This window comes from Agarivorans sp. Alg241-V36, assembly GCF_900537085.1.
In the GTDB taxonomy this organism is placed as follows: Bacteria; Pseudomonadota; Gammaproteobacteria; order Enterobacterales; family Celerinatantimonadaceae; genus Agarivorans.
In genome coordinates, this window is sequence record NZ_UNRE01000003.1 from 1 (window position 1) to 115,343 (window position 115,343).

The 115,343-nt window shown below is 44.4% G+C and carries 102 protein-coding genes and 1 rRNA gene; 31 read left to right on the plus strand and 72 right to left on the minus strand.

All coding sequences use genetic code 11. The features are described from left to right. From G6R11_RS07415 to G6R11_RS07430, 4 genes are all read right to left on the minus strand, one after another. Positions 1 to 123: ribosomal RNA gene (locus G6R11_RS07415) — 16S ribosomal RNA — on the minus strand; the annotation flags it as partial. Between the two features lie 479 nt (positions 124 to 602). Continuing rightward, positions 603 to 1,157: a D-glycero-beta-D-manno-heptose 1,7-bisphosphate 7-phosphatase gene (gene gmhB / locus G6R11_RS07420; RefSeq protein WP_163132448.1), complete on the minus strand. Its 555-nt coding sequence runs from the start codon at positions 1,155 to 1,157 to the stop codon at positions 603 to 605. Positions 1,158 to 1,193: 36 nt separating this feature from the next. Next, positions 1,194 to 3,194 (minus strand): methyl-accepting chemotaxis protein, encoded by a 2,001-nt coding sequence (locus G6R11_RS07425; RefSeq protein ID WP_163132449.1) that lies wholly within the window; start codon positions 3,192 to 3,194, stop codon positions 1,194 to 1,196. Positions 3,195 to 3,303: 109 nt separating this feature from the next. After that, positions 3,304 to 6,975, minus strand: a complete 3,672-nt coding sequence (locus G6R11_RS07430; protein WP_163132450.1) for an ATP-binding protein — start codon at positions 6,973 to 6,975, stop codon at positions 3,304 to 3,306. Between the two features lie 168 nt (positions 6,976 to 7,143). On the opposite strand from G6R11_RS07430, the gene rcsF reads away from it, so the two are divergent. From rcsF to G6R11_RS07460, 6 genes are all read left to right on the plus strand, one after another. Further along, complete coding sequence (gene rcsF, locus G6R11_RS07435; RefSeq protein WP_163132451.1) at positions 7,144 to 7,515, plus strand: Rcs stress response system protein RcsF; 372 nt, start codon at positions 7,144 to 7,146, stop codon at positions 7,513 to 7,515. Further along, entirely contained in the window at positions 7,515 to 8,234 is a 720-nt protein-coding gene (tsaA, locus tag G6R11_RS07440; RefSeq protein ID WP_163132452.1) for a tRNA (N6-threonylcarbamoyladenosine(37)-N6)-methyltransferase TrmO, read from the plus strand. The genes rcsF and tsaA overlap by 1 nt, the downstream gene beginning before the upstream one ends. Next, on the plus strand, positions 8,224 to 8,844 hold the full coding sequence (locus G6R11_RS07445) for a DapH/DapD/GlmU-related protein (protein WP_163132453.1): 621 nt from the start codon (positions 8,224 to 8,226) through the stop codon (positions 8,842 to 8,844). The genes tsaA and G6R11_RS07445 overlap by 11 nt, the downstream gene beginning before the upstream one ends. A gap of 59 nt (positions 8,845 to 8,903) precedes the next feature. After that, a complete protein-coding gene (locus G6R11_RS07450) occupies positions 8,904 to 10,604 on the plus strand; it encodes a proline--tRNA ligase (protein ID WP_163132454.1) in 1,701 nt (566 codons plus the stop codon). 104 nt (positions 10,605 to 10,708) lie between these two features. Continuing rightward, positions 10,709 to 11,854 carry a patatin-like phospholipase family protein gene (locus tag G6R11_RS07455; protein ID WP_163132455.1) on the plus strand — a complete coding sequence of 382 codons (1,146 nt, stop codon included), beginning with the start codon at positions 10,709 to 10,711 and terminating at the stop codon, positions 11,852 to 11,854. Positions 11,855 to 11,934: 80 nt separating this feature from the next. Then, positions 11,935 to 12,816 carry a GGDEF domain-containing protein gene (locus G6R11_RS07460; protein ID WP_163132456.1) on the plus strand — a complete coding sequence of 294 codons (882 nt, stop codon included), beginning with the start codon at positions 11,935 to 11,937 and terminating at the stop codon, positions 12,814 to 12,816. On the opposite strand, the gene tilS is transcribed toward G6R11_RS07460, so the two are convergent. The 18 genes from tilS to rpsB form a co-directional block, all read right to left on the minus strand. Further along, complete coding sequence (gene tilS, locus G6R11_RS07465; protein WP_163132457.1) at positions 12,794 to 14,116, minus strand: tRNA lysidine(34) synthetase TilS; 1,323 nt, start codon at positions 14,114 to 14,116, stop codon at positions 12,794 to 12,796. The two genes, G6R11_RS07460 and tilS, sit on opposite strands and share 23 nt — an antisense overlap. Before the next feature lie 48 nt (positions 14,117 to 14,164). Continuing rightward, positions 14,165 to 15,121: an acetyl-CoA carboxylase carboxyl transferase subunit alpha gene (gene accA, locus G6R11_RS07470; RefSeq protein WP_163132458.1), complete on the minus strand. Its 957-nt coding sequence runs from the start codon at positions 15,119 to 15,121 to the stop codon at positions 14,165 to 14,167. A 12-nt stretch (positions 15,122 to 15,133) separates the two neighbouring features. Further along, complete coding sequence (gene dnaE, locus G6R11_RS07475; RefSeq protein ID WP_255494570.1) at positions 15,134 to 18,625, minus strand: DNA polymerase III subunit alpha; 3,492 nt, start codon at positions 18,623 to 18,625, stop codon at positions 15,134 to 15,136. A gap of 2 nt (positions 18,626 to 18,627) precedes the next feature. Continuing rightward, positions 18,628 to 19,224 (minus strand): ribonuclease HII, encoded by a 597-nt coding sequence (gene rnhB, locus G6R11_RS07480; RefSeq protein ID WP_163132459.1) that lies wholly within the window; start codon positions 19,222 to 19,224, stop codon positions 18,628 to 18,630. A 29-nt stretch (positions 19,225 to 19,253) separates the two neighbouring features. Continuing rightward, positions 19,254 to 20,396, minus strand: coding sequence for a lipid-A-disaccharide synthase (gene lpxB / locus G6R11_RS07485; RefSeq protein WP_163132460.1), 1,143 nt, complete (start codon positions 20,394 to 20,396; stop codon positions 19,254 to 19,256). Then, complete coding sequence (gene lpxA / locus G6R11_RS07490) at positions 20,396 to 21,184, minus strand: acyl-ACP--UDP-N-acetylglucosamine O-acyltransferase (protein WP_163132461.1); 789 nt, start codon at positions 21,182 to 21,184, stop codon at positions 20,396 to 20,398. Before lpxA ends, lpxB begins: the two co-directional genes overlap by 1 nt. A gap of 12 nt (positions 21,185 to 21,196) precedes the next feature. Next, positions 21,197 to 21,652, minus strand: coding sequence for a 3-hydroxyacyl-ACP dehydratase FabZ (gene fabZ / locus G6R11_RS07495; protein ID WP_163132462.1), 456 nt, complete (start codon positions 21,650 to 21,652; stop codon positions 21,197 to 21,199). 14 nt (positions 21,653 to 21,666) lie between these two features. Beyond that, a complete protein-coding gene (gene lpxD, locus G6R11_RS07500) occupies positions 21,667 to 22,692 on the minus strand; it encodes a UDP-3-O-(3-hydroxymyristoyl)glucosamine N-acyltransferase (protein ID WP_163132463.1) in 1,026 nt (341 codons plus the stop codon). 2 nt (positions 22,693 to 22,694) lie between these two features. Continuing rightward, entirely contained in the window at positions 22,695 to 23,204 is a 510-nt protein-coding gene (locus G6R11_RS07505; RefSeq protein WP_163132464.1) for an OmpH family outer membrane protein, read from the minus strand. Positions 23,205 to 23,228: 24 nt separating this feature from the next. Continuing rightward, positions 23,229 to 25,658: an outer membrane protein assembly factor BamA gene (gene bamA, locus G6R11_RS07510; RefSeq protein WP_163132465.1), complete on the minus strand. Its 2,430-nt coding sequence runs from the start codon at positions 25,656 to 25,658 to the stop codon at positions 23,229 to 23,231. Between the two features lie 27 nt (positions 25,659 to 25,685). Continuing rightward, positions 25,686 to 27,038, minus strand: a complete 1,353-nt coding sequence (gene rseP, locus G6R11_RS07515; RefSeq protein WP_163132466.1) for a sigma E protease regulator RseP — start codon at positions 27,036 to 27,038, stop codon at positions 25,686 to 25,688. Continuing rightward, entirely contained in the window at positions 27,035 to 28,237 is a 1,203-nt protein-coding gene (gene ispC, locus G6R11_RS07520; RefSeq protein ID WP_163132467.1) for a 1-deoxy-D-xylulose-5-phosphate reductoisomerase, read from the minus strand. Before ispC ends, rseP begins: the two co-directional genes overlap by 4 nt. Before the next feature lie 6 nt (positions 28,238 to 28,243). After that, a complete protein-coding gene (locus G6R11_RS07525) occupies positions 28,244 to 29,098 on the minus strand; it encodes a phosphatidate cytidylyltransferase (RefSeq protein ID WP_255494571.1) in 855 nt (284 codons plus the stop codon). Then, positions 29,079 to 29,870 (minus strand): polyprenyl diphosphate synthase, encoded by a 792-nt coding sequence (gene uppS / locus G6R11_RS07530; RefSeq protein WP_163132469.1) that lies wholly within the window; start codon positions 29,868 to 29,870, stop codon positions 29,079 to 29,081. Before uppS ends, G6R11_RS07525 begins: the two co-directional genes overlap by 20 nt. A 69-nt stretch (positions 29,871 to 29,939) precedes the next feature. Next, positions 29,940 to 30,497, minus strand: a complete 558-nt coding sequence (gene frr, locus G6R11_RS07535) for a ribosome recycling factor (RefSeq protein WP_163132470.1) — start codon at positions 30,495 to 30,497, stop codon at positions 29,940 to 29,942. 11 nt (positions 30,498 to 30,508) lie between these two features. After that, entirely contained in the window at positions 30,509 to 31,258 is a 750-nt protein-coding gene (pyrH, locus tag G6R11_RS07540) for a UMP kinase (RefSeq protein WP_163132471.1), read from the minus strand. A gap of 75 nt (positions 31,259 to 31,333) precedes the next feature. Then, on the minus strand, positions 31,334 to 32,182 hold the full coding sequence (gene tsf / locus G6R11_RS07545) for a translation elongation factor Ts (RefSeq protein WP_163132472.1): 849 nt from the start codon (positions 32,180 to 32,182) through the stop codon (positions 31,334 to 31,336). Positions 32,183 to 32,284: 102 nt separating this feature from the next. Continuing rightward, complete coding sequence (gene rpsB, locus G6R11_RS07550; protein ID WP_016401186.1) at positions 32,285 to 33,019, minus strand: 30S ribosomal protein S2; 735 nt, start codon at positions 33,017 to 33,019, stop codon at positions 32,285 to 32,287. Between the two features lie 307 nt (positions 33,020 to 33,326). Between rpsB and map the strand changes: the two genes are divergently transcribed. From map to G6R11_RS07570, 4 genes are all read left to right on the plus strand, one after another. Next, complete coding sequence (gene map / locus G6R11_RS07555; protein WP_163132473.1) at positions 33,327 to 34,121, plus strand: type I methionyl aminopeptidase; 795 nt, start codon at positions 33,327 to 33,329, stop codon at positions 34,119 to 34,121. Between the two features lie 24 nt (positions 34,122 to 34,145). Beyond that, positions 34,146 to 36,755: a bifunctional uridylyltransferase/uridylyl-removing protein GlnD gene (gene glnD / locus G6R11_RS07560; RefSeq protein WP_163132474.1), complete on the plus strand. Its 2,610-nt coding sequence runs from the start codon at positions 34,146 to 34,148 to the stop codon at positions 36,753 to 36,755. A 36-nt stretch (positions 36,756 to 36,791) separates the two neighbouring features. Then, positions 36,792 to 37,829, plus strand: a complete 1,038-nt coding sequence (gene dapD / locus G6R11_RS07565; RefSeq protein ID WP_163132475.1) for a 2,3,4,5-tetrahydropyridine-2,6-dicarboxylate N-succinyltransferase — start codon at positions 36,792 to 36,794, stop codon at positions 37,827 to 37,829. A gap of 190 nt (positions 37,830 to 38,019) precedes the next feature. After that, the gene (locus G6R11_RS07570) at positions 38,020 to 38,397 is read left to right on the plus strand and encodes a DUF3461 family protein (RefSeq protein ID WP_163132476.1); all 378 of its coding nucleotides are present in this window, start codon (positions 38,020 to 38,022) and stop codon (positions 38,395 to 38,397) included. Between the two features lie 59 nt (positions 38,398 to 38,456). Here the strand turns inward: G6R11_RS07570 and ptsG are convergent, their stop codons facing one another. Then, positions 38,457 to 40,037 (minus strand): PTS glucose transporter subunit IIBC, encoded by a 1,581-nt coding sequence (gene ptsG / locus G6R11_RS07575; protein WP_163132477.1) that lies wholly within the window; start codon positions 40,035 to 40,037, stop codon positions 38,457 to 38,459. A 542-nt stretch (positions 40,038 to 40,579) separates the two neighbouring features. Between ptsG and lamB the strand changes: the two genes are divergently transcribed. Beyond that, positions 40,580 to 41,875, plus strand: a complete 1,296-nt coding sequence (gene lamB, locus G6R11_RS07580; protein WP_163132478.1) for a maltoporin LamB — start codon at positions 40,580 to 40,582, stop codon at positions 41,873 to 41,875. Between the two features lie 327 nt (positions 41,876 to 42,202). Here the strand turns inward: lamB and G6R11_RS07585 are convergent, their stop codons facing one another. The 5 genes from G6R11_RS07585 to G6R11_RS07605 form a co-directional block, all read right to left on the minus strand. Then, positions 42,203 to 43,192, minus strand: a complete 990-nt coding sequence (locus tag G6R11_RS07585) for a MalM family protein (protein ID WP_163132479.1) — start codon at positions 43,190 to 43,192, stop codon at positions 42,203 to 42,205. A 104-nt stretch (positions 43,193 to 43,296) separates the two neighbouring features. Beyond that, positions 43,297 to 44,220 carry a MalM family protein gene (locus tag G6R11_RS07590; protein ID WP_163132480.1) on the minus strand — a complete coding sequence of 308 codons (924 nt, stop codon included), beginning with the start codon at positions 44,218 to 44,220 and terminating at the stop codon, positions 43,297 to 43,299. Positions 44,221 to 44,263: 43 nt separating this feature from the next. Continuing rightward, positions 44,264 to 45,655 carry a carbohydrate porin gene (locus G6R11_RS07595; RefSeq protein WP_163132481.1) on the minus strand — a complete coding sequence of 464 codons (1,392 nt, stop codon included), beginning with the start codon at positions 45,653 to 45,655 and terminating at the stop codon, positions 44,264 to 44,266. Between the two features lie 419 nt (positions 45,656 to 46,074). Further along, on the minus strand, positions 46,075 to 46,836 hold the full coding sequence (truC, locus tag G6R11_RS07600; RefSeq protein ID WP_163132482.1) for a tRNA pseudouridine(65) synthase TruC: 762 nt from the start codon (positions 46,834 to 46,836) through the stop codon (positions 46,075 to 46,077). Further along, positions 46,833 to 47,147 (minus strand): YqcC family protein, encoded by a 315-nt coding sequence (locus tag G6R11_RS07605; RefSeq protein ID WP_163132483.1) that lies wholly within the window; start codon positions 47,145 to 47,147, stop codon positions 46,833 to 46,835. The genes truC and G6R11_RS07605 overlap by 4 nt, the downstream gene beginning before the upstream one ends. A 127-nt stretch (positions 47,148 to 47,274) precedes the next feature. Here G6R11_RS07605 and G6R11_RS07610 point away from each other — a divergent pair, with 127 nt between their 5' ends. From G6R11_RS07610 to G6R11_RS07620, 3 genes are read left to right on the plus strand one after another with little or no spacing between them, the layout of a single operon-like run. Beyond that, the gene (locus tag G6R11_RS07610) at positions 47,275 to 48,321 is read left to right on the plus strand and encodes a DUF3549 family protein (protein WP_163132484.1); all 1,047 of its coding nucleotides are present in this window, start codon (positions 47,275 to 47,277) and stop codon (positions 48,319 to 48,321) included. 9 nt (positions 48,322 to 48,330) lie between these two features. Beyond that, a complete protein-coding gene (locus G6R11_RS07615; protein ID WP_163132485.1) occupies positions 48,331 to 48,618 on the plus strand; it encodes a hypothetical protein in 288 nt (95 codons plus the stop codon). Between the two features lie 2 nt (positions 48,619 to 48,620). Next, entirely contained in the window at positions 48,621 to 49,394 is a 774-nt protein-coding gene (locus tag G6R11_RS07620) for a Zn-ribbon-containing protein (RefSeq protein WP_163132486.1), read from the plus strand. On the opposite strand, the gene syd is transcribed toward G6R11_RS07620, so the two are convergent. After that, positions 49,391 to 49,933 carry a SecY-interacting protein gene (syd, locus tag G6R11_RS07625; RefSeq protein WP_163132487.1) on the minus strand — a complete coding sequence of 181 codons (543 nt, stop codon included), beginning with the start codon at positions 49,931 to 49,933 and terminating at the stop codon, positions 49,391 to 49,393. The two genes, G6R11_RS07620 and syd, sit on opposite strands and share 4 nt — an antisense overlap. 60 nt (positions 49,934 to 49,993) lie before the next feature. Here syd and queF point away from each other — a divergent pair, with 60 nt between their 5' ends. From queF to G6R11_RS07660, 7 genes are all read left to right on the plus strand, one after another. Continuing rightward, positions 49,994 to 50,857, plus strand: coding sequence for an NADPH-dependent 7-cyano-7-deazaguanine reductase QueF (queF, locus tag G6R11_RS07630; protein ID WP_163132488.1), 864 nt, complete (start codon positions 49,994 to 49,996; stop codon positions 50,855 to 50,857). 14 nt (positions 50,858 to 50,871) lie between these two features. Continuing rightward, positions 50,872 to 53,046 (plus strand): hypothetical protein, encoded by a 2,175-nt coding sequence (locus tag G6R11_RS07635; protein ID WP_163132489.1) that lies wholly within the window; start codon positions 50,872 to 50,874, stop codon positions 53,044 to 53,046. Between the two features lie 116 nt (positions 53,047 to 53,162). Beyond that, complete coding sequence (locus G6R11_RS07640) at positions 53,163 to 54,755, plus strand: GGDEF domain-containing protein (protein ID WP_370525644.1); 1,593 nt, start codon at positions 53,163 to 53,165, stop codon at positions 54,753 to 54,755. A gap of 92 nt (positions 54,756 to 54,847) precedes the next feature. Continuing rightward, positions 54,848 to 56,209 carry a nucleotide 5'-monophosphate nucleosidase PpnN gene (gene ppnN / locus G6R11_RS07645; protein ID WP_163132491.1) on the plus strand — a complete coding sequence of 454 codons (1,362 nt, stop codon included), beginning with the start codon at positions 54,848 to 54,850 and terminating at the stop codon, positions 56,207 to 56,209. Positions 56,210 to 56,233: 24 nt separating this feature from the next. Further along, positions 56,234 to 57,013, plus strand: coding sequence for a flap endonuclease Xni (xni, locus tag G6R11_RS07650; protein WP_163132492.1), 780 nt, complete (start codon positions 56,234 to 56,236; stop codon positions 57,011 to 57,013). A gap of 162 nt (positions 57,014 to 57,175) precedes the next feature. After that, positions 57,176 to 59,062, plus strand: a complete 1,887-nt coding sequence (locus G6R11_RS07655) for a methyl-accepting chemotaxis protein (protein WP_163132493.1) — start codon at positions 57,176 to 57,178, stop codon at positions 59,060 to 59,062. A gap of 194 nt (positions 59,063 to 59,256) precedes the next feature. Further along, a complete protein-coding gene (locus G6R11_RS07660) occupies positions 59,257 to 60,264 on the plus strand; it encodes an isocitrate dehydrogenase (protein WP_163132494.1) in 1,008 nt (335 codons plus the stop codon). A gap of 77 nt (positions 60,265 to 60,341) precedes the next feature. Here G6R11_RS07660 and rlmM read toward each other — a convergent pair whose 3' ends face one another. The 7 genes from rlmM to guaB form a co-directional block, all read right to left on the minus strand. Beyond that, complete coding sequence (gene rlmM, locus G6R11_RS07665) at positions 60,342 to 61,403, minus strand: 23S rRNA (cytidine(2498)-2'-O)-methyltransferase RlmM (protein ID WP_163132495.1); 1,062 nt, start codon at positions 61,401 to 61,403, stop codon at positions 60,342 to 60,344. After that, positions 61,396 to 61,767, minus strand: a complete 372-nt coding sequence (locus G6R11_RS07670; protein ID WP_163132496.1) for a DUF423 domain-containing protein — start codon at positions 61,765 to 61,767, stop codon at positions 61,396 to 61,398. Before G6R11_RS07670 ends, rlmM begins: the two co-directional genes overlap by 8 nt. After that, a complete protein-coding gene (locus G6R11_RS07675) occupies positions 61,764 to 62,690 on the minus strand; it encodes a transcriptional regulator GcvA (RefSeq protein WP_016401212.1) in 927 nt (308 codons plus the stop codon). Before G6R11_RS07675 ends, G6R11_RS07670 begins: the two co-directional genes overlap by 4 nt. Before the next feature lie 409 nt (positions 62,691 to 63,099). Continuing rightward, positions 63,100 to 64,281: an MFS transporter gene (locus tag G6R11_RS07680; RefSeq protein WP_163132497.1), complete on the minus strand. Its 1,182-nt coding sequence runs from the start codon at positions 64,279 to 64,281 to the stop codon at positions 63,100 to 63,102. A 130-nt stretch (positions 64,282 to 64,411) separates the two neighbouring features. Then, positions 64,412 to 66,418 (minus strand): methyl-accepting chemotaxis protein, encoded by a 2,007-nt coding sequence (locus G6R11_RS07685; RefSeq protein WP_163132498.1) that lies wholly within the window; start codon positions 66,416 to 66,418, stop codon positions 64,412 to 64,414. A 250-nt stretch (positions 66,419 to 66,668) separates the two neighbouring features. Beyond that, entirely contained in the window at positions 66,669 to 68,249 is a 1,581-nt protein-coding gene (gene guaA, locus G6R11_RS07690; protein ID WP_163132499.1) for a glutamine-hydrolyzing GMP synthase, read from the minus strand. Between the two features lie 77 nt (positions 68,250 to 68,326). Further along, positions 68,327 to 69,787, minus strand: a complete 1,461-nt coding sequence (guaB, locus tag G6R11_RS07695) for an IMP dehydrogenase (RefSeq protein WP_163132500.1) — start codon at positions 69,785 to 69,787, stop codon at positions 68,327 to 68,329. Positions 69,788 to 69,918: 131 nt separating this feature from the next. Between guaB and xseA the strand changes: the two genes are divergently transcribed. Both xseA and G6R11_RS07705 read left to right on the plus strand, forming a co-directional pair. Continuing rightward, positions 69,919 to 71,253, plus strand: a complete 1,335-nt coding sequence (gene xseA, locus G6R11_RS07700; protein WP_240352421.1) for an exodeoxyribonuclease VII large subunit — start codon at positions 69,919 to 69,921, stop codon at positions 71,251 to 71,253. 216 nt (positions 71,254 to 71,469) lie between these two features. Then, complete coding sequence (locus G6R11_RS07705; RefSeq protein WP_163132502.1) at positions 71,470 to 73,299, plus strand: alpha/beta fold hydrolase; 1,830 nt, start codon at positions 71,470 to 71,472, stop codon at positions 73,297 to 73,299. 46 nt (positions 73,300 to 73,345) lie between these two features. Here G6R11_RS07705 and G6R11_RS07710 read toward each other — a convergent pair whose 3' ends face one another. From G6R11_RS07710 to trmJ, 20 genes are all read right to left on the minus strand, one after another. Continuing rightward, positions 73,346 to 73,579 (minus strand): zinc ribbon domain-containing protein, encoded by a 234-nt coding sequence (locus tag G6R11_RS07710; protein ID WP_163132503.1) that lies wholly within the window; start codon positions 73,577 to 73,579, stop codon positions 73,346 to 73,348. A gap of 12 nt (positions 73,580 to 73,591) precedes the next feature. Beyond that, positions 73,592 to 75,061: a ribosome biogenesis GTPase Der gene (gene der, locus G6R11_RS07715; protein ID WP_163132504.1), complete on the minus strand. Its 1,470-nt coding sequence runs from the start codon at positions 75,059 to 75,061 to the stop codon at positions 73,592 to 73,594. An 84-nt stretch (positions 75,062 to 75,145) separates the two neighbouring features. Continuing rightward, positions 75,146 to 76,336 (minus strand): outer membrane protein assembly factor BamB, encoded by a 1,191-nt coding sequence (gene bamB, locus G6R11_RS07720; protein ID WP_163132505.1) that lies wholly within the window; start codon positions 76,334 to 76,336, stop codon positions 75,146 to 75,148. Next, entirely contained in the window at positions 76,329 to 76,964 is a 636-nt protein-coding gene (locus tag G6R11_RS07725; RefSeq protein WP_163132506.1) for a tetratricopeptide repeat protein, read from the minus strand. The genes bamB and G6R11_RS07725 overlap by 8 nt, the downstream gene beginning before the upstream one ends. A 13-nt stretch (positions 76,965 to 76,977) precedes the next feature. Beyond that, entirely contained in the window at positions 76,978 to 78,255 is a 1,278-nt protein-coding gene (hisS, locus tag G6R11_RS07730) for a histidine--tRNA ligase (protein ID WP_163132507.1), read from the minus strand. Between the two features lie 85 nt (positions 78,256 to 78,340). Next, positions 78,341 to 79,438, minus strand: a complete 1,098-nt coding sequence (gene ispG, locus G6R11_RS07735; RefSeq protein ID WP_163132508.1) for a flavodoxin-dependent (E)-4-hydroxy-3-methylbut-2-enyl-diphosphate synthase — start codon at positions 79,436 to 79,438, stop codon at positions 78,341 to 78,343. Between the two features lie 15 nt (positions 79,439 to 79,453). Further along, positions 79,454 to 80,482 (minus strand): RodZ domain-containing protein, encoded by a 1,029-nt coding sequence (locus tag G6R11_RS07740; RefSeq protein ID WP_163132509.1) that lies wholly within the window; start codon positions 80,480 to 80,482, stop codon positions 79,454 to 79,456. Continuing rightward, positions 80,472 to 81,245, minus strand: coding sequence for a type IV pilus biogenesis/stability protein PilW (pilW, locus tag G6R11_RS07745; protein ID WP_163132510.1), 774 nt, complete (start codon positions 81,243 to 81,245; stop codon positions 80,472 to 80,474). The genes G6R11_RS07740 and pilW overlap by 11 nt, the downstream gene beginning before the upstream one ends. Positions 81,246 to 81,267: 22 nt before the next feature. Continuing rightward, positions 81,268 to 82,386 (minus strand): bifunctional tRNA (adenosine(37)-C2)-methyltransferase TrmG/ribosomal RNA large subunit methyltransferase RlmN, encoded by a 1,119-nt coding sequence (locus tag G6R11_RS07750; RefSeq protein ID WP_163132511.1) that lies wholly within the window; start codon positions 82,384 to 82,386, stop codon positions 81,268 to 81,270. Positions 82,387 to 82,543: 157 nt separating this feature from the next. Continuing rightward, the gene (gene ndk / locus G6R11_RS07755; protein ID WP_163132512.1) at positions 82,544 to 82,969 is read right to left on the minus strand and encodes a nucleoside-diphosphate kinase; all 426 of its coding nucleotides are present in this window, start codon (positions 82,967 to 82,969) and stop codon (positions 82,544 to 82,546) included. A 61-nt stretch (positions 82,970 to 83,030) separates the two neighbouring features. Continuing rightward, a complete protein-coding gene (gene pepB, locus G6R11_RS07760; RefSeq protein ID WP_163132513.1) occupies positions 83,031 to 84,326 on the minus strand; it encodes an aminopeptidase PepB in 1,296 nt (431 codons plus the stop codon). Between the two features lie 43 nt (positions 84,327 to 84,369). Continuing rightward, entirely contained in the window at positions 84,370 to 84,570 is a 201-nt protein-coding gene (gene iscX / locus G6R11_RS07765) for a Fe-S cluster assembly protein IscX (protein WP_205472706.1), read from the minus strand. A gap of 11 nt (positions 84,571 to 84,581) precedes the next feature. After that, on the minus strand, positions 84,582 to 84,920 hold the full coding sequence (fdx, locus tag G6R11_RS07770; RefSeq protein WP_016401232.1) for an ISC system 2Fe-2S type ferredoxin: 339 nt from the start codon (positions 84,918 to 84,920) through the stop codon (positions 84,582 to 84,584). A 1-nt stretch (position 84,921) separates the two neighbouring features. After that, complete coding sequence (gene hscA, locus G6R11_RS07775; RefSeq protein WP_163132515.1) at positions 84,922 to 86,775, minus strand: Fe-S protein assembly chaperone HscA; 1,854 nt, start codon at positions 86,773 to 86,775, stop codon at positions 84,922 to 84,924. A 5-nt stretch (positions 86,776 to 86,780) separates the two neighbouring features. Next, a complete protein-coding gene (gene hscB, locus G6R11_RS07780; protein ID WP_163132516.1) occupies positions 86,781 to 87,299 on the minus strand; it encodes a co-chaperone HscB in 519 nt (172 codons plus the stop codon). Positions 87,300 to 87,311: 12 nt separating this feature from the next. Then, a complete protein-coding gene (gene iscA / locus G6R11_RS07785) occupies positions 87,312 to 87,635 on the minus strand; it encodes an iron-sulfur cluster assembly protein IscA (protein ID WP_163132517.1) in 324 nt (107 codons plus the stop codon). Between the two features lie 18 nt (positions 87,636 to 87,653). Then, complete coding sequence (gene iscU / locus G6R11_RS07790; protein WP_163132518.1) at positions 87,654 to 88,037, minus strand: Fe-S cluster assembly scaffold IscU; 384 nt, start codon at positions 88,035 to 88,037, stop codon at positions 87,654 to 87,656. 31 nt (positions 88,038 to 88,068) lie between these two features. Beyond that, positions 88,069 to 89,283 carry an IscS subfamily cysteine desulfurase gene (locus tag G6R11_RS07795; protein WP_163132519.1) on the minus strand — a complete coding sequence of 405 codons (1,215 nt, stop codon included), beginning with the start codon at positions 89,281 to 89,283 and terminating at the stop codon, positions 88,069 to 88,071. 35 nt (positions 89,284 to 89,318) lie between these two features. Continuing rightward, on the minus strand, positions 89,319 to 89,792 hold the full coding sequence (gene iscR, locus G6R11_RS07800; protein WP_016401238.1) for a Fe-S cluster assembly transcriptional regulator IscR: 474 nt from the start codon (positions 89,790 to 89,792) through the stop codon (positions 89,319 to 89,321). 89 nt (positions 89,793 to 89,881) lie between these two features. Continuing rightward, positions 89,882 to 90,613: a tRNA (cytosine(32)/uridine(32)-2'-O)-methyltransferase TrmJ gene (trmJ, locus tag G6R11_RS07805; RefSeq protein WP_163132520.1), complete on the minus strand. Its 732-nt coding sequence runs from the start codon at positions 90,611 to 90,613 to the stop codon at positions 89,882 to 89,884. A 171-nt stretch (positions 90,614 to 90,784) separates the two neighbouring features. Here trmJ and suhB point away from each other — a divergent pair, with 171 nt between their 5' ends. Together suhB and G6R11_RS07815 are read left to right on the plus strand one after the other, a co-directional pair. After that, positions 90,785 to 91,588 carry an inositol-1-monophosphatase gene (gene suhB, locus G6R11_RS07810; protein WP_163132521.1) on the plus strand — a complete coding sequence of 268 codons (804 nt, stop codon included), beginning with the start codon at positions 90,785 to 90,787 and terminating at the stop codon, positions 91,586 to 91,588. Between the two features lie 99 nt (positions 91,589 to 91,687). Continuing rightward, on the plus strand, positions 91,688 to 92,224 hold the full coding sequence (locus G6R11_RS07815; protein WP_163132522.1) for a hypothetical protein: 537 nt from the start codon (positions 91,688 to 91,690) through the stop codon (positions 92,222 to 92,224). On the opposite strand, the gene G6R11_RS07820 is transcribed toward G6R11_RS07815, so the two are convergent. From G6R11_RS07820 to G6R11_RS07860, 9 genes are all read right to left on the minus strand, one after another. After that, positions 92,217 to 92,486: a hypothetical protein gene (locus tag G6R11_RS07820; protein WP_163132523.1), complete on the minus strand. Its 270-nt coding sequence runs from the start codon at positions 92,484 to 92,486 to the stop codon at positions 92,217 to 92,219. The two genes, G6R11_RS07815 and G6R11_RS07820, sit on opposite strands and share 8 nt — an antisense overlap. A gap of 1 nt (position 92,487) precedes the next feature. Then, the gene (locus tag G6R11_RS07825) at positions 92,488 to 92,859 is read right to left on the minus strand and encodes a rhodanese-like domain-containing protein (protein ID WP_163132524.1); all 372 of its coding nucleotides are present in this window, start codon (positions 92,857 to 92,859) and stop codon (positions 92,488 to 92,490) included. A 49-nt stretch (positions 92,860 to 92,908) separates the two neighbouring features. Then, positions 92,909 to 93,859, minus strand: coding sequence for a protein translocase subunit SecF (gene secF / locus G6R11_RS07830; protein WP_163132525.1), 951 nt, complete (start codon positions 93,857 to 93,859; stop codon positions 92,909 to 92,911). A gap of 10 nt (positions 93,860 to 93,869) precedes the next feature. Continuing rightward, entirely contained in the window at positions 93,870 to 95,723 is a 1,854-nt protein-coding gene (secD, locus tag G6R11_RS07835; RefSeq protein ID WP_163132526.1) for a protein translocase subunit SecD, read from the minus strand. A gap of 28 nt (positions 95,724 to 95,751) precedes the next feature. Continuing rightward, complete coding sequence (gene yajC / locus G6R11_RS07840; protein WP_163132527.1) at positions 95,752 to 96,087, minus strand: preprotein translocase subunit YajC; 336 nt, start codon at positions 96,085 to 96,087, stop codon at positions 95,752 to 95,754. A gap of 106 nt (positions 96,088 to 96,193) precedes the next feature. Then, positions 96,194 to 97,318 carry a tRNA guanosine(34) transglycosylase Tgt gene (gene tgt / locus G6R11_RS07845; protein ID WP_152779321.1) on the minus strand — a complete coding sequence of 375 codons (1,125 nt, stop codon included), beginning with the start codon at positions 97,316 to 97,318 and terminating at the stop codon, positions 96,194 to 96,196. An 87-nt stretch (positions 97,319 to 97,405) separates the two neighbouring features. Further along, entirely contained in the window at positions 97,406 to 98,452 is a 1,047-nt protein-coding gene (queA, locus tag G6R11_RS07850) for a tRNA preQ1(34) S-adenosylmethionine ribosyltransferase-isomerase QueA (protein ID WP_163132528.1), read from the minus strand. A gap of 76 nt (positions 98,453 to 98,528) precedes the next feature. Then, positions 98,529 to 99,479, minus strand: coding sequence for a trypsin-like serine protease (locus tag G6R11_RS07855; RefSeq protein ID WP_163132529.1), 951 nt, complete (start codon positions 99,477 to 99,479; stop codon positions 98,529 to 98,531). Positions 99,480 to 99,483: 4 nt separating this feature from the next. Then, positions 99,484 to 100,137 (minus strand): vancomycin high temperature exclusion protein, encoded by a 654-nt coding sequence (locus tag G6R11_RS07860; protein ID WP_240352423.1) that lies wholly within the window; start codon positions 100,135 to 100,137, stop codon positions 99,484 to 99,486. Positions 100,138 to 100,345: 208 nt separating this feature from the next. Between G6R11_RS07860 and G6R11_RS07865 the strand changes: the two genes are divergently transcribed. After that, positions 100,346 to 100,882 (plus strand): cytochrome b, encoded by a 537-nt coding sequence (locus tag G6R11_RS07865; RefSeq protein WP_163132530.1) that lies wholly within the window; start codon positions 100,346 to 100,348, stop codon positions 100,880 to 100,882. 72 nt (positions 100,883 to 100,954) lie between these two features. Here the strand turns inward: G6R11_RS07865 and G6R11_RS07870 are convergent, their stop codons facing one another. Beyond that, positions 100,955 to 103,321, minus strand: coding sequence for a helicase-related protein (locus tag G6R11_RS07870; protein WP_163132531.1), 2,367 nt, complete (start codon positions 103,319 to 103,321; stop codon positions 100,955 to 100,957). Positions 103,322 to 103,509: 188 nt separating this feature from the next. On the opposite strand from G6R11_RS07870, the gene G6R11_RS07875 reads away from it, so the two are divergent. Further along, entirely contained in the window at positions 103,510 to 104,562 is a 1,053-nt protein-coding gene (locus G6R11_RS07875) for an aldo/keto reductase (protein ID WP_163132532.1), read from the plus strand. 118 nt (positions 104,563 to 104,680) lie between these two features. On the opposite strand, the gene G6R11_RS07880 is transcribed toward G6R11_RS07875, so the two are convergent. Next, the gene (locus G6R11_RS07880) at positions 104,681 to 106,132 is read right to left on the minus strand and encodes a DUF2867 domain-containing protein (protein WP_163132533.1); all 1,452 of its coding nucleotides are present in this window, start codon (positions 106,130 to 106,132) and stop codon (positions 104,681 to 104,683) included. A 118-nt stretch (positions 106,133 to 106,250) separates the two neighbouring features. Continuing rightward, on the minus strand, positions 106,251 to 107,126 hold the full coding sequence (locus G6R11_RS07885) for an AraC family transcriptional regulator (protein WP_163132534.1): 876 nt from the start codon (positions 107,124 to 107,126) through the stop codon (positions 106,251 to 106,253). Positions 107,127 to 107,217: 91 nt separating this feature from the next. On the opposite strand from G6R11_RS07885, the gene G6R11_RS07890 reads away from it, so the two are divergent. The 4 genes from G6R11_RS07890 to G6R11_RS07905 all read left to right on the plus strand — a co-directional run bounded on the left by G6R11_RS07890 (position 107,218) and on the right by G6R11_RS07905 (position 110,552). Then, the gene (locus tag G6R11_RS07890) at positions 107,218 to 108,828 is read left to right on the plus strand and encodes a glycoside hydrolase family 43 protein (RefSeq protein ID WP_163132535.1); all 1,611 of its coding nucleotides are present in this window, start codon (positions 107,218 to 107,220) and stop codon (positions 108,826 to 108,828) included. Between the two features lie 172 nt (positions 108,829 to 109,000). After that, complete coding sequence (locus G6R11_RS07895) at positions 109,001 to 109,366, plus strand: hypothetical protein (RefSeq protein ID WP_163132536.1); 366 nt, start codon at positions 109,001 to 109,003, stop codon at positions 109,364 to 109,366. A 67-nt stretch (positions 109,367 to 109,433) separates the two neighbouring features. Beyond that, positions 109,434 to 110,090 carry a tRNA-uridine aminocarboxypropyltransferase gene (locus G6R11_RS07900; RefSeq protein ID WP_163132537.1) on the plus strand — a complete coding sequence of 219 codons (657 nt, stop codon included), beginning with the start codon at positions 109,434 to 109,436 and terminating at the stop codon, positions 110,088 to 110,090. A gap of 255 nt (positions 110,091 to 110,345) precedes the next feature. Then, the gene (locus tag G6R11_RS07905) at positions 110,346 to 110,552 is read left to right on the plus strand and encodes a cold-shock protein (RefSeq protein ID WP_163132538.1); all 207 of its coding nucleotides are present in this window, start codon (positions 110,346 to 110,348) and stop codon (positions 110,550 to 110,552) included. A gap of 27 nt (positions 110,553 to 110,579) precedes the next feature. Here G6R11_RS07905 and G6R11_RS07910 read toward each other — a convergent pair whose 3' ends face one another. The 4 genes from G6R11_RS07910 to G6R11_RS07925 all read right to left on the minus strand — a co-directional run bounded on the left by G6R11_RS07910 (position 110,580) and on the right by G6R11_RS07925 (position 115,126). Then, a complete protein-coding gene (locus tag G6R11_RS07910) occupies positions 110,580 to 111,089 on the minus strand; it encodes a GNAT family N-acetyltransferase (protein ID WP_163132539.1) in 510 nt (169 codons plus the stop codon). Continuing rightward, the gene (locus tag G6R11_RS07915; RefSeq protein ID WP_163132540.1) at positions 111,086 to 111,964 is read right to left on the minus strand and encodes a bifunctional transcriptional activator/DNA repair enzyme AdaA; all 879 of its coding nucleotides are present in this window, start codon (positions 111,962 to 111,964) and stop codon (positions 111,086 to 111,088) included. The genes G6R11_RS07910 and G6R11_RS07915 overlap by 4 nt, the downstream gene beginning before the upstream one ends. A 121-nt stretch (positions 111,965 to 112,085) precedes the next feature. Next, a complete protein-coding gene (locus G6R11_RS07920; protein ID WP_163132541.1) occupies positions 112,086 to 112,841 on the minus strand; it encodes an ABC transporter substrate-binding protein in 756 nt (251 codons plus the stop codon). A 113-nt stretch (positions 112,842 to 112,954) separates the two neighbouring features. Continuing rightward, positions 112,955 to 115,126, minus strand: coding sequence for a bifunctional 2',3'-cyclic-nucleotide 2'-phosphodiesterase/3'-nucleotidase (locus G6R11_RS07925; RefSeq protein WP_240352424.1), 2,172 nt, complete (start codon positions 115,124 to 115,126; stop codon positions 112,955 to 112,957). Positions 115,127 to 115,343: the final 217 nt, after the last annotated feature.

The following is a 115,343-nucleotide window of genomic DNA, read 5'->3' on the forward strand; positions in this document are numbered from 1 at the left end:
GCATTACTCACCCGTCCGCCGCTCGTCAGCAAAGTAGCAAGCTACTTTCTGTTACCGCTCGACTTGCATGTGTTAAGCCTGCCGCCAGCGTTCAATCTGAGCCATGATCAAACTCTTCAATCAAAAGTTTTTTCGCTCAAAGTTAAAAACTGAAATTATTACTGTTGTTACAGTGCAAGACTCCAGTTCACTTAAGCTTAATTTTTTCGCTTAAGGCCCTGTGAGTGCTCACACAGATTGCTTGATAAATTGTTAAAGAGCGTTGCTTCTTGCCGAAGCGAGGTGCGCATTCTACGCTTTCCTCTGTGGCTGTCAACCGCTTTTTAAAAGATTTTAAAAAGAAGTTTTTGAGCCGCTAATAAAGCCCTAGGCCTTACCAACCCTGACTTAGCCTTGCTGCGCTTTAGTGCGCTGCGTGCCGTGTCAGTGGAGGTGCATTATAGGGATCGAATCTCTGCACGCAAGCGTTTTTTGAAGAAAATCACAGAAACACGTTCAAGTGTTCAGATAGTGAACAGCACCACTTTAAAAGGATAGCTTATTTGCATAAATCTATCCCTAAAGAGCTATTAGAAAGTAAAGGTAATAAGAAAAACGATGATCTAGTCCCGCAGAATAAACTTAGCGGCTTCATCAAGAGAAGAAATTGTAGCTGTTGCTAGGGCTTTATCTTGCTCACTCACATCGTATTGACCGCTCACCAATAATCGATTTGGCACTCCGGCATTTTTAGCCGCTAAGATGTCTGATGCTTTATCCCCGACTAACCATGACTTTTCCAAATCAATACCCAGTTCAGCAGCAGCTTCTAGCAACATACCAGGCTTAGGTTTACGACAGCTACAATCTTGGCGGTAATGTTCATCACCGTATTCGCTGTGATGGGGGCAGTAATAGATACCATCTAAATCAACGCCGCGATCAGCAAGCGACCAGTCCATCCATTCGGTTAAGCTTAAAAACTGCTCTTCACTAAAGTAGCCGCGTGCGATGCCCGCTTGGTTGGTTACCACCACTAACAACCAACCTTCTTGTTTAAGTTTTTTCATCGCCTCGATAGCGCCGTCTATAAACTCAAAGTCATCTACTTGAGATACATAAGCTCGATCGTGGTTAATTACCCCATCTCGGTCCAAAAAAACGGCAGCTTGTTTCATCAATTTATTCTTTACTCATTCAGTTAAGCGCTTATTCTACAATACAAAGCGCTGAATTTGTTGCTTGAGTTGATTGGATTTTTCTTCCAAAGACTTAGCATCATCTAAACTCGACTGCGCCTCGCTCACTGAGTCTTGGGCAATAAGGGCTATCGTCTCCAAGGTTGAAGCTACATCGGTGGCCACTGCAGATTGTTCCTCGGTAGCTGCCGCAATCGCCGTAACCATTTCGGTAACACCTTGGGTTGTATCGATGACTTGATGAAGAGCATCTCCCGCCTTATTAACCACATTGCGGCCGTTAGAGACCAGTTCAGTGCTTTGCGACATACTTTGGTTAGCCGCCTCTGTTAAGCTACGGATTTGGTTAATAATTCGAGCAATCTCTTCGGTAGACTGGCTTGTTCGACTGGCCAGGCTACGTACCTCGTCGGCAACTACAGCAAAACCACGCCCTTGCTCGCCTGCACGAGCCGCTTCAATAGCTGCATTTAGAGCCAGTAAGTTTGTTTGTTCCGCGATACCAGCAATTACATCGGTAATTTTTTCTACTTCTTCGCCTGCTAGATTTAACTTGGCAATGTGTTGATTGCTATCACTGACTGAACCTTCTATTTTCTGCATGATGGAAATAGTATCCGTCACCACTTGTCCGCCTTGGGTAGCAACGTCTCCGCAGTCTCTTGCGTGGTCAGCAGCTTGGGAGGTATTTTGCGCAATTTCTCTAGCTGCCACTGACATTTCTTCAATGGCCGTTGCAGCGGAGTCGACTTTTGAGCGCTGCTCATCAAGGGCACTGCCGATGCCAGAGCTTTTATCAAACACTTTCACGCTACTTTGACTCACGTCTGCAGCGGTTTGATTCACTTCGGTTATTAAGCCTTTTAGCTGCTCAGCCATCGCATTGATTGAGCCAGTAAGTTGCCCTACCTCATCTTTAGCACTAACTTTTAAAGCTGGTTGCGAAAGGTTACCGTCGGCTATTTGCATCGCTCGCTGATTGACTAGGGCCAAGTTCGATTTAATTTGGCGAGTTAACCAAAGCACCACCAACCCTCCAAGTAAAGCGGCGATAGCAGCACCAGCAAATACCACCAGCACCACTTGCTCACCCAAACTTTCGAGATCCTGTTGATGACCTACTAATACACTCTGCTGCTGCATATTCCAGTCATTAAGCTGTAGTTCTATATCGGCAACTAAGGGAATCACTTCGTTAGCCATCCGGTGGTTGGCAATGTTCCAGTCAGGTGCAGCACGAATCACAAACAGCTCATCAACTAATGGGACAAAAATATCAACTAACTCGACAAACTGTTGCCAAAGCCTAGCTTGCTCCTCGGTAAATAAGTTATTTGCGGCCTCTACATCCGCTACTCGTTGTTTATGTCTGGCAAAATACTCTTGGTATTTCTCTTGCTCATACTTGTCACCCGTAATAATAAAGCTGCGCAAGCTGGTTAAGGCATTGGCCAGTTCATTACGTGCTTCGCTCATATCCGCTAGCAAGCGCACCCGTTTTTTAGGGCTATATAAGCCAGGTTGAGAGATTTCTTCGGTGACAGCACTAGATACCTGATTCATCGCTTCTTCAGCTAAGGGGGCGATATCAAACAGCAATAAAGCGTGGGCAGGAAGGTTATCTTCGCTATTAGAGATTTTGATTATTTGTTGCTGCAGTTCTTTTAGCGCTAAAAAGCTAGTTAAGGTTTGCTCTGGAACCGCTATATCGCTTAATAGCTGGATCTGTTCTACAGCCAAGTCTATGTTGAGCCAAGATTGCTCGAACAAATTTTGAAAATGTTCAGCCCGTTGCTTATCAGCGCCATGAATGAGATAAGCTCGAAGAGCACTAAGCGACTGCTGGAGGTGTCGTTCAATTTCTTTGCTTTGGGCGACCACGGGAACACTAACTTCAACGATTTGTCGCTCTTTCTGAGCAATTTTATCAAGTTGAATAAACACAATAACGGCGGAACAAAACATCAAAACAGCAACGAAACCAAAAGCTGATAGCAGCTTATTCGAAATAGACACGAAGAGAACTCCCTTGTTTCACAAAAAAACGGTGCTGTTGTTGAAGGCTAGTCTATCTGCCTAAAGCTACAACGCATCGTGGTTTACATCCAGCAAACCTAAAACGAATCTATTTAGAATATAAGCGCATATGCTGTTCGATTTCCAGCATAGTTTCACTAAGAGTTGTAGATAAGCCAGCAGCAAGCGCTATGTGCTCATCCAAAATCGGTTGTTTTTTCAAGCCTTCTTCAAGCGCTAAACACTGAGCTTGCAAACTACTGGCGCCAAAATAGCTACTGCTAGATTTAAGCCCGTGAGCTAAACGTATCGCATCTTGATAGCGCTTAACTGGCAAAGCTTGCAACAATTCTTCAATCATCGCCTCAGCACCTTTTTGATATTCCTGCAATAAAGCATCAAATTCGTCACCCATGCTTTCCGACAACTTAGTGAGTTCGCTTGGTGAAATGCGTTGATATTGAGTTGAAGTAAGTTCGTCGCTAGTTGCAATTAGCCTTTGCTCTGCACTCACGTTTTTAGTATTTAACCATTTACGTAGGCAAACATATAAACCCACTCGGTCAAAGGGCTTAGTCACATAGTCATCCATTCCGGCATCAAAACAGGCTTGTTTTGCTTCCAGGCTAACGCTAGCAGTTAAGGCGATAATAGGAATGCGTTGAGCGAGGTTTTCTAATTCGCGAATAACCATAGTGGCTTCATAGCCATCCATGTCAGGCATTAAACAATCCATCAAAATTAAAGATAGTTTTGAGCCCCAACGCTTAAACAAATCTATTGCTTCATGGCCATCACGAGCGATCATCACTTTAAGGCCAAAGCTGTCTAGCATGTGGCTAGCAACACGTTGATTAACTACCGTGTCTTCAACTAACAGCACGTGGCCAGACAACTTGCTTAATAATGCCTGCTCACGGCTGTCGGTAACACTTACACTCAACACGTCATCTTCGACACTTTGCAAAGGTAAGTTCACACTAAACTCTGAGCCAACCCCCAACCCCGATGTGACTGATATATCACCATCCATTAAGGAGACAATGCGCTGACAAATAGCCAGCCCTAAACCAGTTCCCCCATAACGGCGAGTTGTTGAACTGTCTGCCTGAGCAAAAGGCATGAACAGATTACTAATAGATTCTTCCGCTATGCCAATGCCACTATCGGTCACTCTTACCAACACGCTTTCATCGGCACCTGGTTGTTGACTATATTCCACACTTAAATTTACCGTGCCTACTTCGGTAAACTTAATTGCATTGTTGACGAGGTTGATGAATATCTGCTGCACCCTACCCTGATCGCCAATAAACACTTTGGGTAAATGCTCGGGATAATCGAGATTCAAACTCAAATGCTTGGCTTTAGCTTGAGGAGAGAATAGCTTAACCACTTCCAACAAGGTTAAATGCAAACTAAAAGCATCTAAACGCAGCTCCATTTTACCGGCTTCTACCTTAGAGAAATCCAGTACATCGTTAACAATCACTAACAAGGCTTTGCCGGAAAGACGAACAGTATTAACGTGCTCGATTTGCTCCTCAGACAACGAGGAAGCACTGAGTAGCTGAGTCATGCCTAAAATACCGTTTAGCGGGGTACGAATTTCGTGACTCATCATGGCCAAAAAGTCGCTTTTCGCTTGCGAAGCAGCTTCTGCGTCTCGCCGAGCAATGCTTAGCTTCTGTTGGCTACGTTGGTGTTCAGCAATTTCATCATTGAGCTGCTCAGTACGGGCATCTACTTTTGCAGTCATTTGACCAATAGCTCGGGCCAATACGCCCACTTCGTCATTAGACTTATCTGGCAAGGTCACCTGTATATTGCGTTCACCAAATAACAAAGTTGCATTGGTAATGTAACGCAATGGCGCGACAATAGTGTGGGCGAAAAACCAGCCTACTAGCACCATTAAACCAATTACCACTGCAGCAGCAAGCAAGGCTTGTTTAGCCGCCATTTGTGACGCTGCGATAGTTTCCTCGTAATCGGCTATTTGCACCAAGTCCAAATACTCTTGATTGTTCGACGGCAGATACGGCAAGCGCTGAATACTTAGAATGTAAGAGCCAAACTTAACTACTTGCTCTGGTAGGTCTTTAACTGGGGAATTAATTAGCTGCTTGATGCGTTGGTACTCTGAGGCTTGAAAACTAGTAGACTGCCCCCTGCCATGCTCGCTTCGCCACAACCTCTCACCATTAATATCAAACACCAATAAAGGCCCGACGGTGGTTTCAGCATGCTGGCTAGAGCGATTTGATGAAGCCTGCTGCGATACTTTAAATAGGTCATCAAGGCGATACTCAAAAAGCCAAATAGCAGCAACGCCGCCATCGCTATGCTGCACGCTAGTTGCCAAATACCATACGCCATGGCTATTTTGTCTGATTGTTTGAGCATGCACTCTACCTGGCAACTTTTCTGCATCTAACAGCAATGCCTTAGGCAAGGTTTGACCAATTCGCTTTCCTACTGAAAGATACTCAAATTGTTGCCCTTGGCTAACCACAATTAGGTGAGCGGCCTGTAAGGCTTTTTCTCGTTTTAGTAACTGGCGAATGTCGCTGCTTAAACGAGAATGCCAGAAATCAGGTTCTAGATTTACGAATTGTTCGTTTACAAACTGCTGCTGTATAAAGCCATTAAGCAAGGATTGCTCAGCTAAGTGACTGAGTTCTTCATAGGCGTGTGATATTTCACGGTCTAAACGCTCAACTTGTATTGCATTTCGTAAACTGAGTTGCTGCTCACGCTCGCTTTCTAAACTGGCAACAAAAGAAAAATAAAAGATGAGATAAGTTACCGTGACCCCAGCCACCACCAGGCAGCCACTCAACAAAGTAACGTAGGTACTTATCGAGCTTTTACTGCGTTTAAACCACGAGCGCTGTTTCCCCCTCGCCCTTTCCATTAAACGAATCAGCCGATCTTCACGGCGTCGCTCCCGCTCCAAAGCAGTCACTGGCGCGGGCGCTCGTAATTCCAAATAGCTGGCAACGGCGACTACCAAGTAACTGCTGAGCTTAATTAACGACAGAGAAAATACCGCAAAGCTGTTTAGCCCTAAGTCTTCTGACACCGGCCAAAAGTACAAAACGAATTGAATGCACACACAAGCAAAAACGCCACACTCAAGCGTGCAATTTAACCAACGGCCACGCCAACCAAAATAAGCAATGGCAATGGCAAACACCGCTGTTACTAACAATTCCAACACAGAATGAAGATGGGCTAACGCTACCTGCATGAAGGGTAATGAAACAACATAGAGAAACGCGACACTTAGGAAAGAAAATATCACGCTGCCGATAGCCAGCACCGCTATACTCATTTTGCCGCCGTTAGCTAAGCGCTCATAACGGCTAAGTAATACCCCACAAATGAGTAACACAGCCGCTAAAAAGCCACGGGTAATCAGCCCAGACCAAACTGCTACTGTATTTGAAGATAAGGGCTGAACACTGAAAAACGAGGGATAGTTGAGAACAAAATAGCAAAGCTCTAAACCCGATACCGAGAAAAAGGCGGCGCCAAAAACCAACATCGTATAACTGTATTTTTTACGGTAAAAGCTGCGGCACATTAAACCAACAGAAAACGGCAGAATAATACTAAGAATCGCCACCACAATAGTGGCTAGCGGAGCCATTGAAGCTGAAGACTGGCGCCCCAAAAAAGCTAGGGCTACCACCAACACCAGCGAAAACAACAAGCCAATACTATGCCGCCACGCTAAATCTAGTTTGCGAAACATGCTGACGCTGGGTTTAGACATTACCTATATCCTTGGTAAAACATCCTAAAAGCTTTTTCGCTATTCAGCACTAACTTGAAACAACAAGCGAAACTAAGTGATGTTATAATAAACCCAGTATTATCAATAAGTACATGTCAAATTTACCAGCTAATGACCAGCTTCAAGTATTTAAACCAAGGGAAGTATATGCGTGTTTTTCTAATAATGGTGCTCAGCGGCAGCTTGTTGGCTTGCAGCGGCAACTACAGCTTTAACACCAATGTGGATAAAGAAAACTTTGAGAATTACTTGCCAGCCACCAGCGTAGAAATATACGACGACCAACAGATAGATCCGCTTCAAGCCGAGTATTTAGGCATAGTAGAAGGTGTAAGCTGCCAAGAGAAAGCCAACCAAGCGCCACCGCAACAAGTTGATGCGCGCAACAACCTTCGAGAGCAAGCAGCAAGCATAGGTGCCAATGTAGTCACAGTGCAACAATGCTACCCCATCGAAGAACCCGCAGCGTGCATTGCTATGCTGAGCTGTTTTGGCAAAGCATACCGAATAGAAAAGTAATGAACTTAAAACTATCCCCATTGGGCCTTATCCATTCCCCCTATCAAGAAAAGTTTTCTGTTCCTCGCCAGCCCGGCTTGGTGAGCGCAACAACCAGTAGTTTAGTATTCAACGCTGAATTTGCTAAGCCAGACTTACTTGATGAAGTGGAACAATTTAGCCACTTTTGGTTAGTGTTTGCCTTTCATCAAAATATTCAATCTGGCTGGAAGGCAAAAGTAAGACCGCCGCGTTTAGGTGGCAATAAAAAAGTAGGTGTATTGGCATCGCGTTCATCATTTCGACCGAATCATTTAGGTTTATCGCTACTCGAACTTAGTCACGTTGAGCGCAGCCCGAAAAAACTCGCCATGCATTTTAAAGGCGGCGATTTAGTCAACGGCACTCCAATATATGATGTAAAACCTTATTTGCCTTATGCCGATAGTATCCCTAATGCCCAGGCTGGTTATGCACAGCAAGCGCCCCAACACCAGCTGTTAGTGACATGGACAGACCAAGCCTTGCAACAAGCCCAGCAACTAAAGCTTGAGCAAACTCAACAGCTAGTGATAGAGCAAGTGCTAGCGCAAGATCCCCGCCCCGCTTATAAGCAAAACAAAACTGACGACCGAGAATATGGTGTGGCCTTGTATCAGTTCAATATCCGCTGGCGAATTATAGAAGTTAATAACAGTGAGCCACAGGTAGAAATTGTTTCGGTGACCCATGCAGCTTGACCCTCAGGACTATCAGCAACAGCACAAACAACGCCTAGCTTGGATGCCGTGGCTTTATTACCGCTTAAAAGCTAAACATCTGCAATGGGCCAAGCCTTGGCAGGATGATATACAACAGCGTTTGCAAGCCTTAGAAACGGTTCAAATTGGCGAAGATTGTTTTATTGCTCCCGATGCCAATATCTTTGCTGAACCCGGCCGTTTAGTTTCGCTGGGCGAAAGCTCGTTTGTTGCCGCCCAAAGCTTTTTACACGGCCCAATTACTATCGGCGAGCACGTAGCCATAAACCATGGTTGTTCTATCGACGGCGGGCAAAAAGGTGTATGTATTGGCAACAACAGCCGCATTGCCAATGGGGTTAAAATTTATGCCTTCAACCATGGTATGCACCCAGAGCAAGATATTTGGCGACAGAACAGCCAATCCAAAGGTGTCATTATTGGTGAAGATGTGTGGATTGGTGCTAACGCTTGCATTGTAGACGGCATCGAGATTGGCGACCATGCAGTTGTTGGTATGGGAGCTGTAGTCACTAAAAATGTGGCTAAATGGGCTATCGTTGCCGGTAACCCTGCAAAAATCATCGGCGACCGCCGTGACAAGGCCTGACAGAGCTAAATTAGCCTGTTACAATCGCCGCAATTTAATAGCTAAATGAAAGGACAGATATGCGTTCGAGCAAATATCTTCTGGCAACTCAGAAAGAAACCCCAAGCGATGCAGAGATTGTATCTCACCAGTTAATGCTGCGCGCTGGCATGGTAAGAAAACTAGCTTCAGGTTTATACACTTGGCTGCCCACTGGTTTGCGCGTTCTTTCAAAAGTAGAACAGATTGTTCGTGAAGAAATGAACGAAAGTGGTTCCATTGAAATCCACATGCCTACTGTTCAACCTTCAGACTTATGGCAAGAAACGGGGCGCTGGGACAAATTTGGCCCAGAGCTACTTCGCTTTAAAGACCGCCACTCTCGGGACTTTGTGCTAGGCCCAACCCACGAAGAAGTGGTAACCGAATTAGTTCGCAGAGAAGTAAACTCTTACAAGCAATTACCTTTGAACTTGTTCCAAATACAAGCGAAATTCCGAGACGAAGTTCGCCCTCGCTTCGGCGTTATGCGTTCTCGCGAATTCTTAATGAAAGACGCTTACTCTTTCCACTTGTCGGATGAATGTCTGCAAAACACCTACGATGAAATGTACGCAGCATACTGCCGCATATTTGAACGCTTAGGTTTAGAGTACCGCCCTGTATTAGCTGATACAGGTAGCATTGGCGGTAGTGTTTCTCACGAGTTCCACGTACTCGCCGAGTCTGGCGAAGATGCAATTGTATTCTCTGATAACAGCGAATACGCCGCTAACATTGAAAAAGCGGAAGCCCTAAGCCCAGCGGGTGAGCGCCCTGCGCCTAGCCAAGAGATGCAAGAAGTTGCTACGCCAAATGCTAAAACGATTGCTGAGCTAGTTGAACAGTTCGACCTTACGGTTGAACAAACCGTTAAAACTTTAATTGTAAAAGCCAGTGAAGAGTCAGAGCACTCACTTGTCGCTTTAATTTTGCGTGGTGACCACGAACTCAATGAAATTAAAGCAGAAAAGTTGCCAGAGATTGCTTCACCACTAGAGTTTGCTAGTGAAGAAGAAATTCGCGCAGCGGTTGGCGCAGGCCCTGGTTCCCTTGGACCTGTGAATCTTCCAATGCCGGTTATTGTCGATCGCGCTGCAGCCCATTGTAGCGACTTTGGCGCAGGTGCAAACGTTGATGACAAGCACTGCTTTGGCATCAACTGGGAGCGCGACGTAGCACTTGGCGAGATTGCCGATCTACGTAATGTTGTTGAAGGTGACCCAAGCCCTTGTGGTTCAGGTAACTTATCCATAAAACGCGGTATTGAAGTTGGCCATATCTTCCAACTGGGTGACGCCTACGCTAAATCAATGAACGCAGCTGTACTTAATGAGCAAGGTAAAAACCAAACCTTAACCATGGGTTGTTACGGTGTTGGCGTCTCTCGTATTGTTGCTGCAGCCATTGAGCAAAACAACGACAAATACGGTATTACTTGGCCAGATGCTATTGCCCCATTCAAGCTGGCGATTGTGCCAATGAACATGCATAAATCTCATCGTGTTCAAGAAGTGGCTAACAAGCTTTATGAAGAAGCCAAACAGCGCGGTATTGATGTGTTGTTCGATGACCGAAAAGAGCGCCCCGGCGTTATGTTTGCGGATATAGAGCTCATCGGTATTCCACACGTTATCGTGATTGGCGACCGTAGCCTAGACAAAGGTGTGATTGAATATAAGAACCGCCGCACTGGTGAGAAAATTGAAGTAGCTGTAGAGAACATCTTCGAACAATTTTAACGCGCACTGATTGAGTTTAAAAGCCGGCCTAAGCCGGCTTTTTTGTTTTTGGGAGTGTGATATCGCCAGCAAGCAAGGGTAAAACGCTATGCTAAGATATGATTATGAATCAAAAGGCTAGTACTAAAAACAAACCCAAAGTCGCTCTCGTACTTACTGGCGGCGGCGCGCGAGCCGCTTATCAAGTTGGGGTGTTAAAAGCGATTGCCGAGCAATACCCCAGAAACCATGCCAGTCCCTTTTCAATACTTTGTGGTACTTCTGCGGGTGCTATCAACGCAACCGCGCTAGGAGTTTATGCATCTTGCTTTCGACTAGGAGTAAAAAAGCTTGAATATATATGGCGTAACTTTAAATGTAAGCAGGTTTTTAGAACCGACGGTTTAGCCATAGCCAAGCAATTATCGTCGATGGTGTGCAAAAGCCTTCATGCAGACTATAACCAACAGCAAGGCTTTTCTTTACTCAATAACCAGCCCTTACAGGCCTTATTAAACGATTACCTCAACTACAAACGAATTGACCAAAATATTGCTACAGGCTATTTGCATGCCTTGTCGGTCACCGCCTCAAATTATCGAGATGGTCAGTCCCTATCATTTTTTCAAGCTAAGCAGCATCAACAAAACTGGCAGCGGGCGCGGCGACTTGGGCAAAAAACCCAAATACATACCAGCCACTTAATGGCTTCAACCGCTATTCCCCTTATATTTCCTGCGGAACAAGTGGGCCAAGATTATTATGGCGATGGCTCTATTCACCAGCTTTGTCCACTTAGCCCTGCAATACATCTAGGCGCCGACAAAATTTTAGCTATTCATCTAGAGCAACCACGCAAAGCTAATTGCGCGGTAGATTGTCCACCCCCCAATAGCGCAACGATTGCCGGTCATCTACTGGATTCGGTATTTTCAGATACCTTAAATTCTGATTTAGAGCGCTTACAGCGGATTAATCGAACCATTGAATTATTAACGCCGCAACAGCAACAACAATTAGATTTGCGCCCTATTCACTCTTTGAGTGTTAAACCCAACATCGATTTCGAACAAACGGCCCATAATCATTTTGCTATCCTGCCTCTTTCAGTTCGATTAATGTTGGCTACCTTAGGCATTAAAAAAGACAAGCCTTCGGCCATCACCAGCTTTTTAATGTTTGAACAAGATTACACTAACTATTTGATTAGAGAGGGATACCAAAACACTCTGCAGCAAATTGACAAAATTTTGGCTTTTTTGGAAGATTAGCTGGCCTACAAATTGCTTTACTCTTAATTAGCGGCGTTTTTTGACGCTAAACGGCAAGATTAGAAAAGAGTAAAGTAAGTATGGATTCTCTACAATTAGCGCAGAACAACATTGTAAGCCCAAGAAAAATATCACATTTTTCTAACGACACTAAACTTAGTGCCGTTCAGAAACTGAGTATTCTTGAGTCTTTGCAAGAAAGCTTGCAGCTAGATGACTTACTGCAAAACTTTGCCGCTATGGCAACTAACTACGTTGAGTTTTCTGCAATGCGTTTGGTTAGCGACAGCCTGCAAACCGAAGTCAGCCTTTTTGAAGGCCAACGTTATTACCGCAGTTTTAATCTCAATAATAAAAACCAACCGTTAGCGATTATTACCTTTACTAGAGACACACCGTTTCAGCGTAACGAAATTCATCAACTTCGCCAGCTAACTCAATTGCTACAGGCTCCATTAAAACATGCCCTGCAGATAGCTCGTTTGCAAGAACGGGTTCGCAATGACTACTTAACCGGCATAGGCAATCGCGCTCATTTTGATGAGTCTTTGCATACATCTATCGAACAGCAAACCCGTCAAAGCCAGCAACAAGGTGGCTTAGTATTAATGCTGTTAGACTTGAACAAGTTTAAACAAGTGAATGATTCGCTCGGCCATCCTGTTGGCGACCAAGTACTAATCGGCTTTGCCAAAATACTCGAATCAGTCATTAGAAGCGGCGATCAAGCATTTCGTGTCGGTGGCGATGAGTTCGCCATGTTATTGCGCCCAGCCACCGAGTACTCGGCGCAAAAAGTGATTAAACGCTTACATGCCAAACTTGAAGAATCACCACTGCTAGCGCAATACGATATTTCTGCCAGTATTGGTGTAAGTGCATGGACCCCTGGCAGCAATAGCGAGAGCCTCATACAAAGCGCAGACGAGCAGCTTTACGCTAACAAGTCGGCAACCAGTTAAGAGCAATGCCCTTGTTATGAGGGCATAGGTAATCTTTCTGAATATAAATGTTTGATATCGCAACTAGAACCTCATCATAAAACACAAAAGGCACGCGATTTCGCTGCCATGGTGGCAACTTTCTTTCTTGTAATAGCTTCTTGATGCTTCTACTGCCCAAACGCCCGGCAGCACTAAACTCTTTTTGCTCTAGTTGAGCTCTAAATTTAACACTAACTTGCTGACTGCCAGATGGCGGCAACAATTTGCCACCATCTAGCCAAGCTAGTTGACTACAGTTAGGCAAGGTTAAAATTGGCGAGCTGGCAAGGTTCCAGTCGGTCACCAGCTCGGACTCTAGCAATTCTGCTTTTCGCACTAAATACAAACAAGCTTGAAAGCGACGACACTGTCCTTCGGCAAGGGTAACGGCTACTTTGGCATCTTGTTGCGCAGAAGCTTGAATCAGGATCTGCTCTAATTGTGCTTGGCTCGGATAAGCCCAGCCCATAAGTTTTAACCAGTAACGCAGCACGTTCCTTTGGCGCTTTGCAGAAAGCAGCAACAGATTCTTACAACACAGCGATTGCTCGCGCTTAAGGGTTTGATAGTCAGATTCAGCCAGTTCTTCTAACAACTCTACCGACTCTTGCAGCAGTTGCACGCTTCGCTGAGTGGATGCTAGCCATTGAGGCCAGCGCTCTGTTAGCTCTGGCAATACCTTATGGCGTAAAAAGTTACGATCAAACTCTAAAGACTGATTGCTTGGATCTTCTATCCAACTGAGTTGTTGCTGGCGAGCGTAGCCTTCCAGCTCTGCTCGTGTAGCCGATAATAAAGGCCTTAACAAACACCCTGCAGCAAAACTGCGCATGGGCGGCATTGCGGCTAGCCCTTGCAAGCCACTACCCCGTTTAAGCGCCAACATAAAGGTTTCGAACTGGTCGTCGGCATGGTGTCCGGTAAGCAAGCAGCTATTAGCATCAATATACTTGGCTAAGGCTTGATAGCGCTTTTCTCGCGCCACCGCTTCAAGACTAGTGCGCGCCCCAACTTCAACGTCAACCACCTCAGCCACAAAGCTTAGTCCTAGCTCTTCTGCTTGTTGCTGACAGCTAAGTTGCCAGCTGTTTGCTTGAGTTTGCAAGCCATGATTTATATGCACAACCAGCAAGTCTAATTGCGGATGAGATTTATGATACTGGGCAGCCAAGTGCAATAATACGCTTGAATCTAAGCCACCACTAAGGGCAATAACAATACGTTGAGTTGTTGAAGGAAGTGAATTTAAGGAGTTTGAAAAGCGAGATTGAAGGGACAAAGTAACCTCTTAGTAGGGCATTGGAACGGAGCCAATGCCCTGAGCTGTTTAGCAATATCCGTAAGACATTAAGCGCTGATAACGCTGCTCTAACAAGGTGTCAGTGTCTAGGGCTGTTAAACTTTCTAAATCACTCAATAGCTTAGCTTTAAGATTCAGAGCCATTGCTGCTACGTCACGATGCGCACCGCCTAGAGGCTCCGGCACGATGTCATTGATTAAGTCGAGTTCTTTAAGGCGCTCGGAAGTAATGCCCATTGCATCTGCAGCAACTGGGGCTTTATCGGCACTCTTCCACAAAATCGATGCACAACCTTCTGGAGAAATCACCGAATAAGTGCTGTATTGAAGCATGTTAACGCGGTCACCCACGCCAATCGCTAACGCACCACCAGAACCGCCCTCACCAATAACGGTACAAATGGTTGGCACTTTTAAGCCAGCCATAACCAATAGGTTTTTGGCAATAGCTTCACTTTGTCCACGCTCTTCTGCGCCCACGCCTGGGTATGCGCCAGGAGTATCGATAAAGGTGATAATTGGCATGTTGAAACGCTCAGCCATTTCCATCAATCGCAGTGCTTTACGGTAGCCTTCTGGTTTTGGCATGCCAAAGTTACGGCGGATTTTTTCTTTGGTTTCGCGACCTTTTTGCTGGCCAATAATCATCACTGGTTTGCCATCTAATCGCGCCATACCACCAATAATCGCTTCATCATTTGCGTAAGCTCGGTCACCGGCTAATTCATCAAAGTCAGTGAATATGTGCTCGATATAGTCTAATACATAGGGGCGATTAGGATGACGCGCTAGCTGCGCAACTTGCCAAGCACCTAAGTCTGAGAATATTTTTTGGGTTAAATCATTTTGCTTTTGTTGCAAACGAGAGATTTCTTCCTGTAAATCTACATCTACGCCAGATTCTTCATTTACAATGCGCAACTCTTCAATTTGCGCTTGCAGCTCAGCAATCGGCTGCTCAAACTCTAGAAAATTCGGATTCATATAATCTTTTTCTTAATTAAATTCTAGGGTGACTTGCTGTTGTCCCAGCAGTTGGGTCAACGCCTCTATTAAATCTTCACTCGGCGTAATTCGCCAATCGGTGCCTAAGCTTAACATGCCACTGGCATTATCGCCCTCATAACTTATTGCTATTGGGCAGGTTCCCGCTCGATACGGCTCTAACACTTCGTAAAATCTTTGCCAGAACAACTCATCTAGCTGGTCACGACACATCCGTAAACGCAGTTTTTTCATCCAACGTTCACGAGCCATCGACAAATCCATGACTTCACGAGCAGTCATTTTAATGCCTCCGGAGAAATCATCAACGCTGACCTCTCCTTGAATCACCAACATGCGATCTTTTTCTAACAATTCTTGGTAAGTATCGAAGGCTTCACTAAAGAACATCACATCTAAACGGGCACTGCGATCATCCAGTTGAATGATACCCATTTTAGAACCGCGCTTAGTGAGCATTACTCGTGTAGAAAGCACTAGGCCTGCTACCGTTGAGGTGGTACCGCGGCCGGTAGGGCGAATGTCCACCAAGCGGCCAGTAGTGTATTGGCGAAACTCTTTTAAGTAGCGGTTAACCGGGTGACCAGTTAGGTATAGACCAAGGGTTTCTTTTTCCCCTTCTAACCAGACTTTTTCTGTCAAAACCGGTTCATCAATAAATTCTGGACGCTCATCCTCTTCTTCGGCAATAATGCCAAATAAGTCTTCTTGACCACGGGCAGAGGCTTTTGCATGTTGTGAAGCGGCTTGCATAGCCGTTGGTAAAGTTACCATCATTGCTGCGCGGTGCGGGCCTAGTTTGTCCATGGCTCCGGCCATGATTAGTTTCTCAATCACCCTTTTATTGATTTTCTTGAGATCTAGGCGACAACAAAAATCAAAGAGGTCGATAAATGGGCCACTTTGTCTGGCCTCTAAAATGGCATCAATAGGGCCTTCACCTACGCCTTTAATCGCACCAATACCATAAACAATTTCTTCATCGGCATTCACCGAGAACTTGAACAAACCGGTGTTTACATCTGGTGGGACCAGCTTCAACCCCATGTTGTTACATTCATCTACCAATGTAACAATTTTATCGGTGTTATCCATATCGGCCGACATCACGGCGGCCATGAAGTAGGAAGGATAATGTGCCTTCATCCACAGCGTTTGATAAGAAACTAAGGCATAAGCAGCTGAGTGAGACTTGTTAAAACCATAGCCAGCGAATTTCTCTACCAAGTCAAAGATCTTCATGGACAGTTCGCCATCGACCCCATTCTTAATAGAGCCTTCTTCAAATACCGCCCGCTGCTTGGCCATTTCTTCAGGTTTTTTCTTACCCATAGCCCGGCGCAGCATATCAGCGCCACCCAGGGTGTAGCCTGCTAATACCTGAGCAATCTGCATTACCTGTTCTTGGTAAAGAATAATACCGTAGGTCGGCTCTAAAATAGGTTGCAGGCTGTCGTGTTGCCAAGTTTCATCAGGGTACGAAATTGCTTCTCGACCATGTTTACGCTCGATAAAGTTATCTACCATGCCCGATTGCAGCGGACCCGGTCTGAACAACGCTACAAGTGCGATCATATCCTCAAAACAGTCTGGCTTAAGACGCTTGATCAAGTCCTTCATACCGCGAGATTCCAGCTGGAATACCGCGGTAGTTTTGCAGTCTTGCAATAATCTAAATGATTTTTGGTCAGTGGTAGAAATTGCCGCAATATCGATCGGCTGCTCACCCTTGGCTTCTAGCACAGGGTTAAGCATATCCAAGGCCCATTGAATGATGGTAAGAGTACGCAGGCCTAAGAAATCAAACTTTACTAAGCCGGCATATTCAACATCATTTTTATCAAACTGAGTAACCGGGTTTTTACCTTCTGCATCACAATATAGCGGTGCAAAGTCGGTAATGGTAGTGGGCGAAATAACGACACCACCGGCGTGTTTACCGGCGTTTCGGGTAACCCCTTCAAGTACTCGAGCCATGTCTATCAACTCGCGAACTTCTTGGTCTCCGTTATAAAGCTCTGGTAAACGAGGTTCAGCTTCAAAGGCTTTTTCCAGCGTCATACCCGGGTCTGGCGGAATGAGCTTCGAAATACGGTCGACAAAACCAAAAGGATGACCAAGCACACGGCCCACGTCGCGCACCACCGCCTTAGCGGCCATGGTACCAAAGGTGATAATCTGCGATACCGCATCACGGCCGTAAAGCTCGGCAACGTGGTCGATAACCTCATCACGACGGTCCATGCAAAAATCGACATCAAAATCGGGCATAGATACCCGTTCAGGGTTCAAGAAGCGCTCAAACAGCAAGTCGAATTCAAGCGGGTCTAGATCGGTAATTTTTTGAGCATAGGCAACTAAAGACCCTGCACCAGAACCACGACCTGGGCCAACGGGGATATTGTTGTCCTTACTCCACTGGATGAACTCCATCACAATAAGGAAGTAACCAGGGAAACCCATTTGGTTAATTACGTCAAGTTCGATTTGCAAGCGTTCGTCGTACTCAGGGCGACGCTTAGCACGCTCTTCAGGATCGGGAAATAAAAACTCTAAGCGCTCTTCTAATCCATCCCAAGATACTTTACAGAAGAACTCTTCAATGGGTAGACCTTCAGTAGGAAAGTCAGGCAAAAAGTACTCACCTAAGCGTACAGTTACGTTACAACGTTTGGCAATTTCTACTGAGTTTTGCAGAGCCTCTGGGATATCGGCAAACAGTTCCAGCATTTCTTGCTCACTGCGCAAGTACTGTTGGGGACTATACTTTTTGGGCCGGCGGCTATCATCAATGGCAAAACCATCATGAATTGCTACCCTCACCTCATGAGGCTGAAACTGGTCAGGCTCTAAAAATACCACTTCATTGGTAGCAACTACCGGCAGCTGGTGTTCGCCAGCTAAGGTCACCGCCATATGCAGGTAGTTTTCTTCATCTGGACGACCAGTGCGAATCAGTTCTAAGAAATAGTTATTTGGAAAATGTTGCTGATAAAAAGCCAAACTACTTTCAACCAACTCATGATTTCCCTTGAGTAAGGCGATACCTACATCGCCTTGGCGTGCTCCTGATAGAACAATAAGCCCTTCGGCGTGCTCGCTTAGCCATTGCCTATCAATTACCGGCTTGCCCTGCAGTTGCCCTCTGAGGTAGGCACGCGAAATGAGCATGGTTAAGTTTTGATAGCCCTGGTTATCACTGGCCAGCAGCGTTAAGCGAAATTGAGTTTCACCCAACTCTTCAGACTGCACATAAAAATCACAGCCCACAATCGGCTTTATCCCCTGATTATGGGCTTCACCGTAAAACTTCACCAAGCCACAAAAGTTGGTTTGATCGGTTAAGGCGATGGCCGGCATGTTTAGCTCGGCAGCTTTGGCCACTATCGGTTTAACTTTTTTAAGGCCGTCCATCATCGAAAAGTCCGAGTGGACCCGAAGATGAATAAAAGATGGGCTTGGTACTGGTGCAGATTCAGACAAAACTACAGCTCTCCTAAAACCCGTTGTACCGGTTTAAAACTACGGCGATGCTCGGCAATTGCACCATGTTTTTCTAGCATTTCCAAATGCAAGGCTGTGGGATAGCCTTTGTGTTTAGCAAACTGATATTCTGGATAGCGGGCATCGAGCTCGACCATTTCTTGGTCTCGCGCCACTTTTGCGATAATAGACGCGGCGCTAATCTCGGCTACCAAACCATCACCTTTAATTACCGCTTGGCAGGGAATATTTAGTTGAGGCTCTCGATTACCATCGATCAAAGCAAACTCAGGAGTAACGCTCAAGGCCGCAACGGCTCTAGACATCGCCAGCATGGTTGCATGCAAAATGTTTAGCTCATCTATTTCTTGCGGAGTTGCTCGCCCTATCGCCCAGGCGATGGCATGTTTCTTTATCTCTTCGGCGAGAGGCAATCGTTTTTTCTCGGAGAGCTTTTTAGAATCGTTTAATCCGGTAATAGGCTGCTTAGGATCAAGGATGACCGCTGCGGTTACCACGTCACCCACTAAGGGACCACGCCCTACTTCATCAACGCCAGCGAAAACAGAATAACCAGAAGGATAAACAAAAGGCGTCATGACAACTCCAGAAACGCGTGTAAGGAAAACTAACTATTTATTACTTCAATAACCGCTTGCGCTGCTTTTTGGTCAGCATCACAACGGATTTGCTGGTGTAACTCAGTAAACTTATCAATAAGCTTGCTGTTGTCGCTTTTAAGCAGGCGGCTTAGCTCAGCTACAATGTTGTCGCTGGTGCAATCTTCTTGCACATATTCTTGTACGATCATTTTGTCGGCAAGTAAGTTAGGCAAGGCGGCAAATTTGGCATTAACAATTAGCTTTGCAATTCGATAAGTCAAAGGCTTGAATCGATAAGCAACCACCATAGGCCGTTTTACTAACATCGCTTCTAGCGTTGCCGTACCAGAAGCTAATAAAATAGCGTCTGCAGCTGTCATTACGGTGCGAGCTTGTCCGTCTACCACTTTAATATCTAGCTCTGGAGCATGTTCACTGACTAGAGCTTCAAATTGTTCTCGACGACGTTGATTCACTAATGGAGCAACTAGCTGTAAATCAGGATATTGCTTAAGTAGTTTTTTGGCTGATTCAAGAAACACGGGTGTAAGTAAACCTACTTCAGCATTTCGACTACCAGGCAAAATAGCCAGCACTTTTCTGGTGCAATCTAAGCCCAACTGTTCGATAGCCGGGAGCTGTGGGCTATGCATAGGAACTTGATCTGCCAGTGTATGGCCAACGAACTCACAAGGTACCTCAAAACGGTCATAGAAGGCTTTTTCAAACGGCAAGAAAACCAGAATTTTATTGCAGCCTTCTTTAATTTTAAAAACGCGCTTTTGCTTCCATGCCCAAACCGAGGGGCTCACGTAATGAACGGTCTTAACTCCCTTGGCGTGCAGTTTATGTTCTAAACCTAAGTTAAAATCTGGCGCATCAATACCAATATAAATATCTGGAGGAGATTGAGTATATTGTTGGAGCAGTTGTTTGCGGATTTTTAAAATACGCGGCAAGCGCCCTAGCACTTCCACTAGGCCCATTACCGACAGTTCTTCCATATCAAACAAGGCCTCACAGCCTTGTTCTTGCATTAACGGACCAGCAATGCCGGAAAAGCGCGCATTGGGGTATTGCTGTTTAAGCGCAGAGATTAATCCGGCACCTAAAATATCGCCGGAGACTTCCCCGGCGACAATAGCGATATGTAAATCCGCTTGGGCCATTAGCGAACGATGCCTCGACCGTTTTCTTTTAGAAAATCAGCAAACAGCTTAACCTCCGGATATTGCTCAGCAGACAACTCTATCTGACTTAGCGCTTCCTCTAAGGTATTTCCACTACGGTATAGCGTTTTGTAGGCTTGGCGAATTGCCTTAATAGCATCTTTACTGAAGCCTCTGCGTAACAAACCTTCAGTATTCACCGCTACTGGACGAGCATAGTTACCGACAGCCATCACATAAGGAGGAACATCTTTATTTACTGCCGCACAGCCACCAACAAAGGCATAAGAACCAACTTTACCAAACTGATGAATAGCCGCTTGGCCACCAAAAATTACGTTATCACCAATAGTTACATGACCAGCCAATGTGGCATTGTTAGCAAAAATACAACCATTACCTACAACACAGTCGTGAGCAACGTGAGCATTAATCATAAACAAGCAGTTGCTACCAATTTTGGTAAGACCTTGATCTTGGGTGGTGCCTCGATGAATCGTCACACTTTCGCGGATAGTATTGTTGTCACCAATTTCTAAATAGGTGTCTTCACCGGCATATTTTAAATCTTGGCAGTCTTCGCCCACCGAAGCGAATTGAAAAATACGGTTATTATTACCGATTTTAGAATGGCCCTTAATCACAACATGTGAAGCGATTTGACAATTTTCACCAATTTCAACTTCACCGCGAATAATGGTAAAGGCACCCACTGTGGTATTGGCACCAATTTTTACATTGCCTTCGATAATGGCGCTTGGATGTATACTTGCAGTGCTATCTATCATACTCAGCTCCACTTATTTGTAGGCCCTACGTGCGCACATTATTTCGCCGCTACATACCACTTCGCCCTCAACTTTGGCGACACAGCTAAATTTGCCGATGCCACGACGATCGCGCAATAATTCAACTTCAAGGTGCAATACGTCACCAGGTCCAACCGGCTTTTTGAAGCGGGCATTATCAATACCAGCAAAATAGTAAAGCTCGTTATCAGCTGGCTTAGTAGTAGATTTAAACGCTAAGATCCCAGTACATTGGGCCAATGCTTCAAGAATCAACACACCGGGGAAAACCGGCTGCTGAGGAAAGTGGCCAGTAAAAAACGGTTCGTTAAACGTTACATTTTTAATGGCGTGTAGCGTTTTACCTTCTTCAAAATCCAATACCCGATCTACCAACAAAAATGGGTAGCGGTGAGGCAATAGCTCCATGATATCTTGAATTTCTAAGCGGTTAAGTTGTTTAGTCAAAATCTGTTCCTAATTTAGTCAGCTTCAGCGCTGTTTTTGCGCTCTAAGCTTACAATGCGTTTATGCATCTCATCGATTTGAGATAGGCGAGCCATCGACTTTCGCCATTGTCGATTAGCTTGGGTAGGCATGCCGGAAGAATACGTTCCAGGTTCACGAATTGATTTAGTGACCATAGAATAACCGGTGATAGTCACTTGGTCGCATACCTCGATGTGACCATTAATGCCAACACCACCACCTATAATGCAGTACCTACCAATACTTGTGCTACCTGCAATGCCGGTTGTACCAGCGATGGCTGTTCCGGTGCCAATAGTCACGTTGTGAGCAATATGTACTTGGTTATCGATAATCACGTTGGAAGCAATTTCAGTATTATCCAGTGCGCCACGGTCTATCGCAACCGAAGCGCCGATTTCAACTTTGTCGCCAATAATCACTGTGCCCAATTGCGGTATTTTCACCCATTGGCCTTGCTTATTGGCATAACCAAAACCGTCACAACCGATCACGGTATTACTTTGAATTAAGCACTGTTGGCCGATTTGAACTTCGTGGTAGATGCTGCAATTGGCCCACAGTTTTGTATTTGCGCCAATCTTGGCATTTTTGCCAATAAAGCAACCTGCTCCTATTTGAGCTCCATTGCCTAAAACAGCACCGCTTTCGATAACTGCATTCGCACCAATAGATACGCTATCCCCTATTCTAGCGCCATCTTCGATAACAGCAGATGGGTGAATACTGCTTGCGCAAGCTGGAGTGGTATCTAGTAATTGCGCTAATTGAGCGTAACTCACATAAGGGTCTTCGCTAATTAGGGCATTACCTGGAAAAGCATCGGCATAACTTTTCGACAAAATAAGCGCGCCAGCTTTGCTAGTGGCCAGCAAAGGTTTGTACTTTGCGTTAGTTAAAAAGCTTATTTCTTGCGCCCCGGCTTTTTCAAAGGGAGCAATATTAGCAATAACTAGCTCGGGATCACCCTGAAGGGTAAGCCCGAGTTGCTCAGCGATTTGGCCAAGGCTTAGTGTCATAGCTACTTACTCTTACTCACTTGTTGAACAACCTGTTTGGTAATATCCAAAGAGTCAGATGCATACGCTGTCGCATCTAAAGGCAATACTAAATCGTAGCCCTGTGCTTTAGATACTTCAACAACCGCGTCTTGAACTTTTACCATTAATTTTTGTTGCTCTTCAGCACCACGACGGCGTTGGTCTTCTTCTAAGTTCTTACGCTTAAGTTTGTATTCAGCCTGCATAGTTTCAAGCTGACGGGTAATTTTAGTCACTTCCTGCTGACCTAGCAGCTCTCCATCTTTTTCGCGCTTGTCATAAAGACGCTGCATTTCAGCTTCCAAGCCACGAACTTCCTGCACGCGCACTTCAAATTCGTCTTTTAAGGTTTTTTGCAGAGTGTCACGCTGAGGCAGTTGCTGAAAAACTTCAGCAATATTAATCACAGCAATTTTTGTATCAGCTAGTGCACTAAAACTTGGGGTTACGATAGTTGCAGCAAGGGCTACAGCAGCAATAAGTTTTTTCAAAAGATTTACTCCTAAAATCAAAAGTTAAAAAGTTTGGCCAATATTAAATGAGAAGGTTTCTGAACGGTCCCCTTCGTAACTCTTTATTGGCTTAGCTAGCGAGAATACCAGAGGTCCCATTGGAGAGAGCCATTGAACAGACACACCAACTGAAACGCGAATTCGGTCCGGTGATGAATAATCACCAAAACGGTCACAATATCTAATACATTGCATTTGACTATACCGTTCATAATCAAACTCGGTATCCCAAACCGTACCAAAATCCATAAACGCAGTGGTACGAACTTGACGAATGTAGGCTTCATCAAGAAATGGAGTTGGGAAGATAAGCTCTGCTGAACCTACTGCCAAGGCGTTTCCGCCCACCGAATCATCTGATGCAGTGACGTACGAGCTGCCGTTATTATCCACTAAATAAAGCGCACGAGGTCCCACTGTATTTGAACGGAACCCTCTTAAAGAGGAGTAACCGCCGGCATAAAAGTTTTCGAAGAAAGGCAAAATTTGATCGTTACCTTCAATTTGCCCATAACCATTACCGTAGCCAACTTTACCGCGCACCGCGAAGGCCCAGTCGTGGTTAGTAGTAATAGGGAAGAAATGACGTGTATCAAAGCTCATTTTAAAATACTGAACGTCAGAACCAGGAATGGTTATCTTTGTATCGAATTTCTGCGAAGAACCTGCCGTTGGCATGGAACCGTTATTTAAAGTATTACGACTCCAACCCAAGGTAGTATCTAAGGAGCCAAAGGTTAATGAACCATCATCATTTCGGTGCGGGGCGTAAATATCCCAAAATTGTTGGATCTGCGCATAAGCATTTAACTGGGAAATCTTGTTTTGCTCTAAACCTAAGCTGGCACTTAAGCGGTTGTATTCATTAACCGGAAAGCCTAGAGTGCCGCGCAAACCGATAGTTTCATTGTTGTAGTCAACAATATCGGCTTTGGATGCTTCAAAGTCGGTGTAGTAGAAACGACCACCAAAACTAACACCATCTTTAGTAAAATAAGGGTCAGTAAAGTTCACATCAAAGTTCTTAGAGTATTTGTTAGTACTTACGTTAATACCCGCTCGGTTACCTGTGCCCAAAAAGTTATCCTGCTGCACGCCAGCAGACAGGCTTAAACCAGATTCAGTACCGAAGCCTACACCAGCATTAAACGAACCCGAAGGCTGCTCTTTAACCGCAAAGTTCACATCCACTTGGTCATCGGAGCCTGGAATTTTCACCGTCTCAACATCAACGGTTTCAAAGAAACCTAAACGGCTTAAACGCGCTCTAGATTGCTCAACCAAACGGCTTGATAACCAAGTACCTTCCATTTGACGCATTTCACGACGAAGTACTTCATCTTTAGTGATGGTATTGCCACTCACGTTAATTCGACGAACGTAAACACGGCTACCTGGGTCTATATTGATGTTAAGAACGACAGTTTTATCTTCATCGTTAATTACTGGGAAAACATTAACCTGAGGATAAGCGTAGCCGTAGCGACCCAAGAACTTAGATAGCAACTCTTCAGTTTTAGTCACTTCGGCTCCGCTATAGGTGTCGCCTTGATTAATGCTCACCAAGCCATTTAACTCTGCGCTCTTATCTAGCAGGTTACCGGCCAACTCGACTTTCTCTACTTTGTAGATTTCGCCTTCGTCAACATTAATGGTAATGTAAATGCCTTTCTTATCGGGCGTTAAAGCGACTTGGGTAGAGTCAACTTTAAAGCGAATATAACCGCGGTCATAATAAAAGCTATTAATGGTTTCTAAGTCACCCGCTAGCTTTTGCTTTTGATACTTTTGGTCAGCTAATACATTCCACCAAGGCGCGCTGTCGGTGAGCGACATACGTTTAATTAGCTCACCAGAAGAAAACTTTTGGTTACCAATAATGTTAATTTGTTCAATTTCCGCAGACAAACCTTCTTGGAAGTTAAACTTCAAATCAACTCGGTTACGCGGCAAGGGCGTAACAATCGCTTTAACGCGCGCACTGTACTTACCAACGCTGTAATAAAAGTCTTCAAGACTTTTTTCAATATTGCGAAGGTTAGTTTTATCTAAAGGCTCACCAATTTTGATACCCGATGAACGCAAAGACTCTTCAAGCTGTTCTGTTTTGATGTCCTTGTTGCCGGAGTATTCAATATTACTAACGGTAGGTCTTTCAAGAACTTTGAATACCAATGCATCGCCGTCGCGGAAAACTTGCACGTCCTCGAAATTGCCACTGCGATACAAGCGCTTAATACTGTCACTAACTTGAGAGCTTTCCACCTCGTCGCCGATTCGTAAAGGAATTTGCAACAACGCCGCACCCAAAGATACCCGTTGTAATCCCTCGATCCGAATATCTGCAACAGTAAACGCCGAATTTCCAGCGGCGAGAGTCGTTCCGGAGATGCAGGCTAGTAAAAGTCCAACAACCAACTGCTTTTTGAACATAAGAAAAAAGAACGTCCTATTTAATTGTTATAAGCGCATAAAATCATTAAAAATAGCAAGACTCATCAAAGCCATCACTAACACTGCGCCAATCCTAAATCCAATTTCCTGCACACGCTCTGACACGGGTTTACCAGTAATGCCCTCAATGGCAAAAAATACCAGATGACCACCATCTAGCACTGGCAAGGGAAACAAATTAATAATGCCTAAGTTGATACTTACCAAGGCAACAAAACCTAAAAAATACACCAAGCCGTAGTCGGCAGTAGCTCCAGCACCTTTAGCGATAGATATTGGACCGCTAAGGTTATCTAATGAAACCACGCCTGTCACCAATTTACCGATCATAGATACGGTCAATTTGCTTAAATGCCAAGTTCGTTCGAGAGATTTACCAAACGCATCAAAAACGCCGTAATGCAAATCAATTCTATATTTTTCTGGAAACTCGGAGACTTCAGGTGCCAAACCTACATAGCCACTTTCTTTTCCTTGGTACTCTCTAGCTTCCGGAGTCATAGTTAGCTGTACTGAGCGACCCAAACGCTCCACATCAACAACAATTGGCTGATGCGGCCTTGCTTGAACATAAGTAACAAAATCTTGCCAAGCAGCCAGTTCAACGCCATCAAGCGCCAAGAGTTTATCACCTTCTAACAAGCCAGCTTCTGCGGCGGGCTTACCATCAACTACTTTAGCCACACTCATCGAGATAGTCGGGCTAAATGGCTGCAAGCCTATACTAATAATTGGGCTTTGCTGCTCACTGTCTAATTGCCATTGGCGGATGTCTAAATATGCTATTTGAGTTTGTTGGGTTTCGGTGTCTTGCACTTCGACAGCCATGGACTCATTGCCTAGCTGACTCACTAAGGCTAAATTAACGCTTTCCCAATCAAGCGTTTGTTGGCCGTCAATCATGATAATTTCGTGACCCGCTCTAAGCCCTGCTTGCTCTGCAATACTGTTAGGTGCAACACCACCAAGAACCGGTTTCACTGACGGCACACCAATAACAAACATTAACCAGAAGGCCAATATAGCCAACAAGAAGTTCGCAATAGGACCAGCCGCAACAACTGCACTGCGCTGAACCAATGTTTTATTGTTAAAAGCTTGAGAACGAAGCTCGGCAGGCACTTCAGCAACTCGTTCATCGAGCATTTTTACGTAGCCACCGAGTGGAATCATTGCCACGACATATTCAGTACCATCTTTGGCTGTTTTACGCCAAAGAGCTTTACCAAAACCTATTGAGAAACGCTCGACTTTAACACCACAACGGCGGGCAACCCAAAAGTGGCCAAACTCATGAACCGTTACCAAGATGCCCAAGGCAATAATAAAAAAGCTGGTGTTCCAAATCACTTCGTTCATGCACAGATCCTTTTAACCGCTGCATCAGCATGCATTCGCGCCCTTTGGTCGACCTCTAGTAAAACTGAAAGTTCAGTTTCGGCGCCCATATAACTTTGTTTATCCAAGCAAGTGGCGACAACTTCGGCAATCTGGGTGAATTTTATTCGTTCTGCCAAAAAAGCTTCCACGGCAACTTCGTTAGCAGCGTTTAAGCAAGTGGTTGCGGTTTGGCTTTCGTAACAGGCATCGATAGCTAGTTTCAAACAAGGGTATTTAGCGTAATCGGGTGGAATAAAGCTTAGTTCGCCGATGCTGAAAAAATCTAAGGCTTCTACCCCAGAAACTTGCCGTTGTGGGTACGCCATTACATGGGCAATTGGCGTAGCCATATCAGGTTGACCCATTTGCGCCAACACCGAACCATCGCAGTACTGCACCATAGAATGAATAATTGACTGGGGGTGAATAATTACGTCTATTTGATTAGGCTGAGTATTAAATAAGCGTTTAGCTTCTATGTACTCTAAACCTTTGTTCATCATGGTGGCAGAATCGACAGAAATTTTTTGCCCCATCGACCAATTAGGGTGGGCGCAAGCCTGTGCCGGGGTAACCGAAGACAAGCTGTCTAAGTCATTGTATCTGAAAGGCCCGCCTGAACCAGTAAGTAAAATTTTGCTTACGCCAGCGTTAGACAAATCACAATAACCAAGCTGCTGTTGCACTTGTTCCGGCATGCATTGAAATATAGCATTGTGCTCACTGTCGACCGGTAGAATTTGAGCACCGCTTTTTCTGGCAGCTTCCATGAAGATAGCGCCACTCATTACCAAGGCTTCTTTATTGGCCAACAACACGGTTTTACCCGCCTCTACTGCGGCCAAGGTCGGCAGCAAACCAGCAGCACCAACAATGGCAGCCATCACCAACTCAACTTCAGAGGCCTTCACGAGCTCAGCTATAGCCTTGTCACCACTAGGCACTTCTACCTTAAGAGATTCGGCTTTAATCGCTTCTCGTAGTTTGTGATTACTAGCTTCGTCGGCCATTAACGCGTATTGAGGCGAGAACTCGCGGCAAATGTCCAACATAGTGGCGAGATTTTTACCACCAGTCACACCAAATAAAGAAAAGCTCTGAGGATTTTCGCGGATGACTTTAAGGGTACTACTACCAATCGACCCAGTAGCGCCAAGAATAACCAATTGCTTGCTCATCAAGGACTACATCCAATGAAGGAAGAAAAAAGCAAATACCGGCATCGCTGCGGTCATGCTATCTATTCGGTCAAGCAAACCACCATGACCAGGAAGCAAACTACCGCTGTCTTTTATACCAGCTTGTCGCTTAAACATACTTTCAACTAAATCGCCCACCACCGAGGCTAGAACGGTAAAGCCACTGGCAATCACTAATACCCACTCTTTACCTTCAGGTATGTCTAAGAAGATAAATGCGCCAACCGTAACCAAAGCCGCGACGGCCAAACCACCTAACAAACCTTCAATGGTTTTCTTCGGGCTAACGTTTTTAGCCAACTTGCGTTTGCCAAAACGCTTACCAGCAAAGTAAGCCCCAGTATCTGCCGCCCAAACTAGCAAAAGTACATACAGCACCCAAGCACCACCAACAGCTGGATTACCTGGGTCAACAGAGCGCAAAAAGACGAGTGACCAAAAGAATGGAAGTAGCACTACAAGCCCAACCAGCAACTTAAATGCGCTGCTGTTGTGCCAAAATGTCGCCGAATGAGGGTAACGCGAAAGCAAATATAAACTGCTTAGCCAAGCTGCGACAGCAAGCCCCAACATGGCGCTAAACCAAGTTGATTGCGCGAGGCTATCTAGCGGAAGTTGCCATAAGCTCAAACCAAAAACCAAAGAAAAGACAACAAAAAAACTCAAGCGTTTTGAGCCTTGATCAGACACTACTCTAGCCCACTCTCTGGCTGCCAACACCAGCACCAAAGCAAATACCACCGCTAAGCCAAACAACGGTAACATGAAAATTGCAGCTAGGGCCAAAGGCGCTAATATCAGCGCCGTTATGATTCTTTGCTTAAGCAAAATGATCCTCATTTTTTTGATTATCTATCAACAAAGCTTGTACCTGTTCCCCAGTACAACCAAAGCGACGCTCGCGGCTAACAAATGCGGCAATGGCCTCGCCAAACGCATCGTCGTTAAAATCTGGCCACAGCACATCACAAAAGTAAAGCTCTGCATAAGCGGTTTGCCATAACAAAAAGTTACTAATTCGGTGATCGCCACCGGTGCGGATTAATAAATCCACGTCGCCCACGGTATCGCTATCCATTAATGCTGAGATATGCTCTTCACTAATGTCTTGCGCATCTAAACGACCTTTTTTAACTTGCTCTGCAAGTTGTTGGCTGGCGTTCACAATGTCCCAACGGCCACCGTAGTTGGCAGCAATATTTAGCACTAAGCCATCGTTTGCTGCAGTTTCATTCTGAGCAATGGCGATACGTTTTTGTAATTTGTCACTAAAGCGAGAAGTATCACCAATAATTCTTAGTTGTACATTATTGTTTTTCAGTTTTTTAACTTCTCGTTGCAAAACTGTCAAAAACAAGTTCATTAAGCTTGACACTTCTTCTTCAGGGCGTTGCCAGTTCTCGCTGCTAAAGGCAAACAAGGTTAATGACTCTACGCCAAGTTGAGTGGCAAAACTCACTGCCCGCCTTACGGACTTCACCCCTGCTTGATGGCCAAACATGCGCAATTTACCGCGCTGCTGAGCCCAGCGTCCGTTACCATCCATAATGATGGCAACGTGCTTTGGCATAGCATCTTTCACGGCTAACTGCTGCGCTTCAGGTAAGGTCATAATTCACTACTCTTACTTACAAAAAAAAACCGTGTAACAAGACACGGCTATTTTCAATCGATGATTCGATTAAACTTCCAGCAATTCAGCTTCTTTTGCGGCTAAAGCTTCATCAACTTGCTTAACTGCTGCATCAGTGATTTTTTGAATTTCGTCTTGAGCGCGACGATCATCATCTTCACCAATTTCTTTTTCTTTAAGTAATTCTTTTACGTCACCATTGGCGTCACGACGAATGTTACGAATAGCAACACGCGCTTGCTCAGCTTCTGCGCGAACAATCTTGATTAAGTCACGGCGACGCTCTTCAGTAAGCATTGGCAGTGGAATACGAATTAGCGTACCTGCAGAAGAAGGATTTAAGCCTAAGTCAGAACTCATAATGGCTTTTTCTACTGCGCTAATTAAGCTCGCGTCAAATACGGTTACTGTTAGCGTACGCGAATCTTCAGTCGATACATTACCAACTTGATTTAACGGCGTGTCTACACCGTAATAAGGCACCATTATGCCGTCTAGGAGGCTTGTGTGGGCGCGGCCAGTACGAACCTTAGACATTTGAGACTTTAAAGACTCAATGCTTTTACCCATGCGTGTTTGAGCATCTTGTTTGATTTCGTTAATCACGATAACTATCCCTACTCTGTTTCTGTTTTATTTGATACGTGACAGATAGTGGTGCCTTCATCTGCGCCCATAACAACATTCTTCAAACTGCCTGGTTTATTCATGTTGAATACACGAATTGGCAAGTTATGGTCACGCGCTAAGGTGAATGCGGCTAAATCCATCACTTTTAATTCTTTGTCTAGTACTTCAGCGTAATCCAGCTCACTGTATAGAGTGGCTGCAGGATCTTTTACAGGGTCGGCAGTATATACGCCGTCTACTTTAGTGCCTTTTAGCACCGCTTCAGCTTCAATCTCAATGCCACGTAAACAAGCAGCAGAGTCTGTAGTGAAGAATGGATTGCCCGTACCCGCTGAGAAAATAACAACTTTACCGGCTTTCAAATTGCTAATCGCATCAGCCCAGTTGTATGAATCACACACGCCATTTAGCTCAATGGCCGACATTAAGCGTGCATTTACAAAATTTCTGTGTAACGCGTCACGCATAGCTAAACCGTTCATTACGGTTGCTAGCATGCCCATGTGGTCGCCTACCACGCGGTTCATCCCTGCTTTCGCAAGGCCTTCGCCCCGAAACAGGTTACCACCACCAATAACTAGACCAACTTGGATACCTAATTCTACTAACTCTTTGATTTCAAGAGCCATACGGTCCAATACTTTAGGGTCAATACCAAAACCTTCATCACCCATTAGGGCTTCACCTGAAAGTTTTAAAAGAATGCGACGATATGCAGGTTTAGGATTGGTGCTCATAGCGATGATGTTCTCTCTTATTTAAGAATACAAGAAGGTTGCGGCATGATACCGCAACCTGAAGAACAACTAAAATTACTTTTTAGCTGCAGCGATTTGTGCAGCAACTTCTGCAGCAAAATCTTCTTCTTTCTTCTCAATGCCTTCGCCAACTTCTAGACGAATGAAACCAGCAACAGAAGCACCTTTCTCTTTCAAGATAGCGCCAACAGTTTTCTTAGGCTCCATGATGAACGCTTGACCTGTTAATGAGATTTCGCCGGTGAATTTCTTCATACGGCCAGTCACCATTTTCTCGGCGATCTCAGCAGGTTTACCTTCGTTCATAGCGATTTCGATTTGTAGTTTTTTCTCTTTCTCTACAACGTCAGCTGGTACGTCATCAGGAGATAAAAACTCAGGCTTAGAAGCAGCTACGTGCATAGCAACTTGCTTTAGCGTTTCAGCGTCAGCTTCACCTGTTACAGCAACACCAATGCGCTCACCGTGACGGTAAGAAGCAATAGGAGCACCGTCTAAGTACTCAACACGACGAATTGAGATGTTTTCACCGATTTTAGCAACCAGTTGAACACGCTCTTCTTCGAAGTTTGCTTTCAAAGTGTCGATGTCAGTTTTTTCTGCAGCAGCAGCTTCGGCTACTTTTTCAGCGAAAGCTGTGAAGTTAGCATCTTTGGCTACGAAGTCAGTTTGACAGTTAACTTCTAGTAAGGCAGCGAAACCCGCGCCTTCTTTAATAATAATTGCGCCGTCAGCTGCAATGTTGCCTGCTTTTTTAGCCGCTTTAGCAGCACCGCTTTTACGCATATTATCAATCGCTAACTCGATGTCACCATCAGTTTCAGTCAACGCTTTTTTACAATCCATCATGCCTGCGCCGGTACGGTCGCGCAGTTCTTTTACTAGGGCAGCAGTAATTGCCATTTGTTTGATCCTCGACTGTTTATCGGATAAAACTCAGGGGACAAGCTTGTCCCCTGCTAATCATCAAGCTTACTCAGTATAAATGCAGTTTATTGCATTTAATTACTCAGCAGCTTCCTCAACGAAACCATCTTCTTCAGCTTGTACTACGATGTCGTCTTGACGACCTTCGATAACAGTATCAGCAGCTGCGCCAAGGTACAATTTAATTGCACGGATAGCGTCGTCGTTACCAGGAATGATGTAATCAACACCGTCTGGTGCAGAGTTAGTATCAACTACAGAGATAACTGGAATACCTAGGTTGTTTGCTTCGCGAATAGCGATGTGCTCGTGTTCAGCATCGATTACAAACAATACGTCTGGTAGACCGCCCATGTTTTTGATACCGCCAAGGCTTTTCTCAAGCTTTTCCATTTCGCGAGTACGCATAAGCGCCTCTTTCTTGGTTAGCTTTTCGAAAGTACCGTCTTGGCTTTGAGCTTCTAGATCTTTTAGACGCTTGATAGATTGACGAACTGTTTTCCAGTTAGTCAACATACCACCTAACCAACGGTGGTTAACGTAGAATTGATCTGAACGAAGTGCTTCAGTTTTGATGGTGTCACCAGCAGCGCGCTTAGTACCAACAAAAAGAACTTTACCTTTCTTAGATGCAACTTTCTTAAGAACAGACATTGCATCATTAAACATAGGTACAGTTTTTTCTAAGTTAATGATATGAACTTTGTTACGAGCACCAAAAATGAAAGGCTTCATTTTTGGGTTCCAGTAACGAGTTTGGTGACCAAAGTGTACGCCTGCTTGAAGCATATCGCGCATTGAAACGTTTGCCATTATAATTTCCTCAAATGGGGTTAGGCCTCCACACATCCCATTTTACCGACCAGACCAAATTGCCCAGCACCCCGGAAAACGTGACGATGTGTGTGTGTGTTTAAAAATATAAATATTTAATTTATGTAAGCATCCACGCTAATTCGAAAACTAGAGTAATGACTTACGGCGCGCTTTATACCATAAATAGCAATATTGATAAAGCTAAGGCTAAACTTTTCGTTAATTTTTCTAGCTACTACAACTCCCCTCGCCCTTACGGTAAACTAGCGGCAAAACCAAGGTAAACACTCAACTATTAGTACTCATGAGCATAGTAATTAAAACCCCTGAACAAATTGAAAAAATGCGCGTTGCCGGTCGTTTAGCGGCTGACGTACTCACCATGATAGCCCCTTTCGTAAAGGTTGGCGTTAGCACCGGTGAGCTTAACCAGCGCTGCCATGACTATATAGTTAACGAGCAAGGCGCTATTCCTGCACCACTCGATTATCACGGTTTTCCAAAGTCTATTTGTACCTCGGTAAACGATGTGGTTTGTCATGGCATTCCTTCAGACACCCACATACTGCAAGACGGTGACGTGATTAATATCGATATCACGGTTATTAAAGATGGTTATCACGGCGATACCTCTAAAATGTTTTTGGTTGGCAATGCCTCTCCTGCAGATAAGCTGCTGTGCCGTGTTACTCAGCAAGCACTTTATCAAGCAATTAAGGTAGTTAAGCCGGGCAATAAAGTTAGCGATATCGGCAATGCCATTCAAAAGTACTTAAAAAAAGGCAACTACCGCTACGGTATTGTTGATAACTTTTGTGGTCATGGTATTGGCGAAGGTTTTCATGAAGACCCACAAATCATGCACTATCGCAACAATGACCGCACCGTATTAAAAGCTGGTATGTGTTTCACTATTGAACCGATGATTAACCAAGGTAAGAAAGGCAACTGGGTTGATAAAGAAGACGGCTGGACTGCACGTACCAATGACAGCAAAAACTCCGCTCAGTGGGAACACACTTTATTAGTGACCAACGACGGCGTTGAAGTGCTAACACTTCGTGACGAAGAAGACTTACCGCGCATTATCAAACACTAACAATCAGGTCTTAGAGGTTTAGTCATGGAAACGACGTTAGCAGCACCGCCTTTGCCCTGCACAGAAGAGATTTCGCTTAAGAGCAGTAAGCGCTACCTAGATGAACTGCAAGAATACTTAGCCGATCAGTTCAATCAAGGTGTGCATGTGGTTGAGTTAGTGCAATTGCGCTCTCAACAAATGGACTTATTGCTTAATTGTTTGTGGCAGCACTTTGGTTTAGCCGATCACCCTGAGCTTTCTTTACTTGCAGTGGGCGGATACGGTCGAGGTGAACTTCACCCTCGATCGGATATTGATATTCTTATCCTGACTCGAGAGCAAGTAGCGCCTAAAGTTGCCGAAAAAATATCGGCTTTCATTACTCTACTGTGGGATATTCGTCTGGATGTAGGCCAAAGTGTTCGCACCCTAAAAGAATGTTTAGAGCTAGGCCTAGAAGACATAACCATTGCCACCAATCTGCAAGAGTCGCGTTTGCTATTTGGTGACAATGCACTTTATCAAGAGCTCTGTATGGCTGTTTGTGCCGATAGTTTTTGGCCAAGCGAAGCCTTTTTCCGTGCTAAGAAAGACGAACAACTAAGTCGCCATCGCCAATATAAAGGCAATGCTTATTCCCTAGAACCTGACATTAAAGCTAACCCCGGTGGTTTGCGTGATATTCAAACCATTTGTTGGGTTGCTGGCCGCCACTTTGGTAGTAGTGATTTAGAAGAGCTCACTAAACAAAACTTTCTTACTCTCGCAGAGTGTCGAGAGCTACAAGACTGCCGCGACTTTTTATGGCGAGTGCGCTTTGCCCTGCATATTCACCTAACTAAAAGTGACGATCGCTTGTTATTTGATCGCCAGCTTGCGGTGGCCCAATCACTAGGTTACAGCGGCGAACATAATGCGCCGGTTGAACGCTTAATGAAGCACTTTTTCCAAACGGTGCGTCGAATCTCTGAATTAAACGAAATGTTATTGCAGTTGTTTGATGAAGCCATTTTGGGCAATACCGCCATGGATGTGCAGCCGGTTGATGAGCACTTTATGCTGCGTGGCAACCTTATAGATAGTGCGAATGGCCAGCTGTTTTTAGAACAGCCAGAACAAATTATAGTGATGTTTTTGCACATTGCCGACAACCCCAAAATTACTGGCATCTATTCCGCCACCCTGCGCCAGTTGCGTGAAGCAAGACGCAGGCTAACTCATTGGCTTCAAGATCTACCAGAGTGCCGCCGCTACTTTAGACGCCTAATTAAGCACCCTAACGTAACAGGGCTGCCACTTACCCTAATGCATCGCTATGGGGTACTGTCGACTTACTTCCCAGCATGGAGCCGCATTGTTGGACAAATGCAGTTTGATTTATTCCATGCTTTTACCGTTGATGAACATACTCATCGATTGATAAACAAAATTCATTCTTTTAACGATGCTGATACCAAAGAAATCCACCCGCTTTGTTGTCAGGTTTATCCGCGATTAGAGCGACCAGATTTACTGGCTCTCGCGGCTATATTTCACGATATTGCCAAAGGGCGCAAAGGCGACCATTCTACCTTGGGCGCAGTAGATGCCGAAGAATTCTGTTTGGCGCATGGCTTTAGTAAACCTTCAGCGCGTACCGTCGCTTGGTTAGTTAAGCACCACTTGTTAATGTCGGTAACGGCTCAGCGCCGCGACATTTATGATCCCGAAGTAATTACCGAGTTTGCCAAGGTAGTGCGCGACCAACGCCACCTAGACATGTTGCTTTGTTTAACGGTAGCGGACATTTGCGCAACCAATGACGATACCTGGAACAGTTGGAAGCGAACCTTGTTGAGTGAGCTTTACAACTCAACCCAGAAGGCCTTACGAAGAGGCTTAGAAAACCCAGTAGATATTCGTGGTGTAATTCGTGATAAGCAGAAGAAAGCCATTCAGCAATTAGAGCTAAAAGGCTATTCCGAAGAACAAGTGCGCGGTTTGTGGCAACGCTTTAGGGCTGATTACTTTCTTCGCCACACCCCACAGCAAATTGCTTGGCACAGCGACCATTTATGGGGTCATAGTGAAGATCAACCTCTGGTATTGGTGAGCCGCCGTGCTACTCGCGGCGGTACCGAGATTTTTATTCATTGCCAAGACATCCCGCATTTATTTGCATCAGTTGCCGCTGAACTAGACCAGAAAAATCTGAATATTCATGATGCGCAAATCATGTCCAGCCGCGACGGCTTTGTACTTGATACCTTTGTGGTGCTCGACCATGAAGGCGAACCTCTATCACTAGAGCGTGGTATTTTGCTGCAACAAACATTGGCAGAAAAGCTCCACGTAGCCGCACCAATCGATTTGAAACAGCGCCGGGTTCCACGCCAAGTGCAGCAGTTCTCTATTGCGCCTCGCGTGGAGTTTTTACCCACGAAAGGCAATCGAACCTTGATTGAAGTTGTCGCCCTAGACAAGCCTGGTTTATTGGCTAAAATTAGCGCCGTATTTCAATCCTTTAACTACACGATTCACGCGGCTAAGGTCACCACCATTGGTGAGAAGGCGGAAGATTTCTTCAGTATTAGTAACTGTGAACGTGAAAAGCTAACCCCAGAGCAAAAGCAACAGCTTAAGAGCATTCTGGAACAAGCACTCAAACAATAATATTAAGCAAGCTCAACCACTATTTTGGAGACAACCATGTCTAAAGACTTTTTTAGTTACGCCGTTGGTGTGGGAAGTAAAAACGCAAATGGCCAATGGCTAGAAGTTTTTTACCCTGCTCCGGTTTTAAACCCAAGCGAAGCAGAAGTATCAGGCCTAACTAAAGGCTTAGATTTCAACAATGGCAAACAAGACATTGAACTAGACGACGCAGCATTAAACACGCTAATAAGCAATGCTGAAGATCTAGGTTTAACAGCCCAGGTAACCGCGTTTAAGGCTTTATTAGGCAGCGAGCAGCCTCGTGTTTTATGTTTATTAAGTCAAGATGATGCCGCAGCGTCAACGCCAGAAGCTTACCTTAAACTACACTTACTCTCTCACCGTTTAGTTAAGCCTCATGGTACCGACTTAAGCGGCATTTTCGCGGTACTTCCTAACGTAGCTTGGACTAACCAAGGTGCCATTGATTTAGCCGAGTTACCAGCCCGCCAATTAGCAGCGCGCGCTAAAGGTGAATTACTACAGGTAACTTCTGTAGATAAGTTTCCAAAAATGGCTGATTACGTGGTACCAAGTGGTGTTCGTATTGCGTCAACTTCACGTGTTCGCCTAGGTGCTTACATTGGTGAAGGAACTACCATCATGCATGAAGGTTTCTGTAACTTTAATGCCGGTACTGCAGGCACCAGCATGATCGAAGGCCGAATCTCCGCTGGAGTATTTGTTGGAAAAGGTTCTGATTTAGGTGGTGGTTGTTCAACCATGGGTACCCTTTCAGGCGGTGGTAACATTATTATCGCAGTAGGCGAAGAATCGCTAATCGGTGCAAACGCTGGTACTGGTATCCCACTAGGTGACCGCTGCACCATCGAGTCTGGCCTATACATTACCTCAGGCACCAAAGTGGTACTAATAGATGAGAACAAGCAGCAAGCTGGCACTATTAAAGCCCGCGAACTGGCTGGTAAATCAGATCTGCTATTCCGCCGAAACAGCCTAACCGGCGCAATCGAATGTTTAACCAACAAAACTGCGATTGCCTTAAACGAAGAGCTTCACGCACACAACTAAGCTAAAACGGCTCAAATTACCGCGGTAGTTTGAGCCTACTTTTCCCCTTTTATTCCTCCACATAAAAAGCCCACTAGTTCACACTCCTTCTACCTGTAATGAGCTATGCTGCAATATACAGGCTCTGCAGAACAATGCGGCGGCGACTGTTTCTAGCAATAGAATGACAATTCGTTATGAAGGAAATTTTATGTACAAAAATCTAAAAAGTATTGGCATTACCAACCCAAGCGATATTGAACGTTATAGCCTCCGCCAAGAAGCCAATTCTGACACGCTCAAGATTTACTTCCATAAAGAAAAAGGTGACTTTCTTACCCGCAGTGTAAAATTCAAATACCCAAGGCAGAAAAAAACCGTGCTAGTTGATGGTGGGCGGGGCACCTACAAAGACACTACTGAGATTAATGCCAATCTGCGTTTTATCGTAGAAGAATTAGATAAAATCACCCGCAGAGACCAACAGGAGAAAGATACTAAACAACAAGTGCTTTCTGAGTTAAGGCACTTGGAAAAAGTAGTGTCGAGTAAAATTGCCGAGATTGAAGCCAAACTTGAACGTCTATAAAGTGGCAAACAGATACAAAAAAGGAGGCTTACGCCTCCTTTTTACATTTACATTAGACCTTAAACGGTTTGTAAGTAAGCTTCCATATCAGTTTTCAAGTTATCTGACTTAGTACCAAAGATAGCTTGAACACCTTGGCCAGCAACCACTACACCTGCAGCACCTAAGCTCTTAAGCTTTGGTTGGTCAACAGATTCTACTGACTTAACTTGAATACGTAAGCGAGTGATACATGCATCTAGGCTAACAATGTTAGCTTTACCGCCAAACGCGTCTACAAGGTTCTTAGACATTTCGTCTTCAGAAACAGCGACAGTAGCAACAGCATCTTCTTCGTCTTCACGACCTGGTGTTTTAAGATCAAGTTTAGCAATAACTACACGGAACACAGTGTAGTAAACCGCTGCGTAACCCAAACCAATTACTGGGAACAACCACATTTTCTGAGCGTTGCTTGACAACACGATGAAGTCAATCAAACCGTGAGAGAAAGATGTGCCGTGTACCATACCTAAAGTATTAGTTATAACGAACGCTAAACCAGCTAATAACGCGTGAATTACGTATAGCACTGGAGCAACGAACAAGAACGCAAATTCAATAGGTTCTGTAATACCGGTTAGGAATGAAGTAAGCGCAGCTGAGATCATAATACCGCCTACTTTAGCGCGATTCTCAGGCTTAGCAGCATGCCAAATAGCGATAGCAGCAGCAGGTAGACCGTACATTTTGAACATGTAACCACCAGCCAACTGACCAAAGCCAGAAGTGCTAGCAGCACGAGAAGCTTCATCAGCAGACAAGTAACAAGTTAATACGCCGTTTAACTGTTCACCGGTAGCACTTACACAAGAGCCCGCTTCAAAGAAGAACGGTACGTTCCAAACATGGTGTAAACCAAATGGAATTAGTGAGCGTTCAACAACACCGTAAATACCAAACGCTAATGTTGGATTTTGCTCTGCAGCCCAGTGAGAGAACACAGCAATACCGTTACCGATTGGAGGCCAAATAATTGAAAGAATAACGCCAAGGAAAATAGCTAAGAAGCCGGTGATAATAGGCACACTGCGCTTACCAGCGAAGAAACCTAAGTAAGCAGGCAACTGAATGCGGAAGAAGCGGTTAAATGTCCAACCCGCTACACCACCAGCCAAAATACCGCCTAAAACACCCGTTGAGAATGTTTTGTCGATAGCATCTTTTAATCTGTCCAGCAGACCTTGGTCAACAACAGTCAAGCCTTCTTGGCTACTACCAAAAATAGAGTTAACAATGTCTAGATGAGAAGGGTTTAGCGCTTCTCCAAGCTCGGGCAACTTTGCAACAACGCTGTTGAACTCCAGTCCTGCCATAACGCTAATGGTGGCGCTCATAATAGCAAAGCCAACAATTGCGGCTAAGGCTGCAACACCATCGTTATTGGTAAAACCTAAGGCAACACCAACGGCAAATAACAGTGCCATGTTGCCGAATACTGCGTCACCAGCATTCATCATCAACTGTGAAATGATAGTAGGCATCCAACTAAAGTCGGCTGCACCTACACCAAGCAAGATACCCGCAACAGGTAGAACTGATACGGGTAGCATCAGTGCTTTACCTACCTTTTGCGCTTGCGCGAACAAATTTTTAAACATAGTGAGCTCCTAGGGGCTGATAGTATACTGAACAAAGCCTTAGCCATTTTCCTTCAAAAGGCCAATTTTCAAGCGACTTATAGTTAATTATTTTGATGTTGCCGCTAAATTCGTTTTCTTACGATTTCAGGGCCTTAGTTTAGGCGGGTATGGATTAGAAAAATGCGATTTAGCACAAGTTAAACCTCACTTTTTGTAACACTTTGTAACACTTAATTTCACTTTAGATAAAAACGCTACGTCGAGTAACGAATTCGATTTATTTAACCTCCCCCCTCAATTTCTAATCACAGCTTCCAACACCTCAATTAAAGAATTAATAACCATAAATTATAAAATAAAAAGAACACAAACCTATATAAAACACTAAATAAAGACAAAGAAAGGGCTTTCATCTTTTAGCTGTGAGTTTGGTCACACGACAAATCATAAAACTACTGAGACAATGCTTTCGACATAATGTTCCATAGGAATTGGATTTTACAGAACAGGGTGCTTATTTATGTCCTAATTTGAAAACTAATACACATAAGGTTTATGTAATGAAACTAAAAACACTTTCGATCGCAGTAGCATCAGCTGCGATGTCTACTCAAGCTATTGCAGCTACTCCTGAGTTTAACGGTTACATGCGTTCTGGAATTGGCGCTACCGGTTCAGGCGGCGAGCAAATGTGCTTCCAAGCCGACGGTTCGCCTTATAAGCACCGCTTGGGTAACGAATGTGAAACCTATGCAGAAATTGCCTTATCTGCACCTTTATATGAAGAAGGCAACAAAGCAATGGGTGTACACACCCTACTTGCTCACTCTGTAGACCAACGCAACGACTGGGAAGAAAGCCCGTCGGCAGTGCGCGAAATGTACGTGTCTGGTCAAAACATGGTTGAATCTTTCGAAGGGTCAAACCTATGGGCTGGTAAGCGCTTTTACCAACGTCGCGACGTTCACCAAATCGATTACTACTACCTAGCTAATGCCGGTGCCGGTGCAGGTATTGAAAACATCGATGTAGGCTTTGCTAAGCTATCTGCCGCTTGGGTACGCAATACTTCTGAAGCATTGTTTGATGCCAACATTGCCGGTTCTGGCAACACAATGGCTGATTTCTCTGGTAACAACTTAGACTTGCGTTTAGATGGAATCTCTACTAACTCAAATGGCGAGTTAAGCTTAGTAGGTATCTACGGTATGTACTCTGAAGCTGCAGACCAAGACTTTAACGTTGAAAACCAAAAAGACAACGGTGTGTTCGTAATGGCTGAGCACACCCAAGGTGATTTCTTCGGCGGCTTTAACAAGTTCTCTGCATCTTACGCGACAGACGCAATGGCGGGCATTGGCGCAAGTGGCCAACTTCGCGGATTTGCGTACAAAGAAATAGAAAAAGAGCCTACAGCTGATGCTAGCTACTTAGCAGAAAGCAACGAAGGTAGCTGGTACCGCTTAATGAATTGGGGTGTGGTTGATTTAGGTGAGTCAACAGCCATGTCTTACGTAGTTAACTACGAAAACTACGACAAAGATGATAACAAAGGTTCAACTTTGTTCACCGTTGGTGTTCGCCCTCAGTACAACTGGAGCAATAACTTATCAACCATCTTAGACCTAGGCTACGATGTAGTTGAGTTCCAAGATGCAGCTAAAGCCAATGGCAGCGAAGATAACAAGCTAGCTAAAGTAACCATTGCCCAACAATGGCAAGCGGGTCCAAACGTATTTGCACGCCCTGCTCTTCGTGCGTTCGCAACTTACGCAAAATCAGACCAATACATCTCTCGTGACTCTAGCTCGAAAGATGAAGTAACCTTTGGTTTCCAAGCTGAAGCTTGGTGGTAAAGACTAAACAATAAAAATGCCTATTTTTAGCCCTCGCAAGAGGGCTTTTTTGTATCTGTGCGCCCCTCAATCTCTCACTTTACGACTACCTTACTTAATCTATCGACCTTTAAACTACGTAGATGAGAGCGTTGACGAACCGCAAAGCAACAATTTCAAACAACTGTTGAAAGGCGCTAGTGAAGTAGTTCAATTCCCTTTCTTCTGAACTATAGGTTTCAACAAAGTTGCGATAGTTAAGCTTAATTTACACACTCATCTCTCTACTAAAGACAAGCAATAAAAAAGCCAGCTTAACGCTGGCTTAATATCAAACAATAAGAAAACTTATTTGTTTTTAACGGCTTCTATAAAGGCGTCTCGAGCAGATTTTGAGCCAGCTTTTTCAGCCTCTTCAACCAGCTTTAAGGCTTTATCAACTTCACCTTCATTCACAAATGTAGTAATGAGCTGATTATAGAAATCTTCTGATTCCTGTAGCATTTGACTAGAAGGCTTAGACTTAGCAGGTAAAGCCGTAGCAGGCTCATCAACCACTACCGGAGCAACAACAACGGGGCTAACATTGTTACTTGTCGCTTGAGAAGTTGTCTTTTCAGCAGTTCTTGCTTCTTTTTCTTTCAATTGCTGATTAGTAACATTGCCAAATGTTTTCGGGGTAATTTCTACTTGCAAAGTACCATAGTACCCATGTGGCAATGTGGGGTCTGCTGCTATCGGCGGAGCATAACCCTGCTCATCAGATCGCAATGTCTCAGCAGATTTGAAGCTAGTAAACAAGCCAATCTCACTAGGCTTTGTATACATAACAACGTACCTAGCTGAACCCAGATTGTAAGGGTTGGTATCTAGTTCAAATTGGGTATCAACATAAACACTCTTACGAATTGTCCCGTACCTAATGTTTTCTCTACTTGCAGCAACTTTTTGAAGAACAGAAAACTCTTCATCTAAGACCAGGAAGTAGGGAAAAAACACTTGGTTTTCTAGGACGCTTCCCACACGAAAATCAATAGTACCAACGTGCTCGGGTAAGCGAACCGCTTGAAAAGTACTTACCCCACTCTCAAACTCAAATACAGGAGAAATGTCAGGAGCAATTTCAAAGCGCTGTTTAAATTCAGGGTTTGCAATTTGATAGAAAGGTATAGTCTCAAGGCTAGAGCAACAAACTGGCGCAAGGATTGTTTTCTCTGGTTTTGGCTTTTGACTACATCCTGCAATCGAAACAACTGCAAATATTAAAGCTACAATTATTGTTCTTATGTCCATATAAATACTGCCATCCGTAACAGTTAAAGATCGTTTCTTTTCCAATGCTATACGCTAGTTAAACAAACTAAAACTGCAGATTGAAGAAAAGATTAAGTTAAGGTTCATAGTAAGCCTGTGATTTGTGGCACAGGCTTACTTAAGACGAATTACTGCTTCTTAATTGCGCTAATGAATGTTGAACGAGCGGTTGTTGAACCGGCATATTCAGCTTCTTCTACCAATTTCAATGCTTTTTCGACTTCTCCGTCATTAACAAAGCTTTCTATCATCTTATTATAAAATGCTTCAGATTCAGGCAACATCTGGCTCGTTTTGTTACTTTTACTTGATGTAGGTATAACAGCCTTCTGGCTGGACGGAGAGACCGCCTTTCCGGCCGTTTGCTGTTGCTTGGTTACCGAACCAAATGTAAGAGGCTTAAGCGACAACTCGATTGAGCCATAATAGCCATTAGGTAATTTAGGATCTGTTGCTATAGGTCTAGCCAATCCCTCATCCTCTGCTCGAATCGTTTCTGCAGATTTGAATTCTGTGTATTTACCTATTTGCTCAGGCTTAGTAAACATAACCAAATAGCGGGCTGCGTTAACATCATAAGGGTTAGTCTCTATTTCAAAAGATGCTTCCTTATAAGCCTTTGTGCCAATTTTCCCGTAATTCAGTTTTAAGTTACTCGCGTCAATTGTCTTAGAAACATTAAAATTTGAATCCAAAACAAGCACATAAGGGATAAAAACTTGGCTCTCTAAAATACTCGCTACTTTAACTGAGAGCTGCCCAACATGCGGCGGTAACTCTACAGCTTGAAAAGGGCTAGAGCCACTAGCAAAGTCGAACACCGGCGATAAGTTAGGAGTAATTTCAAAAACTTGCTTAAATTCGGGATTAGATATTTGATAAAAAGGTAATTGGTCAACCTCACTACAGCAACTAGCAGCAAGTACGGTCTCTTCTGGCGCAGGTTTTGGCGTTGAACAAGCAGATAACAAAGTAATAGAGCCAATAAAGGCTAAAACAGCAAACTTACGATTCATATATTTACCTAAAAAGTCAAAAAAAAAGGCAGTCATAAGACTGCCTCAAGTGTAATGTGTTATTTAAGCAAACACTAGCTTAGAACCAGATTTCAGCTTCAACACCAAATACTGTTTGGTTGCTCTTATCGTTACCAGAAGTCCAAGTGTAGTTATCATCACTTGAAGTCATGTAAGTTACGTAAGGCTTAACTTGTGGACGACCAAAGTAGTCAGCATTTACTGTCCATACTGGTGCAATAGTTGCTGTGAAGAAGTCGGTATCGTCTTTCTGACGTCCCCAAGCACTGCCGTTAGCCAAAGATTCACGAGCGTAAGTACCAATTAACTCAACGCGGAAGTTCTCATTAACTTTGAAAGAAGGAGTTACACCAAAGAAGTAACGAGTTAGGTCATCTTGACCCCAAACTCCATGATCACCGCCATCTAAGTGCCAAATAGTAAGTTCAGTACCAACTTGGATGCTATCAGAAGCATTTACAACACCGTTAGAGGTGAAGAAGATTGATGAATGATCTTCATTCCAGCCGCCGTCCCACTGACCAAAGTTAACACCACGGTTAGATGCCATACCTTTACCGTAAGTCAATGCGGTTACCGACCAACCCTCTAGGCCATAGTAAGTTGATGCGTACATGATAGACGCACCGTAACCATCTTCAGCAGCGTTAGGGTTAGCAGCAATCAGCTCATCAGTGTTAGCACGGAAAGAGTACTTAAGATCGAAATCAAATGTACCACCAAGCGCTTCCATCTGGTAAGCGTAAAAATCTACAGAGTTAAGAGTTGTGCGAGTGCCGTCTGAATTAACACCACCGTTTTTACTACTAGAACAACCACCACCATTTACAGGAATACCATCAGCACCACCAGCAGGTACGTCTACAGTTCCACTGCTACAGTTTGAACCTTCACCTGGATCAGCAGATACAATGGCTAGACCAATTGATTTAGTGAAGTTAAGACCTGCACCAACACCAGAAGACTGTTTCCAGAATTCTTTAGAGATCACACCTTGCTGACGGTTTAAGAAACGACGACCAGCCCAGATGCTACCATCTTTTGGAAGTACAGAAGGCATAGCGCCCAACTCAACGTAAGCTTCTTTAAATTCTAACTGACCTGTTTCTAAGTGGCCTTCGTTACCTGAAGAAGAACCATAGAATGGTTGACCGTTACCACCTTCGTTGTTGCCGTACTCAGTACGTAGAACGTAGTTAGCCCAAACACCATTTTTGTATGTGCTTTGGTTTTTCAAGCTAAATTCCACTTGATTAACGTTAGCAGAGAAGAATGGGCCAGCGGCGCGCATGTCACGACGATGTTCCCAAGTTGATGAACGGTCGTATGACTCACCAAAGTCATATTTGAACTTACCGTAACCGCCTACTGTCCACTCAGCAGAAGCGCCAGTAGAAATAGTTGCTAATGTAGCTGCAGCAACTGCAATTGAAAGTGCTTTCAATTTCATAATCCTTGTCCTTTTCCTTTTTGAACTACTAATCCCTTACCTTTTTAGTAAGAGCCAGCGGTGCATTTGTAAGTGTGCTTATATCCGCTAACTGAGATGGATTATAGGGAGCCTGTTTCGACACAACTTTGAACTAGCTCACAGAATGATTTTTCTGAAAATCGCTTGAAAACAAGGGTTTCAGGGGTGAAAACAAGGTGTGGATCACATCATCTAATGACCATAAGAAAAGCCTTGAAAATGCTTTCAATCACAAAGAAAAGGCTTTCAGTAGGTTAATTACTAAAAAAAACCAAAAATTGAACTAATATTTAAGGTTCAAGCTTAAAAAAAGTAATTTTTTTTCACGACCATGAAAGCCTTTTCAAAGTTCCAATTACCTTTCGCAAGTGTGATGCAGATCACCAATAAAAAGGGAACTAATTCCAAGACATTAGCTTAAATAGCTGTTTCCAGCGCTCGGGCAAGGGGCTATCGATGATGATTTTCTTGTCAGTATAAGGATGAACAAAGCTTAATTGCTTAGAAAACAGCCAAAGCCCAGGTAGCCCGAGCTCACGAAATAAGCGGTTGTGGCGACCATCTCCATAGCTTGTATCACCAATAATATGATGGCTGAGGTGATGCATGTGACGACGCAACTGGTGCTTTCTTCCAGTTTTAGGCTTTAGTGATACCAAACTGTAACGAGAAGTTGCAAATTTACCTGATGGGTAAGGTAACTCTGCTTTTTGCAGCCCACTATAAAAAGTAAGGGCAGATTGAGCAGGTTTGTCTTGCTGCGCCTTAGCATCTACCATCTTGTCTAGCTTTTCCTTCAAGGGATAATCTAACTGATGTTCTCCCTCTATATAGCCCCTCACCACAGCAAGATACTGCTTATCTATAGTTTGCGCAGCGAATTGTTCGGAAAGCTTGCGAGCCGCTTCCGAAGATTTAGCCATAATAAGTACACCGCTGGTTGGTCTATCTAAACGATGTACCGGATAAACATATTGACCGATTTGATTGCGTAGTATCTGCAAGGCAAATTGGCTTGCTTCTTTGGCGATCCAACTACGATGAACCAATAAGCCAACCGGTTTATATGCTGCTATGTAAAAGTCATCTTCAAACAACACGGGGAGTTGTTCAGGAATAGCCTCGATAAGCTCTTCATTAGTATCCAAGATCTCTGTCATTGACTGAAACTCTCATCAATAGCTTTAATTATGCTCAACAAGGATTCACCGTCACTCGCCAATGGTTTAAACACTTCTTCGGCATAAGGGCCAATATCAACTTTCGAGGGCAAAGATGCACCCTGCTGTATCATCTCACGCATTTTGGGAATGAAAATAAACTGTAACCATTGCGGTAAAGTTAAGGTGTCGATACAAAATGGTTGACTGCTAGTGAGCTGCTCGTTGCTTGGCGCAGTGTTTTGCCAATTATTAGTTTGTTTTAAACACTGCTCTAACTCTAAAAGCAACTGCAAATGTGATTGGGGCATAGGGCTCGGTACGGCAAAAATCGAAGTGTAACACTATGCCTAAGCATTACCCACCACACAGTGATAATTGCCCTCACCTGCATAAATGTGGATACTGACGCCAAATGTTGTGGATAGAATAGTAACAATGAAAAAACTTAGCACCTTAAGCGAAATTCTTCAGGCATCAGGCAGTGAATTAAGGGTTTATGAAATGGGTCGGCAGATCCATCACATCAGCAGTCAAGATTTCTACCAGATGGAAGTGGCTAAACTGCCCTACCCCGCTCCTATTCAACAACACGCAAGATTTGCACTTTGTTTTTGGCAAAAACAACAATCTACCACTCCATATATATGGTTTTTACAGTTGCCTGTTAATGAGCAAGGTTTTATTAACCTAGCCGCTCGCGATCAGTTCATCCAATTAGTTGTTGATGCCTTAGGGCAAGAATTAAATCGACAACCTAATGAGGAACAGCAGCAGGCCTTAGCTAACAACCAATATATTTATAAACCTATTGAAGAAAAGTTAGCTTTTTTTAATGCCGTATATAAAAGGGACAGTCAATTGGCTCCAACAGAGCATTATTTAGCCTTTCGTCGTTATCTACAAAACGATGGAGAATGGGATAACTGGCAGGGCATAGCCTTACAAGGTATCGCCGATCTTGTTGCTAGGTTAGATAGGGATGACAATAGTAAGCTTCTGACAAAGGCTTTCCCTCAGCTGCCCCTAGAGGTTGCCAACAAAACTCTCGAGTTATTAGAGCATGCTAAGTTGGATCAACAATTAAGCCATACCCTAGCCAATTTACACCAACAGCAACTGTTGAAAGATGAAGAGCTAGCTAGTTTATATCTTCGTGCCTTAGCGGGAGCTTCGGTCAAGCCGCTCACCGAGCAGGCAATTGAATTACAGCTTTCTAAGGCAGAGTCTGTTCATAGCTTTATTGCAGTGGCAGGAAGACTTTGGCAATCATTGAGCTCACCCGTTTTACTCAAGCTTTTCTTCGAAGCTATCGCCAAGCAAAATGACCCGGAGTTATTTCAGCAAATCTTCGCCGATTTAGTCTTCATACCAAGTTTACGTAGTTTTGTATTAGCCCAGCTACGCGACCCAAATAACTCTGAAGCCCTGCAGCTATCTATCGCTCAACTGATAAAACTGTATCAAGCACCTAAACACCACTAAGGAATAGTAATGTCTCAACAAATTGCATTGGTCGCGATAAAAGCCTTATTGGATGAAAACAAACAACCCACCCTTGCCTTAGTAAAAGGTAAGCTCACAACAAGATTACCCATGCCCACGGTGATTGCGGCTATTAATGCCTATAAAAAAGATCCATCAATTGTAGAGAACCTCGTGGTAAATGAAGCACCTCCCGTGGAAAAAACACCTAAAGCTATTGAACAACGCGTGATGGAACTAGAAAACCAAGTTCAACAACTGCTGCAACGCATCGAGCAACTAGAAGCGAAAAACTAACGATGTACTTAAGCGAAGTAAACTTTGAGTGCTATACCGACACAACTATTACCCGCGCTGAAAAAGCGATAAACCTGCTGTTAGATTGTTGGCGTTACAATGGGCAAATTATTGGTCGAGAATTCCCTGTGGTATTAAAAGAAGCCACCTTTTCAGTGCGAGTGGTTTGTCCCGAAGAAAATAGCTTATTAGATAGTTTTCAAAGTCAGCAAGTAAAACGCGCCAAGATGGCGTTAAGTGAAGCTGGCTTGCTCAGCCCAAAGCTAAAAAACCTCGGCCGAGATATAAACTCGGATGATAGCGATACTTGCGAAACTCCTAGCTGGCAGGTTTTGTATACCAATTATCTGCAAAGTTGTTCGCCAGTGCGTTGCGGAGACCACTTTACTCCTATTCCTCTTTATCATTTGCCAGCAGTAGCCAATGGCGATCAAAAACAGCTAATCAAGTGGCAAGAAGATTGGTCAGCCTGCGATCAACTACAAATGAATGGCAGCATATTGGAGCATTCTGCTTTAAAAGAAATGAGCGAAATAACCAGCCGCCTTTATCGCAGAGGGTCAGACTTAGCTAAACGTTTGGAATACTTAAGTAAAGTGCCTACTTACTTGTATCTCTATCGGGTTGGTGGCAAAAGTCTTCAAGCAGAAAAACAAAGGTGCTGTCCAAGTTGCGGAGGAGATTGGCTATTAGAAAACACCGTTCATGATATTTTTGACTTCAAATGTGACAACTGCCGTTCAGTGTCCAATATTTCTTGGGATTTTAAGCGTTAGTCACACAGCTCAAATTTAGCAACAAACTCATCGAGTGTAACAGCCAGCACTCGGTCAATCCCCTTACCTAATTGTTCTAACACTACCTCACCAGACTCATTATCGATGCTTACGACTTGCATCTCATCTTCGGTACTGGCAATAAACACGGTCTCTTTTTGCTTCAAACGACGCTGCATCAATACATGGCCAATGATGTTCTCGAGTAACATATCGAAATCTTGCTCATTCCAGGCTTGAACCAACTCAATGCGATTATTTTGAAAATCTACCGCTAGGGTTTCAGAAAAATAATCACCGTAAAACGCCTTAATACTGGGGTGCAAAGCTATTTCTAGAGCACGCTCAATTCCTGAAAAATCGCCTTTGGTCTCGCGCAACACCGGTTTCCAACTCACTTCTTGTTGCTCAGGCTCTCCAATAATACAAGGAGACAGCCATTGTTCATCATACTCAACCGTTGGATAAGCACTGTTTTGCCAATGTTGTTCAAACTTATTAAAAACCAGAGATAATGGTTGTGATATAGGGCTGCTCATAGATGTGTTTCACTAAGAATTAAGATAAACTAAGCCTAACTAATTCCATGTAACAACACCATGAAAAAGCAGCCTTTAGACACTTCGCAACAGTTAAAAGACAGTTTGAGTCTCGGTAAACCCACCGATTACATTAGCCACTACTCTCCCGAGTTGTTACAAGGCGTACCTAGAACCTTAAATCGCCAGCAGATTAATTTAGATGAAAGTAAAGCCTTGCCTTTTACAGGCTATGACTTGTGGAACTTATATGAACTATCTTGGCTAAATCCAGCGGGCTTACCCGTTGTCGCGGTCGCCGAGGTAAAAGTAGCGGCTAGCTCGCGCTGCTTAATCGAGTCAAAATCATTCAAATTGTATTTAAATAGCTTTAACCAAAGCCACTTTAATAACTTTGAAGAACTTGCTGCGACTCTTAAGAAAGATCTGGAAACCTGCGCTGAAGGTGATGTAGAAGTAAAGCTGTTACCCATCTCAAGTCAAATAGATGCAAGGCAAATTCCTGGCGTTAACATTGACCAACAAGAGATTAGCATTAGCGATTATGACCTAGACCCAAGCCTTTTAGATAACGCAGCCGACCCGCAGCAAGAGGTAAGTGAAACGCTAAATAGCCACTTATTAAAATCAAACTGTCTAATCACCAACCAGCCAGATTGGGCCAGTGTTTATATCGATTATCAGGGACCAAAAATAAGCCAGGAAGCACTACTTCGTTACCTGGTATCATTTCGTGAGCACAACGAATTTCACGAGCAATGTGTAGAGCGTATCTTTTACGACATTATGCAGTTTTGCAAACCCAATAGCTTAACTGTTTATGCGCGTTACACTCGCCGCGGTGGATTAGACATAAACCCTATGCGCTCTAATGATCCCAAGGTAGACGCAAAATTAGGCAACTGGCGTTTACTACGCCAATAAAAGGTAATGATTTTTTGAGAGTTCAAGCTTGTTTAACGGGTATATTTGCCTTAATTGCGTGCCTAGTAAGCTTTAATACTTTTGCTTACGAGCACGGTTTTGTTCATGTACCCAAAGCACTAGAGCCGCTGCGTCAACTGCTGATTGCTAATCCTCGTGAATGCGTAAGACAAACCGGGCAACAGCTCAGCAATCAGCAACAAGCTTCTCAAAATGCCGAGTCGCAAAGCGTGACTTTACTAAGTTATCAACTTGGCGCGCTATGCGCTTACCGTATTCAAGATACCCAGCTAGCGCAGCAATACATTCACCAAGCCATTACATTAGCTAAAGAACAGCAACATCAAGCTCATCTTACTCAGGCTTACATCATTGCGGCACTCATTCTGAGCGATGATCCAAACCAAGCAAGCGAAACAGAAACTTACATCAACCTGGCGCAGACCAATTTAGATAAACTCAAAATTTTCCCTTTGCCTAACATGCGCTTTCAACTTCAAAAAGTATTAGCGCTTTATCACCTAAACCAAGGCAAAAGCAACGAGGCGAAAACATACTTACTTAAGGCAAAAGAAGAAGCATACGCCAGTAAATCACCTATATTACGCGCCTGGTCAGAGGCATTACTCGCCAATTATTACCTCGCAAATAGTCAGCCAGAGCTAGCTCTTAGCCATTTAAGTGAAGCAGAGCTCGACCAACAAGACGTCAATAGCAATGAAGCGCTGTTGCTCACCAGCATGCTCCAAGCCAATATCGCGCGGGTTTACCTTGGACAAGGAGAGCTAGCAATAGCTCAACAAATTCAACAAGATGCAATTGCCAATGCGGTTGACCTAGGAAACTTTGACTTACAAGCCCAAGAAATTGCCACCTTGGGCAATATGTCTGAACTAGCCGGTGACATAGATGCAGCACTGGTGCACTACCTCAATGCTAAAGAAATTGCCAAAGCCAATAACAACCTCCCCTTGCTAGCAAACATTGAGTTGCAACTCGGCAAAACCTATATGGAGTTATCAGACTACACGCCGGCACTGGTTCACTTACAAATTTCGCGACAGCTTTTTATTAGCTTAAACCAACCCAACATGTTGCTTCGTAGCTTGTTGTTGTTAGGCGAATTGCACATTAATAACAATGAAAACGGCCTAGCTATCTTGCAGTTAGAAAAGGCCGAACAATTAGCCAATACAATGGGATTAAGCAGTAGCCACAGTAAAGTGTACAAACTGCTTACCCAAGCCTATGAGAAAAATGGTAATTACGCACTGGCCTTAGAACAGTTCAAGGTATATCACAGCTTAAATCAGCAATATCAACAGATTCGTAATGAGCTTAAACGAGAGCAGTTTAAGCAGCACTATCAATACATAGAGCAAGCCCAGCAACTATCTGACCTGACTCGTGAAAAAGCGATCATTTTGCAACAAAGTAACTTTCAGCAGCTGGTGCTAGTGCTGGTTTGTGTGTTTGGCATCATGTTACTGTTTTTATTCTTGGTTACTCGACAAAAATTACTAAGCCGCAATGCTTCTCTTAACGACTTAAGTCATCAGCTCAATCACCACCCTGTCACTGGCTTACAACAGTTAGCAAATAGCGAAACACCTTTAGTATGTTTACGTGACAAACTAACCGACAAACAGCAAGCTCGTGTTCTAGTCATGCTTTCTATTGAGAGTATCAATCTAACCAGCCAGCAGACTCTAGGCTTTAAAGCTCAGCGAGACTTAATCAAACACTTCATTGAAGCTTTGGTTGAGGGCATAGAAGGCGATTTTCACTTGGGTCATATCAGTGATAAGCAAATGGTGCTATGCATAGAGCAAGAAAGCTTAAGCCCACAACAAATAAGTGAACAACTGAGTGGTCGAGCCAAAATTTGTGCAGAGCAGCAAAAAATAGAGCTTATTTTGGCCATTGGTTGCTGTAGCTTGCCATTTTTAGCTAAAGCTAAAGATGCTATTGACGATATAGGTATGACCGAAGTTGTATGGTTAGCACTTGAAGGTGCCCAACAGCTTTGTAAACAGACAAATCAAAACCAATGGGTAGAGCTTACGGCGATGAGTGGTTCACACGCTGCATTTTTCTGCAGCGACGTCACCGAAGATGTGAAACAAGCCATTGCCAAAGGCTTAGTGAAAGTAAACGCTTCCAGCGATAAGAGCTTAATAAATTGGTAAACTTATGCAAACACCAGCCCTAAAATGATGGCACTTGGGCTGCTGTAGTTATCAAAGATCTCATGTTATGCTAACTTTTAATATGTTAGGCACGCTAGGAAGTATTGGTTTAAACGATGAGCGATATCATCACTATTAAGAAGCGACTTGCGTTGGTGAGAAACGAAATAGACAGTTCCAACAAAAATCCTTCAAACCAAGATGCAAAGGTTAGAATGGAAAAAAAAGCAATAAGCCAGCTAATTTCTCGCCTATCAAAAATTTGTTATGGCCTAGACGAACAGCTCGATCAAAAACTTGAGCAACTTATCCAAGAAGTTGAAAGTAATGAAGACCTGTCGGCTATTTCTCAATACCAAAACGAATTAGATGGGCTATTCAAGCAACACAGTGAAACATTAAAAACACTACTGGCACACAATCAACGAATCATTAAAACATCGGGTGAATCGCTCAAACGTATCAACGGATTACCGCCGCAATTACGTCGCAAACTCACCGACTTTTTAGAACAAGAGCCTGCTTATTCTCACAACGACAATCAGCAACGCCTTGAACAGCTCTTAAATTACTATTACCAAGCGCTGATTAACAAACCTGCGCTGGGCGGCGCTCCATTTTCAAATGACTCAACGCCAGCAGTAAAACCCAAAGAAAGCATTCTAAATAATCGCCTACACAAGCGTATTTGTGATGATCTACAGCGGTTAATCACCGAATTAGATTACACCGGCGATGTGGGCACCAAGCTAGGCCAAGTTCGCTCAGATCTGCTCGTTGGCATTGAACCTGATGAGCTGCCAAGCTTGTGCGTTAAAGTTATTCAGTTAGTTATTGAAGGCAGCCGTGAAGAGCGCAAAGCTTCACAAGAGTTCTTATATTCACTCAATGAAAGTTTGGGTGGAGTGCATGACCAGTTTAATGACTCCTTAAGCCAAACTAAGTCTATTCATAAAGACCAAAAACAAAATGACGGTTTACTTAAAAACCGTTTGCTAGAATTAGGCGCCGAAGTTCGTTCTAGCAACGACCTTGATACTCTTAAAAACTCAATTCAAAATCGCTTAATTCAAATTGCCGATGTGTTCAAAGAAAAAGAACAACTTGAGCAAAAAACTTCTGAGCTATTAGATGAACTGGGTAATGTTGAATTAAAACTGCGCTTAGTGCGGGAAGAAACCCACGAGTACAAAAAACGCCTTAATGCGCATAAACACAAACTGTTTATAGATAGCCTAACCCAAGTTTACAACCGTGCAGCCTTGGATGAACGACTAGAGCTTGAGTACAAGCGCTGGAAGCGTTACGGCTACAATCTCGGCATGGCGGTTATCGATATTGACCACTTCAAGTCGATTAACGATAAATTTGGCCACATGGCCGGTGACAAAGCACTTAAAGTGATTGCCCGAGCCTTGCAAAATAACCTAAGAGACACCGACTTTTTAGCGCGTTTTGGTGGCGAAGAATTTGTACTGCTTATGCCAAATATTTCTCCCGATGCGGTAATGGTGCCGCTAGACAACATACGAGAGCAAATAAAGGCTTTACCGTTCAGGTTTAAAGACCAGCAAGTGTCTATCACGGTTTCTATAGGCGCGACCTTGTTTAAAGAGAGCGACAAACCACTAGATGCCTTTGAACGTGCCGACCAAGCACTTTATGAATCTAAAAGTAGTGGTCGTGACAAAGTTAACATAATCAGCTAGTTAGTTTAGCGTTGAGTTGAGAAACTCAACGCTATCCCCTCTCCTCACGCTATACTCTAGATTGCGATCCGCAAATTACCCGTGAGGTGTCGATGATTACCCATATAAACCCTGTGGGCAGTATGAACTTACTGTCAAAGCTCGAAGTAGATCAACTCACCTTAAGTGCCTCAGAAGATATTTATTTATTGTACCGAAACTGCAGCTTAGCAGTGCTCAACTCTGGCAGTAAAACCGACAGCAGTCGCGAGATACTAGAACGTTATAAAGACTTTGAGATTAACGTACTAAGCCGTGAGCGCGGGGTAAAGCTGGAGCTCGCCAACGCCCCTGAAGATGCCTTTGTTGATGGCGAAATCATTCGCGGTATTCAAGAACATTTGTTTAGTGTACTTCGCGACATTTTATATGTTTCTAACGAAATCAAAGAACAAGCCCACCTCGATCTCAATCAATCGTCACACATTACCAACTTAGTGTTCTCGATGCTGCGTAACGCTAGAGTAATTCACCCTAGAACCGAGCCAAACTTGGTAGTGTGTTGGGGTGGCCATTCCATCAATGATGTTGAATACCAATATACCCGTGAAGTAGGCAGCCAACTGGGATTACGCGAGTTAAATATTTGTACCGGTTGTGGCCCAGGCGCCATGGAAGGTCCAATGAAAGGGGCTGCGGTAGGACACGCCAAACAACGGGTTAACGATGGTCGCTACATTGGCTTAACAGAACCCAGTATTATCGCAGCCGAGCCACCTAACCCAATAGTCAACGAATTAATCATTCTGCCCGACATAGAGAAACGCTTAGAAGCCTTTGTTAGAACCGGCCACGCTATTGTTATCTTCCCAGGTGGAGCAGGCACAGCCGAAGAATTATTGTATATTCTTGGCATAATGCTACACCCTGAAAATGCCCGCCAACCTTTGCCTATTGTACTCACTGGTCCTAAATCTAGCGAAGAGTACTTCAAAAGCATTGATGAGTTTATTGGCGCAACATTAGGACACGAAGCACAGCAACGCTATCAAATAATCATTGATGATTCGGCCCGAGCAGCCCAAGTCATTAAGCAAATGATGCCTAAGGTAAAAGACTACCGTCGCGCAATTGGTGACGCCTATTCCTTTAACTGGAGCTTAAAAATCGATAGTGATTTTCAACATCCTTTTGAGCCACTACACGAGAATGTCGAAAAGCTTAATTTACACTTCGACCAAGCTCCTCAAGATCTAGCCGCAAACTTACGCAGGGCATTTTCTGCCATTGTAAGTGGTAACGTTAAAGATGAAGGCATTAAACAAATCGAAAAACATGGGCCTTTTATTATTGACGGTGACCCTAAGATAATGAAAATGTTAGATAAACTGCTAAAAGATTTTGTCGCTCAACACCGCATGAAACTACCCGGAAGCAAATACGAGCCCTGCTATAAGGTTGGAAAAGCTAAATGACCTTTGTTTTAGGCGATGTCGAAAATGGCTAAGCAGCTTGTCATCATCGATGCATTAAACCTCATCAGGCGTATCTATGCTGTGCAGCAGCAAAGAACGCCTGATGGAGCTTTAGATAATGCCACCACTATGGCCTTAGGCAGCGCCTGCAAGCGCATTATTGCTAGCCTGAAACCTTCACACATTATTGCAGTATTCGACGGAGACCATTGCGCTTGGCGCGAACAGCTTTTTCCTGCTTATAAACAAAACCGCTCACCCATGCCAGAGCAGCTTGCCAAACAATTAGAAAACTTAAAAGACCATCTATTAGATCTCGGCGTCGATTCAGTATCAGCCCCCGATGAAGAAGCCGACGATATTTGCGCCACTATTGCCAGCAAAGCAGCAGCGGCGAACTACCCAGTAACCATAGTTTCTACCGACAGAGGCTACTACAGCCTGCTTAACCACGGTGTTAACCTGTACGACTATTTTCGTCGAGAGTACATATCTATTGATGAAGTAGAAAACAAATTTGGTATTACTATCTCCCAGCTTACCGACTACTGGGCCCTTGTAGGCATTAGCAGTGTTAATGTTGCAGGCGTTGCAGGAATAGGAGCCAAAAGCGCACAAACTTTGTTAAACAACTACCCTGATGCCCAAGCTATACTAGATGATCCCTCACCTAATAAGCTCGCTCAGAAAGTACAAAATAGTTCCGCACAGCTTAACTTAGCCAAACAACTACTAAGTTTGCGAACTGATTTACAACTTGGCTTTTCTCTTAAGCACCTTCGCTATCAACACCCCACCAACTAAGTCCCTACACCTATAAAGTCTTAATCCTTTTAGCCGTGTTTTTGGGTTCATCGCAATTAAAACTAGCAAGCTACTTAACATCCATTTTTGTAGGCTATAGTGTAGTAAACCGTTTTATATTTAAACGGTTAATTCTCTTGTAGAAATTAAGGGACTAACTATATGAGCGCTAAGGCCAAAATCCTTTCACTAATGGGTTTACTCATTTCAGCTATCATCATTTTCATTTCGGTTATCGGTTTTTTAAACTTTAAATCCGCATCTGAAGTTAATTACACTAACCAACTAAATAACCAGGCGTTTTTAATATCTAAAGCCATTGAACAGAAAATGAACCGTTACTTCGATACACTTAAACTCAAAGCTTCAGAGCTGCCTTTAAGTGCAAACGGTAAAATTGATGAAAAACCGCTGGTTGACAGCTTGCACAAAATTCAAGACGCCTTAGAAGTTCTCAATGCTTACGTAGGTTTAGAGAATGGTGACACCTACGCTGCAAGTAATGATGGCATCATTCCAAACTTCAATGCAAAGCAGCTAAATAGAGAATGGTATCGACGAGGCATGGCAAATGAACCACAGATAGTCACAACCCCCTACACAAGTAGTACTGGGGATGTGGTAATGGCTGTGGCTGTGCCAGTCATTCGAAATGGTAAGCCGGTGGCTATTCTGTCAATCAATCTCGCGCTCAATCAAATTACCACCTTCATTGACGGCCTGTCTGAGGAAAACCAGTTGTTTGTTAGCCGCGAAGACGGCTTTATTATTGCGTCTAAGTACACAGACTACATTGGTAAAAATCTGCTTGAATTACGTCCATCCTATCGTCAATACAACGATCAAGCTTCTAGTCAGCATGACTACGAATTTGATGGTACAGCGTACTCTGTTGTTTCTGCTAAAGTTGCCAACTTAAACTGGACGGTTTGGGCATGGGACAAATGGGAGAATATCAATCGAGCTTCCAATGACAACTTAGTGCTTACTGCCTCAATCGCCGTATTGCTGCTGCTAATAGCACTAGCTGTATGTTACTGGGTAGTAATGAAGCTAATGTACGGCCCAATTGGTGGTGAGCCAGCCACAATAGAGACCATTGTACAAAATATAGCAAAAGGAGATCTGCGCTACTCCTCTCAACAATCTGGCCAGGAAACCGGTATTTATCAAGCGGTGTTATCAATGGTTAATAGCTTAACTAGCATTGTCACTGGTATTAACACTGCAACCGAGCAGCTCAATCAATCTTCTTCGTTAATTCACCAATCCGCCACGTCTGTGAATACCAGCTCAGAATCTCAAATGATGCAGTTAGAGCAAACCTCTACAGCAATGAATCAAATGACAGTCACCGTTGACGAAGTTGCGCGCAATGCACTGCAAGCCTCTAGTGCGGCGACAGAAGCAAATGACCAGTCGGCTCAAGGCATCAGCGTAGTCAATGAAATGAACAGCAACATTAGCTTATTAGTTTCAGGCATCGAAGAGGTGCAACAAGTGATTGGTAAGCTTGAAATGGAGACAGAGGGCATTGGTCGTATATTGGAAGTAATTAGAGGCATTGCTGAACAAACCAACTTACTGGCGCTTAATGCAGCCATTGAAGCAGCTCGTGCAGGAGAGCAAGGTCGAGGGTTTGCGGTAGTTGCTGATGAAGTAAGAAACTTAGCCAATCGAACTCAGGACAGCACTAATGAAATTCAGGAAATGATTACCAATCTTCAAACTGAAGCTAAGAACTCGGTGTCTCTAATGGAAACCAATGCAAAAGATGCGCAACAAACTTCTGAAAAATCGGAACTCGCTAATCAAGCGCTTAATGCGATTAGCGATTCAATCTCGGTAATCCACGATATGAATGCTCAAATCGCCACCGCTGCAGAACAACAAACCCTAGTAGCAGCTGAAATAAACAGCAGCATTGTAGGTATAAATGATTTAGCTAAAACCACCTTTGACAGCTCAGAAAACAACAGCAAAATGGTTGAAGAGTTAAGCAACATTGCTACGCGCTTGAATAAATCAGTAGAAGTATTCAAGTTTTAACTAGGCTAAATAGCGCTAATAGATTTTTGTATTGTAATCAAGCTAATACCTTAGTCTTAGCTATTTCCTTTTGAGTATTGCGTTAAAAAATTGTAAACTCTGTGTTGCTCGAACTCCTCAAACGTCGGGCATTAACACGGAGTGTTACCTCCTCCCCCTTAAATAATAAAAATGCCTACGAATTAGGAAGAGATATGTCAACAAGACGAATCACCGTCATACCTGGAGATGGTATTGGCCCTAGTATTATCGAAAGTGCAATCGCGATTATGGATAAAGCGGGTTGTGGTTTCGAATATGATTTTGCCAACGCCGGCCTAGCAGCGCTAGAAAGCGATGGCAGCCTGTTGCCTGAAAAATCACTGCAACTTATCGAACAAAATGGCATCGCCCTTAAAGGCCCTCTAACCACACCGGTTGGCACTGGCTTTACTTCTATCAACGTGTCTATGCGTAAACACTTTGACCTTTACGCCAACCTACGCCCTGTACGTTCATTTGTTGGTACCAAAGCACGCTACGAAGATGTAGATATTATTACCGTTCGTGAAAACACCCAAGGCATGTACTCAGGTGTTGGCCAAAAGCGCAGCGAAGATGGCTCAAGCGCCGAAGCGATGAGTATTATAACTCGAGACGGCGCAGAGCGTATTGTTAAGTTTGCCTACGAATTAGCTCGCCGCGAAGGCCGTAAAAAAGTAACTGCAGTTCATAAAGCAAACATCATGAAATCGACGTCAGGTTTGTTCCTAGAAGTGGCTCGTGAAGTGGCTAAGCAATACCCAGACATCGAATCTGAAGAGATGATTGTAGACGCAGCCTGTATGAACTTAGTGATGTACCCAGAGCGTTTCGACGTGATGGTTACCACCAACTTGTTTGGTGATATTTTGTCAGACTTATGTGCTGGTTTAGTGGGCGGCCTTGGTATGGCTCCTGGCGCCAATATTGGTGAACGAGCAGCCATTTTTGAAGCCGTGCACGGTAGCGCACCAGATATTGCCGGCCAAGATATTGCTAACCCAACTTCAGTTATTCTAGCCAGTATTCAAATGCTTGAATATTTAGGCATGGAAGACAAAGCCGCTAATATTCTTAGTGCAGTGAAAGACGTTATCGCTAGCGGTGACAGAACCACTCGCGATTTAGGTGGCACAGCCGGTACTAAAGAGTTTACTCAAGCGATTTTAGATCGCCTATAAACACCAAATAGCAGCATAAGTAACAACAAAAAGGCAGCCTAGGCTGCCTTTTTTAATGCTCAAGTCTTGTTGCTACCCTAGTAAACCCGCGCAAATACCGTGATCTCTTCTCGGTCATGATAGAGATGTTTAGCCCTTACCTCATGCTCAAAACCCAGCTCACTTAAACCCTCTTTAAGTAAGTTAAGATCTTGGTTTACCTCAGCAAAACGTTGCTTCATTGGCAGCTTCAAATTAAACATGGCATATTGACACCAGCCGTTTGCCAACCACTTCAGCATTAAACGACTTACTTTAGCCGGGCGCTCTACCATGTCGCAAACTAGCCAGCTCACATTGCTTCGCTCAGGCTGGTATTTAAAGCCATCTTCACGATAGTGCTGCACTTGGCCGGTATCCATTAAGGATTGAGCCATTGGGCCATTATCAATGGCGGCTACGAACATATTTCGTCTTACCAACTGGTAAGTCCAACCGCCCGGGCATGCTCCCAAATCAACAGCGTGTTGGCCATTTTGAATATACTGCTCTCGCTCCTCGTCATTTAACAACACCATAAAGGCTTCATCTAATTTGAGCGTAGAACGACTTGGCGCTTCAGCTGGAAACTTAAGGCGCAAGATACCGTTGTGCTGTGCGTTACCATTTCGAGTATCAGAATAACCTAACCAACAATGAGTACCGCTAACAAAAAACAACTGCATGGCTGGCAACTTAGGGTTGGTATTTTTGGTCAGCCACTGGTGCTTAACCAAGGCATTTTCCAAAGGCCGAGTAAATTTTTTACAAAAGCTAGACAAGGCTTTGCCATCGTTAGTATCGGGGTATTCCAAGCGCAAACTGCCACACTTTGGTAGCTTTTGCTCCACCGCAAGAATAGATGCGACGCGATTTGCCTCATCGAGCTGCAACTCTGCAAGCGCCAAAAACCAGTGTCTAGCGAAGACCAACTGACGAAAGTCGGTAGCTTGATACAACGCTTGTGCGTGCTCTGATTGATAACAACTAAACTCCACAAAACCTGCTCCACTGCTGGCTTTGGCGTAACCAAAGAAGCCTAGTTGCTCAGCATGAAACTGGATCTCTGCGGCACAGTCGCTCTCAAAGCCGGTGCGACAATACAAAATTACACTACTCATTTGCACTTCTCTTTGTTGGCAAAGCTAAGCTTAGCCAAGCAATAATCAAAATAAATCCGCCAATTGGGGTTATTGGCCCAAACACCTTTGAGCCCAAAAAAGCCAAGCAGTATAAGCTACCAGCAAATAGCCAACCACCCAAAATCCACAACACAGCCGTTAATCGGCGTTTATCTATCACCACCAAGGCCGCCACTAAATGAATGATTTGATAAAATACACCGATTTCAATCCACGATAACTGCGCTTCACCCAAAAAACGACTAAAACCATGCGCCGCACCCGCGCCCATTATCACGGTCACCGCTCCACTAAGTGCCAGTAACAGTCGCAAAGCCCAAGGTGTTTGATTAAGCGTACTCATTCTGCATCCACCAAACCTTCATTAACAAACTCTTGTTGCTCTTGCTCAACCAGAGAAATCATCCATTCTCGAAACGCAACCAACTTGCCTTGTTCGGCTTGGCTGGGTTTGCATACCATGTAATAGGCATTTTTGCTTAACAAGACTTGCTCGAAGGGACAGACCAAGCGGCCTGCTTCAATCTCAGGCTTGGCCAATACGCTATGCCCTAGAGCAACCCCCTGCCCATAAACTGCTGCTTGCAGCACCATGGTTGAGTGAGAAAAAATAGGGCCGTGGTTTACATTCATTTGCCGTAATCCCACCAACTTAAACCAGGCTTTCCAATCGTGACGGGCGGTATCATGTAACAAAGTGTGATATTGCAAATCTTCAGGTTTAGTGAGGGCTTTATCGCCTACCAACAAACTAGGAGCACACACTGGAACTAAATACTCAGTATGTAGTTTGTCGGCACGCAGACCTGACCAATTTCCCCGGCCATAATAAATCGCAACATCAACATCTTCTGTTAATGAGCCTTCGTATAAATCGACGGCTTTAATTCGTACATCAATATCGGGATGCATCTCACTAAATTGCGATAAACGTGGTACCAGCCATTGAATAGCAAAACTGGGTTGTAAACTAACCGTAATGGTTCCTTTAGCGCCTCGTGCTAACAAACGATCGGTGGCTTCGGTTAAAGAAATAAATATATCTTTAATATCTAAGAAGTAGCCTTGACCTTCTTCGGTTAGCAGTAAGGCCCTGTTTTTCCTTCGAAAAAGCTTTAACCCTAAGAATTCTTCTAAGGCTTTTATTTGGTGACTAACAGCTGCTTGGGTCACAAAAAGCTCTTCAGCAGCTCGAGTAAAACTAAGATGCCTAGCAGCCGCTTCAAAGGCTTTTAAGGCATTAAGTGGAGGCAAACGACGCGCCATTTTAACATCCCATTAACGGATAAGTTTTTCTAATCTATGGTCATTATAATTTATCTGTTGTTGTAGGACCAGTTGCAGATTACTATGCACACGCAATCAGGCGAAGGGGTCTGACGCAGCATCTAAAATCAAGGTGTTATGTCAGGCCTCTTTGAGTAATTACCGGATTTGTAATTACTTGATTGCTATGTTGTGTTTGCATTTGTCAGCCCTTTTGCTGGCTTCCCTGTTTCTTATTTTGACTCTGTCTGTCAAAAAGAATTTTAAGCCACTGTTTATGCAGTGGCTTTTTTTTGCTTTAAATTCAAGGAAGTAGTCTTAAGAACATGATGAGCTGTTTGAAAAGCGCACTAAACCAAACATTAAAAAAAATAATCTTTGATCTAACTCACTAAACAGCCCTAGTTCACTATACAGACAGAGATAGTTGCCGTTTTTGTTGATATTGATAAAACCACAGGCTTAACAAACCCAGAAGCAAAATGGGTAGTGCTGCGTAATTGACCGCTTGCCAACCCAAAGAGTGCTCTAACCAGCCAGCAGACAAAGCCGATATTGCCACCAAAGAAAACACCGTAAACTCGTTAGTAGCCTGTGCTTTAGCCTTCTCGGAAGGTCGATAAGACTGAGTAAACAACTGGGTAGCACCAATAAACATGAAGTTCCAACCAATGCCTAACAAACTTAAAGCCAAGGCAAAATGGCCAAAACTATTACCCATTAAATTAATCGCCACGCAGGCAAACATTAGCCAAAGACCAATAAACATCACACGAAGTAAGCCGATGCGTTGAATGAGGTGCCCGGTAACAAAAGACGGAGCGAACATGCCCAAGACATGCCATTCGATAACACTGGCTGATTGGGAGAAAGCGTAACCATGGTGATGCATAGCTAGCGGAGTTGCTGTCATCAATAAGTTCATTACAAAGTAGCTCACGGCTGCAGCAAGCATTGCAACCCAAAAGCCAGGCCCTTTAATAAGGTCTAACAATGGCCTCGCGTCTTGCGCTTCTAATTCTGGATTAACAAGGGGTTTAAACCGAATCAGCAGCAATAAAATTAGCGCAATGATGTATAAGCCCAGAAGACCAACAAATGCCCCAATAAATGGCTGTTCAGGCCACCAATTTTGGCTATAGATAGCTAAGTTAGGCCCAACCACAGCAGCAATAACGCCGCCTACCATTATTGTGGAAATTGCTCTCGGCTGTTGATCGTCATCACACAGTTCGATGGCTGCAAACCGATAAAGCATTCCAAAACCAATCCCAATACCTAACAAGAATGTGGCGACGCAGAACAACAAGAAGGCTTCTGCTTGTAAGGCGTAAACAGCCAGCAATGCTCCACCAACCCCAATTGAGTTTCCCAGAACAAACCCTTTTTTCCTACCTGTTGCCCCCATGATTAAAGAAGCGGGAATGGTGGCAAGCATTAATCCTAAAAATTGCATAGCAACAGGAAAGGTAATCCAAGCAGCAGAAGGAGCCAATTGCTGGCCAATTAAACCAGTAACTGCCACGAGTAGAATATTCCCGGTAGTTAACAAGGCCTGACAAATGGCCAGCATCCATACAAAAATGTTCAAATCAAAGCTCCATGAAAACGAGCTATAACTATAAGGTAATATTGGGACGAAGGGCAGCAGCTAATCATCTACCGCTTTGGATACAGCCTTATTGATGAAAGGCTATACCCAATGATTAAGAAAAGGTTGCTCACGCAACTTTAAATTGCCTTGCTAATTGGTCTTGCTTAGAAGCAAGTAATTTAAGTTTAGAGCTCACATCTACCACTTGAGCTATGTCTGAATAGTTTTGCTCAGAGCCACTCGATATGACATTGATATTCTTAGCAATGGATTGAGAGGTATGTTGTTGCTGAAGCGCAGCACTGGCTATTTGGCTGCTCATATCTGCGATTTCTTCTACTAAGCGGTGAATGTTTTCTTGAGCATCAAATGCATCGCTACTCATATTAATACTGTTTTGCATTTCTTCTGCACACTCGCCCATTACAGCTACTGCTTTTTGCGAACCTTGCTGTAGATTTTCAATCATAGAGTGAATCTCTGAGGTAGAGTTAGCAGTTTTCTGTGCCAAGTTACGTACTTCATCGGCAACGACTGCAAAGCCTCTGCCCTGCTCTCCGGCCCTTGCAGCTTCAATCGCTGCATTTAGCGCTAATAGATTAGTTTGTGCGGCTATTCCATCAATCACTTCTAAGATACTGGCTATATCGGTGCTCAGGCGTTCAACGTCTGAAATAACCACGCTAGATTGGCTAATCTTATTAGAGAGTTGTTGAGTGACCTCAACGCTAGAGCTTACCACTCTGCGGCTAAGATCTGCTGCTTGTTTAACTTCGTTAACACGTTCCAGCGACAAATCTGCTGAGCTAGACACTTGTACCACTGATTGCTCCATTTGAGTCATCGCTGCGGCCACATTTGCTGTTTCACTGCGTTCACTATCTAGTTTGCCTGTTACTCGCTCTGCACTATGCAGATTGTGAATGGATACTTCGTTAATATCATTAGCTGTAACGCTTAATTCGCCAAGCATCTCACGCAAACGATCAACCACTTGGTTAACGCTAGTAGCCAGCTCACCAAACTCATTTTGTTGCGAATAGTTCACTTTATTCCGCAAATCACCACTCGCTACATCACGCAGGGTTTGCTTCATTAACTTCAGAGGTTTACGAATAATGCTAGCGACGTGGTAACAAACGGCGATAACCATCACCAATGCCAACACAATTATTCCGGCTAAAACACTCAAACTTTGACTAAATGTAGCGTCTGCCGCTTCTCCTGCTAATTGTGCTTGAGCTTGAGAAAACTGATTTATCTCGCCAACAACAAGTAATAAATCATCCAGCTGCTCGGTGGCCAAATTAATCTGTTGCTGTAACCGATCTCGCGTTCCAATGTAAGCAAGGTGCAGGCTCAATATACCGCCAACCTGCATAGTTTCCTTGCTTAGCTCATTGATATTATGGGCGATTGAGCCATTGGCAATATCTTCAACTGTTTTAACCGAAGCGGCAATATCTTCAAAATCTAAACTAATAGCTTCTCGCTTTTTCTGATTACCAGACAGTACCTTTTCAATTAATGCCGCGTTATGACTGTTCAAGGCTTTTAAGCTATTTACTTCAATAAAGGTTAGCGTTGTCTCTAGCGAGGCATAAATGGATTTAACAAAAGTTTTATCTTCAACGATCAAGCGCTCTAAGTCACTGCGTATTTGCCCCGGTAATCGCTGAACGCGAATCCGTTTATCGGCAACTACAGCCTGTTGTTGTTGTTGCTGCTGATATAACTCCATAACTTGCTCAGCATTTATTTTATAAGCTAGCCATTGCTCATTTAACTCCGCGTACAAATTAGGATTGTTAGCCTGCTGTTGAATAACTATGTCTAGCTGTTGTTGGGTGACACTAATAGCTTGATTATAGGCTTGTTCGGCCGCAAGCATACGCTGCTCATTGCCCGAGAGAAGGTAGTTCTTTAAGTGTTTATCTACAGCCAACAGTTGGTTGGCTAAAACACCCGACTCAAGTACTTGGGGGGTGAATTTATCTGTGACTTTTTTCACTGCATTATTTAACGAGTCTGTAGAGTAAAAAGACACCGCGCCCAGTGCTAGCACCATCGCTCCTAACACAGCAAAGCCAATTATAATGCGAGTAACAATATTTATACTTCTTATTGCGTACATCAACTTCTCCCTAACTGCTCTAATCAAGTTCCATCCAATCTCGCGGTTTAATTCTGCTAAATTGTCACTTTAAAACATTACCTAATTTCATCACTTAGCTATATCGGCAAATTTAAGAAACCGGTTTCAGTACTCATTTTTATCGGCAATTTATTTTTAAAGTCGAATTAAATTCACATTATTAAAGCTTCAAACTTTAGCTAGGCACAAAAAAAGCGCCATTAAGGCGCTTTGTTCAATGAGCGAAAGTTTATTCCCACTCAATGGTCGCTGGCGGTTTGCCAGAGATGTCATAAACAACCCGTGAAATACCATCTATCTCGTTGATAATACGGTTGCTTACGTTACCTAAGAAATCATAAGGTAAGTGTGCCCAGTGAGCGGTCATAAAATCGATGGTTTCTACTGCGCGCAGCGATACAACCCAATCGTACTTACGAGCGTCACCCATTACGCCTACCGAACGAACCGGTAAGAAAACGGTGAAGGCTTGGCTTACTTTATGGTAAAGATCAGCTTTGTGTAGTTCTTCGATAAAGATAGCGTCAGCGCGACGTAGCAAGTCACAGTACTCTTTCTTCACTTCACCCAATACACGTACCCCTAAACCCGGTCCAGGGAATGGGTGGCGATACAACATATCGTAAGGAAGCCCTAACTCTAGGCCAATTTTACGTACTTCGTCTTTAAACAACTCACGTAAAGGCTCAACTAAGCCCATTTCCATATCGTCTGGTAGGCCACCAACATTATGGTGTGATTTAATCACGTGAGCTTTACCGGTTTTAGACGCTGCCGATTCGATAACATCAGGGTAAATAGTACCTTGAGCCAGCCACTTAGCGTTCTTAAGCTTTTTCGATTCTTCATCAAATACATCAATGAATACATGGCCGATGATTTTACGCTTCTTCTCTGGGTCACTTTCGCCAGCCATTGCATCAAGGAAACGATTCTCAGCGTTTACATGAACGATGTTCAAACCAAAGTGGTTACCAAACATATCCATGACTTGCTGGCCTTCATTTAAGCGCAGCAAACCGTTATCTACAAATACACAGGTAAGCTTGTCACCAATGGCGCGCTGAATGAGCATTGCCACTACCGATGAATCAACTCCGCCACTCAAACCTAGAATAACTTCGTCATCACCCACTTGTTGCTTAATTTGCGCAACCGCGTTTTCAATAATTGATTCTGATGTCCATAAAGCGTCACAAGCACAAATGTCTTTCACGAAATGCTCAAGCATTCGCAAGCCCTGGCGAGTATGAGTCACTTCAGGGTGGAACTGCACGCCGTAGAAGTTTTTCTCTTGATTCATCATGGCAGCAAACTCACAACTAGGAGTTTGCGCTACAGTGGTGAACCCTTCAGGAATAGCCGACACTTTATCACCGTGGCTCATCCATACATCTAACAATGCGTTGCCGTTTGGCGCTACAGCATCTTCAATCGCTTTAAACAACGGCGATTGAGCAACCACTTCAACTTGAGCATAACCAAATTCACGCTGGCCTTCGCCTTGAATAACCGCGCCGCCCAATTGCTCAGACATGGTTTGCATGCCGTAACAAATACCTAATACTGGTACTCCAGCGTTAAACACATACTCTGGAGCTCGAGGAGAGTCATTTTCAGTTACGCTTTCTGGGCCACCGGCCAAAATAATGCCGTTTGGTGCGAACTCGCGGATATCGGCTTCTTCTACATCCCAGCTCCACAATTCACAATAAACGCCTATTTCACGAATACGACGTGCGATAAGTTGGGTATATTGCGATCCAAAATCTAAAATTAGAATACGATGTTCGTGGATATCTCTGCTCATAATCACTTACTTTTAAAAAAGGCTGATAAAACTAAGCGCCTTGCGGCGCTTAGAGAAGAAAAACAAACTACCTAGGCTTAGCCCATACGGTAGTTAGGTGCTTCTTTAGTAATCGTTACGTCATGTACGTGACTCTCACCCATACCTGCGCTAGTTACACGCACAAACTCTGCTTTAGTATTTAGTTCATTGATAGTTGCACAACCGGTTAAACCCATGCATGAACGTAGTCCGCCCATTTGCTGGTGAATAATCGCTTTTACTGGACCTTTATAAGCTACGCGGCCTTCAATACCTTCTGGCACCAATTTGTCAGCAGCGTTGTCTGTTTGGAAGTAGCGATCTGATGAACCTTGAGACATTGCGCCAAGCGAGCCCATACCACGGTAAGACTTAAACGAACGGCCTTGGTAAAGTTCAATTTCACCAGGTGCTTCTTCAGTACCAGCAAACATGCTACCAACCATTACACAGGAGGCGCCAGCCACTAAGGCTTTTGCAATATCACCTGAGAAACGAATACCGCCGTCGGCGATAACCGGAATATCACGACCTTTCAGCGCTTCAACGGCATCAGCTACCGCAGTAATTTGTGGCACACCTACACCCGTTACAATACGCGTAGTACAGATTGAACCTGGGCCAATACCTACTTTAACCGCACTTACACCAGCGTCAGCCAAAGCTAGCGCGCCAGCGCCTGTTGCTACGTTACCGCCAACTATAGGCAGCTCTGGGTATTTTTCGTGAGTGGCTTTAATACGATCTAATACGCCTTGCGAATGGCCGTGAGACGAGTCGATTAACAATACGTCAACGCCCGCTTCAACTAAGGCGTCGATGCGCTCTTCGTTACCAGCACCAGCGCCTACAGCAGCGCCTACACGTAAGCGACCAAAGCTATCTTTACAAGCATTAGGTTTACGCTCGGCTTTTTTGAAATCTTTTACGGTGATTAAGCCAGTAAGTTTAAAGGCATCATCAACCACTAGCATTTTTTCAATGCGGTGTTCGTGCATTAGCTTTTCAACTACGTCACGAGAGGTATCAGTGGTCGTCACCAAACGCTCTTTTGGTGTCATTACTTGAGAAACAGTTTTAGAAAAATCTGTTTCAAAACGTAAATCACGGCCAGTAACAATACCCACTAAATCGTTAGCTTCAGTTACCACTGGAAAACCAGCGAAACCATGGATCTGACGCAGCTCAGCAATTTGACCTAGAGTTAACTCAGGAGTTACCGTAATTGGCTCAAGTACAATACCTGCTTCAAACTTCTTCACTTTACGCACTTCAGCAGCTTGCTGCTCAATGCTCATGTTCTTGTGAATAAAGCCAACACCGCCCTCTTGCGCTAGTGCAATCGCAAAATTAGCTTCAGTTACTGTATCCATGGCAGCAGACACCATAGGAATACTAAGCGGGATATCTTTGGTTAGACGTGTCGCCAAATTGGCGGTATTTGGAAGTACTTCTGAGTGAGCCGGAAGTAGTAGTACATCATCGAAGGTTAAGGCTTCTTTGGAAATTCTCAACATAGCAACATTCGCCTAAATCAGTTAATAAAGGGATAAAATATTGCGGTCGGATTATAGGTATAAAGCTGGCCAAGGTAAATTGAAAAATGTTATTTTCTTACATTATTTTCAATTTAGCTTCGAGTTGGCTAATGCAAAACAATCAAATCGCCCAAAATATCCTCAGTGTAAGTCAATTAAACCAGCAAGTTAGGCGATTACTAGAGAACTCTCTAGGCACAGTTTGGTTAGCAGGGGAAATCTCTAATTTTGCTACGCCATTTTCTGGCCATTGGTACTTCAGTTTAAAAGACGATGATGCTCAAGTGCGCTGCGCCATGTTTAAGGGTGCTAATCGTAAAGCAGTATTTACCCCAGAAAACGGTATGCAAGTGCTGGTAAAAGCCAAAATCACCATGTATGAACCACGTGGCGATTACCAGCTCATTGCAGAAGCGATTCACCCTGCTGGAGACGGCGCCCAGCAGCAAGCGTTTGAACAATTGAAAATGAAACTAGCCAGCGAGGGCTTATTTGGTCAAGCAGAAAAGCAAGCCTTACCTGAATATCCGAGCACCATTGGCGTGGTTAGCTCTGCCTCTGGAGCAGCCTTACAAGATATCTTGTCGGTTCTTCAACGCCGTGCGCCCGCTATACAAGTGATAGTTTATCCTGCTGCGGTGCAGGGAGATGCCGCTGCAAATCAACTTATTAGTATGATTGAGCTTGCCAACCAACGAGAAGAAGTCGATTTACTTATTGTTGGCCGTGGTGGTGGCTCTAAAGAAGATTTATCTGCCTTTAATGATGAAGCACTCGCGCGCTGTGTATTTAATTCAAACATACCGGTGATATCTGCGGTGGGTCACGAAGTGGACGACAGCATTTGTGATTTAGTGGCAGACATACGCGCTGCAACGCCCTCTGCTGCCGCAGAAATTGTTAGCCAACAAGCTAGTCAGCTTTCAGTAAGTTTAAACAAACTACGTCAGCAACTAGAGCAAAGTTATTTGCATATGCTTAGTCGCCAACAGATCCGCCTCAAGCAGCTTCATCATCAAGTAGAAACCCAATCGCCTATTCATCTATTAGAACAGCAGCAGCAACGCTTTGACGAGCTTAGCCACCGTTTGAGCTTTGCCCATCAACAAAGCTTAAGCCGCAGCAAGCAGCGCCAGCAAGAAGCTAGCTCACGTTTAAAACACTCTCTTTTAGCACAAAAGCTCGGTCGTCATCAGCAACGCTTAGTTCAACTTAAGCAACGGCTGAATCTAGCCAGTGATAAGCACCTTCAGCACCAGCAAGACGCTTTGGTAAATGCTTGTCGACAAATGGATAATTTAAGCCCGTTACGTGTATTGGAACGAGGTTTTAGTTTAGTAACTCAACAAGAAAACATTGTTAAATCTGCTGCGGATTTAAGCATTGGAGACCAAGTCAACATCAGATTTGCCGATGGCAAGCATAACGCAACAATTATTGACTAAGTGTTAGCGTTTTAAACGCCAAGCTCACATCTAGTGAGTTAGTCATCAAAATTGATGGGATTTTAGTTAATTCTGACATAAGATTGATTCGACTAAACCGAATAGCTAGTTGGTTCGCAGTTTAGCTAGAATGTCGACTAAACCCACTAAGAGGTAAAGCGAGCATTCGGGTAACTAACTAGATATCAATATAAAAAGTAAATTAGCAGCAATACTATGAATTCATTGGATAGCACCAAGGAGCGAGAGCTAACCAGTGTCGATAACAGGGAACAGTTGATCGGTATGATATACCGTGCGGCGGCAGAACCTGAATATTGGCCCGATTTGCTTGAGCACCTATACATGATGCCAGAACTTCAAAGCACAGAAGATCTTGGCCACTCAGACCCCTCTTCGGCAAAATTAAGCCAAATGCTCGATGCGGTATCTCCGCAATTGTCGATGGCTCAGAGTCAATACTCTGAACGAAACCAAATTTTACTGGAACACTTTAACCAAGCATTGAATATCGCCAAGCGTATTTACCAGCTTGAAGAAAAAAACCATTCACTTAACTCTTTGCTAGACCACATTCCGGTTGGCGTAATTTTGGTGAATGCTAAGAATGAAATTTTGCTTACAAACGAGCTAGCAGAGGAAACCCTGCAGCTCGGCCAAGGTTTGTACCAACGCAACAAAAACTTGGTTACTCAGCAAAGTGAATCAACAGACTTACTCAACCAGTATGTAGAAGAGCTGTCTTCTTTAGGGCCTAACGAATCGAGTAGCCGCGGACTACCGATTCAAATAGGTGAAGAGACAGATGTGCAAACCATGGTGATTCTGAGCCCGGTTAATCACCTGCAAAATCCAAGCTTAGAGCGAAATGCCAGTGTGGTGGTATTCATCTCCCCTTCTCGCCCTGACGTGGAGCTTGATTTAGCCGCATTTGCCGACGGTTATAACTTAACCCCAAAAGAAGCGCGCATCGTTAATTATATTGCGCAAGGCATGTCGCCTCCCGATATTGCTGACAAGATTTTTGTTAGTTACAACACCGTTCGAACTCAGCTTAAATCAGTTTTCAAGAAAACCAATGTTAGCAGCCAAAGCGAATTAGCCAGCTTAGTGCTAACCGGGCCTTGGGGAATGCTATCGCAAAGTAGCCGTCATTTTGACTTTGCCGAAGCTCATGACCTTAACGCGCGCTACTTTACTCTGCCCGATCAACGTAAGTTGTGTTACCAAGAATATGGCAGCCCAAAGGGCAAGCCAGTAGTGTATTGCCACAGCATTTTGGGTAGTCGCTTAGAGAACTTTTTTGATGACGTTGATTTGGCAAAACACCTAGGTTTACGTTTAATTAGCATCGACCGCCCCGGTTTCGGAGGCTCTGATTACTGCGAAAACTACGGTTTTGTTAGCTGGTCACAAGACTTAGCAGCACTTCTCGACCATCTAGGGCTAGAGCAAGTACAGTTACTTGGTTATGCCACAGGAGGCGTTTACGCCGCCTGCTGCGCAGCGAGTATTCCTGAGCGAATTAGCAAGATGACCATTGTGAGCTCAGGTGATGCCCTCACCTACGACAGTGATTATGAGGCGACTGCTAAGCTATATCGCATGCACATGAAGCTGGCTCGTGATTTTCCGAGTATGCATCGCTTATTTACTAATATTCTTGATAAGGGCCTACACAAAGACCCCAACAAATTATTTAAGGTATTAGCTCGCGATCTAGAAGGTACCGATGTAGAACTATTTGAAAGCCCACAGTTTAGGGAAAAGTTTGGCCGCTATTTAAAAGAGTCAAAGATCCAAGGCGGTAATGCCTTTTCTGACGAAGTGCGCCAGGTGATGTCACCTTGGGGCTTTGAGTTAGAAGATATTAAGGTAAGCACTCAGTTATTTCATGGCGAACAAGACAAGCATATTCCTTTGGTACTAGCAGAACGTTTTATCGAACGCGCCGCCAATGCCAAACTTACGGTAATTCCAGATCAGGGTCATTACATGATTTATCGGCAATGGCCAGAAATACTCAAAAGTGTTGCTAGCAACTAAAGCAGCATTATGAGAACAAAAAAGGCGGCCAATGGCCGCCTTTTTATTAGCTGTCTAAGCGCTCATAACGCCGAACAACAGCTCGCTTCGATTTTAACTCATTACAGCTATTACAAAAGTAATCCACCGCACCACAGGCTTTTAGCTCTTCAAGCTCGGCATCACACTTATCGCAATGCACTGTCTGGGAAAACTTATGGTGGCAAGCACCACATAACCAATGGTCATGTTCATGTTGTAATTCACCATCACACTCTGGGCAAGCTATTTCAATACTCATGGCTGACTCCGGCTATTTCTTTTTATACCTGCTTACAGTTTGCATTTTTTTACGACGACGCTCTTGCGCTAGAGTAAGTTTTGACTTCTTATCCGAAAATGGATTTTCGCCTTCTTTAAACTCTACTCGAATTGGCGTGCCCATAATTTCTAGCGCTTTACGGTAGTAATTCATCAAATAGCGCTTATAAGAGTCTGGTAAAGAGTTTACCTGATTACCATGCACCACAATTCTCGGTGGGTTATAACCGCCAGCATGAGCATAGCGCAACTTAACCCTACGACCGCGCACCAATGGCGGCTGATGGTCGTCTTGAGCCATTTGCATAACCTTGGTTAGCATGGAGGTAGAAACCCGCTTAGTAGCGCTTGCGTAAGCTTCCTGTACCGATTCATAAAGGTGGCCAACACCAGTTCCATGCAGCGCTGATATAAAGTGAACCCGAGCAAAATCAATAAAGCCTAAACGTCTATCAAGTTCGGTTTTAATCCGCTCTTTGTGCTCGTTATCTAAGCCATCCCACTTATTCACTGCAAGTACTAGTGCTCGACCGGCATTAAGCACAAATCCAAGTAAGCTTAAGTCTTGATCTGAAATACCGTCTTTTGCATCGATAACGAGCATTACAACGTTAGCATCTTCAATGGCTTTAAGGGTTTTAATAACCGAAAACTTCTCGACGGTTTCAGTCACTTTACCGCGCTTACGTACCCCTGCGGTATCAATCAAGATGTAATCTTGCTCTTCTCGCTGCATAGGAATATAGATGCTGTCACGGGTGGTGCCAGGCATGTCGTAAACCACCACACGGTCTTCACCTAAAATCCGATTAGTCAGCGTAGATTTACCCACATTTGGCCGACCAACAATGGCCAGCTTAATCGGTAAATCAGCAAACTTCTGGGCTAACTCATCCAGCTCAGACTCTGTCATCTCTTGAGTATCAGCTTGCTCTAGATCTGGCTCTTCAGTTTGATTTTCTGTCTGCTCAGTAACAAAAGGACGTAATGCCTCTTCTAACAACAGGTTTACGCCTCGACCGTGGGCCGCAGCAATATGATGAACTTCACCAAGGGCCAGCGCGTAAAATTCACCACAAGCAGCATCGGCATCAATACCATCAGTTTTGTTAGCAACTAAGAAAACTTTCTTTTCTTGTTTACGCAAGTGGTGGGCAATGGCTTCATCAGCTATAGTCATCCCCGCACGTGCGTCAACCAAAAATAGCACCGCATCGGCCTCTTCAATGGCTTGCAAAGATTGTTGAGCCATCATTGCATCAATACCTTCTTCATCGCCGTCGATACCGCCAGTATCAATTACAATGAACTCTTGCTCCGCCACTTTAGCTTGACCATATTTGCGGTCACGAGTCAGTCCTGGGAAATCAGCGACTAAGGCATCCCTGCTGCGTGTAAGGCGATTAAATAACGTAGATTTGCCAACATTTGGGCGTCCCACTAAGGCGACAACAGGAAGCATAAGGGCCTCATTTTTTAGAATACATGACATGACAAAGGCTCATGGTTAATTCACCATGAGCCTTTTGTACACAATTATAACAACTTAACTGCGATCTAGCGCAATTAACTTACCACTTCGTGTTTGAAGGATAATTTTGTCGGAGGTTACCACAGGCGCAACATATAAGCCGCTTTTATCTACTAACATTTTGCTAGTAAGCTCACCGGTTTCACGATCAAGCCAATATAAATAGCCTTCACTGTCGCCGACAAGCACCTTACTTCCGTCTACCGCAGGAGCAGTAACGATTCGGTAAGACAACGCGCCTTGGGTCCACTTCTCAACCCCGTTATTTCGCTCGATGCTATATACATTGTCGCTAACGTCGGTCACGAACAGACTTAAGCCAGAAGATGCAATATTTTGATAAGCAGAATAACTGCGCTTCCAGTCTTCCTCACCACTACGTAAGTTAACCGACACCAAGTTTCCGTTATAAGCCACGGCATAAAGCTGTGAACCAATCAATGCAGGCTTACTGTCAACGTCAACGATTCGGTCAATTTCAGTAGAACCTTTAGGCTGAGCTAATTTGGTTTCAAACAGCAATTGACCACTATCAAGAAGATAAAGTCCAATTTTGCCATCGCTACGGCCGAGAATAATCGCTCCGTTTGAGATAATTGGCGGCGCTTTACTGCGCAGTGACAAAGCAGGCTGGTCAATTTTAATATCCCACTTTTGCTCGCCGCTATGCGCATCTAATGCGACTAAGTGACCGTTACTGGTCACCACAACAACCAAACTATCTTCAACTGCAGGCGCGGCTAATACTTCACCAGACACGGCAGCTTGCCAAACTATCTCACCAGTTTCAGCATTTAGGGCAAATACATCAGCATTCTCAGTACCCAAATAGATACGGCGATAAGCAGCGGTTAAACCACCCGACACGCGAGCATCAGGAGTATTACCAGAGAATCGGTTATTGCTTTCAACTCGGGAGAGATCTTGCTGCCATAAACGCTTGCCATCTAAATCGAAAGCACGCACTTGACCATAACGGGCAGCGGCAAACACTGAGTCATAGGCGACAACAGGCGACAGCGCTGAGAAGTAATCATCGACGCCTTTACCTACACGAGTTTCCCACTGTTTGCCAACCGTAAACTGGTTCTCAAACTCTGGCACCGGCGCCATTTGTACAACATCTTCTTCAGAATTGAACAACGAACACGCCGACAAGCCAAGGAGCAAACAAGCTAAGCTAACAGAACGCCAAGCTTTAACCATTAGCGGCCTCAACTTCGGTTAAATCATTAAGCTTTAGGTTTACACTAGGATCTTGCTCAGCGGCTCCGGCAGCTATTGCCGCCTGGTAAGCTTGACGAGCTAAGTCTTGTTCACCCTGCTGCAAGTAGATATCGCCTTTAATTAGCTCAACCGTTGCAACTAGTGCTGGCTCGTTAACTTGCTCTAGACTGGCTAAGGCATTATCAAACTCAGCCAATTGTGCTTGCACGCGAGCCAAGCGGGTGTAGATCATCCCTTTAAGCTCTTCGGGTGCGCCTTCGAGGGCTAAGTTAAGTTGAGTTTGCGCTTGCGCGAAATCTTCCTTAACTACCAATTCTTTAGCTAACAAGAGTGATGCAAATACTGAATAGTTTTTGTCACCTTGATTGGCTGCTACAAAATTTGCAAGTGGAGTTAGCTCTTCGCTATTGGTGGCAAGTTGGCTAACAACTTGCTGAAAAGCATCTGAAGCCGCTTCTTTTTGCTCTACTTGGTATTCGCCAAAATAGCGCCAACCAAATACAGCTGCCAAACCCAGTACCGAACCGCCAATAACTGATGTTCCGTTTTTCTTCCACCAGTCTTTGATGGCTTGAACTTGCTGTTCCTCAGTGGAATAAATGTCCACAGCGTCTCCTTAACTAAACTAATACGGTATTAAGCAAGGCAACCAACTCTGATTGAGCGATGCATTGCTGTTGGATATCTTCACGTAGGTACTTAACAGTAACCTGCTGATTGGCTAATTCATCTTCTCCGATGATTAAGGCCACTTTAGCGCCTGACTTATCAGCTCGCTTAAATTGTTTTTTAAAGTTTCCACCACCACAGTGGCTCATAACCCGAACAGAGGGTAACGCATCTCGCAATTGTTCAGCTAATGAAAATGCTGCGCCAAGTGTTCCTTCTCCAGCATTGATCACATAAACATCGGCACTTGATGGTAAATCACCCAGTAGCTCTAAGGTTTCCAGCAATAGAACTAAACGCTCCATGCCCATGGCGAAACCTACTGCAGGTGCGGCTTTTCCGCCCAATTGCTCTACTAAACCATCATAACGACCGCCAGCACACACTGTGCCTTGTGAACCTAGGCTTGAGGTTACCCACTCAAATACTGTGCGGTTGTAGTAATCAAGGCCGCGAACTAAACGCGGGTTTAGTTCATAGGCAATGCCAGCATTGTCTAACAAAGTACAAAGCTGCTCGAAGTGGTCTTTGCTTTCTTGGTCGAGATATTCACTCAAGCTTGGAGCATCTACTAATACCGCTTGAACCTCAGGATTCTTGCTGTCGAGTACTCGTAGTGGGTTATTGTACATGCGACGTTTTGCGTCTTCGTCTAAAGCATCTTTATGCTGCTCTAAGTAGGCAATTAAGGCATCGCGATAATTAGCACGCGCTTCATTAGAACCTAAGCTATTAAGCTGCAGTGTAACGTGTTTTTCTAAGCCGAAGGCTTTCCAGAAACGGGCAGAGAGAATAATTACTTCAGCATCAATATCAGCGCTGGCAATACCAAAAGCTTCAACACCAACTTGGTGGAATTGACGATAACGACCTTTTTGCGGGCGCTCATGGCGGAACATTGGTCCCATGTACCACAAACGCTGCTCTTGGTTATACAACAAACCTGCTTGGTTACCTGCGCGAACACAACAGGCTGTGCCTTCTGGTCGCAAGGTTAAACTGTCACCATTGCGATCTTCAAAGGTGTACATTTCTTTTTCTACGATATCGGTCACTTCACCGATAGAACGCTTAAACAAATCTGTGCTTTCTACAATCGGCATTCTTATTTCGTTGTAACCGTAGGCTGCCACCACCTCACGAATTACTGATTCTACCTTTTGCCAAGCGGGTGTATCACTTGGTAGGCAATCATTCATGCCACGTATTGCTTGTATTTGTTTAGCCACATTAATCTCGAATAAAACAGGTCAATAATTATTAAAGGCCCTCGATTATAGGGCCTTTAAGCAAAGAGGTAAATTTAATTGCAGATTAGCTCTCGGTGATGTCTTTAATAGCGATGCGCGAGCGAATTTTTGCCTCTAGAGCATCCACTAAGTCATCGTTATCAAAGCGCTCTTTTTGGCGCACACCATCTTGGTAAAAGCCGCTTTTTTTATTGCCCCCGGTAATGCCTAGGTCAGAAATTAGCGCTTCACCAGGACCGTTTACCACGCAGCCAATAATAGATACATCCATAGGCTCAACAATATCTTCTAAGCGCTGTTCTAGCGCGTTAACCGTTGAAATAACATCAAATTCTTGACGAGAACAACTTGGGCAAGCGATAAAGTTAATCCCACGAGAGCGGATCCGTAGAGATTTTAGAATATCAAAACCCACTTTGATTTCTTCTACCGGATCGGCTGCCAAAGATACTCGAAGAGTATCGCCAATGCCTTGCGACAATAACATGCCTAAGCCCACTGCCGATTTAACCGAGCCGCTGCGTAAACCGCCGGCTTCAGTAATACCAAGATGCAAAGGTTGGTCAATACGACTGGCTAGGCCTTGATACGCGCCCACAGCAAGGAAAACATCAGAGGCTTTTACACTCACTTTAAACTGGTCAAAGTTCAAACGATCTAATATATCCACATGGCGCATGGCAGACTCAACTAAGGCTTCCGGAGTCGGTTCGCCGTACTTTTCTTGTAAGTCTTTTTCTAAGGAACCGCCATTCACACCAATACGAATTGGAATATTGCGTTCACGCGCAGCGTCAACAACTGCGCGAATGCGCTGCTCGTTACCAATATTTCCTGGGTTAATGCGCAAACAATCGGCGCCATACTCGGCCACTTTTAAAGCAATGCGGTAATCGAAATGAATATCGGCGACTACTGGAATGGATACCTGTTGCTTAATTTGCTTGAAGGCTTCGGCGGCATCCATGGTAGGTACAGAAACGCGCACTATATCGCCACCCACTGCGGCAATTCGGTTTATTTGGTCAACCGTTGCAGCAACATCAGTAGTGCGAGTATTGGTCATAGACTGCACAGTAATGGGCGCGTCTCCGCCCACTGGCACATTACCCACCATAATTTGTGTTGATTTACGGCGTTTAATTGGAGTTGGTTGATTCATAATAATCGAAAGATCTTAATTGTTTGGTATTTTCATTCGCACAACTTTACCGCGTTTAAATGACGATAAGTCGATTGATTCTTGTCCGTAACTTACGCTCACACCTGCATTTGTGCCAAGCACGATACTGTAGGGAGATGGACCAGTTACAGAGAGTGATTGCCCGGGCTGTTTAATGTCTGCCACTAAGCGCTTGCCTGTAGCATCTCTAATTTCTACCCAACATTCATTTTCAAAGCTCATGCTTAAAGCGGTTAATGAAGCTGATTGGTTTACTTCTGCTGCAGGCTCTGGGCTATTTATTACAGCTGGCTCGGCAGCTTGAGAAACAGGCAGACTCGACACAGCTTCTGTTACAGGTTCTGCGACTGTTTCCGGCTCCGCTTTGGCTTCCGTCTCAATCTCGTTCACAGTTTCTGCAACTGGCTCTGAAACAAGCTCTACTGGCTGTGCGGAGGGCTCCTCAGCCGCTTCTGCCTCAACAGCACTTAGCACTTCGATATTTTCAAGGCTGGGTTCGGCAACAACGCTAGCTTCAGCTTCACTGTTCGGGCTTATAATTCGGCTTTCTGAACTCGCGGGACTCGTCTGACTAAAGTCAACTTGTTGGTTTTTCTCTTGCCACCACCAAATAACCAGTAGCACAACAATGCCAAGGCCAACTAAATAGGTGAACTTCATTAAGCGACTATCATGAGTCTCTTGCTTTATCCGCCCAGAAAAACTCTGCATTTCTGTGCGTTGTTCATGGGCATCATGTAAGTGGGTGTAACTAGAGAGCACTAAATCTTCAGAAAGGTTTAGTAAGCGAGCGTAGGCGCGTAAGTAGCCTTTTACAAAAGTGCTCGATAAGCCACTATCGAAGCTATCGCCTTCTATATCTTTGATAACTTGCAAGCGCAGCTTCAAACGTTCAGCAACTTGATTTTGACTTAGCTTGGCGGCAACACGTGCTTCTTGCAGCATTTGCCCGGGGCTAACTACTTCAATGTCTTCGCTTAGTTCAGTTGGTTCTGATTGCTCTGATTCGGCTTTAGTAGTCATTAGCGATGTATCGTTTAGTTTGTTCAGATTTAGGGAACTGCTGCTGTAAGGTTAAACCCCAACGCGCTTCTTCAGCAAAGTTGTCGGCTGCACTTTCTAAGCGAACCCAAGCGAAGGCGCTTTCCGCCGTAGTTTCAGCCATACTATCATAACGTTGCATATATAATCGGGCTTGCTCGGGTTTATTTTTTTGTAGGTAAACTTCGGTGGCACCGAGCAAAGATGCAGGGCGGCGAATGTTATAGGCTAAGGCACTACTAAAGTAATCTAAGGCTTTATCTAAATCGCCAGCAGTTAAGGCACATAAACCCGCGTTTTCATTAGTGCCCGCAACCTGAACGTACTCAGGATTAGCTAAGGCTTGTTTAAATAGCGACTCTGCTTCGTCATACTCTTTTTGTTTACAGAGCATCACACCATAGTTATTCAGCACGTCACCATTGCGTGGCTCGATAGACTTGGCACGCTTATAAGCATCGATGGCTCGCTCTGGCTGGCGAACACTTTGATAGAAGTGAGCTTGAGCGATGTACACATCAACAAGATTAGGCGCTAGCTCTTGCGCTAACTCCAAATTACGTTTTGCTTGTTCTGCGTCACCAGCTTCTAAATAACGTAAAGCCAAGCTAATACGAGTTTTAGCGGCAGCGTCTTTATTAAGCTGTTTATCTTTATTGTTTACTTCTTGGCCATTTACGCGGGTTTCGGTTACACAACCAGAAACCAAAAATACCACCAAAAACAAGTACAACCAGCGTTTCATATCCGTCCTTCGATAAGGTTAGTTATTGAATTGTGACTGAAATTTCTTGCTGTTGCATCCGTTTTTTCATGGTTCTTTTGGTTCTGTCGACAACATCACCTGCTAGCTGTCCACAAGCGGCATCAATGTCGTCACCGCGGGTTTTTCTCACCACCACAGTAGAGCCATATTCCATTAACACTTTGCTAAAACGATCAACACGGCTGTTACTTGGTTTCGTAAACGGAGAACCTGGGTAAGGATTAAATGGAATTAAGTTAATTTTACATGGCGTATCGCGCAAAACTTCGGCCAATTCGTGGGCTTGCTCCATAGAGTCATTTACACCATTTAGCAGTACATACTCAACCGTTACTTTGCCGCGATTTGCATTTGATTTATCGATATAACGCTTAACGCCCGCCAAAAAAGCTTCGATATTATACTTATCATTAATAGGCATAATTTCGCTGCGCAACTTATCGTTAGGAGCGTGCAAAGAAATTGCCAGCGCAACATCTAGTTTGTCACCTAACTTATCTAAAGCCGGCACCACACCAGAGGTACTTACCGTTACACGGCGCTTACTTAAACCATAGCCGTTATCGTCTAGCATTAACTCTAAGGCAGGGATCAAATTATTAAGGTTTAGCAAAGGTTCGCCCATGCCCATCATTACCACGTTGGTAATTGGTCGTTTACCTTCAATGCCTTTGTGGCCGATTACCTGAGCTGCTCGCCAAACTTGACCAATAATGTCCGACACTTTTAAGTTTCGGTTAAAGCCCTGTTGCCCAGTTGAACAAAAGGTACATTCCAGCGCACAGCCTACTTGTGAGGATACACACAAGGTAGCGCGCTCACCTTCAGGAATATAAACGGTTTCTATTTCTTGGCCAGCCACTAACATCGCCCATTTAATGGTTCCGTCAGCACTGCGTTGCTCGGTGCTAATTTCCGGCGCACGAACTTCGGCCAGGCGCTTAAGCTTTTCACGTAAGGCTTTATTGATATTGTTCATTTGGTCGAAGTCATCAACACCAAAGTGGTAAATCCACTTCATTACCTGATCGGCACGAAATGGCTTTTCACCGATCTCAGCAAAAAACTCTCGTAATCCCGCTCGATTAAAATCAAGTAAATTTGTTTTTGTCTCACTCATCGCTTAACTCCACGATCGACCAAATAAAAAAAGCGCCGAATTGTACAAATAATAACAGCAGAAAGCCAGTTAATCTCTGTACTCGGCGCTAATTGGCGACTATTAAGTATTTAACTATTAAGCCGCAATTGCCAAAGAAGCGTTAGCCTCTTTTTCTTTATCTAGGACAAATCTCATTGTCTTCAAAGAAATAGGCGATTTCTCTCGACGCAGACTCGGGTGAATCAGAGCCATGAGTACCATTAGGTGGCATACCTGAACCAAAATCATGACGCAGGGTTCCGGCAGCAGCTTCCGCTGGATTAGTCGCGCCTAATAATTCACGGTAACGCTGAACAGCATTGTCAGCCTCTAGCACTTGCACCATGATTGGCCCAGAGGTCATAAACTCAATCAATGGCGGGTAAAACGGTTTACCCTCATGTTCTGCGTAAAATCCTGCGGCTTGTTCTTGCGACAAATGCACCATTTTGGCTGCAACAATACGTAAACCAGCAGACTCCATACGCGCATAAATTGCACCAATTGCGTCTTTAGCCACAACATCGGGTTTAAGTATAGAAAAAGTACGTTCTAACGCCATTTACCAGCTCCATCTAAAAATTGGTGAATATCACTCATTGATATCGTAAGTGAATGATAAGTTAGCTCAACTCAGTTAACAACCGTGAAATTGTGCGAATACCGTGGCCTTTGGCTCCAGTAGCCCAAAGTGCATTCCCTGATTTTTGATAAGACCCTGACAAATCGAAATGCAGCCAGTTTTCTTCTGCATTTTCAACAAAGTGAGCTAAGAAAGCCGCAGCAGTAGATGCTCCTGCCATTCCTTCACCGGAAGATATATTGGCAATATCGGCAAAATTAGAACCAATTTGCCCTTTATGAAAAGGTTCTAAAGGCAGTGGCCAGGCTTTTTCAAATTCAGCCTTGGCAGCTTGCAGAGCTTGATGAACTAAGTCATCGTCAAAACCAAATACTGCGTTATAGTCGCGACCTAGTGCCATTTTTGCGGCACCGGTAAGTGTTGCGGCATCGATGATAACTTTTGGTTTTTGTTCACTGGCAGCAATTAAACCGTCAGCTAATACCAGGCGGCCTTCTGCATCGGTATTCAATACTTCTACGGTGACATCGTTTTTGTAACGAATAACATCGCCTAACTTGTATGCATCTCCCGATACCATGTTCTCGGCGCAGCACAAATAAAGCCTAACTCGCTTGTTTAAGCCGTTAGCGATAGCCAAGCCAAGACCACCGGTAACCGTTGCCGCGCCGCCCATGTCGCTTTTCATAATCGACATGCCATCGGAAGGCTTCAAGCTGTAACCGCCAGAATCAAAGGTAATGCCCTTGCCCACAAGGGCCACGGCAACCGGCTCGTTGGCATCGCCACTTGGGTTAAAATCTAGCTGCAACATAGCCGGAGCTTGAGTACTGCCCTTACCCACCTGGTAGGTGCCTACCCATCCTTGTTCAAGTAAGTCTTCGCCTGAGATGATCTCATAAGAAACATGCTCCGGTGACAAGCCACTTAAAAAGTTTCCCGCAGACTCACACAAGCTTTGTGGGAATATTTTGGCGGGACCTAAATTAATGGTTTCGCGAGTCCAGTCCGCAGCAGCCTTTAGCGCATCAAAACGCTTTAGGTCTGCATCACTGAGTACCACAACCTCAAGTTGGTTGTCTTGCTTGGCGTTGTAATACCCTTGATAAAATGCCCAACAAGCTTCTAAGTCCCAGCTATCGCCAATGAAAGAAAGGTGCTTTAGACCTTGCGCATCTAATTTGCGCCCGGCTTTTTGAATGTCTTGAAGGCGGGCTGCGCCTTCAGAATTGATATGAACATTAACTTGATTAGCTTCGAAACTGACTAAGGCATTTTTGCCCCAGTGAGCGGCGGCAGGTTTGGCGCATAAAACTAGATCCATAACGGCGGTCATCAATACTTCCTCATTTGAGTAATCGACAACGAGCCCTTGGAATTTAGTCTAGTTCATCCATCCAGGCTAATATAATGGCTTCCAAAATGCGCTCGTTGCTATGCTGTGGGTCATCGTCAAATTCATCCAATTGACAAACCCATTGGTGTAAGTCGGTAAACCGAACTTGCTTAGGATCTTGCTCGGGGAATTGCTCGGCCAGTTCTATTGCTATTTGCTCAACATCAATCCAACGCATTCCCACTCGCTTATTCCTTAATGCTGTTCAGATACCATATTAATGGTGTATTTAGGAATTTCTACCACTAAGTCTTCGTCGCTTACCATTGCTTGGCAACCGAGGCGAGACTCAGGCTCTAAGCCCCAGGCTTTATCTAGCATGTCATCTTCTAATTCATCGCTTTCTTCAAGCGAGTCGAAGCCTTCGCGCACAATTACGTGGCAGGTCGTACAAGCGCAAGATTTTTCACAGGCGTGCTCAATGTCGATACCTTCGCGCAAGGCTACATCTAATACACTTTCACCTTGTTTTGCTTCTACTACTGAGCCTTCAGGACATAAGTCCTCATTAGGCAAGAAAATCACTTTAGGCATCTTAAATCCTATCTACTTGCTGGCCCCTTAGGGCTTGTTTTATGGAATCATCCATTCGCCTTGCGGCAAAATCTTGACTAATACTGTCGAGTTGCTTAATGGCTTGCTCAATCTCGGCAACCGATTCACCCTCGGCAATGGTTTGTAGCTGCGCCATAGCTTGCTCGATGGCCGAACGTTCTTGCTCTTGCAATAAACGCTCACCGCTTTCCAGTAATGCAGCGGTCATATCTTCAATAAATCGAGCCGCTTCTACCTGCTGTTCGCGTAGCATTCGCATATTTACATCGTGCTTAGCGTTAGTAATTGAGTCTTTAAGCATTCTAGCGACTTCTTCATCGGCTAGGCCATAAGATGGTTTTACTTCAACAGACGATTGCACCCCAGTGGATTTTTCCATTGCGGTTACCGATAACAAACCGTCGGCATCAACTTGAAAAGTAACCCTAATATGAGCCGCACCAGCAGCTAACGGTGGAATGCCCTTTAATGCAAATTTAGCCAACGAGCGGCAATCGTCTACTAACTCACGCTCACCTTGTACAGCATGGATAGCCATTGCTGTTTGGCCGTCTTTAAAGGTTGTAAACTCTTGGGCACGCGCTACAGGAATAGTGGTATTGCGAGGGATAACTTTTTCAACTAAGCCGCCCATGGTTTCAATGCCCAATGAAAGTGGCGTCACATCAAGCAATAACAATTCGCCATCTTTTTTATTACCCGCCAAGGTATCTGCTTGAATGGCTGCGCCAATTGCTACCACTTGGTCTGGGTCAATATTAGTTAGCGGTTGCTTATCGAAAAAACTGGCTACATCTGCACGAACTTTTGGTACGCGAGTTGAGCCACCAACCATGACTACGTTATTTACTTCATCTAGCTCTACTTCAGCGTCTCGTAAGGCACGGCGACAAGCTCTAATAGTGCGCTTTACCAAGCCTTCGATAAGGCTATCGAATAACTCACGACTAATACTGCCCTGCCAACAAACACCATCAATATCGAGGTTAATTTCAGCACTATCTTGATCACTCAAGCTCACTTTAACTTGATTGGCTACACGTGATAACTCGCGTTGTAACTGAGCGGAACGTATACCGTTGACTTGGGCTTGTTCGGCTATCCATTCCACCAAGGCATCATCAAAGTCATCACCACCAAGTGCAGAGTCACCACCGGTCGCTAATACTTGAAACACGCCTTTAGATAAGCGCAGAATAGAAATATCGAAGGTACCGCCACCTAAATCATAAATGGCGATGACGCCCTCATCACCACTATCTAGGCCATAAGCGATAGCCGCGGCTGTGGGTTCGTTAAGCAAACGCAGTACATGCAAGCCCGCTAGTTGGGCTGCATCTTTGGTGCCTTGGCGCTGGGCGTCATCAAAATAAGCAGGCACCGTAATCACCACACCATCAGGCTCACCTTGCAGTGACTCTTCTGCTCTCGCCGCTAAGCTTTTTAAAATCTCAGCAGACACTTGAATGGGGTTAACCGCGCCGCCTACTGTTTGAATATGCGGGGTATTAGCTTCGCTAAAATTGTAAGGAAATAAATCGCGATCAATATCTGAGCTATTTTTCCCCAGTAAGCGCTTAACCGAAGTGATGGTATTGTGAGGATCGGTAACAGCCTGAGCTTTGGCTAACTTACCAACATCAATCCCTTCTTCGTGATAACGCACCACCGAAGGAAGCAAAATATCACCACTATGATCGGCTAGAGTAACGGCTTTACCGCTTCGCACGGTTGCAACCAGAGAATTAGTAGTACCTAAATCAATGCCTACTGCCAGTTTGTGTTGATGAGGAACAGCCGATTGCCCAGGCTCTGCGATTTGTAGTAATGCCATATAGATTAGTAATCTAAGATTTTCTCTTCCAGTTGAAGCAGCTGCTGTTGCAGACGTGCATAGAATTTGAGCTTACGAACGTCGTCTGCCGCTAACTCAAAATTTTGCTCATTGTAGGCTTTTTCAAAGCTTGAGCTCAAGTCACTTCGTTGCTGCTTCAACAGCTTAGAGAAGTCATCAAGAGCTTCTTCAGGATCAGCAGCCTGTTCAATATCAGCTAGTTGCTCCCTAAGTTCCATCTGGCTCATTAAGAAAGTAACGTCATTGATAGTTTGCTGCTCTCCACCTAGCTCTAGGCCTTGCAGGCTCAATAAGTATTGAGCACGGCTAAGTGGATCTTTAAGCGTTTGATAAGCATCGTTAATTTGAGCGGCTTTTTGCATAACTTGAGCCTGGCTTTCGCTCGACTCAGCTGCAAATTTATCGGGATGGTATTGTTGTTGTAGCTCTCTGTAGCTATCAGCTAAACCACTTAGATCTAGCTGATAAGACGGAAGTAGAGAGAATAACTCAAAATGATTCATAGCGTGTTCCATTTAAACGCTAAAGCTCTCTCCACAACCACATTCGCCATTCACGTTGGGGTTGTTAAATACAAAGCCTTCGTTCAAACCTTCTTTAACAAAGTCTAATTCCGTACCATCGATGTAAAGTAAGCTTTTTTCATCAACGATGACATTAACACCGTGGCTTTCAAATACTTTGTCGTCTTCAGCTAATTGGTCTACAAACTCCAATATATACGCCATGCCCGAACAACCAGAGGTTTTAACCCCTAGACGCACGCCAGTGCCTGCGCCTCGGTTATTCAGAAATTGGCCTACATGCGTTGCTGCAGCTTCAGTTAGTGATACAGCCATGATGACTCCTTAAATCTACTACGCGTTTTTCTTTTTGTAATCAGCAATGGCAGCTTTGATGGCGTCTTCTGCCAAAATTGAACAGTGAATTTTCACTGGTGGCAATGCTAACTCTTCGGCTATGTCGGTATTTTTAAGCTCTTGAGCTTCATCTAAGCTCTTGCCTTTAACCCACTCGGTAACCAGTGAGCTAGATGCGATTGCTGAGCCACAGCCATAAGTTTTAAAACGTGCATCTTCAATTACACCTTCATCACTTACTTTAAGTTGCAGTTTCATCACATCACCACAAGCGGGTGCGCCAACCATGCCGGTGCCAATGTGGCTATCGTCTTTATCTTCGAAAGCGCCAACGTTACGCGGGTTTTCGTAATGATCAATTACTTTTTCACTATAAGCCATGATATCTCTCCAAATCCGTTATTTATTATACTTAGTGGTGTGCCCACTCAACTTGGCTCAGGTCTACGCCGTCTTTAAACATGTCCCAAAGTGGAGACATTTCGCGAAGTCGGCCGATACCTTCGTTAATCACTTTAACTGCGTAATCCACTTCTTCTTCAGTAGTGAAACGGCCAAAAGAGAAACGAATAGAGCTGTGTGCTAATTCATCATCTAAACCTAGTGCTCTAAGCACGTATGACGGCTCTAAGCTCGCAGAGGTACACGCAGAGCCAGATGAAACAGCTAAATCTTTAAGCGCCATAATCAATGACTCGCCTTCAACATAAGCAAAGCTTACATTTAAGTTAGCCACTACGCGTTGGTCAAAGTCGCCATTTACGTAGGTTTCTTCAATATCTTTAATACCTGCCCAGAAACGGTCACGTAGAGCGTGTATGTGTTCGTTGTCTTTTGCCATGTCTTGCTTGGCAATGGCAAAGGCTTCACCCATTCCGACAATTTGGTGAGTTGGCAATGTGCCCGAGCGCATACCACGTTCGTGTCCGCCACCGTGAACCTGCGCTTCTAAACGAATACGCGGCTTGCGCTGCACGTATAATGCGCCGATACCTTTTGGTCCATAAACTTTATGAGCAGAGAAAGACATCATGTCTACAGGCAGGTCTTGCAGGTCAATCTCGACTTTACCAGCGCTTTGCGCAGCATCAACATGGAACAAAATTTTACGAGAGCGACATAGATCGCCTATCGCTTTAATGTCTTGAATCACGCCAATTTCGTTGTTCACATGCATAATCGAAACAAGAACAGTATCTTCGCGTAACGCTTCGGTTAAAGTCTCAAGACTAATAACACCATTGCTCTCAGGGTCTAAATAGGTAACTTCATAACCCTCTCGCTCTAATTGGCGACAGGTATCAAGCACAGCTTTGTGCTCAGTTTTACAAGTGATGATGTGCTTACCTTTTTTATTGTAAAAGTGAGCAGCGCCCTTAATAGCAAGGTTATTAGACTCAGTGGCTCCAGAAGTAAATACGATCTCGCGTGGATCAGCATTCACTAAATCGGCTATTTGATTGCGGGCAATATCTACAGCTTCTTCTGCTTGCCAGCCAAAACGGTGTGAACGTGAAGCAGGGTTACCGTAAATACCATCTACGCTAAGGTATTGCATCATCTTTTCGGCAACACGAGGGTCAACAGGTGTGGTTGCTGAATAATCAAGATAAATAGGTAATTTCATTAAAGTTCTCCGTTACTACTCGGCGAAAGCGAGCGTCATAAACTAATTTGTATCGTGTTGTTATCAACGTGCTGAAGTTGGTCTTGGTTATGCGCAACATTAACAATTTGTCGCTCGCGCATTAAGCCACCTAAGCTTATGTTATCTAAGAAGTCGGCAATTCTTTCACTTAAGTCATTCCACAAAGAGTGAGTAAGACAAGGTTTGCCGCCTTGGCAGTCTGCAGAGCCGTGACAACGCGTTGCATCAATTGACTCATCAACAGCATGAATGACCATGCCTACTGCAATATCATCAGCGTCCATGCCAAGGCGATAACCACCACCTGGGCCACGCACACTGGTTACTAAGCCGTGTTTACGTAATTTTGAAAATAGCTGCTCTAAATAAGACAAGGAAATACCTTGTCGCTCAGAAATATCAGCTAAAGAGACTGGCCCTTCTTCCATATGAAGAGCAACATCTAACATCGCTGTAACTGCGTAGCGTCCCTTAGAAGTCAAGCGCATATCAAACCCATTTATCCCGTGAACTTGGTCACAATCTTTCCATAACCTACTAATTTAGTCAAGTATAAAACCTAGTAATTTAGTCGGGTTTATTTTTCAGGTTTTGAAATATGTTTATCGAAAGCGGTTAAAATGCCACGCATTACATTAAGCTCTTGTTTTTCCATACGAATACGATTAAACATTCGGCGAATTTTTTCCATCACCTTGCCTGGGTGTGGCTTAATTATGAAACCTGAGTCTGCGATAGATTGCTCAAAGTGCTGGTAAAAACGCTCTAAATCATCGGCATGAGGATAAGCTTCTGGCGCAGCTTCTGGATGAGTATTTTGCAAATCTAAATAAGCCATACGAACTTCATAACACAACAGCTGAACCGCCATTGCTAAATTAAGCGAGCTATATTCTGGGTTAGCAGGAACGCAAACGTGAAAGTGACATTGCTGTAACTCGGCATTATTTAAGCCGCTGTTTTCACGACCAAATACAATAGCTACCTTTGCATCGCGCGCTTCATTAGCTAATTTTACGCCGGCTTCTCGTCCATCAACCATTGGCCAATCTAAGGTTCGAGAGCGCGCACTAGCACCAATCACTAGCTGACAATCACTCACCGCTTCTGATAATTCAGAAACAATGGTAGTACCGCCAAGTACATCTGATGCACCAGCAGATAGCGCTACCGACTTACCGTCAATCTCCGCTTCTGGAGCCACCAAGCACAAATCGCTAATTCCCATGGTTTTCATTGCTCTTGCTGCAGAGCCAATATTGCCACTATGACTAGTGCCAACTAAAACCACTCGAACATTTTCCAACATTACTTTTACTTCACCCTAAATTTGTTGCGCCGGATTGTAACATAGCCATCGCCTTAGCAGCTAGATTGGAAAAAGTTTATCTGGAGTGCCTATAATCAATTGTGTTTAATTTTTGTTTTCCCTATAATCCGGCGGTTATTTTATGTTCTTTCTACAAATTGGTGGTAATTCATGCATGCTATGCTAAACATAGCGGTTCGCGCTGCGCGAAACGCAGGTAAAGTTGTAACTCAAGCTTATGAGCAATTAGATAAAGTTGAAGCGACAGCTAAAGGCGCTAACGACTATCTTTCAAATGTTGCAGCCGCTTCAGAAAAAAGCATTACAGACACTATACGTAACGCTTTCCCAGAGCATTCTTTCGTGACCGAAATGAGTGGTTTAAGCAAAGGCACGGATGACGAATATCAATGGGTGATAAACCCACTGGATGGAACCACCAATTTTATCAAAGGCATCCCTCATTTTGCTATTTCAATTGCACTACGAGTTCGTGGTAAAACCGAACATGGCGTAGTGTACGACCCGCTACGTAACGAACTTTTTGCCGCTTCGCGTGGTAAAAGCGCTCAGTTAGATGGCTACCGCTTACGAGTGAACAAAGCCAAAGACTTGGAAGGTACCTTGGTTGCCACTGGCTTCCCTTATCGACGCAAACATTACATGGAAAGTTACATGGCGATGTTTGGAGCAATCTTTGCAGAATGTAACGATATTCGTCGCAGCGGAAGTACAGCTCTAGATTTAGCTTATGTAGCCGCAGGCCGTCATGATGGTTTCTTCGAACTAAGTCTAAAACCTTGGGAAATAGCGGCTGGTGAATTACTTGCCCGTGAAGCTGGCGCTATCGTAACTGACTTTACTGGTAACACTGACTTTTACCAAAGCGGTAATGTAGTGTGTGCCAACCCTAAAGTACTAAAACACATGCTATCCACTATTCGCCCTCATTTAACCGACGCGATTAAAGCTTAATCTTCTTTAGCTTCCACGAAATAAAGCGGGCAATGCCCGCTTTATTTTTGCCTCCAAGACCACTACCTTATAAATAGACACCAAATATCGGATAGTTTTATGAGATCTCTACTGTTTTTGCTGCTATTGATTGGCAGTTTTGCTAACGCAGCTAACTTAAACCAGCAACAACTCGACAATTGGTTTGAAGCCAGCAAAATGCTAAAGCCAATAGTGGAAAAAATAGAAGAAGAGAATACCTTTGAAGATCTAGACAACCCTAGTGAACTGGCTGAGCAAATGGTTCTTCAGCTAAATCGCAGCAGTCATATCACCGAAGTTAAACAGGCTCTCAGCAAGTATAACTTGGATTTAGAAAAATGGGCTGCGACCACCGAGCAAGTGGTATTTGCGATGTTAGCGGTTAATTTTGAAGAATATAAACCGCAGCTAGAGCTCTACGAAAACATGAAACAACAGCTATTAGACAATCCTGAACTCACTGCCGAAGATAAGCAGCAGCTAATGGCATCTTTCGAGGCGGGTGATCAGTGGTTTACCCAGATTCAAGCTGTACCGCAAAGTGATATCGACCTAGTCGCACCGCAAGTTTCAAAAATACAAGCCGAGCTAGGTTGGGAATTTGACACTAACTAGATCCTAAATCAAAACTATCTGAACCTAACTCCGCACGTTCTAACTGCAGTTCAAGAAAAGCGATGCGCTTGGCAAACTCGCCCAATAGCGCATCTTTAATCTTCAATAACTCTAGCATTGGCGTAGGTTCTCGCCATTCTGGGTAATCACCTTTAGCTTCCGCTTGCTCAAATGCCTTTTCCGCCTCAAGCTTATCAAAGAAGTAATAAGTATTTTCTAGGATATCAAAGGAATAGATTATTGGATTAACATTTTCTGTCATGCTATGCACCTTCTAAGGGGTAACCTGCTTCTTTCCAGCCTCGAATACCACCATCCATGGAAATAACATTGGTATAACCCATTTTCACTAAGTTGTCGGCACTCAAGGCAGAGCGAAAACCACCACCACAATAAATAACAATCATAGTATCTAAATCTGGAATGGCAGTTTCAACATCGCGTTCCATTACACCGCGCCCCATATACTTGGCCATTGGAATGCGACTTTGTTGCCACTCATCCTGCTCGCGGTTGTCAATCAAAGTAAAGGCTAAGCCCTGGTCTAGCCATTGTTTTACTTGGTGAACGTCACACTCTTTAATACGGCTACGACAATCATCAACTAGCGCTAAGAAACGGGAATTATGAGCCATTAGGTTTTCTCCTTAAGAACAAAAAACCCGCCGAAGCGGGTTTAGATAACTATGCGATAGGGTCCTGGTCGGCCCCTTCCTTCTCTTCGATTTCTTTGGGCATAAAGTCTTCTTTCTTAATGCCTAAGTACAATGCCAGCGTACTAGCAACATAAATAGAAGAGTGAGTACCAATAAACACACCAAACAATAATGCCGTAGCAAAGTTATGAATTAGCTCACCGCCCAACATGAACAACGAGACTAAAACCATAATGGTGGTTAAAGAGGTCACGATAGTACGGTTTAAGGTTTGCGTTAAAGAAACATCAATAATCTCTTCTGGGTCACCTTTACGTAGCTTACGGAAGTTTTCCCGGATCCTATCAGATACAACAATGGTATCGTTCAAGGAGTAACCTACTACCGTTAGTAGCGCTGCAATAACCGTTAAGTCGAACTCTAGCTGCAACAATGAGAACAAACCTAGGGTTGCTATCACATCGTGCGCCAAGGCTAAAACTGCACCTAACGCCATACGCCATTCAAAACGCATTGCTACATAAAGTAGGATACAGCCTAATGCAGCTATAATCGCTAAACCACCCTGCTCTGCTAGTTCTTTACCTACAGTTGGCCCTACATACTCAATCCGGCGCATTTCAACATCTGCATCTACTTCACTACGAAGCAGACCCATAATGCTGTCACCTAAGTGCTGGCTATCAATACCTTCACGCGGCATCATTCGCAGCAATACTTGAGTTTGTGAACCAAAGTATTGCGCAACAATATCTGGATAGCCGTTGGTACCCATCACTTCGCGCACTTCTGTAAGATCGGCTGGCTGCGAAAACTCAACTTCAATCAAGGTACCGCCAGTAAAGTCGAGGCCCCAATTGATTTTGTTAATCGCCAAGCTAGCTACCGAAGCCACCATCAGCAAAATAGTAAACCAAATAAATGGTTTGCGGTGCGACATGAAGCGCACGGTGCCTTTTGGTCTAAATAAATAAAACACGTCGTAGCTCCTAGATAGACAGCTTGTCTATTTTCTTACCGCCCCATACCCAGTTAACAATAACTCGAGTACCAATAATGGCAGTGAACATAGATGTCGCAATACCAATCGCCAGCGTTACCGCAAAACCTTTAACCGCGCCGGTACCAATTGCAAAAAGAATTAATGCAGTGATAAAGGTGGTGATGTTGGCATCAGAAATCGTTGAAAGTGCGTTGCTGTAACCGTAGTGAATCGCCTGCTGTGGGCTGCGACCGTCGTTTAACTCTTCACGAATACGCTCAAAGATAAGCACGTTTGCATCAACTGCCATACCAACGGTGAGTACAATACCCGCCATACCCGGTAAGGTTAGCGTAGCACCAGGAATCATCGACATAACACCGATAATCACACCCACGTTAGCTACCAAGGCAAAGTTAGCCACTAAACCAAATTTACGGTAGTAAATAGGCATAAATACCAACAGCGCTAACAAACCAACCACAATGGCCATAAAGCCTTTGTCGATGTTGTCCTGACCTAGGCTAGGACCAACCGTGCGCTCTTCAACAATTTGAATCGGCGCAATAAGTGCACCAGCACGTAATAACAAGGCTAGGTTTTGCGCTTCAGCTGGAGAATCAATACCAGTAATACGGAAGCTGCGGCCAAGGCGTGATTGAATCGTAGCAACGTTAATCACTTCTTCTTGACGCTCTAGAATGGTTTTACCTTCAGCATCTTTGTTACCGGTAGGTTTGTATTCAATAAACAAGGTCGCCATAGATTGGCCAACATTATCTTTAGTGAAGGCAGCCATTTTGCTACCACCTTGACTATCCAAGCTAATGTTAACTTGCGGGCGGCTGTATTCATCAAAACCTGACTGAGCACCTACAATGTGGTCACCGGTTAGAATAACTTGGTTACGCAATACCACTGGTGAGCCGTCTACTCGCTTAGCAAGCTGTGAGCCAGGAGGCACGCGGCCTGCTGCTGCATCACGCAAGTCAGCGTCGGTATTCACCATACGGAATTCAAGCGTAGCGGTTGCACCTAAAATCTCTTTAGCGCGAGCAGTATCTTGAACACCTGGCAATTGCACCACAATACGCTCAGAACCTTGTCGCTGTACCTGTGGCTCAGCAACACCTAACTCATTTACCCGGTTACGGATAATGGTAATGTTTTGCTGCAGGGCATACTCGCGAGTTTCTTTTAGCTTCTCGTCAGTCATTTTAGCGCTTAGGCGGAACTGCTCACCTTGGCTAGCATCACTGAACTGGTATTCATTGTATTTGCGGTCTAAAAAGCTAATGGCTTTATCTAGGGTTGCTTCGTCACGAAAACGAACTACCACAGAATCGCCTTGCGCTCTTACGCCAGCATAACGCAGTTTTTCTTCACGTAAGTCGCTTCGAAAATCTTGAATCATGCCTTCTTGAGCTTTACTTATCGCAGCATCCATATCCACTTCCATTAAGAAGTGAACACCACCACGTAAGTCTAAACCAAGCTTAAGTGGGCCAGCGCCAATAGCGTCTAACCAACCCGGCGTTGCAGGAGCGAGGTTCAAGGCAACAATGTAATCATCACCAAGTAAATCGTGTAATAAGCTTTTTACTTTAAGCTGGTCAGCGTCATTGCGTAAACGAACTAAAGCTAGACCATCTTCAAAGGCAACAGAGCGAAAGTCGATAGACTGCTCGGTGAGGAAGTTGCGTATTTCATCTAATTGGGCAAGCTCTACTTGAGCGCCCCGAGTGCCAGAAACTTGTACAGCAGGATCCTCTCCATACAAGTTTGGCGTGGCGTAAAGAAAGCCGATGGCAATCACAGCGATTACCATCACGTTCTTCCACCAAGGGTATCTATTTAACAAAATCTTATCCCTAGTGACCGAATAGCGACTATAGCGACTTTAACGTGCCCTTTGGCAGTACCGCTGATACAAAGTCCTTCTTAAGCGTAACTGTAGTGTCATCGCTTAGGCTTAATTGGAAGTAATCATTCTCTTCAGAAATCTTAATGATTTTACCTACTAGGCCGCCGGTGGTGAGTACTTCATCGCCCTTAGACAAAGAAGACATCAAATTCTTATGCTCTTTAACGCGCTTAGACTGTGGGCGGTAAATCATGAAGTAGAAAATTACAGCAAAAATCACCATCATGAAAATCAATTCCATGCCGCCACCCGCTGTTGCTGCTCCGCCTTCCGCGTATGCTGGAGAAATAAATAAGCTCATTGTTACCCTCATTAAAAAATTAAAAAACTTAAGACAATCTATACAACTATCTTATTAAATGGAGACTGAGCAAGCAAAAACAAGGTTTTACTTGCTCAATCGAGCATTATTCCGCCAAAGGTGGGACTTCACGCCCCAATTTTGCGTAAAACTCTGCTACAAAATCGTCTAACTTACCGGCTGCAATTGCGCCACGTAACCCTTCCATCAAGCGTTGATAGTGACGCAGGTTATGAATGGTATTCAAACGAGCGCCAAGGATTTCATTACACTTGTCTAAATGATGCAAGTAGGAACGAGAATAATTTTGACAGGTATAACAATCACACTCTTTATCCAGTGTATTTGTATCTTCACGGTGACGAGCGTTGCGAATTTTAATCACGCCTTCGCTGGTGAAAAGGTGACCGTTACGGGCATTACGCGTTGGCATTACACAATCGAACATGTCTACGCCACGTCGCACACCCTCTACGAGATCTTCTGGCTTACCCACACCCATTAAGTAACGCGGCTTATCTTCAGGCACTTTATGCGCTACATAATCAAGTATGCGGTGCATGTCTTCTTTTGGTTCACCAACGGCTAAACCGCCAATAGCATACCCATCGAACCCGATATTGGTTAAGCCTTCCAAGGACACATCACGCAGGTGTTCGTAAACACCACCTTGAATGATGCCAAACAAGGCATTTTTATTTTCCAGTTCATCGTGACGTTGGCGTGAGCGCGCTGCCCAACGTAAAGACATTTGCATCGACTTATCCGCTTCTTCTTCAGTTGCAGGGTAAGGCGTACACTCATCAAAAATCATTACCACGTCAGAACCCAAATCATTTTGGATTTCCATGGACTTTTCTGGTGTTAGAAAGATTTTGTCGCCGTTTACTGGATTGCGAAAATGTACGCCTTCCTCAGTAATGTTGCGAATATCGCCAAGACTAAATACTTGGAAACCGCCAGAGTCGGTAAGAATAGGACCTTGCCAATTCATAAAATCATGCAAGTCGCCGTGGGCTTTCATTACTTCTTGGCCAGGGCGTAGCCACAGGTGGAAAGTATTACCAAGTAATATCTCGGCCCCTGTAGCACTAACTTCTTCTGGCGTCATGCCTTTTACGGTACCGTAAGTACCCACCGGCATAAACGCTGGCGTTTCTACTGTGCCGCGTTCAAACACCAAACGGCCGCGACGGGCTTTACCGTCTTGTGCCAATAATTCATATTTCATAACTTACCTCAGATCGGAAAAACAGTCCGATTCAGATTGCTTCAAATAAGCGATTAGATAATTGTCGAATCGCCAAAATAGGGTTTACTAAGCCTGTTTACGTTCGATAAACATGGCATCACCATAACTAAAGAATCGGTAGCGCTCTTCAATAGCAGCTTGATAGGCCTTGGTGACATTATCTTTACCAGCAAATGCTGAAATCAGCATGATTAATGTTGATTCAGGCAGGTGGAAGTTGGTAACCATGGCATCCACCAACTCAAATTGATAACCGGGATAGATAAAAATATCGGTTTCGGCAGCATAAGTTTGCAACACTTGTTGCTTGGCTTTGGCATCTTTAGCCGCGCTTTCTAAGGAGCGAACCGAGGTTGTGCCCACTGCAATCACTCGGCCACCAGTTGCTTTTGTTTTGGCGATTTTGGCCACAACGTCCTCGCCAACTTCGGCGTATTCAGAATGCATTACGTGTTCATCTACTGACTCAACTTTCACCGGTTGAAAAGTGCCTGCTCCAACATGCAAAGTAACAAAGGCAACGTCTGCACCTTTGTCTTTAATTTGCTGCATTAAGTCATCATCAAAGTGCAGGCCAGCAGTTGGCGCAGCTACTGCACCGGGCTTTTCGTTATACACCGTTTGGTAACGTTCTTTATCTGCGTCTTCGTCAGGTCTATCAATATAGGGAGGTAATGGCATGTGACCGTAGGCTTCAAGTAGCTCTAACACCGTTCGCGGGTCGTCGAAACGTAATTCAAATAAAGCCTCATGGCGAGCTAGCATGGTGGCATCAAAGGCATCGGCCAAACGTAACGCCATGCCTGGCTTAGGAGATTTAGAGCAACGAACATGTGCTAGCACGCGGTGGTCATCTAATACGCGTTCAATGAGTACTTCGAGTTTGCCACCACTTGCCTTTTGGCCGAACAAACGTGCAGGAATAACCCGTGTATTGTTAAACACCAATAAATCATTGCTTTGAATGTGCTCCAGCAAATCGGGAAACTGTTGATGTTTTAATTCGCCAGTATTGCCATCAAGACATAATAATCGGCTATCGCGACGTTGCTGTTTTGGGTAACGAGCAATGAGCTCATCGGGGAGTTCAAAAGAAAAATCGGCAACACGCATGGGGCTAAAACTCTGTGGGCTATTCAATAATAAACAAGGCCGCAATTTTAGTGATTGCGGCCTGTAATAGCAAGGATTAGCGCTCGAAACACTGCGCTTTACTAAGCCGCCGTATTAACAGTAAAGGAAAGCTTAAAATCAATAACCACCAACTTGCCCCACCACCGCTAGAACTAGGCGTGTCGGCTATGCTGCAAACTAGGCTGCTATCGCCAGCAATACTGGTGGTATCGCTGATCCAAGTGCATACCGTGCCTATGTCGGCATAGACGCCAGCACTGCCTTGGCAAGACGCATTCCCCCAGCTAACTAAACCTAATAAACGATGTTGCTCTTGCTCTTCAATAAACACCGGACCGCCACTATCGCCCCGACAAGAGTCTTGATCGGTACCATATGCACAAAACATTTGTTCAGTGATTTGAGAAGGTGACCATTGCCCCTCACAACTTCGCTCACTAATCAAACTCAAGTTTCCTTGCTGCAGCACATCAGGATAAATGGGATTGAGCGGGTCGGTATTGGTTCGGCCGAAACCAATCACTGACATAAAGCCGCCAACATTTAAAGCATCAGTCACTTTGTTCGCGTTAAGAATAACCGGCGTAATGGTTTGCGGCTCGGCTAAACGTAACAAACTTACGTCATAGTCCAAGCGAGGGCCGCTATCCGAAAAGTTTACGTAGTTTGGATGTTGATATACCTCAATCACCTGTAAAGCATCGGGATGAGAACTATAGGCAAACTGATAGTTCTCCAATAACACCGTTACTTGCGAAGCAGCAATAGTTCGGTCTTGCTGGCCACCATCGTAGGTACAATGTGCAGCGGTAAGCACCCACTGCTCGCCAATTAGTACTCCACCACAACGAGATGTACCAAGGAACACTTGAGCCATCCACGGGTAATTAGTAGGCGCATCATTGCCACCAACAATAAAGGGAACAACCTCTGATTCAGCTTTAAGCGAAGCGCTAAAACTCAACAAAAAGGACAAAACAACTAGCCACACTTTTGTATTTTTCATTTGCTTATTCTTGGTTAATGTCACGAGTGGTGACTTGTTCTGGGTCACCCAAAAAATGCGGTTCTGTTTGCAACACATGCAAATCAATCAAGGCTTTAGTTCGCGCCAATACTTCACGTAACCTAACTCGCCAATGAAACGCCTGTGGAGCATCATCTACCACGTAACCATAAGCTTCAATGCCATATTGGTTAGCAATGTACAAAGCGCGCTCTACATGAAACTGCTGAGAAACTATAATTAAGGCCTGTTGGCCAAATACTTCCTTGGCTCTCACGATGGAATCAAAAGTACGAAACCCTGCATAATCTAAGGCAATATGTTCACGTGGCACGTTCAACCGCAGCACGTCATTTAACATGGTTATAGGTTCATTATAATAGCGGGTGGCATTGTCGCCACTTAAGATTAAGGCTTGAGCCTTATTGGTATGATAGAGCTTAGCGGCAGCTTCTACCCTAAAGGTGTAATAGGTATTTAAGCGCTTACCTACGTATTTGCTGGTTCCTAGCACTAAAGCAACCGGTTGCGCCGGCACTTGCTGCATATCTCGAAACCACTGCCCCGAGACCTGACTGGAAATATAACGATCGATGGCCACAAGGCCAGACAGCACCACGATAACCATCAGCAGCAACACGCCAAGGAATCGTTTCAATGCAAGTACTCCGCCCGTAAACCATTATTGAAGCCATGCTAGCATAGCCCACCAAGCCAACCCAGTAGTCAGATCGCTTTCGTTTAAAAAAGTTTAATCAACAATACCTTGGCGGCTTATAATGACTACGTAAAGAAGCGTAAAAACTATTTACATGAGCAGGTGATTTGCTAATTTAAGCCACAATTAAAGTAATGGTATTTAAGATATGAACTTAACAAATAGCCCCCAGCGTTTCGGCCTCGTCAGTAAACTCATTCACTGGTTAATGGCTTTGCTCATTTTAAGCTTAATTGCGATTGCACTTTATATGGACACCTTACCAAGAGGACCAGAAAAGTTTCAGTTATTTGATTTGCATAAAGGCTTAGGCCTTATTGCCATTGCAGCCATAGCAATACGAATCATTTGGCACCGCGTTAGCAAAGTGCCAGCGCCTATTGGTGAAGGGATAAAGCTAACAATGGCCCACCTTGGACACCTCGCTTTATATTTGTTGATGTTGGCGATGCCTATCTCGGGCATGATGATGTCACTGGCGGGCGGACACGATATTAAGTTTTTTGGTTTGTTTACTATCGCAGGTTTTGCGGAAAAGAATGAAATGCTCAATGAGTTAGGCGGAGCAGTCCACTATTACGCGGCGCAACTACTTTATGTAGTGATTGCTGTTCATGTATTAGCTGCCCTTTATCATCACTTCATCTTAAAAGATGACACGATTAAGCGAATCACTTCTAAATAAAAGAGCGGTCGACACTCTTATACTTACTCGCAGACAGCGCTTAGCGCCCTCTGCGAGCTAATTAGCCAAGCGCTAAGTCAGAGCCACACGCTTGCTCGCTTTAACATAAAACACCCGCCAGCCACTCCAAGAAGGTAACTCCCAACGTTTGGGCCCTGCTTTACGGCCTCCGGAGGTGTAGTGAACAATCACTTGTTTAGAACCAGCCTTGTATTCAATCTCAAGCTTTAAATCGGCCAAAGCCAATTTGCGTGGATAGCGTTGCTCAAAGTCATCACGTTGCCACTGGGGAATACCCTCAAACAGCAAGTCGCTAGTTTCAATTAAACTAAAATCTTCTGCATTTTCTACGCCCAACAAAGCCAACTGAGTGCTCAACCATTCTAGCGCTTCTACTTTGTCCCCTGCTCCGCCGCCGTGTTTTTCGCCAAGGCTTACCCACAAGTTCCAAGCGGCAATGTCTTGAATGCAATCAAGTTGGCTAAAGCCAGATTGTTGATTAGCCAAAATCCGCTTAGCCAGCGCAAGACGATAGCCTTCTGCGCTTAAGGCGACTTTCTCGCTGCCTATTACCCTGCCTGCGTAAACACGTTGCATCAGCTGAGAGCCATCAGCAGCAACATTCGTTTTGCTTTCTAACTCTCCATAATCATGTTTTACCAATAGCTCTAGATTAATTGGTGCCAAGCACAAACCGATGTTATTTAGCTGCTTTACACCTCGCCCAGGTAAACTATAAATATCGAACACTACTGCAGCCACTTGTGCGTCATCAATTAGGCTTTCTCGGCCAATTTGCAGCTCAGCACTACCATTCCCCATGGCGTTGGTGCGTTTTTCGCGCCTCACATAGACCAACTCCTTCGCTTCACCAAGCAAAGCTTCAAGTAATTTGTCGCGGCTATAATTTCTGGCTTCAGCAAGATCATCCATGGCCATTACCGAGCGCAATTGCTCTGCCAATTCCTGCGCTTGAGTTAAAGCTTCTTGGTTAACCGATAGCTCATCTGGCCAGATTTTACCTCGCAGCAAATCGAGAGTGATGCTCATATCGCAGTGCAAAGGCTGCCATTGGCTCAATACTTTTAAGCCATGTTCTGATTTTGGCTTTTGAAATAGAGCGCGATTAATGCTTAAGGCAGCCGCCAAATCGAGCATAGCTTCACGCTCAGCGTCTTCAGGGATTAGATTAACCAAATGAGAGAAGTAGCTATCAATTGGCAAGGCCAATAAACGCTGGCCATGTTGGCTTAAGCAATCATCGGCTTTTAAAGCCTGCATTCGATTAAGCCGCTCAGTTGCAATGCTTAATGACTTTTCAGGCAATGTTTCAAGCAAGTGAAGTTTTGCTAGGGCGCGATGACAGCTTGCTGCAAATAACATCGGTTCTAGCAGCTCTTCACGCTGCAATTGCGGCGGAGTGACACTTTCCAGCGGGGCAAACTCTCCCCACAAACGATAGCAATGCCCAGCAGATACACGCCCGGCTCGGCCGCGCCGCTGCTCGGCACTAGCGCGCGATACCCGCTCTAAACTCAAAACCGTTCTGCCTGCGCGCTGCTTGGTGCGACGCTCCAATCCTGAGTCAATTACACTGGTAATTCTGGGAATGGTTAAACTGGTTTCGGCAACATTAGTCGCCACAATAATTCGTCTTATCCGCGGTTCATTGCTGTTGTCTAATATGGTTTTTCGCTCTAGCGCAGTAATACTTGCGTGCAGTGGCAATACTTCAGCATCAAGCCCACTTAAGCTAGCTTGGCAGGCTTGAATCTCTGCCCGGCCTGGCAAAAATACCAAGATATCGCCATCATCTTTTATTAAGGCTTTCTCTACTGCCTGCTTAACCGACTCAGTGACACGTCGACTATCCGGCAGATAATGAGACTCTCGCGCTTCATAACTCACACTCACCGGAAATTCCCGCCCAGTAGTTTTGAGCACCTTAGCGGCTAAATATTCACTTAACTTATTGCCTTGCAAGGTAGCGGAGGTAACCACCAGTTTAAGAGGTAAAGACTTAGCCAAAGCCAATAACAAATCAGAATCCCAACGGCGCTCATGAAATTCATCGATAATCAGCACGGCATAGTCAGCAAGTTGATTCTCAGCCAACCAACGCAGGGCAATCCCAGGAGTCACAAAGGCAATATTGGTATTTTCATTGACACTTGACTGGAAGCGAATCGAATAACCCACCTTATAGGGCGATCTGCTTAACGCCAGCTGCTCAGAGACATAAGCCGATAAAGCTTCACAGGCTATCCGCCTTGGCTGCACCACCAGCACCTTACCTAAACTAGCTGCCCACACTGGCAAACGGGTGGATTTACCCGAGCCTGTGGCAGCCTCTACCACCAAATTGTCGCGTGTGAGTTGCTCAACAAAACGCGTTTGTAGGGAATCAATAGGTAATGATGAGAGTTTGTAGTTGCCCAAGTAAAATCCAATAGCTCATTTAAAACTTTGGCATAGTACCTTTAAGCTAACTTTATCGCGAATACTAGCTGCGTAACCGAGCGTTACTACCACCAAGAATTAGGCATAAGTTGTATTTATACTTGCTTTCGCAATTAGCCATCACCTAAGCTAACTGCTTGTGCGCTAACCCAATTAACGGACCTAACATGAATTTTTCTAAACTTGGCAGTAGTAGCTTATCGGTTTCGCGAGTGTGCTTAGGCAGTATGACCTGGGGCCTACAAAATAATCAGCAAGATGCTAATCAACAGATTGATTATGCCCTCAGCCAAGGGGTTAATTTTATTGATACTGCAGAAATGTACGCGGTCCCACCTTCGCCAGATACCTACGGTAAAACCGAAGCGATTATTGGTAACTGGATTGCTGCTAACAAGCAAAAACGCGACGACCTAATTATTGCTACCAAAATTGCTGGTGCTGGTTTGCCTTGGGTACGCGAGGGCGGCCCAATTAATGGTGAAGAAGTTGTTGCCGCAGTTGATGCTTCCCTACAGCGTTTGCAAACTGACTACATTGATTTATACCAACTGCACTGGCCAAATCGCTCTACTCCGCACTTTGGTAAACATTGGCCGAACCAGATACAGCCAAGCGCGATTGATGCTGCTGACCACCAAGCCCAGATGCTAGATATACTGCAAGGCTTGCAACGCTGTGTAGAAGCCGGAAAAATTCGTCACTGTGGTTTATCTGACGACACCCCTTGGGGAATTAATACTTATCTTAAGTTGAGCGAGCAACACAACTTGCCACGCATGGTGTCGATTCAAAACGAGTTTAGTTTGTTGCATGCTAAAGATTGGCCGTATTTGATTGAGAACTGTGTGCAAGAAAACATTGCTTATTTACCTTGGTCACCCTTGGCCAGTGGCATGCTAAGTGGTAAATACGCTAATGGCGCTCGCCCAGAAGGTAGCCGCTGGACCTTTATGCAGCGCAACGGGATTTTCCGCGACACCGAGCTTGCTCATAAAGCCGTTGCCGCCTATGCCGACTTAGCCGCACATTATGGCTACACACCAGCGCAATTAGCCTTAGCCTGGTGCGACCAAGTTGATGGAGTAAGCTCTACCATTATTGGCGCAACCAACATGCAGCAGTTGGAAGAAGATATCGCCGCATTTGCCAAGCCCTTAAGCGAGCAGGCACTGGCTGATATAAGCGAAGTATTTAAACGCTACCCTGCACCTTATTAAGCTGTTTAATCCACCATTAACGCTTGTTAATGGTGGATTGTTTCCACTCCTGAACTTGCTGCCTGTAATTATCTAGCGAGATTTATTGTTTAAGTAAGCATTCACAAATAGCTAGCGTTCATTGCTTATCCTGTTGCTCACTTGATAGCTGATTTTGCTCTGCTAGTTTTGCCATGTTTTTGGTCATGCCCCACAATAACCAGCCATGCCAAGGCGCAAAAAAGTACCAGTATACCAAGCCCCAAAAACCTGCCGGGTGCCAATATAAGGCAACTTCTAATTGGTGTTTATTCTCAGCCAAGGGGTCGATACTAATTTGCATGCCACCGCCTCCGGGCGCTTTCATGCCAAAACGCATCACTAAGCATTCATTTTCTTCAACACTTAATATGGTCCAAGAATCCACTCTTTCACCAACCGTTAACTTACGATAATCACTGCGACCATGTTCACGCCCTGTGCCGCCTACCACAAAGTCCATCCATTCGCGCATTGCCCACAGCACATCCAAATAAAAATACCGGTGCTTACCCCCCAGCAGATTTATCACTCGCCAAATATTTTCAGCAGAGGCGTTAACCGTAACGGTTTTCTTAGCCGCTTTGGCATAAAAGCCATGTAATGAAGAAAAATTTCTGAAGGTGGGAACCCCATCCTGCCAGCGCTTAGGGTAAGTATGTACTTGCTCCTCTTCAAACAGCTGAGCAATTGCATCATCAATTGACATTAGCTGTTGCGGGATCAAGCCCCGTAATACTTCTGGTTTTGCCTCTAACTGCTCAGCTAGTCCGGCAATCAGGGCTTTGGCCAAACTTTGCGGAACAGAGGTAATTAAACCTAGTACGGTACAAGCTAGTTTTATTGGCAAACCCGGTAGCACCAAGATTTTTATCGACTTATTTAAATGCTTAGCAATTCTTAGCATAAGCTGCCGATAGCTTAACCATTCTGGTCCTGCTGCATCTAATACCATGCCTGCCGTTTCTGGCATGTTGGCAAGCTCTACCAAGTAATGCAGCACGTTTTCCAAGGCGATTGGCGGGGCTTGAGTCTCAATAGCTTTAGGGACAAATGCCAAAGGCATATGCCCAACTAAATCTCGCATCACCTCAAAAGCGGCTGAACCAGGTGTAATAATAATGCCTGCGCGTAACTCAGTAACGGCCACGCCACTTGAGGCTAAAGCTTCACCCGTAGCGATACGCGCCAGCATGTGTTCCGATTTTGGTTTAACCGAAACGAGGCTTCCCATATAGATGATCCGCTGAACCTTGGCCTTTGCTGCCGCATCAGCCAGGTTTTTCGCGGCAAGCGCTTCTAGCTCACCATGCGCCTGACCATCACTCATGCCATGCATCAGGTAATACACCAATTCAATGTCTTCCAGCGCATCTGGCAGGCTACTAGGCTCAAGTAAATCTAGGGTAAAACGCCGACAACTTAATTCTGGCCAAGGCGCTGGTTTATTTGGGTCGCGTGAACTAACACTCACTTGATGGCCAGCACCAACTAAGGCCGGAACCAGCTTTCGACCAATGGTACCCAGCGCTCCAATAACCAGTATTCGCATCAAACAGCCTTAATCTACTACCAAATTTGTTATCTACAGCCTAGCTGATTTTTCCTACAATTTAAGAGAAGTTTTGCTAAGCAGCTAAAATAAAAGTATTTTTATCCGCAACTAGAGCTTAGCCAAAAGACAACACGGTTTGAGTAGATTGGCGAAACTGACCTGGCGACACTCCCATTACCTGCTTGAATTTGGCGCAAAAATAGGCGCTATCAGAAAACTCGCAAGCGTAGGCTATTTGAGTAATGCTTTGCTTGCTATCACTGAGCATGGCCACAGCGGTATTAATCTTTCGCTTAAGCAAATAGTCTTTATAGTTTTGGGCAAACAAGGACTTAAATACTCGAGAGAAATGGTATTTAGACATCCCGCAAATATCTGCCGCTTGCTGCAAGCTTAAGTTAAGTGTTTGATGGCTTTCGAGATGGTGAAGCAAAGGAATGATCTTAGCCAAACCTTTGTTTTCTTTAAGTACTGCTGCGCTCTGCTCAGCACCGAATTGGCTACTTTGCTGCTGCCCAGCCAAAAATAAAAACACGCTGCGTAACAAGCTATGCGCCAAATTTCGACCTTCATTGTTTTTTTCAACAGAATCTAACCAAGCAATTTGGCTATGCAAGAAGCCCGCTTGCTGCTCAGATAATTGCATCACTAAGGGTTTATCTAATTGAGAGCTCACATCTAGCAAGGCTAACTCGCTATACAAATAACGCTGAAACTGCAGCAGGCTAAACTCTCGCTCATCACCTTGCATCTCCATTTCGTGCATCGCTAACGAGGGAATGAATACCAAGGCGTTGTCATTTAACTCTATGGTTTGTCCATCTATCCCCACCTGCCCTTTAATTTTTTTAAACAGCATGATTTCACCCAACATGTGGAAATGGGTAGGAATAGCTAAGCTAGGTTCATCAACAATATGAAAACGGCGTAAATAGCATGATTTACCTTGAGGAAGGTGGATGTTTTCAAAACTGAGAGGATGCGCAGCCATAGTAGCAATAATTTTATATTTTAAAGCTTATAACTTACATATAAGCACAATTTAAAGCAATAAATTACCAGTACAAACTTTAGGAGTAACTATGGCTACTATTACTAATCCAATTCTTACTGGTTTTCGTCCCGATCCTTCCATCATCCGTGTAGGAGACGACTACTACATTGCTACCTCTACGTTTGAATGGTTTCCCGGCATTATGATCCACCATTCAAAAGATTTAGTGAATTGGCGAATTATTGGCCACGTGCTTAACACGGTAGAGCACTTAGATATGCGCGGTATGGATAACTCCGAAGGTGTATATGCGCCAGCCTTAAGTTATGCCGATGGCAGATTTTGGTGTTGTTTCTCCAATGTGCATTCTTGTCGTGGCGGCACTTGGATGTCTACGCCTAGCTATGTAGTGAGCGCCGACAACATAAGTGGCCCGTGGAGCAAACCGGTTTCTATTGGCGATTATGGCTTTGACCCATCACTGTTTCATGATGACAATGGCAAAAAATACATGGTAAACATGGTTTGGGATGGCCGTAAGAAAACCGACTTTTTTGGCGGCATTATTCTGCAAGAATTTGATGCCAACTTGGGCCAGTTAGTGGGCGAAGAAAAAATCATATTTAACGGCACAAAACTTGGCTGCACTGAAGGACCGCAGATCCTCAAAAAGGACGGTTGGTATTACCTGATTACTGCTGAAGGCGGCACATCCTACGACCATGCCGTAACCGTTTGCCGCGCTAAAGATGTTTGGGGGCCTTACGATCTGCACCCAGAAAATCCTATTCTCACCTCTCGTCACCAAGACGACGCCGAGTTACAACGCGCTGGTCATGGCTTCTTAGTAGAAACACAAAATGGTGAATGGTACTTATCGCATCTTTGTGGTCGCCCTATTAGTGACCCAGAAAACCCAAGCCACACCATGGAGTATGCTCAAGGTCGCTGCACGCTTGGCCGAGAAACCGCCCTGCAAAATGTAGAATGGCGCAACAACTGGCCTTATGTAGTGGGCGGCACCACTCCAAGATTAGAAATCCAAGCGCCAAAATTAGCTGCGCAGCCTTGGCCTGTTGAGGCGAGCAGAGATGACTTCGATAGCTGCGAACTGGCGGTAAAATATCAGTCACTCAAAGACCCGTTTGAGGAATCATGGATATCTTTAAGCCAACGCCCAGGATATGCCCGACTGCTTGGCCGAGACTATTTATACTCGCGTTACAATCAGAGCCTATTAGCCCAACGGGTAACGGCATTTAATTGTGTAAGTGAAACGGCAGTAGAGTTTGGTCCTAGCTCACCTCGCCAAATGGCTGGATTAGTCGCTTACTACTCGCGCGGTGGACACTACTTCTTAAAGACCTCGTGTAACGATGCCGGAGAGCAAATTATTCAGGTGGTGGGTGACATTGAGGATAAATATAAGGAATACACCGAAGAACTAGTCATTGGCCGTTGCAAGCGCGTTTACATGCGCCTAGAGCAAAACACTCATTGGTATCAGTTTAGCTACTCGCTAGACGGCGTAAGTTGGCAAGCCATTGGTGAGCCGCTCAACGCTACTCACTTGTCTGACGAAGGCAGTAATGATGTATTCCGCTTTACTGGTTCGTTTGTTGGTTTATTCGCTTGTGACCTCACCGGCAAGCACATTGCGGCAGACTTTGATTATTTCGACTACCAGACACTCGATTAGGTCGCTTAGTTAACAGTAGATTGCATTATGCAGTACGCTGCGTAGTGCGATCTAACTCTTAGTTCTACTAATTGAGTTTAATAGAAAACAGCTAACTTGATTTAAATCAGTATCTTGCTATATAGAGATTGCCAAACTCGCTGCATCATTTTTAAGCACTATGCTGGTTCTAATGCAATCTTCAATTCGTTGGTTTCTCGCGCCCTGTTGTATCTGCTTTGTGCTAAGTGCTGCTCACTTTTACCATGCTCACCAGCAAATTTACGTTGCGCTATGCATTATGGGTTTGTTTAGTATTTTGATTCGCCACCCCATTTGCTTACGGCTAAATCAATGCGCTATGTTGCTACTCACCGCGGAGTGGATTAACACTATCGCCGAAATTTACGTAGTTCGCAGCGCCTATGACCAGCCTTGGTTACGCATGGCTTTTATATTAGGCGTAGTTGCCATATTGCACCTCGCTACTGCCTTATTATTTCAGCATTATAAAGTGCGTCGCTACTTTGGTTACCCTAGACAGTTCTTGTTTCGCTAAGCCTAAATACAGTTCAAGAACGATCTCAGTTATACTAGTCGGCCCATACTCTTAGTTACCTAATCTTGTGAATCGCTTTTTAGAACTCTACGCTCAGCGTAAAGCCGCTGCCACCACCGAATTTAAAGGCCGTGGAGCGCGCCGAGTGCGTTGCCAAACCTGCCAAATGCCTCAGCAGCACTGCTTTTGTGAGCAAGCCATTTTGCAAGAGAGTAACTGTGGTTTTGTGCTACTAATGCATAACATGGAAGTATTGCGCCCCAGTAATACCGGGCGATTTATCGCTGATCTTATTCCAGACACCTACGCCTTTATCTGGCAGCGAACCGAACCTTGTGAAGCCTTACTAGCTCTTTGCCAGCAACAACAATGGCAACCCTATGTAGTATTCCCTGCCGCGTTTAGTCAGCCTGAGAGAGTGCATTACAGTATTGAGCTAAAACCAGGCCAAAAGCCGCTGTTCATTATGCTCGATGGAAGCTGGCGCGAAGCACGAAAAATGTTTCACCAAAGCCCATGGCTAGATAGGTTTCCGGTAATTTCAATAAACCCAGAGCAAGCTTCTAGTTACGGGCTTCGTTCTCGGCCGATAAAAGGCCAGTGGGCTACCGCTGAAGTGGCGGCTCAATTGCTTGCGATAAGCGGTGAAGAAAACAATGGCAAACAGCTTGCGCAACGCTTTAGTCAATTTACTCAACAAACCCTCGCAGGAAGAAGCCATTAACCAGTGTTAACCACCAGTTTTTGCTCAATTTAGCAGCGAATTAAGCTAACGCTTTCGTGAGATACATCACGCATTGAAAACGTTATCAAGCAAAAGTGGTTTTGCCACGTTTTGTCACTATGCCTAGGCCTTTAGTTGTTGTTATGATGTTGGCGCTTGAATAGACAGTGCATAATTTGAACAAAATTACTAAGCCCTGCAGACCAAGCAAACTTAAAAATATAGAGTATTATTTCAATTGTTTCAGGAGACATAATGTCTAAGAGCACTGGTACCGTTAAGTGGTTTAACGAAAAGAAAGGTTTTGGTTTCATTTCTCAGCAATCTGGCGCAGATGTGTTTGTACACTTCCGTGCAATTTTAGGAGATGGCTTTAAATCACTTGAAGAAGGCCAGAAAGTAGCATTTGACGTTGAAGACGGTCAAAAAGGCCCGCAAGCAGCCAACGTTGAGCTTGTATAAACAACTTCTAGAAGCATAACCTTGGGATTAGGTTATGCTTCTTATTTCTCTACTCCCCGACTTTAGCTCCATCGAATAGATATGCTGTGGCCCTGCTGGCCCCCCTTGATATAAAACCTCACTATCTTTAAATCCACACTTTTTATATAAAGCCTGCGCAGCGTGATTGCTACAATTTACGGTTAAGCCTAATAAATCTGAATCAGAAATTAGCTGAGAGACATAGCTCTTAAGCAGCATGCCCGCCTGATATCCGTATCCGTTACCCTGATGACGCTGGTCGACAAAAAATGACCTCAACAATACCGCCTTGTTCAGTGCCAACTCTTGCTTGTAAGGGTAATGCTGATCAATTACAAAAAATCCAACTAATAGCTTATCAACCATCATCAAATGAGCTGATTGTTGTTCACTAAGCTGCTGCAAAATATCAGCGATGTTTTTTACGTAGTTTTGCTGTTCTGGAGCCACTTGCAGTGCCAAAACCTGCTCGAAATAGTGCTCTGCAAAAGGCTGTAAGTTCATCTCTACCCTCATGCACTCTCCCCATACTGATTACCTTGCTCAGCCAATACTGCTTCTCGCCCCATCATTAGTTGTTTTCTATCTAAACCCCAGCGATATCCCCCCAAAGCACCACTGCTACGAATGACTCGGTGACAAGGGATAATAAATGCGATTGGGTTCTTGGCCACTGCACTCGCCACTGCGCGAGTCGCGTTTGCGGAGCTTACTTGCTGTGCTAAAAACTGATAAGAACACAAGCTCCCGCTCGGTACTTTTAGTAGCGCTTGCCACACCTGTAATTGAAAATTGGTCCCTTTAAGCCATAAAGACAAGGCTTGTTTGGGAGCTTGACTGTGATTGAAAATTTGCGATAGCAATGGTCTTACTGCAGCGTCATCATGAATACACTGGGCCTTTGGCCATGCTTGTTTAAGCTCCTCCAGCGGCACCAACTGTTGCTCTGCTTCACAGAAGCTAAGCTGGCAAATGCCCCGCTGAGTGCTAGCTATAAATGCGCAACCAAAGGGGGTAATTCCCCAGCCATAATGAATAGTTAAGCCTTCACCTTTAGTTTTAGCTTCACCGGGCGTTACTGCTTCTATATTTACAAATAAGTCATACAAGCGCGCACCGCTAGAGAGCCCTACATCGTATGCGGTCTCGAGAACCGAACGCGATTCAAGCAACTGCTCACGGGCTTTTTGTAAAGTAACAAACTGCAAAAAACGCTTTGGCGATACCCCGGCCCACTGACTAAACAAGCGCTGTAAATGTGACTCGCTCATTGCTAAATCACTGGCGAGTTCTTTAAGCTCTGGTTGCTGCTGTTGATGCTCAACTAAGTAGGCCATAGCTTGGCTTATTTGCTGGTACTCTCGATGCGATTGCAATGGGTATTGCTCCATAACGTTTCCTCACAGGCCTTTAACCGCAACTTTAAACTAATTAAATCCTCGGCTCGACCCGATAATTGCAAAATAAGAGTTTAAGAAAACTTGAGCAGGAGACTTAAAGAGCATCTTTTACTCAGTGAATAGCATTCAACACCTGCTGTTCAGCCTGTTCGATAACTTGGGCTAACTCACCAGAACTAAGCATCGTCTGAATCATCTCATCCACTTTCGCTACTAAGTGCTGCTCTCGTTCATGAATATAATGATAAAGTGGAAAGACCGCCAACGGAGCTGAGTGAGCGAGCTGTTGGTTAAGCTTTAGTCGCTTCGAAGCTATTAAGCCATCAACTTTATTGGTTAGTGCCACATCCGCTCGCCCTCGGTGAACAAAGCTTAAGAGTTTGTCAGTACTATTTAGTTGCTCAACATGATTGTGGTTAGCAGTAATGTCGGCAGTATGTTTAACTCCCCTCACTACCACTAATTTATATCGCTGTAAGTCAGACAAGGTAGTTATTGCTAGCGACCGCTCACTTAAGTAAAACGCCGTGGTATTGAGTGAATAATAAGGTGTTGGCACGCGAATCAATTGGGGGTTTTGCTCCCCATAACTCCATATACGCATCACTTCACCATCAAGCATGCCAGTTGATGCTTCTAATTGAGCACGTTTAGCCGGCAAGGCGCTCACCTCTATTTTAAAATCCAATTTTTTGTAAACCGCATTTAAAACAATAATTCCTACTTTTTGCTCAAATAGGTGCTCAATGGCGGCGTACTTATAAAGGCCTTCGGCAAAGACCGAAGAGCAATATAGAAAACAGAAAATAAGCGTAGCTTGACGAATACCCCACCCCTTTTGGTTAGCGAACTTATTGAGATTAAGCAATAAGTTCTCCACTAATATTAGACTAGGCTTGGCTAACTAACTGATAAAAAAAGACGCACCATTGTGCGCCTTATTTGTTTAATGCCATCAAGCTTTAAAGTACTTACGACAGCTTAATCGAAGGTATAGGTAAACACCCTAAAACCCTGATTATCGGCAACATTATCTAGCGCTTCTGTTGGGGTTACTCTGTCTAGGTAAGTATTTGCATAATCTTGAGCAGCCTCTAAGTGAGATGATAAAAACTCAACAGTTACCCCAGAAGGCCCAACTAAAGTAAAGTTATGTGCGTTAGGGAATTCAAGAATGTCGCTTGGATTCTCTAGCTCATCAGATTTAGCATTTAGGTAGTTGTTAACAAGATCGCGGTTAGAATCAACTTCATCTTCATGGGCGATGGTAGCGTTAGCGACTCCTGGCATCCAACTTTGCGATGCACGGTAATTGTTTGTCACGATATAGAGCTTTTTGCCTAAGTCGTTTTCTAAGGCTTCTCCAGCATACATAATATTGGTAATTCTACGGCTGTCCGTTTGAATTAAGTCACCATTTGCATCGTAGACCAGTTCACCTATTTCGTTAACTTGGTAGCGAGGTGCTTGGCTCACATCAATATTATATGTAAGAAGGCTATCGCCATCGGCGTCAAAGCCACCAAAAAACACATCAAAGTTGTAGCTACGGAACTGTTGGTGCAGTAAGCGGTCACCGTCTGCGGCAACGGTTTGGTATTGCTGGGCAACAATCACTTCCATCCATTCGATAAGATCAGCCACCGTCAGTTCAAGCACCGCAGGAGTGTTGTTATCAAATACGTAAAGGTCTGCCACGCTGGCGCGAGTTAAGGCATCACCATCGATGTTGGTATAGTCTTCACGACCTCCACGGCCACCTTTAAAGGGAGCGGATACCGACAACATCGTAATACTTGAATCTAACACGCCATCATCTTGCCAAGACACACCTTGCGAATATTGTGCTTCATTCACAATTTGCACAGAGATGTCTGACTCAACTGCTGAAAAGTAGCTGTTAATTGGCTCATCAACATTACCAATTTCTTCGGCCATGAAATCCAAGGTACCTTCATGGTCAGAACTCACTAAATAGTTGACCATTTCATCTTGAAGGTAAGGGTCATCTTTTAATGAGCGTAAACTCGCGCTGCTCGACTTAACCGCCCAAGTTTCACCTCTGTCAGAGCTTCTCAAGGTTAAATCAATCACCCCAAGGTGATTACCCCAAAAACCAGGCATAACGGCAGGTTTACCAAAAATTTTGCCATTAGGTGCGTCAACGCCTTCCATACCGTCGTAGGTATTGCTGGTCGTTGGGAAGTTGTTGTGGTCATGGCCAAACATTAAGGCATCAATACCGTCAACTTGTGCTAACTGCCAAGACGCGTTGTCCATAAAATCTTCATCTCGGTCACCGCCAGACAAACCTGAATGCGGAATAGCGACAATGATATCAGCGCCTTCAGCTTTCATTTTTGGAACGTAGTGTTCAGCAGTCATCTTGATATCGGCGAGCATCACCTTACATTCAAGGTAGCGTTTATCCCAATTCAAAATATTAGGTGGAGTGAAACCAATTACCCCAACTTTAACTGTGTAGGTGCCGCCATCGGTCGCGGTAAAATCACGTTCAAGAATTTCATAAGGCGTGAAGTAAGGTTCAAATTGGTCGAAAAATGCGGCGTAGTTTCCGGCAAAGTGTTTATCGATATCTACCGCACAAGTCTCTTCATCAATGGCGACATTATTGTTAGGTTGCTTACCTTCAAACTGATAAACGTTAGCATTAATGTAAGGGAAGTTGGCACCAGAAGTCGCCGCTGCTAAGTAATCAAGTCCGTAGTTGAATTCATGATTACCAATATTACCTACATCGTAACCTAGGTAGTTCATGGCTTTGTAAACCGGGTGAACGTTCCGCTCAAGGTAAGTAGTGCCTAAGTTGGCAACGTAGTCACCCATTGGGCTTCCTTGAATCAAGTCCCCGTTATCAAACAACATGCTATTTAGCGCTTCAGCTCGCGCTTCCTTAATCAATACAGCAGTACGCGCTAAGCCATAATTTTGTGGGCTCAAGGCATTATCTTTGGGGGAAGCGAAGTAATTGTAAGGCTTCATATTGGAGTGCAGATCGGTTGTTTCCATCAAACGAAGCTCCAACTCTAATTCATTGTAAGAATTATTGCTGGAGTTGTCCCAACATGCAGTCAAGCTCACGGTAATGGCTGATGCAAGCAGCAGTTTTTGCAGTGGAAAATGATTATCCATTTCAATCTCTAAGTTAAGGTAGTGTAAAAAACGACTACACCATAGAGATTGCAGGTTTCAGTTTTATTAATTGATAAATAAAGTATTTTTAGCATGATTGTTTTATATTTTCTGGCAAAGTAGCGTCACTAACCAGCCTGAAAAGCACGCTCAGTCAGCACTGAGCAGACCACACCAAAGCATCAAATAAACATCATTCAACTCAGGCGCCCTAAGA

Coding starts and splice junctions, on each gene's coding strand:
- gmhB (WP_163132448.1), bottom strand. CDS start 1,157: ATGAAACAAGCTGCCGTTTTTTTGGACCGAGATGGGGTAATTAACCAC.
- G6R11_RS07820 (WP_163132523.1), bottom strand. CDS start 92,486: ATGACAGAAAATGTTAATCCAATAATCTATTCCTTTGATATCCTAGAA.
- G6R11_RS07710 (WP_163132503.1), bottom strand. CDS start 73,579: ATGAGTATTGAAATAGCTTGCCCAGAGTGTGATGGTGAATTACAACAT.
- G6R11_RS07825 (WP_163132524.1), bottom strand. CDS start 92,859: ATGGCTCATAATTCCCGTTTCTTAGCGCTAGTTGATGATTGTCGTAGC.
- der (WP_163132504.1), bottom strand. CDS start 75,061: ATGCTTCCTGTTGTCGCCTTAGTGGGACGCCCAAATGTTGGCAAATCT.
- hscA (WP_163132515.1), bottom strand. CDS start 86,775: ATGGCATTACTACAAATCGCAGAGCCTGGGCAATCGGCTGTTCCTCAT.
- queF (WP_163132488.1), top strand. CDS start 49,994: ATGAAAAAGCAGCCTTTAGACACTTCGCAACAGTTAAAAGACAGTTTG.
- G6R11_RS07875 (WP_163132532.1), top strand. CDS start 103,510: ATGAATTTTTCTAAACTTGGCAGTAGTAGCTTATCGGTTTCGCGAGTG.
- G6R11_RS07925 (WP_240352424.1), bottom strand. CDS start 115,126: ATGGATAATCATTTTCCACTGCAAAAACTGCTGCTTGCATCAGCCATT.
- accA (WP_163132458.1), bottom strand. CDS start 15,121: ATGAATCCGAATTTTCTAGAGTTTGAGCAGCCGATTGCTGAGCTGCAA.
- dapD (WP_163132475.1), top strand. CDS start 36,792: ATGTCTAAAGACTTTTTTAGTTACGCCGTTGGTGTGGGAAGTAAAAAC.
- G6R11_RS07660 (WP_163132494.1), top strand. CDS start 59,257: ATGTCAACAAGACGAATCACCGTCATACCTGGAGATGGTATTGGCCCT.
- rseP (WP_163132466.1), bottom strand. CDS start 27,038: ATGAACGAAGTGATTTGGAACACCAGCTTTTTTATTATTGCCTTGGGC.
- trmJ (WP_163132520.1), bottom strand. CDS start 90,613: ATGTTGGAAAATGTTCGAGTGGTTTTAGTTGGCACTAGTCATAGTGGC.
- lamB (WP_163132478.1), top strand. CDS start 40,580: ATGAAACTAAAAACACTTTCGATCGCAGTAGCATCAGCTGCGATGTCT.
- rlmM (WP_163132495.1), bottom strand. CDS start 61,403: ATGAGTAGTGTAATTTTGTATTGTCGCACCGGCTTTGAGAGCGACTGT.
- map (WP_163132473.1), top strand. CDS start 33,327: ATGAGCATAGTAATTAAAACCCCTGAACAAATTGAAAAAATGCGCGTT.
- guaA (WP_163132499.1), bottom strand. CDS start 68,249: ATGAGCAGAGATATCCACGAACATCGTATTCTAATTTTAGATTTTGGA.
- G6R11_RS07750 (WP_163132511.1), bottom strand. CDS start 82,386: ATGAGTGAGACAAAAACAAATTTACTTGATTTTAATCGAGCGGGATTA.
- iscU (WP_163132518.1), bottom strand. CDS start 88,037: ATGGCTTATAGTGAAAAAGTAATTGATCATTACGAAAACCCGCGTAAC.
- G6R11_RS07795 (WP_163132519.1), bottom strand. CDS start 89,283: ATGAAATTACCTATTTATCTTGATTATTCAGCAACCACACCTGTTGAC.
- xni (WP_163132492.1), top strand. CDS start 56,234: ATGGCTAAGCAGCTTGTCATCATCGATGCATTAAACCTCATCAGGCGT.
- truC (WP_163132482.1), bottom strand. CDS start 46,836: ATGACAGAGATCTTGGATACTAATGAAGAGCTTATCGAGGCTATTCCT.
- G6R11_RS07895 (WP_163132536.1), top strand. CDS start 109,001: ATGCAATCTTCAATTCGTTGGTTTCTCGCGCCCTGTTGTATCTGCTTT.
- fdx (WP_016401232.1), bottom strand. CDS start 84,920: ATGCCTAAAGTGATTTTCTTGCCTAATGAGGACTTATGTCCTGAAGGC.
- G6R11_RS07430 (WP_163132450.1), bottom strand. CDS start 6,975: ATGTCTAAACCCAGCGTCAGCATGTTTCGCAAACTAGATTTAGCGTGG.
- G6R11_RS07455 (WP_163132455.1), top strand. CDS start 10,709: ATGAATCAAAAGGCTAGTACTAAAAACAAACCCAAAGTCGCTCTCGTA.
- G6R11_RS07595 (WP_163132481.1), bottom strand. CDS start 45,655: ATGAAATTGAAAGCACTTTCAATTGCAGTTGCTGCAGCTACATTAGCA.
- G6R11_RS07905 (WP_163132538.1), top strand. CDS start 110,346: ATGTCTAAGAGCACTGGTACCGTTAAGTGGTTTAACGAAAAGAAAGGT.
- iscR (WP_016401238.1), bottom strand. CDS start 89,792: ATGCGCTTGACTTCTAAGGGACGCTACGCAGTTACAGCGATGTTAGAT.
- G6R11_RS07615 (WP_163132485.1), top strand. CDS start 48,331: ATGTCTCAACAAATTGCATTGGTCGCGATAAAAGCCTTATTGGATGAA.
- G6R11_RS07570 (WP_163132476.1), top strand. CDS start 38,020: ATGTACAAAAATCTAAAAAGTATTGGCATTACCAACCCAAGCGATATT.
- pyrH (WP_163132471.1), bottom strand. CDS start 31,258: ATGAGCACCAATCCTAAACCTGCATATCGTCGCATTCTTTTAAAACTT.
- G6R11_RS07740 (WP_163132509.1), bottom strand. CDS start 80,482: ATGACTACTAAAGCCGAATCAGAGCAATCAGAACCAACTGAACTAAGC.
- pilW (WP_163132510.1), bottom strand. CDS start 81,245: ATGAAACGCTGGTTGTACTTGTTTTTGGTGGTATTTTTGGTTTCTGGT.
- G6R11_RS07915 (WP_163132540.1), bottom strand. CDS start 111,964: ATGGAGCAATACCCATTGCAATCGCATCGAGAGTACCAGCAAATAAGC.
- yajC (WP_163132527.1), bottom strand. CDS start 96,087: ATGAGCTTATTTATTTCTCCAGCATACGCGGAAGGCGGAGCAGCAACA.
- suhB (WP_163132521.1), top strand. CDS start 90,785: ATGCATGCTATGCTAAACATAGCGGTTCGCGCTGCGCGAAACGCAGGT.
- ispG (WP_163132508.1), bottom strand. CDS start 79,438: ATGAATCAACCAACTCCAATTAAACGCCGTAAATCAACACAAATTATG.
- xseA (WP_240352421.1), top strand. CDS start 69,919: ATGCAAAACAATCAAATCGCCCAAAATATCCTCAGTGTAAGTCAATTA.
- G6R11_RS07685 (WP_163132498.1), bottom strand. CDS start 66,418: ATGTACGCAATAAGAAGTATAAATATTGTTACTCGCATTATAATTGGC.
- bamA (WP_163132465.1), bottom strand. CDS start 25,658: ATGTTCAAAAAGCAGTTGGTTGTTGGACTTTTACTAGCCTGCATCTCC.
- G6R11_RS07855 (WP_163132529.1), bottom strand. CDS start 99,479: ATGAAAAATACAAAAGTGTGGCTAGTTGTTTTGTCCTTTTTGTTGAGT.
- lpxA (WP_163132461.1), bottom strand. CDS start 21,184: ATGATAGATAGCACTGCAAGTATACATCCAAGCGCCATTATCGAAGGC.
- hscB (WP_163132516.1), bottom strand. CDS start 87,299: ATGAATCATTTTGAGTTATTCTCTCTACTTCCGTCTTATCAGCTAGAT.
- G6R11_RS07445 (WP_163132453.1), top strand. CDS start 8,224: ATGCAGCTTGACCCTCAGGACTATCAGCAACAGCACAAACAACGCCTA.
- G6R11_RS07525 (WP_255494571.1), bottom strand. CDS start 29,098: ATGAGGATCATTTTGCTTAAGCAAAGAATCATAACGGCGCTGATATTA.
- G6R11_RS07865 (WP_163132530.1), top strand. CDS start 100,346: ATGAACTTAACAAATAGCCCCCAGCGTTTCGGCCTCGTCAGTAAACTC.
- G6R11_RS07610 (WP_163132484.1), top strand. CDS start 47,275: ATGAAAAAACTTAGCACCTTAAGCGAAATTCTTCAGGCATCAGGCAGT.
- G6R11_RS07910 (WP_163132539.1), bottom strand. CDS start 111,089: ATGAGGGTAGAGATGAACTTACAGCCTTTTGCAGAGCACTATTTCGAG.
- G6R11_RS07675 (WP_016401212.1), bottom strand. CDS start 62,690: ATGGCGCGTCGTTTGCCTCCACTTAATGCCTTAAAAGCCTTTGAAGCG.
- G6R11_RS07655 (WP_163132493.1), top strand. CDS start 57,176: ATGAGCGCTAAGGCCAAAATCCTTTCACTAATGGGTTTACTCATTTCA.
- bamB (WP_163132505.1), bottom strand. CDS start 76,336: ATGGTTAAAGCTTGGCGTTCTGTTAGCTTAGCTTGTTTGCTCCTTGGC.
- ispC (WP_163132467.1), bottom strand. CDS start 28,237: ATGAGCAAGCAATTGGTTATTCTTGGCGCTACTGGGTCGATTGGTAGT.
- lpxD (WP_163132463.1), bottom strand. CDS start 22,692: ATGACACTAAGCCTTGGCCAAATCGCTGAGCAACTCGGGCTTACCCTT.
- G6R11_RS07885 (WP_163132534.1), bottom strand. CDS start 107,126: ATGGCTGCGCATCCTCTCAGTTTTGAAAACATCCACCTTCCTCAAGGT.
- G6R11_RS07460 (WP_163132456.1), top strand. CDS start 11,935: ATGGATTCTCTACAATTAGCGCAGAACAACATTGTAAGCCCAAGAAAA.
- ndk (WP_163132512.1), bottom strand. CDS start 82,969: ATGGCGTTAGAACGTACTTTTTCTATACTTAAACCCGATGTTGTGGCT.
- rpsB (WP_016401186.1), bottom strand. CDS start 33,019: ATGGCAAACGTTTCAATGCGCGATATGCTTCAAGCAGGCGTACACTTT.
- G6R11_RS07590 (WP_163132480.1), bottom strand. CDS start 44,220: ATGACTGCCTTTTTTTTTGACTTTTTAGGTAAATATATGAATCGTAAG.
- G6R11_RS07640 (WP_370525644.1), top strand. CDS start 53,163: ATGAGCGATATCATCACTATTAAGAAGCGACTTGCGTTGGTGAGAAAC.
- iscA (WP_163132517.1), bottom strand. CDS start 87,635: ATGGCTGTATCACTAACTGAAGCTGCAGCAACGCATGTAGGCCAATTT.
- G6R11_RS07605 (WP_163132483.1), bottom strand. CDS start 47,147: ATGCCCCAATCACATTTGCAGTTGCTTTTAGAGTTAGAGCAGTGTTTA.
- guaB (WP_163132500.1), bottom strand. CDS start 69,787: ATGTTGAGAATTTCCAAAGAAGCCTTAACCTTCGATGATGTACTACTA.
- tsf (WP_163132472.1), bottom strand. CDS start 32,182: ATGGCAATTACTGCTGCCCTAGTAAAAGAACTGCGCGACCGTACCGGC.
- tsaA (WP_163132452.1), top strand. CDS start 7,515: ATGAACTTAAAACTATCCCCATTGGGCCTTATCCATTCCCCCTATCAA.
- pepB (WP_163132513.1), bottom strand. CDS start 84,326: ATGACCGCCGTTATGGATCTAGTTTTATGCGCCAAACCTGCCGCCGCT.
- G6R11_RS07620 (WP_163132486.1), top strand. CDS start 48,621: ATGTACTTAAGCGAAGTAAACTTTGAGTGCTATACCGACACAACTATT.
- G6R11_RS07705 (WP_163132502.1), top strand. CDS start 71,470: ATGAATTCATTGGATAGCACCAAGGAGCGAGAGCTAACCAGTGTCGAT.
- ptsG (WP_163132477.1), bottom strand. CDS start 40,037: ATGTTTAAAAATTTGTTCGCGCAAGCGCAAAAGGTAGGTAAAGCACTG.
- G6R11_RS07670 (WP_163132496.1), bottom strand. CDS start 61,767: ATGAGTACGCTTAATCAAACACCTTGGGCTTTGCGACTGTTACTGGCA.
- rnhB (WP_163132459.1), bottom strand. CDS start 19,224: ATGACGCCTTTTGTTTATCCTTCTGGTTATTCTGTTTTCGCTGGCGTT.
- queA (WP_163132528.1), bottom strand. CDS start 98,452: ATGCGTGTTGCCGATTTTTCTTTTGAACTCCCCGATGAGCTCATTGCT.
- syd (WP_163132487.1), bottom strand. CDS start 49,933: ATGAGCAGCCCTATATCACAACCATTATCTCTGGTTTTTAATAAGTTT.
- G6R11_RS07890 (WP_163132535.1), top strand. CDS start 107,218: ATGGCTACTATTACTAATCCAATTCTTACTGGTTTTCGTCCCGATCCT.
- G6R11_RS07450 (WP_163132454.1), top strand. CDS start 8,904: ATGCGTTCGAGCAAATATCTTCTGGCAACTCAGAAAGAAACCCCAAGC.
- uppS (WP_163132469.1), bottom strand. CDS start 29,870: ATGACCTTACCTGAAGCGCAGCAGTTAGCCGTGAAAGATGCTATGCCA.
- tgt (WP_152779321.1), bottom strand. CDS start 97,318: ATGAAATATGAATTATTGGCACAAGACGGTAAAGCCCGTCGCGGCCGT.
- ppnN (WP_163132491.1), top strand. CDS start 54,848: ATGATTACCCATATAAACCCTGTGGGCAGTATGAACTTACTGTCAAAG.
- G6R11_RS07880 (WP_163132533.1), bottom strand. CDS start 106,132: ATGCGAATACTGGTTATTGGAGCGCTGGGTACCATTGGTCGAAAGCTG.
- G6R11_RS07815 (WP_163132522.1), top strand. CDS start 91,688: ATGAGATCTCTACTGTTTTTGCTGCTATTGATTGGCAGTTTTGCTAAC.
- lpxB (WP_163132460.1), bottom strand. CDS start 20,396: ATGGCCCAAGCGGATTTACATATCGCTATTGTCGCCGGGGAAGTCTCC.
- rcsF (WP_163132451.1), top strand. CDS start 7,144: ATGCGTGTTTTTCTAATAATGGTGCTCAGCGGCAGCTTGTTGGCTTGC.
- glnD (WP_163132474.1), top strand. CDS start 34,146: ATGGAAACGACGTTAGCAGCACCGCCTTTGCCCTGCACAGAAGAGATT.